This is a genomic window from Acinetobacter sp. YH12095 (assembly GCF_013419245.1).
Taxonomy (GTDB): Bacteria; Pseudomonadota; Gammaproteobacteria; order Pseudomonadales; family Moraxellaceae; genus Acinetobacter; species Acinetobacter towneri.
In genome coordinates this window covers 57,672-173,014 of the sequence record NZ_VPAL01000004.1, presented here as the reverse complement: position 1 = coordinate 173,014, position 115,343 = coordinate 57,672, and the positions used below count along the sequence as shown (strand labels likewise).

The 115,343-nt window shown below is 42.0% G+C and carries 125 protein-coding genes, 4 tRNA genes and 1 pseudogene (2 of these 130 cut by a window edge); 46 read left to right on the top strand and 84 right to left on the bottom strand.

Annotation, left to right across the window (positions count from 1 at the left end):
- A protein-coding gene (locus FTU35_RS05295; protein WP_131260576.1) for a PhoX family phosphatase crosses the window boundary here: on the top strand, positions 1 to 1,765 show its 3' portion. The gene continues 551 nt to the left of window position 1, outside the view; 1,765 of the gene's 2,316 nt are visible here — the last part of the coding sequence; its start codon lies off the left edge, out of view; it ends in the stop codon at positions 1,763 to 1,765.
- A 40-nt stretch (positions 1,766 to 1,805) separates the two neighbouring features.
- Here FTU35_RS05295 and FTU35_RS05290 read toward each other — a convergent pair whose 3' ends face one another.
- Positions 1,806 to 2,588 (bottom strand): NRDE family protein, encoded by a 783-nt coding sequence (locus tag FTU35_RS05290; protein WP_004974805.1) that lies wholly within the window; start codon positions 2,586 to 2,588, stop codon positions 1,806 to 1,808.
- Between the two features lie 93 nt (positions 2,589 to 2,681).
- On the opposite strand from FTU35_RS05290, the gene lgt reads away from it, so the two are divergent.
- From lgt to msrA, 7 genes are all read left to right on the top strand, one after another.
- A complete protein-coding gene (gene lgt, locus FTU35_RS05285; protein ID WP_096901379.1) occupies positions 2,682 to 3,491 on the top strand; it encodes a prolipoprotein diacylglyceryl transferase in 810 nt (269 codons plus the stop codon).
- A gap of 111 nt (positions 3,492 to 3,602) precedes the next feature.
- Entirely contained in the window at positions 3,603 to 3,986 is a 384-nt protein-coding gene (locus tag FTU35_RS05280) for an AzlD domain-containing protein (protein ID WP_004974797.1), read from the top strand.
- A gap of 98 nt (positions 3,987 to 4,084) precedes the next feature.
- A complete protein-coding gene (thyA, locus tag FTU35_RS05275) occupies positions 4,085 to 4,927 on the top strand; it encodes a thymidylate synthase (RefSeq protein WP_004974795.1) in 843 nt (280 codons plus the stop codon).
- Between the two features lie 91 nt (positions 4,928 to 5,018).
- A complete protein-coding gene (locus FTU35_RS05270; RefSeq protein WP_004974792.1) occupies positions 5,019 to 5,531 on the top strand; it encodes a dihydrofolate reductase in 513 nt (170 codons plus the stop codon).
- A gap of 70 nt (positions 5,532 to 5,601) precedes the next feature.
- Complete coding sequence (locus FTU35_RS05265) at positions 5,602 to 6,657, top strand: DUF4105 domain-containing protein (RefSeq protein WP_180044017.1); 1,056 nt, start codon at positions 5,602 to 5,604, stop codon at positions 6,655 to 6,657.
- A gap of 153 nt (positions 6,658 to 6,810) precedes the next feature.
- Positions 6,811 to 7,278 carry an META domain-containing protein gene (locus FTU35_RS05260; RefSeq protein WP_004974787.1) on the top strand — a complete coding sequence of 156 codons (468 nt, stop codon included), beginning with the start codon at positions 6,811 to 6,813 and terminating at the stop codon, positions 7,276 to 7,278.
- A gap of 62 nt (positions 7,279 to 7,340) precedes the next feature.
- A complete protein-coding gene (gene msrA, locus FTU35_RS05255) occupies positions 7,341 to 7,862 on the top strand; it encodes a peptide-methionine (S)-S-oxide reductase MsrA (RefSeq protein ID WP_070153293.1) in 522 nt (173 codons plus the stop codon).
- A gap of 71 nt (positions 7,863 to 7,933) precedes the next feature.
- Here msrA and FTU35_RS05250 read toward each other — a convergent pair whose 3' ends face one another.
- The 6 genes from FTU35_RS05250 to FTU35_RS05225 form a co-directional block, all read right to left on the bottom strand.
- Entirely contained in the window at positions 7,934 to 8,572 is a 639-nt protein-coding gene (locus FTU35_RS05250; RefSeq protein WP_179997259.1) for a fumarylacetoacetate hydrolase family protein, read from the bottom strand.
- Positions 8,573 to 8,612: 40 nt separating this feature from the next.
- Positions 8,613 to 9,110 (bottom strand): YcxB family protein, encoded by a 498-nt coding sequence (locus tag FTU35_RS05245; protein ID WP_096901373.1) that lies wholly within the window; start codon positions 9,108 to 9,110, stop codon positions 8,613 to 8,615.
- Positions 9,111 to 9,303: 193 nt separating this feature from the next.
- A tRNA-Arg gene (locus FTU35_RS05240) sits at positions 9,304 to 9,380 on the bottom strand.
- A gap of 212 nt (positions 9,381 to 9,592) precedes the next feature.
- A tRNA-Arg gene (locus FTU35_RS05235) sits at positions 9,593 to 9,669 on the bottom strand.
- 49 nt (positions 9,670 to 9,718) lie between these two features.
- Positions 9,719 to 9,795 (bottom strand) — tRNA-Arg (locus FTU35_RS05230).
- A 15-nt stretch (positions 9,796 to 9,810) separates the two neighbouring features.
- Positions 9,811 to 9,900, bottom strand: a tRNA-Ser gene (locus FTU35_RS05225).
- Between the two features lie 264 nt (positions 9,901 to 10,164).
- Between FTU35_RS05225 and rnr the strand changes: the two genes are divergently transcribed.
- The 6 genes from rnr (at position 10,165) to FTU35_RS05195 (ending at position 17,043) form a co-directional block, all read left to right on the top strand.
- Complete coding sequence (gene rnr, locus FTU35_RS05220; protein ID WP_180064558.1) at positions 10,165 to 12,588, top strand: ribonuclease R; 2,424 nt, start codon at positions 10,165 to 10,167, stop codon at positions 12,586 to 12,588.
- Positions 12,589 to 12,667: 79 nt separating this feature from the next.
- Complete coding sequence (locus tag FTU35_RS05215; protein WP_111885424.1) at positions 12,668 to 13,252, top strand: hypothetical protein; 585 nt, start codon at positions 12,668 to 12,670, stop codon at positions 13,250 to 13,252.
- A gap of 74 nt (positions 13,253 to 13,326) precedes the next feature.
- Complete coding sequence (locus FTU35_RS05210; protein ID WP_180064557.1) at positions 13,327 to 15,366, top strand: M3 family metallopeptidase; 2,040 nt, start codon at positions 13,327 to 13,329, stop codon at positions 15,364 to 15,366.
- A gap of 40 nt (positions 15,367 to 15,406) precedes the next feature.
- On the top strand, positions 15,407 to 15,616 hold the full coding sequence (locus FTU35_RS05205) for a YheV family putative zinc ribbon protein (protein WP_171324836.1): 210 nt from the start codon (positions 15,407 to 15,409) through the stop codon (positions 15,614 to 15,616).
- Positions 15,617 to 15,637: 21 nt separating this feature from the next.
- Positions 15,638 to 16,048: a hypothetical protein gene (locus FTU35_RS05200; protein WP_004974772.1), complete on the top strand. Its 411-nt coding sequence runs from the start codon at positions 15,638 to 15,640 to the stop codon at positions 16,046 to 16,048.
- 101 nt (positions 16,049 to 16,149) lie between these two features.
- Entirely contained in the window at positions 16,150 to 17,043 is an 894-nt protein-coding gene (locus FTU35_RS05195; RefSeq protein WP_180064556.1) for a DMT family transporter, read from the top strand.
- Between the two features lie 105 nt (positions 17,044 to 17,148).
- Here FTU35_RS05195 and FTU35_RS13565 read toward each other — a convergent pair whose 3' ends face one another.
- From FTU35_RS13565 to FTU35_RS05170, 5 genes are all read right to left on the bottom strand, one after another.
- A complete protein-coding gene (locus tag FTU35_RS13565; RefSeq protein ID WP_373682943.1) occupies positions 17,149 to 18,522 on the bottom strand; it encodes a TRAP transporter large permease subunit in 1,374 nt (457 codons plus the stop codon).
- 1,054 nt (positions 18,523 to 19,576) lie between these two features.
- Entirely contained in the window at positions 19,577 to 20,158 is a 582-nt protein-coding gene (rrtA, locus tag FTU35_RS05185; protein WP_179989929.1) for a rhombosortase, read from the bottom strand.
- 103 nt (positions 20,159 to 20,261) lie between these two features.
- Positions 20,262 to 21,308 (bottom strand): hypothetical protein, encoded by a 1,047-nt coding sequence (locus FTU35_RS05180; RefSeq protein WP_179989878.1) that lies wholly within the window; start codon positions 21,306 to 21,308, stop codon positions 20,262 to 20,264.
- Between the two features lie 445 nt (positions 21,309 to 21,753).
- Positions 21,754 to 22,176 (bottom strand): protein YgfX, encoded by a 423-nt coding sequence (locus FTU35_RS05175; protein WP_179997378.1) that lies wholly within the window; start codon positions 22,174 to 22,176, stop codon positions 21,754 to 21,756.
- Positions 22,169 to 22,426 carry a succinate dehydrogenase assembly factor 2 gene (locus FTU35_RS05170; protein WP_004974752.1) on the bottom strand — a complete coding sequence of 86 codons (258 nt, stop codon included), beginning with the start codon at positions 22,424 to 22,426 and terminating at the stop codon, positions 22,169 to 22,171. Before FTU35_RS05170 ends, FTU35_RS05175 begins: the two co-directional genes overlap by 8 nt.
- A 185-nt stretch (positions 22,427 to 22,611) precedes the next feature.
- On the opposite strand from FTU35_RS05170, the gene FTU35_RS05165 reads away from it, so the two are divergent.
- Positions 22,612 to 23,784 carry an acyl-CoA dehydrogenase family protein gene (locus FTU35_RS05165; RefSeq protein ID WP_104852582.1) on the top strand — a complete coding sequence of 391 codons (1,173 nt, stop codon included), beginning with the start codon at positions 22,612 to 22,614 and terminating at the stop codon, positions 23,782 to 23,784.
- Between the two features lie 75 nt (positions 23,785 to 23,859).
- Here the strand turns inward: FTU35_RS05165 and FTU35_RS05160 are convergent, their stop codons facing one another.
- From FTU35_RS05160 to FTU35_RS05015, 30 genes are all read right to left on the bottom strand, one after another.
- On the bottom strand, positions 23,860 to 25,350 hold the full coding sequence (locus FTU35_RS05160; protein WP_179997379.1) for an NAD(P)/FAD-dependent oxidoreductase: 1,491 nt from the start codon (positions 25,348 to 25,350) through the stop codon (positions 23,860 to 23,862).
- A 199-nt stretch (positions 25,351 to 25,549) separates the two neighbouring features.
- Complete coding sequence (gene rplQ, locus FTU35_RS05155; protein ID WP_004974746.1) at positions 25,550 to 25,915, bottom strand: 50S ribosomal protein L17; 366 nt, start codon at positions 25,913 to 25,915, stop codon at positions 25,550 to 25,552.
- 18 nt (positions 25,916 to 25,933) lie between these two features.
- Positions 25,934 to 26,941 carry a DNA-directed RNA polymerase subunit alpha gene (locus FTU35_RS05150; protein WP_004974745.1) on the bottom strand — a complete coding sequence of 336 codons (1,008 nt, stop codon included), beginning with the start codon at positions 26,939 to 26,941 and terminating at the stop codon, positions 25,934 to 25,936.
- A gap of 17 nt (positions 26,942 to 26,958) precedes the next feature.
- Entirely contained in the window at positions 26,959 to 27,585 is a 627-nt protein-coding gene (gene rpsD / locus FTU35_RS05145; RefSeq protein ID WP_004974744.1) for a 30S ribosomal protein S4, read from the bottom strand.
- A 12-nt stretch (positions 27,586 to 27,597) separates the two neighbouring features.
- Positions 27,598 to 27,984, bottom strand: coding sequence for a 30S ribosomal protein S11 (gene rpsK / locus FTU35_RS05140; RefSeq protein ID WP_001040166.1), 387 nt, complete (start codon positions 27,982 to 27,984; stop codon positions 27,598 to 27,600).
- A 19-nt stretch (positions 27,985 to 28,003) separates the two neighbouring features.
- Positions 28,004 to 28,360, bottom strand: a complete 357-nt coding sequence (rpsM, locus tag FTU35_RS05135; protein WP_004974734.1) for a 30S ribosomal protein S13 — start codon at positions 28,358 to 28,360, stop codon at positions 28,004 to 28,006.
- A gap of 107 nt (positions 28,361 to 28,467) precedes the next feature.
- Positions 28,468 to 28,584 carry a 50S ribosomal protein L36 gene (gene rpmJ, locus FTU35_RS05130; RefSeq protein ID WP_000867907.1) on the bottom strand — a complete coding sequence of 39 codons (117 nt, stop codon included), beginning with the start codon at positions 28,582 to 28,584 and terminating at the stop codon, positions 28,468 to 28,470.
- A 20-nt stretch (positions 28,585 to 28,604) separates the two neighbouring features.
- Entirely contained in the window at positions 28,605 to 29,924 is a 1,320-nt protein-coding gene (secY, locus tag FTU35_RS05125; RefSeq protein ID WP_180064571.1) for a preprotein translocase subunit SecY, read from the bottom strand.
- Positions 29,925 to 29,969: 45 nt separating this feature from the next.
- Positions 29,970 to 30,410 (bottom strand): 50S ribosomal protein L15, encoded by a 441-nt coding sequence (gene rplO / locus FTU35_RS05120; protein ID WP_004974728.1) that lies wholly within the window; start codon positions 30,408 to 30,410, stop codon positions 29,970 to 29,972.
- A 3-nt stretch (positions 30,411 to 30,413) separates the two neighbouring features.
- Complete coding sequence (rpmD, locus tag FTU35_RS05115) at positions 30,414 to 30,590, bottom strand: 50S ribosomal protein L30 (RefSeq protein ID WP_004786899.1); 177 nt, start codon at positions 30,588 to 30,590, stop codon at positions 30,414 to 30,416.
- 6 nt (positions 30,591 to 30,596) lie between these two features.
- A complete protein-coding gene (gene rpsE, locus FTU35_RS05110; RefSeq protein ID WP_004974725.1) occupies positions 30,597 to 31,094 on the bottom strand; it encodes a 30S ribosomal protein S5 in 498 nt (165 codons plus the stop codon).
- Positions 31,095 to 31,096: 2 nt separating this feature from the next.
- The gene (gene rplR, locus FTU35_RS05105; protein ID WP_004281497.1) at positions 31,097 to 31,447 is read right to left on the bottom strand and encodes a 50S ribosomal protein L18; all 351 of its coding nucleotides are present in this window, start codon (positions 31,445 to 31,447) and stop codon (positions 31,097 to 31,099) included.
- Positions 31,448 to 31,461: 14 nt separating this feature from the next.
- Positions 31,462 to 31,995, bottom strand: coding sequence for a 50S ribosomal protein L6 (gene rplF, locus FTU35_RS05100; protein ID WP_004974722.1), 534 nt, complete (start codon positions 31,993 to 31,995; stop codon positions 31,462 to 31,464).
- 16 nt (positions 31,996 to 32,011) lie between these two features.
- Complete coding sequence (gene rpsH, locus FTU35_RS05095) at positions 32,012 to 32,407, bottom strand: 30S ribosomal protein S8 (protein WP_004974720.1); 396 nt, start codon at positions 32,405 to 32,407, stop codon at positions 32,012 to 32,014.
- A gap of 12 nt (positions 32,408 to 32,419) precedes the next feature.
- On the bottom strand, positions 32,420 to 32,725 hold the full coding sequence (rpsN, locus tag FTU35_RS05090) for a 30S ribosomal protein S14 (RefSeq protein WP_004825185.1): 306 nt from the start codon (positions 32,723 to 32,725) through the stop codon (positions 32,420 to 32,422).
- A 9-nt stretch (positions 32,726 to 32,734) separates the two neighbouring features.
- Complete coding sequence (gene rplE, locus FTU35_RS05085) at positions 32,735 to 33,271, bottom strand: 50S ribosomal protein L5 (RefSeq protein WP_004974719.1); 537 nt, start codon at positions 33,269 to 33,271, stop codon at positions 32,735 to 32,737.
- Between the two features lie 16 nt (positions 33,272 to 33,287).
- Positions 33,288 to 33,605 carry a 50S ribosomal protein L24 gene (gene rplX / locus FTU35_RS05080; protein ID WP_004974717.1) on the bottom strand — a complete coding sequence of 106 codons (318 nt, stop codon included), beginning with the start codon at positions 33,603 to 33,605 and terminating at the stop codon, positions 33,288 to 33,290.
- Between the two features lie 9 nt (positions 33,606 to 33,614).
- Complete coding sequence (rplN, locus tag FTU35_RS05075) at positions 33,615 to 33,983, bottom strand: 50S ribosomal protein L14 (RefSeq protein WP_001982634.1); 369 nt, start codon at positions 33,981 to 33,983, stop codon at positions 33,615 to 33,617.
- Positions 33,984 to 34,074: 91 nt separating this feature from the next.
- Positions 34,075 to 34,332 carry a 30S ribosomal protein S17 gene (rpsQ, locus tag FTU35_RS05070; RefSeq protein WP_004974714.1) on the bottom strand — a complete coding sequence of 86 codons (258 nt, stop codon included), beginning with the start codon at positions 34,330 to 34,332 and terminating at the stop codon, positions 34,075 to 34,077.
- Complete coding sequence (gene rpmC / locus FTU35_RS05065; RefSeq protein ID WP_004650482.1) at positions 34,329 to 34,526, bottom strand: 50S ribosomal protein L29; 198 nt, start codon at positions 34,524 to 34,526, stop codon at positions 34,329 to 34,331. Before rpmC ends, rpsQ begins: the two co-directional genes overlap by 4 nt.
- Complete coding sequence (rplP, locus tag FTU35_RS05060) at positions 34,526 to 34,939, bottom strand: 50S ribosomal protein L16 (protein ID WP_004691317.1); 414 nt, start codon at positions 34,937 to 34,939, stop codon at positions 34,526 to 34,528. Before rplP ends, rpmC begins: the two co-directional genes overlap by 1 nt.
- Before the next feature lie 3 nt (positions 34,940 to 34,942).
- Complete coding sequence (gene rpsC, locus FTU35_RS05055; protein ID WP_004974711.1) at positions 34,943 to 35,695, bottom strand: 30S ribosomal protein S3; 753 nt, start codon at positions 35,693 to 35,695, stop codon at positions 34,943 to 34,945.
- Between the two features lies 1 nt (position 35,696).
- Complete coding sequence (gene rplV / locus FTU35_RS05050; RefSeq protein ID WP_001982638.1) at positions 35,697 to 36,026, bottom strand: 50S ribosomal protein L22; 330 nt, start codon at positions 36,024 to 36,026, stop codon at positions 35,697 to 35,699.
- Positions 36,027 to 36,037: 11 nt separating this feature from the next.
- On the bottom strand, positions 36,038 to 36,313 hold the full coding sequence (gene rpsS / locus FTU35_RS05045; RefSeq protein WP_004673001.1) for a 30S ribosomal protein S19: 276 nt from the start codon (positions 36,311 to 36,313) through the stop codon (positions 36,038 to 36,040).
- Positions 36,314 to 36,332: 19 nt separating this feature from the next.
- Positions 36,333 to 37,157: a 50S ribosomal protein L2 gene (gene rplB, locus FTU35_RS05040; RefSeq protein ID WP_004974706.1), complete on the bottom strand. Its 825-nt coding sequence runs from the start codon at positions 37,155 to 37,157 to the stop codon at positions 36,333 to 36,335.
- 11 nt (positions 37,158 to 37,168) lie between these two features.
- Positions 37,169 to 37,489 (bottom strand): 50S ribosomal protein L23, encoded by a 321-nt coding sequence (gene rplW, locus FTU35_RS05035; protein ID WP_004974703.1) that lies wholly within the window; start codon positions 37,487 to 37,489, stop codon positions 37,169 to 37,171.
- The gene (gene rplD, locus FTU35_RS05030) at positions 37,486 to 38,088 is read right to left on the bottom strand and encodes a 50S ribosomal protein L4 (RefSeq protein ID WP_004974702.1); all 603 of its coding nucleotides are present in this window, start codon (positions 38,086 to 38,088) and stop codon (positions 37,486 to 37,488) included. The genes rplW and rplD overlap by 4 nt, the downstream gene beginning before the upstream one ends.
- A gap of 11 nt (positions 38,089 to 38,099) precedes the next feature.
- On the bottom strand, positions 38,100 to 38,738 hold the full coding sequence (rplC, locus tag FTU35_RS05025) for a 50S ribosomal protein L3 (RefSeq protein WP_026438075.1): 639 nt from the start codon (positions 38,736 to 38,738) through the stop codon (positions 38,100 to 38,102).
- A gap of 59 nt (positions 38,739 to 38,797) precedes the next feature.
- Positions 38,798 to 39,109: a 30S ribosomal protein S10 gene (gene rpsJ / locus FTU35_RS05020; RefSeq protein ID WP_000070912.1), complete on the bottom strand. Its 312-nt coding sequence runs from the start codon at positions 39,107 to 39,109 to the stop codon at positions 38,798 to 38,800.
- 426 nt (positions 39,110 to 39,535) lie between these two features.
- A complete protein-coding gene (locus FTU35_RS05015) occupies positions 39,536 to 40,279 on the bottom strand; it encodes a type 1 glutamine amidotransferase (protein ID WP_154320302.1) in 744 nt (247 codons plus the stop codon).
- Positions 40,280 to 40,427: 148 nt separating this feature from the next.
- Here FTU35_RS05015 and FTU35_RS05010 point away from each other — a divergent pair, with 148 nt between their 5' ends.
- The 6 genes from FTU35_RS05010 (at position 40,428) to FTU35_RS04985 (ending at position 46,885) form a co-directional block, all read left to right on the top strand.
- Complete coding sequence (locus tag FTU35_RS05010; RefSeq protein WP_004974695.1) at positions 40,428 to 41,618, top strand: PLP-dependent transferase; 1,191 nt, start codon at positions 40,428 to 40,430, stop codon at positions 41,616 to 41,618.
- 51 nt (positions 41,619 to 41,669) lie between these two features.
- A complete protein-coding gene (locus FTU35_RS05005) occupies positions 41,670 to 43,253 on the top strand; it encodes a helicase HerA-like domain-containing protein (RefSeq protein ID WP_154320301.1) in 1,584 nt (527 codons plus the stop codon).
- Between the two features lie 239 nt (positions 43,254 to 43,492).
- On the top strand, positions 43,493 to 44,704 hold the full coding sequence (hmpA, locus tag FTU35_RS05000) for an NO-inducible flavohemoprotein (protein WP_004974691.1): 1,212 nt from the start codon (positions 43,493 to 43,495) through the stop codon (positions 44,702 to 44,704).
- 92 nt (positions 44,705 to 44,796) lie between these two features.
- Entirely contained in the window at positions 44,797 to 45,240 is a 444-nt protein-coding gene (locus FTU35_RS04995; RefSeq protein WP_004974689.1) for an Rrf2 family transcriptional regulator, read from the top strand.
- 130 nt (positions 45,241 to 45,370) lie between these two features.
- Positions 45,371 to 46,255, top strand: coding sequence for a ribosome biogenesis GTP-binding protein YihA/YsxC (gene yihA, locus FTU35_RS04990; protein WP_180064555.1), 885 nt, complete (start codon positions 45,371 to 45,373; stop codon positions 46,253 to 46,255).
- Between the two features lie 216 nt (positions 46,256 to 46,471).
- Positions 46,472 to 46,885, top strand: coding sequence for a VOC family protein (locus FTU35_RS04985; protein ID WP_019836869.1), 414 nt, complete (start codon positions 46,472 to 46,474; stop codon positions 46,883 to 46,885).
- Between the two features lie 78 nt (positions 46,886 to 46,963).
- On the opposite strand, the gene FTU35_RS04980 is transcribed toward FTU35_RS04985, so the two are convergent.
- Together FTU35_RS04980 and FTU35_RS04975 are read right to left on the bottom strand one after the other, a co-directional pair.
- Complete coding sequence (locus FTU35_RS04980; protein ID WP_004974680.1) at positions 46,964 to 48,205, bottom strand: dicarboxylate/amino acid:cation symporter; 1,242 nt, start codon at positions 48,203 to 48,205, stop codon at positions 46,964 to 46,966.
- A 165-nt stretch (positions 48,206 to 48,370) separates the two neighbouring features.
- Entirely contained in the window at positions 48,371 to 49,243 is an 873-nt protein-coding gene (locus FTU35_RS04975) for an acyl-CoA thioesterase II (protein WP_154320299.1), read from the bottom strand.
- A 304-nt stretch (positions 49,244 to 49,547) separates the two neighbouring features.
- On the opposite strand from FTU35_RS04975, the gene plsB reads away from it, so the two are divergent.
- Complete coding sequence (gene plsB, locus FTU35_RS04970) at positions 49,548 to 52,112, top strand: glycerol-3-phosphate 1-O-acyltransferase PlsB (protein WP_004974675.1); 2,565 nt, start codon at positions 49,548 to 49,550, stop codon at positions 52,110 to 52,112.
- A gap of 127 nt (positions 52,113 to 52,239) precedes the next feature.
- Here the strand turns inward: plsB and FTU35_RS04965 are convergent, their stop codons facing one another.
- Positions 52,240 to 53,073, bottom strand: a complete 834-nt coding sequence (locus FTU35_RS04965; RefSeq protein ID WP_154320298.1) for an NAD-dependent epimerase/dehydratase family protein — start codon at positions 53,071 to 53,073, stop codon at positions 52,240 to 52,242.
- A gap of 36 nt (positions 53,074 to 53,109) precedes the next feature.
- On the opposite strand from FTU35_RS04965, the gene recG reads away from it, so the two are divergent.
- Positions 53,110 to 55,155, top strand: a complete 2,046-nt coding sequence (recG, locus tag FTU35_RS04960; RefSeq protein ID WP_180008960.1) for an ATP-dependent DNA helicase RecG — start codon at positions 53,110 to 53,112, stop codon at positions 55,153 to 55,155.
- An 18-nt stretch (positions 55,156 to 55,173) separates the two neighbouring features.
- Complete coding sequence (locus tag FTU35_RS04955; protein WP_179989136.1) at positions 55,174 to 55,809, top strand: ComF family protein; 636 nt, start codon at positions 55,174 to 55,176, stop codon at positions 55,807 to 55,809.
- A gap of 74 nt (positions 55,810 to 55,883) precedes the next feature.
- Here FTU35_RS04955 and FTU35_RS04950 read toward each other — a convergent pair whose 3' ends face one another.
- The gene (locus FTU35_RS04950) at positions 55,884 to 56,294 is read right to left on the bottom strand and encodes an NUDIX domain-containing protein (protein WP_004974664.1); all 411 of its coding nucleotides are present in this window, start codon (positions 56,292 to 56,294) and stop codon (positions 55,884 to 55,886) included.
- A 1-nt stretch (position 56,295) separates the two neighbouring features.
- A complete protein-coding gene (locus FTU35_RS04945; RefSeq protein WP_026438479.1) occupies positions 56,296 to 56,898 on the bottom strand; it encodes a TIGR00730 family Rossman fold protein in 603 nt (200 codons plus the stop codon).
- Between the two features lie 154 nt (positions 56,899 to 57,052).
- Here FTU35_RS04945 and FTU35_RS04940 point away from each other — a divergent pair, with 154 nt between their 5' ends.
- Positions 57,053 to 58,066, top strand: a complete 1,014-nt coding sequence (locus tag FTU35_RS04940; RefSeq protein ID WP_096901036.1) for a CorA family divalent cation transporter — start codon at positions 57,053 to 57,055, stop codon at positions 58,064 to 58,066.
- Positions 58,067 to 58,290: 224 nt separating this feature from the next.
- On the opposite strand, the gene FTU35_RS04935 is transcribed toward FTU35_RS04940, so the two are convergent.
- The 8 genes from FTU35_RS04935 to dxs all read right to left on the bottom strand — a co-directional run bounded on the left by FTU35_RS04935 (position 58,291) and on the right by dxs (position 67,074).
- The gene (locus FTU35_RS04935; RefSeq protein WP_180064554.1) at positions 58,291 to 58,578 is read right to left on the bottom strand and encodes an STAS domain-containing protein; all 288 of its coding nucleotides are present in this window, start codon (positions 58,576 to 58,578) and stop codon (positions 58,291 to 58,293) included.
- 12 nt (positions 58,579 to 58,590) lie between these two features.
- Complete coding sequence (locus FTU35_RS04930) at positions 58,591 to 59,226, bottom strand: phospholipid-binding protein MlaC (RefSeq protein ID WP_004974651.1); 636 nt, start codon at positions 59,224 to 59,226, stop codon at positions 58,591 to 58,593.
- A gap of 15 nt (positions 59,227 to 59,241) precedes the next feature.
- A complete protein-coding gene (locus tag FTU35_RS04925) occupies positions 59,242 to 59,919 on the bottom strand; it encodes an outer membrane lipid asymmetry maintenance protein MlaD (protein WP_096901228.1) in 678 nt (225 codons plus the stop codon).
- Positions 59,919 to 60,698, bottom strand: a complete 780-nt coding sequence (gene mlaE, locus FTU35_RS04920) for a lipid asymmetry maintenance ABC transporter permease subunit MlaE (protein ID WP_179989864.1) — start codon at positions 60,696 to 60,698, stop codon at positions 59,919 to 59,921. Before mlaE ends, FTU35_RS04925 begins: the two co-directional genes overlap by 1 nt.
- Positions 60,695 to 61,513 carry an ABC transporter ATP-binding protein gene (locus tag FTU35_RS04915; protein ID WP_004974642.1) on the bottom strand — a complete coding sequence of 273 codons (819 nt, stop codon included), beginning with the start codon at positions 61,511 to 61,513 and terminating at the stop codon, positions 60,695 to 60,697. Before FTU35_RS04915 ends, mlaE begins: the two co-directional genes overlap by 4 nt.
- A gap of 389 nt (positions 61,514 to 61,902) precedes the next feature.
- Entirely contained in the window at positions 61,903 to 63,744 is a 1,842-nt protein-coding gene (locus FTU35_RS04910) for a DEAD/DEAH box helicase (protein ID WP_096901229.1), read from the bottom strand.
- A 484-nt stretch (positions 63,745 to 64,228) separates the two neighbouring features.
- On the bottom strand, positions 64,229 to 65,059 hold the full coding sequence (locus FTU35_RS04905; RefSeq protein WP_019836885.1) for an inositol monophosphatase family protein: 831 nt from the start codon (positions 65,057 to 65,059) through the stop codon (positions 64,229 to 64,231).
- Positions 65,060 to 65,163: 104 nt separating this feature from the next.
- Positions 65,164 to 67,074: a 1-deoxy-D-xylulose-5-phosphate synthase gene (gene dxs / locus FTU35_RS04900; protein ID WP_154320293.1), complete on the bottom strand. Its 1,911-nt coding sequence runs from the start codon at positions 67,072 to 67,074 to the stop codon at positions 65,164 to 65,166.
- 308 nt (positions 67,075 to 67,382) lie between these two features.
- Here dxs and ribA point away from each other — a divergent pair, with 308 nt between their 5' ends.
- Positions 67,383 to 67,985 (top strand): GTP cyclohydrolase II, encoded by a 603-nt coding sequence (gene ribA, locus FTU35_RS04895; protein ID WP_004974633.1) that lies wholly within the window; start codon positions 67,383 to 67,385, stop codon positions 67,983 to 67,985.
- Positions 67,986 to 68,029: 44 nt separating this feature from the next.
- Here ribA and hemN read toward each other — a convergent pair whose 3' ends face one another.
- Entirely contained in the window at positions 68,030 to 69,403 is a 1,374-nt protein-coding gene (gene hemN / locus FTU35_RS04890) for an oxygen-independent coproporphyrinogen III oxidase (protein ID WP_096901232.1), read from the bottom strand.
- Positions 69,404 to 69,634: 231 nt separating this feature from the next.
- Between hemN and hemF the strand changes: the two genes are divergently transcribed.
- The 3 genes from hemF to aroE all read left to right on the top strand — a co-directional run bounded on the left by hemF (position 69,635) and on the right by aroE (position 71,988).
- Positions 69,635 to 70,579 carry an oxygen-dependent coproporphyrinogen oxidase gene (gene hemF / locus FTU35_RS04885; protein WP_180064553.1) on the top strand — a complete coding sequence of 315 codons (945 nt, stop codon included), beginning with the start codon at positions 69,635 to 69,637 and terminating at the stop codon, positions 70,577 to 70,579.
- Between the two features lie 317 nt (positions 70,580 to 70,896).
- Positions 70,897 to 71,103, top strand: coding sequence for a hypothetical protein (locus FTU35_RS04880; protein ID WP_004974627.1), 207 nt, complete (start codon positions 70,897 to 70,899; stop codon positions 71,101 to 71,103).
- Positions 71,104 to 71,199: 96 nt separating this feature from the next.
- Positions 71,200 to 71,988, top strand: coding sequence for a shikimate dehydrogenase (gene aroE / locus FTU35_RS04875; RefSeq protein WP_167846346.1), 789 nt, complete (start codon positions 71,200 to 71,202; stop codon positions 71,986 to 71,988).
- Between the two features lie 102 nt (positions 71,989 to 72,090).
- Here aroE and FTU35_RS04870 read toward each other — a convergent pair whose 3' ends face one another.
- The gene (locus FTU35_RS04870) at positions 72,091 to 74,481 is read right to left on the bottom strand and encodes a hypothetical protein (RefSeq protein ID WP_180064552.1); all 2,391 of its coding nucleotides are present in this window, start codon (positions 74,479 to 74,481) and stop codon (positions 72,091 to 72,093) included.
- Between the two features lie 225 nt (positions 74,482 to 74,706).
- On the opposite strand from FTU35_RS04870, the gene FTU35_RS04865 reads away from it, so the two are divergent.
- Positions 74,707 to 76,530 carry an acyl-CoA dehydrogenase C-terminal domain-containing protein gene (locus tag FTU35_RS04865; RefSeq protein ID WP_180064551.1) on the top strand — a complete coding sequence of 608 codons (1,824 nt, stop codon included), beginning with the start codon at positions 74,707 to 74,709 and terminating at the stop codon, positions 76,528 to 76,530.
- A 194-nt stretch (positions 76,531 to 76,724) separates the two neighbouring features.
- Here FTU35_RS04865 and FTU35_RS04860 read toward each other — a convergent pair whose 3' ends face one another.
- The 4 genes from FTU35_RS04860 to hemW all read right to left on the bottom strand — a co-directional run bounded on the left by FTU35_RS04860 (position 76,725) and on the right by hemW (position 80,802).
- The gene (locus FTU35_RS04860) at positions 76,725 to 77,243 is read right to left on the bottom strand and encodes a DinB family protein (protein ID WP_179994101.1); all 519 of its coding nucleotides are present in this window, start codon (positions 77,241 to 77,243) and stop codon (positions 76,725 to 76,727) included.
- An 81-nt stretch (positions 77,244 to 77,324) separates the two neighbouring features.
- A complete protein-coding gene (locus FTU35_RS04855; protein WP_180064550.1) occupies positions 77,325 to 78,413 on the bottom strand; it encodes an HpaII family restriction endonuclease in 1,089 nt (362 codons plus the stop codon).
- Positions 78,397 to 79,506 carry a DNA cytosine methyltransferase gene (locus FTU35_RS04850; RefSeq protein WP_004974609.1) on the bottom strand — a complete coding sequence of 370 codons (1,110 nt, stop codon included), beginning with the start codon at positions 79,504 to 79,506 and terminating at the stop codon, positions 78,397 to 78,399. Before FTU35_RS04850 ends, FTU35_RS04855 begins: the two co-directional genes overlap by 17 nt.
- Positions 79,507 to 79,647: 141 nt before the next feature.
- Positions 79,648 to 80,802, bottom strand: coding sequence for a radical SAM family heme chaperone HemW (gene hemW / locus FTU35_RS04845; protein ID WP_131260602.1), 1,155 nt, complete (start codon positions 80,800 to 80,802; stop codon positions 79,648 to 79,650).
- 122 nt (positions 80,803 to 80,924) lie between these two features.
- Here hemW and FTU35_RS04840 point away from each other — a divergent pair, with 122 nt between their 5' ends.
- The 3 genes from FTU35_RS04840 (at position 80,925) to FTU35_RS04830 (ending at position 84,233) form a co-directional block, all read left to right on the top strand.
- Positions 80,925 to 81,386 (top strand): DMT family transporter, encoded by a 462-nt coding sequence (locus tag FTU35_RS04840; protein WP_180064549.1) that lies wholly within the window; start codon positions 80,925 to 80,927, stop codon positions 81,384 to 81,386.
- 38 nt (positions 81,387 to 81,424) lie between these two features.
- Positions 81,425 to 82,789 (top strand): MATE family efflux transporter, encoded by a 1,365-nt coding sequence (locus FTU35_RS04835; RefSeq protein ID WP_131260604.1) that lies wholly within the window; start codon positions 81,425 to 81,427, stop codon positions 82,787 to 82,789.
- Positions 82,790 to 82,934: 145 nt separating this feature from the next.
- On the top strand, positions 82,935 to 84,233 hold the full coding sequence (locus tag FTU35_RS04830; RefSeq protein WP_180064548.1) for an AarF/ABC1/UbiB kinase family protein: 1,299 nt from the start codon (positions 82,935 to 82,937) through the stop codon (positions 84,231 to 84,233).
- Positions 84,234 to 84,391: 158 nt separating this feature from the next.
- Here the strand turns inward: FTU35_RS04830 and FTU35_RS04825 are convergent, their stop codons facing one another.
- On the bottom strand, positions 84,392 to 84,712 hold the full coding sequence (locus FTU35_RS04825) for a type II toxin-antitoxin system PemK/MazF family toxin (protein ID WP_131260605.1): 321 nt from the start codon (positions 84,710 to 84,712) through the stop codon (positions 84,392 to 84,394).
- Positions 84,712 to 84,993: a type II toxin-antitoxin system RelB/DinJ family antitoxin gene (locus FTU35_RS04820; protein ID WP_136144463.1), complete on the bottom strand. Its 282-nt coding sequence runs from the start codon at positions 84,991 to 84,993 to the stop codon at positions 84,712 to 84,714. The genes FTU35_RS04825 and FTU35_RS04820 overlap by 1 nt, the downstream gene beginning before the upstream one ends.
- Before the next feature lie 278 nt (positions 84,994 to 85,271).
- Here FTU35_RS04820 and FTU35_RS04815 point away from each other — a divergent pair, with 278 nt between their 5' ends.
- Positions 85,272 to 85,520, top strand: a complete 249-nt coding sequence (locus FTU35_RS04815; protein WP_004974599.1) for a type B 50S ribosomal protein L31 — start codon at positions 85,272 to 85,274, stop codon at positions 85,518 to 85,520.
- 213 nt (positions 85,521 to 85,733) lie between these two features.
- On the opposite strand, the gene crcB is transcribed toward FTU35_RS04815, so the two are convergent.
- The gene (crcB, locus tag FTU35_RS04810; RefSeq protein WP_131260607.1) at positions 85,734 to 86,111 is read right to left on the bottom strand and encodes a fluoride efflux transporter CrcB; all 378 of its coding nucleotides are present in this window, start codon (positions 86,109 to 86,111) and stop codon (positions 85,734 to 85,736) included.
- 181 nt (positions 86,112 to 86,292) lie between these two features.
- Here crcB and FTU35_RS04805 point away from each other — a divergent pair, with 181 nt between their 5' ends.
- Positions 86,293 to 86,625 (top strand): HopJ type III effector protein, encoded by a 333-nt coding sequence (locus tag FTU35_RS04805; RefSeq protein WP_179989056.1) that lies wholly within the window; start codon positions 86,293 to 86,295, stop codon positions 86,623 to 86,625.
- A 166-nt stretch (positions 86,626 to 86,791) separates the two neighbouring features.
- Here FTU35_RS04805 and FTU35_RS04800 read toward each other — a convergent pair whose 3' ends face one another.
- On the bottom strand, positions 86,792 to 87,358 hold the full coding sequence (locus FTU35_RS04800) for a hypothetical protein (protein ID WP_179991508.1): 567 nt from the start codon (positions 87,356 to 87,358) through the stop codon (positions 86,792 to 86,794).
- A gap of 171 nt (positions 87,359 to 87,529) precedes the next feature.
- On the opposite strand from FTU35_RS04800, the gene FTU35_RS04795 reads away from it, so the two are divergent.
- On the top strand, positions 87,530 to 88,156 hold the full coding sequence (locus tag FTU35_RS04795; RefSeq protein WP_179991507.1) for a class I SAM-dependent methyltransferase: 627 nt from the start codon (positions 87,530 to 87,532) through the stop codon (positions 88,154 to 88,156).
- Here FTU35_RS04795 and FTU35_RS04790 read toward each other — a convergent pair.
- Positions 88,153 to 88,626, bottom strand: a complete 474-nt coding sequence (locus FTU35_RS04790) for a Holliday junction resolvase-like protein (RefSeq protein WP_180064547.1) — start codon at positions 88,624 to 88,626, stop codon at positions 88,153 to 88,155. The genes FTU35_RS04795 and FTU35_RS04790 overlap by 4 nt on opposite strands.
- Positions 88,627 to 88,741: 115 nt before the next feature.
- Here FTU35_RS04790 and FTU35_RS04785 point away from each other — a divergent pair, with 115 nt between their 5' ends.
- The 4 genes from FTU35_RS04785 to FTU35_RS04770 all read left to right on the top strand — a co-directional run bounded on the left by FTU35_RS04785 (position 88,742) and on the right by FTU35_RS04770 (position 91,977).
- Positions 88,742 to 89,386: a ParA family protein gene (locus tag FTU35_RS04785; protein ID WP_180043375.1), complete on the top strand. Its 645-nt coding sequence runs from the start codon at positions 88,742 to 88,744 to the stop codon at positions 89,384 to 89,386.
- Between the two features lie 108 nt (positions 89,387 to 89,494).
- Positions 89,495 to 90,634 (top strand): AI-2E family transporter, encoded by a 1,140-nt coding sequence (locus FTU35_RS04780; protein ID WP_131260611.1) that lies wholly within the window; start codon positions 89,495 to 89,497, stop codon positions 90,632 to 90,634.
- A 163-nt stretch (positions 90,635 to 90,797) separates the two neighbouring features.
- The gene (gene sodC, locus FTU35_RS04775; RefSeq protein WP_179989059.1) at positions 90,798 to 91,340 is read left to right on the top strand and encodes a superoxide dismutase family protein; all 543 of its coding nucleotides are present in this window, start codon (positions 90,798 to 90,800) and stop codon (positions 91,338 to 91,340) included.
- A gap of 340 nt (positions 91,341 to 91,680) precedes the next feature.
- A complete protein-coding gene (locus FTU35_RS04770) occupies positions 91,681 to 91,977 on the top strand; it encodes a DUF3817 domain-containing protein (protein ID WP_004974548.1) in 297 nt (98 codons plus the stop codon).
- A 123-nt stretch (positions 91,978 to 92,100) separates the two neighbouring features.
- Here FTU35_RS04770 and FTU35_RS04765 read toward each other — a convergent pair whose 3' ends face one another.
- The 4 genes and pseudogenes from FTU35_RS04765 to FTU35_RS04750 form a co-directional block, all read right to left on the bottom strand.
- Positions 92,101 to 93,330: an MFS transporter gene (locus FTU35_RS04765; RefSeq protein WP_180064546.1), complete on the bottom strand. Its 1,230-nt coding sequence runs from the start codon at positions 93,328 to 93,330 to the stop codon at positions 92,101 to 92,103.
- Positions 93,331 to 93,511: 181 nt separating this feature from the next.
- Positions 93,512 to 93,621 (bottom strand): annotated as a pseudogene (locus FTU35_RS04760) (pirin family protein); the annotation flags it as partial.
- 138 nt (positions 93,622 to 93,759) lie between these two features.
- Complete coding sequence (locus FTU35_RS04755; protein WP_004974545.1) at positions 93,760 to 94,131, bottom strand: hypothetical protein; 372 nt, start codon at positions 94,129 to 94,131, stop codon at positions 93,760 to 93,762.
- Positions 94,132 to 94,288: 157 nt separating this feature from the next.
- On the bottom strand, positions 94,289 to 95,698 hold the full coding sequence (locus FTU35_RS04750) for an FAD-binding oxidoreductase (RefSeq protein ID WP_154320282.1): 1,410 nt from the start codon (positions 95,696 to 95,698) through the stop codon (positions 94,289 to 94,291).
- Positions 95,699 to 96,045: 347 nt separating this feature from the next.
- Here FTU35_RS04750 and serA point away from each other — a divergent pair, with 347 nt between their 5' ends.
- Together serA and FTU35_RS04740 are read left to right on the top strand one after the other, a co-directional pair.
- Positions 96,046 to 97,278, top strand: coding sequence for a phosphoglycerate dehydrogenase (gene serA / locus FTU35_RS04745; protein ID WP_104852617.1), 1,233 nt, complete (start codon positions 96,046 to 96,048; stop codon positions 97,276 to 97,278).
- A gap of 158 nt (positions 97,279 to 97,436) precedes the next feature.
- A complete protein-coding gene (locus FTU35_RS04740; protein ID WP_004974539.1) occupies positions 97,437 to 98,315 on the top strand; it encodes a DMT family transporter in 879 nt (292 codons plus the stop codon).
- Here FTU35_RS04740 and FTU35_RS04735 read toward each other — a convergent pair.
- Positions 98,312 to 98,770: a hemerythrin domain-containing protein gene (locus FTU35_RS04735; protein WP_004974536.1), complete on the bottom strand. Its 459-nt coding sequence runs from the start codon at positions 98,768 to 98,770 to the stop codon at positions 98,312 to 98,314. The two genes, FTU35_RS04740 and FTU35_RS04735, sit on opposite strands and share 4 nt — an antisense overlap.
- A 203-nt stretch (positions 98,771 to 98,973) precedes the next feature.
- A complete protein-coding gene (truB, locus tag FTU35_RS04730) occupies positions 98,974 to 99,879 on the bottom strand; it encodes a tRNA pseudouridine(55) synthase TruB (protein ID WP_180064545.1) in 906 nt (301 codons plus the stop codon).
- 144 nt (positions 99,880 to 100,023) lie between these two features.
- Between truB and FTU35_RS04725 the strand changes: the two genes are divergently transcribed.
- From FTU35_RS04725 to FTU35_RS04715, 3 genes are all read left to right on the top strand, one after another.
- Entirely contained in the window at positions 100,024 to 101,052 is a 1,029-nt protein-coding gene (locus FTU35_RS04725) for a lipase secretion chaperone (protein ID WP_180064544.1), read from the top strand.
- A 414-nt stretch (positions 101,053 to 101,466) separates the two neighbouring features.
- Positions 101,467 to 102,384, top strand: a complete 918-nt coding sequence (locus tag FTU35_RS04720) for a triacylglycerol lipase (RefSeq protein WP_225531238.1) — start codon at positions 101,467 to 101,469, stop codon at positions 102,382 to 102,384.
- A gap of 176 nt (positions 102,385 to 102,560) precedes the next feature.
- Complete coding sequence (locus tag FTU35_RS04715) at positions 102,561 to 103,529, top strand: triacylglycerol lipase (protein WP_180064543.1); 969 nt, start codon at positions 102,561 to 102,563, stop codon at positions 103,527 to 103,529.
- Between the two features lie 67 nt (positions 103,530 to 103,596).
- On the opposite strand, the gene rplS is transcribed toward FTU35_RS04715, so the two are convergent.
- From rplS to ispH, 12 genes are all read right to left on the bottom strand, one after another.
- The gene (gene rplS / locus FTU35_RS04710; protein ID WP_004974529.1) at positions 103,597 to 103,968 is read right to left on the bottom strand and encodes a 50S ribosomal protein L19; all 372 of its coding nucleotides are present in this window, start codon (positions 103,966 to 103,968) and stop codon (positions 103,597 to 103,599) included.
- A 173-nt stretch (positions 103,969 to 104,141) separates the two neighbouring features.
- Positions 104,142 to 104,891, bottom strand: coding sequence for a tRNA (guanosine(37)-N1)-methyltransferase TrmD (trmD, locus tag FTU35_RS04705; protein WP_154320275.1), 750 nt, complete (start codon positions 104,889 to 104,891; stop codon positions 104,142 to 104,144).
- Positions 104,892 to 104,933: 42 nt separating this feature from the next.
- Complete coding sequence (rimM, locus tag FTU35_RS04700; protein WP_180051418.1) at positions 104,934 to 105,482, bottom strand: ribosome maturation factor RimM; 549 nt, start codon at positions 105,480 to 105,482, stop codon at positions 104,934 to 104,936.
- 30 nt (positions 105,483 to 105,512) lie between these two features.
- Complete coding sequence (rpsP, locus tag FTU35_RS04695; protein ID WP_004974526.1) at positions 105,513 to 105,770, bottom strand: 30S ribosomal protein S16; 258 nt, start codon at positions 105,768 to 105,770, stop codon at positions 105,513 to 105,515.
- A gap of 142 nt (positions 105,771 to 105,912) precedes the next feature.
- Positions 105,913 to 106,350 (bottom strand): type IV pilin protein, encoded by a 438-nt coding sequence (locus FTU35_RS04690; protein WP_179994090.1) that lies wholly within the window; start codon positions 106,348 to 106,350, stop codon positions 105,913 to 105,915.
- Positions 106,344 to 106,796, bottom strand: a complete 453-nt coding sequence (locus FTU35_RS04685; protein ID WP_179994089.1) for a type IV pilin protein — start codon at positions 106,794 to 106,796, stop codon at positions 106,344 to 106,346. The genes FTU35_RS04690 and FTU35_RS04685 overlap by 7 nt, the downstream gene beginning before the upstream one ends.
- Before the next feature lie 13 nt (positions 106,797 to 106,809).
- Positions 106,810 to 110,781, bottom strand: coding sequence for a pilus assembly protein (locus tag FTU35_RS04680; RefSeq protein WP_180064542.1), 3,972 nt, complete (start codon positions 110,779 to 110,781; stop codon positions 106,810 to 106,812).
- A 17-nt stretch (positions 110,782 to 110,798) separates the two neighbouring features.
- Positions 110,799 to 111,569 carry a pilus assembly protein gene (locus FTU35_RS04675; RefSeq protein ID WP_180064541.1) on the bottom strand — a complete coding sequence of 257 codons (771 nt, stop codon included), beginning with the start codon at positions 111,567 to 111,569 and terminating at the stop codon, positions 110,799 to 110,801.
- Complete coding sequence (locus FTU35_RS04670) at positions 111,570 to 112,541, bottom strand: PilW family protein (RefSeq protein WP_180064540.1); 972 nt, start codon at positions 112,539 to 112,541, stop codon at positions 111,570 to 111,572.
- Positions 112,541 to 113,086, bottom strand: a complete 546-nt coding sequence (pilV, locus tag FTU35_RS04665) for a type IV pilus modification protein PilV (RefSeq protein ID WP_179994085.1) — start codon at positions 113,084 to 113,086, stop codon at positions 112,541 to 112,543. The genes FTU35_RS04670 and pilV overlap by 1 nt, the downstream gene beginning before the upstream one ends.
- The gene (locus FTU35_RS04660; protein ID WP_179994084.1) at positions 113,086 to 113,574 is read right to left on the bottom strand and encodes a GspH/FimT family pseudopilin; all 489 of its coding nucleotides are present in this window, start codon (positions 113,572 to 113,574) and stop codon (positions 113,086 to 113,088) included. Before FTU35_RS04660 ends, pilV begins: the two co-directional genes overlap by 1 nt.
- 163 nt (positions 113,575 to 113,737) lie before the next feature.
- The gene (gene ispH, locus FTU35_RS04655) at positions 113,738 to 114,688 is read right to left on the bottom strand and encodes a 4-hydroxy-3-methylbut-2-enyl diphosphate reductase (RefSeq protein WP_179994083.1); all 951 of its coding nucleotides are present in this window, start codon (positions 114,686 to 114,688) and stop codon (positions 113,738 to 113,740) included.
- 134 nt (positions 114,689 to 114,822) lie between these two features.
- Between ispH and gmk the strand changes: the two genes are divergently transcribed.
- On the top strand, positions 114,823 to 115,343 hold the 5' portion of the coding sequence (gene gmk, locus FTU35_RS04650; RefSeq protein ID WP_004974513.1) for a guanylate kinase. Its footprint extends 103 nt past the window's final position; 521 of the gene's 624 nt are visible here — the first part of the coding sequence; its start codon is at positions 114,823 to 114,825; its stop codon lies off the right edge, out of view.

Sequence of the window (115,343 nt, the reverse complement as noted above, 5' to 3'; positions counted from 1 at the left end):
GGATGGACGTCGCCCAGAAGATGAAGTGATTCGTGAAGTAAATGCACACGGTGTTTCAGTCGTTCATATTAAGAAAAATGCTGAAACTCAAGCTGTAGAGATTGTGAAGTCATCACCATTTAACCGTCGTATTACAGCTTCGACTGTCATGGATTTTGCAGGGCCTGTAGCTGGTTCTCCATTACTGCACACAGCATTCTCTCCCGCTGGTCGTCAAACTCGAGGCACACAAAATAACTGTGGTAATGGTTATACACCATGGGGCACTTATTTAACTGCTGAAGAAAATTTTATTGGTTATTTCCAACGCTCAGGTACAGACCAATACTCAGCCCGTAGTGAAGCTGAAAAAATAGCACTTAAACGCTATGGCTTAGGCTTAGAGATCTCTTATCAAACTGAAAAAAATGCAGACGGTAGTGTTAAACGTGATGCGAAAAACAACATCATTTATATTTTAGATGCTGATGGTAAAAAAATTCCAGAACGCGATGAGCAAGATCGCATCGTGTATTTGAATAAATCTTCACGCTATGGTTGGGAAACAGCAGAAGCTGGTTTTGAATCTCAAGACATGTATGATCGTTGGGCTGCTAACGTAACCAAAGAGTCTGCAACTCAAGACTATCGTAATGCGCCAAATACATTTGGCTGGATTGTAGAAATTGATCCATTCGATAGCCGCTCAAACCCAGTAAAACGTACTGCATTAGGTCGTTTTGCTCACGAAGACTGTCGCGCCAGCCGCGCAATTGAAGGGCAAAAATTTGCATTCTATATGGGCGATGACTCGCGCGGTGAGTACATCTACAAATTTGTATCAGATGCAACATGGGATCCTAAAGATGTGAATGGTGGCTATCGAGCTGGCGACAAATATATGAATTCAGGGAAATTCTATGTCGCTAAATTTAATGCATCAGGCACAGGAGAGTGGATTGAACTGGCTTATGGTAAAAATGGCTTAACCGAAACAAACGCTATTTACCCATTTAGCTCACAAGCGGATGTCCTTACTTTTGCTCGTCTTGCAGCAGATGCTGTAGGAGCTACAAAAATGGATCGTCCAGAATGGGTTGCTGTAAACCCTGAAAATGGTGAAGTGTACGTGACTTTAACCAATAACTCGAACCGTGGTTCAAGCTATGCAACAGATCCTGCAAACCCACGTAACTACACCGATCCTGAAGGTGGTAAAGGTAACGTCAATGGTCATATTATCCGCTTTAAAGAAGAGAATACTGCAGCAACATCATTTGAATGGGATATCTATCTATTTGGTGCTGAAGCAAGTATGGATCCGACAATTAACCTTTCTAATTTAAGCGATGCAAACGACTTCTCAAGTCCAGATGGTATGTGGTTTGACCCACGTGGTGTTCTTTGGATTCAAACAGATGATGGCGCATATACAGATGTTACAAACTGTATGATGTTAGCAGCACTACCTGGTCAAGTTGGTGATGGCGGTGTTGTAAAAACTGTTGGTGATCAAAGTACAATTGCTGGTGCTCAAGTCACCGATAAAAACTTACGTCGCTTCCTTGTTGGGCCAAAAGAATGTGAAATTACAGGTGTAACCATGACACCTGACTACAAAGCAATCTTTATTAACGTTCAGCACCCAGGTGAAGATTCAAAGAGTTTTGATGCGCCAAGCAGCCATTGGCCTGCAACACAAACTGACATGAACAATAAAACTGCACGTCCTCGTTCAGCAACGGTTGTCATCACCCGTAAAGACGGCAAAGCAATTGCTGGATAACATCCATAAATTAAATATGCCGACATCACGTCGGCATTTTTTATGCCTCAATGTTCAACTGTTGCTGCACAATATCTCCCTTTTGCTCACCATATTGTGTTTTTTCCAGCCATGTAAATTGCTGCGCCTGCATACGTAAAAAATTGGAACAACGTGTACCGTAAAGTGGACTTTGAATAAAAGTCGATGACAACAACGCTTCCATCTCCAATGAAATCCCTGTTTGCGGTAACAATTCAGATGCAACTTTGCGTTCATCTTGCAAAATATCCCACGCCGCAGCATTTAGCTCTGCCGTTGCAAGATCAGGCAATTGCAGCATCGGTAAAAACTCCTGCGTAAAGCGTTTGCGTAAGCGTGCAGTTTTCTCCCAAGGGTCACTCATCAATCCATTCGACACCACATAAACGCCTTTAGCTAAAACCTGCGGCGCTTCTCCACGGTTACTCATGTACACCGCTTGAGTGGTGTCACCCACAAATAAATTAAAACCTGCATATTCACATTGCTGTTTTTCTAAGGCTTGCGCAAAACGGATAGGCGTTTGCTCAGATTCTAAAAAAGCCTGAATAATATGCCCACGTGAAGTTGGATATTCACGAACATCATTCGCATCACGATAATTGGTAATCACAGCCCAGCGTCCCGATGGGGTAATGCCCATCCACGTACCGCCCGATTCTAAATCTTGCCCTGCAACAATTGGACTATCAGACCATGCTGCCAGTGCTGCTGTCGGACGCCGATAGAACTCATCTCGATTTGAAATCAAACACAGTGGTGTGTCTGTCAAGACCTGCCAAGCCAATGCCACAATACACATAATTTAAACTCTTGATCTTTACACATTGAATGTACAACATTTTTCATCACATTCAGCTAAAATCTGTGCAAAACAGAATCACAAGGAACAGGAATGCTCACCTATCCAAATATTGACCCCGTTGCTATTTCGCTCGGGCCTTTACAAGTCCATTGGTATGGCTTGATGTATTTACTGGCATTTTTATTTGCATGGGGTTTGGCAACTTACCGTGCCAAACAACGTGGCTGGACACCAGACATGGTTTCCGACCTGATCTTTTACGGCGCTTTGGGCGTGGTGATTGGTGGACGTGTCGGTTATGTGTTTTTCTACGGCTTTGAACAATTTTTGGAAAATCCACTGTGGTTATTCCAAGTCTGGACAGGCGGCATGAGTTTCCATGGCGGCTTTCTGGGCGTGATTTTAGCCATGCTGTTCTGGTGTAAAAAATACAAAATGACGTGGTTTCAAACTTTGGATTTTATTGCCCCATGTGTACCTACAGGTCTAATGTTTGGTCGTATTGGTAACTTTATTGGTGGTGAATTATATGGTCGCCCTGTGACCGATCCGAATTTTGCTTTGGGGATGATTTTCCCGACCGATCCTTTACAATTGGTACGTCATCCATCGCAATTGTATCAAGCCTTATGTGAAGGTCTAATCCTGTTTATTGTACTGTGGTGGTTTAGTTCAAAGCCACGTCCACGCATGGCAGTGTCTGCCCTATTCCTGATTGGTTATGGTTTGGCGCGCTTTGTTGTCGAATTTTTCCGCGAACCCGATCATGGTCAGCTCTTTATTGCATGGATGAGTAAGGGACAATTCCTGAGCTTACCAATGATTTTGGTCGGTTTCTGGATGATGTGGTATGCCTATCAAAAGAAAATTTATGATTGGGGGCCGCAAAAAAACAGCTAAGCTACTACCCATTTAAATGCAGGTTTCATCCATTCAGGCGAAGTCAATCTTCGCCTTTTTTATGCTACAGTGCTATCTATTACTTACACTTTTCAGACATCAATATCTCACATGCTTGAATTTTGGTTTAACCCACAGGTTGCGGTCACAAAGAAAATTGCCCTGCTGATGGTGATCGCGCTGGTCACTGCAGCGGTATACTTCTTAGAACCCTTAAAGCTCGATGCGATTTTAATGTTTCTGGCCACAGGTATTGTTTTTTTAATTTGTCGTTACTGCAAAATTCATTTTACTGCACAACATCCCACAGGTTGGTTGGCACGACTATTGACTTGGATTCCACTGGCGTTGTTACTCGCAATAATTTTCATGCAGATTCAACACGGTGAAATTTTACTGTCGGGCGCTCAAGGCATTGGCTTTACCGCTTTGGCTATTTGCCTGTTTTCGCCGTTGGCTTTACTGCATCAACATCACGCTTCCGACACACAATAAAGTCACAACTTTAAAAACTCTGCTATTATTCTTTCTGATTTACTGGGCATCGAATTGCCCAAACAAAAAATATTTCTTTTGCTTGACCAGAGAACGCTATGCGCCAGTATTTAGACCTACTCCAACATATTCTTGACCATGGTGGCGACAAAGGTGACCGTACCGGAACAGGCACACGTTCAGTGTTTGGGCACCAAATGCGTTTTAACCTTGCACAAGGTTTTCCACTGCTGACTACCAAAAAAGTACATTTCCGTTCTATCGTAATTGAGCTGTTATGGTTTTTAAAAGGCGATACCAACGTCAAATATCTACAAGAACATAAAGTCAGTATTTGGGATGAATGGTCTACCGCAGAACAAACCGCGCGCTTTGGTCGTCCTGAAGGTGAACTTGGCCCAGTGTACGGACATCAATGGCGTAATTTTGGTGCAACACAAAAAGCCGATGGTCTGTATGAGCAAGATGGTTTTGACCAAATTGCATGGTTAATCAATGAAATTAAAACCAATCCAAATTCACGTCGTTTAATCGTGTCAGGCTGGAACCCGAAAGAAGCAGGTCAAGTTGCTTTACCGCCTTGCCATACTTTATTCCAGTTTTTTGTGCACAACGGCAAACTCTCATGCCAGCTATATCAACGCAGTGCCGATGTGTTTTTAGGCGTGCCTTTTAATATTGCCAGCTATGCTTTACTAACCCACATGATCGCGCAAGTCTGTGATTTAGAAGTCGGAGATTTTGTCTGGACAGGTGGCGATACGCATTTATATGCCAACCACTTTGAACAGGCACAGTTACAGCTAAGCCGTGAACCACTGGCGTTATGTCAGTTAAAACTCAATCCTGAAATCAAAGATATTTTCGATTTTAAATTTGAAGATATTGAAATTGTAGGCTATGAGTCACATCCTGCAATTAAAGCACCTGTCGCTGTTTAATTGCCTGTTGCTAGATTTATCATCTCAACATTTAAATTGCCCCAACGTCCCCAAAAGATGCTTGGCAGACTAAGAAAATACGAGCCGAATTATGTCATTTCAAAATTTAGAAGTTGTACACGTAGTCGCTATGGATCAACAACGCTGCATTGGTCAGGGTAACCAATTGCCGTGGCATATTTCGGCAGACTTAAAACACTTCAAAGAAATCACCCAAGGTGGCGTGGTGATTATGGGACGCAAAACCTTGGAGTCGATGGGACGCACCCTGCCTAAACGTGTCAATTGGGTGATTACCCGCGACCCAAACTGGGCATTTGAAGGCACAAAAGTGGCGCATAGCATTGAAGATGCCTTGCAACAAGCCGTTGCCGATGTTCAAGCCTCAGAAAAACCAAACACTTTATTTATTATTGGTGGTGGTGAAATTTTTAGCCAAACCATGCCGATTGCTGACCGTTTGGAACTGACGCATATTGAATTGGATGTTCAGGGAGATGCGCATTATCCTGCCATTCCTGCCGAGTTTAAAAAAGTGGCCTCAGAACAGCATGTCGATGAAAAATCAGGGATTGCCTTTGAGTTTGCCCGCTATCAAAAATAATGCTGACAGCCTTGGCAATATTTGATTATGATGACTTAAACGGAATTTAACTTTGCCTCAGGAATGGCGGATGCTGCATTTCATCTTCAGTTTAGGTGTCGTTCTTTCTTCTATTTGGCTCAGTATGGCCTTGTGGATTCATCAGCCTTTGGGTTGGTTAATGAGCCGTGTGCTGATTGGGACTTGGCTAGCCTTCACCCTCAGCATTTTGGGCATTTATATCACTCAGCATTTGCTCAGTCGCAATCAGGATATTTTGGTTTATCTTTTGGGTTTTACCTTGGGGCTGTTTTGGTATTTTGGGATGGATGCCAAGCAAGACCGTGACTGGAACCCTGAAGTAGCCCGTATGCTGCATTATGAACAAGTACAAGATCAGGTCACGCTGCACAATGTCCGCAATTTTGACTGGCATGCCGATGGTCGCTATACCGAACGTTGGGAAACCCGCCAATTTAACCTGAAACAGATTACGGGGGTGAATATCATCACCTCTTACTGGATGGGGCCAAAAATTGCGCATACCTTAGTCAGTTTTGACTTTGCCGATCAAGCGCCACTCACCTTTTCCATTGAAATTCGCAAAGAAAAACACGAAGAGTTTTCTGCGATTGGTGGCTTCTTTCGGCAATATGAACTCAGCCTTGTCGCTGCCGATGAAAAAGATATCATCTACACCCGCAGCAATATTCGGGGTGAGCAAGTTTATTTTTTCCCGATCCAGCTCAATCCACAAGAAGCACAAGCACTGTTTCAGGAATATCTGCATAAAGCCGATGCTTTAGCCGCCAAAGCGCATTGGTATAATACGTTGACCAGTAATTGCACCACGCTGCTGTTTGACATGATTCAGGCAGTATCTCAAAAACGTTTCCCTGCCGACTATCGTCTGTTTGCTTCGGGTTATTTACCCAATTATTTATATGATTTGCATGCGCTGGATCATCGTTGGGATATGCAAACTTGGTATCAACGTGCCCACATTAACCCACGTGTGGAAAACTTAAAAGATATCCACAGCCAAGACTTTTCCGCGCTCATTCGACAAGGCGTGCAGCTCGATTCTTCAGCAAACATCAGCACGCCTTATTCGCATCCGACTTATCAGAACAAAGTGCTGCCCTGACCTATTTTGGTCATTTTGCGCAGATACAATCAATTCAGAGAAAAAACCACACCATATCTTGGAAAAAGTTGCAGCAAACATACAAATTTAACTAGAGCCACGGCGCATAATTTGTTTAGATAGCAACAATTTCAAAAAATTAGAGATCATTCCATGCTAAAAAAATACTTCGGGATCACCTTATTGGGTGCAATGATTGCTTTATCAGGATGTGAAACTATGCCAACTCAAACGAGTGCAAGCCAAATTAGCGCAATCAATCAAGCCAACTTAGTACAACGTACATGGACTGCTACGCAATTGGGCAACAGCATGTTAAAAACAGAAGCAAACCGCCAAAACTTGCCATATTTAAACTTTGATGCCGCCACACAAACAGTCACAGGTTCAGATAGTTGTAACCGACTCAGCGGTAGTTATGTCGCAGGACGTGACACCCTACAATTGGGGCAATTGGCAACCACGCGAATGGCTTGCTTAAATAACAACAACTTAGATCAGAAATTTCATGAAGCCCTAAATAAAGTGACGCATTATCAGGTCTATGGTAAAACCCTGAAATTGCTAGATCGCCATGGAAATTTACTGATTCAATTTGAAACACCAACGGCTGCACGTTAACGGCTAAGCCTAATAATAGACAGGCTTAAAATGGTTTATTCATAAAATATAAGGACAAAATCATGCAACAAGCATTGTTTGGTGGCGGATGTTTCTGGTGTGTCGAAGCCGTATTTTTACAACTGCAAGGCGTAGAAAAAGTCACCAGCGGTTATGCAGGTGGACATACCTTAAACCCAAGCTATGAAGATATTTGCCGTGGCGACAGCGGACATGCAGAAGTCATTTTGATTGATTTTGATGAGCAGCAGATCAGCTATTCACAATTACTTGAGGTGTTTTTTGCCACACACGACCCAACCACATTAAACCGTCAGGGCAATGATGTCGGCACACAATACCGCTCTGTGATTTATTATTTAGATGCTACACAGCAACAAGCTGCCACCGAGATGATTGCAGCATTACAAGCTGAAGGTGTGAATGTTGTGACTGAACTCAGTGCAGCACCTGAATTTTACCCTGCAGAAGACTATCATCAGAATTTCTTTGCCAAAAATCCAAATCAGGGCTACTGCAATTTTTCCATTCCACCGAAACTGAATAAATTACGCAGTAAATTTCAGCATTTACTGAAAGTATAACCATTGGATTTAAAAGCAAGTACAAAACGGTGATACTCATCTTTTGATGACATCACCGTTTACACCACTATTTATTTTACAAAAGTCGTCCAGACAAATGCCTGAGTACGTCCTTGTAAGGTCATCTTCAACTGATCGCCCGACTGTAATGCTGCCACCCCTGCAGGTGTACCAGTCATTACCACATCACCAGGTTCTAAACTAAATACTTGGCTAATATCTGCCAACAATGCCACAATATCAAAAATCAATAAACTGGTATCGCCTTGCTGACGTAATTCATCATTAATGTCCAAACAATATTGCACGTTTTTCCAGTCCTGAATTTCCGATACATCCACCCAATCTGCCAACACACAAGAACCGTCAAACGCTTTGGCTCGTTCCCACGGCTGTCCTTTTTTCTTAAGTTCATCCTGCAATTCACGCAAAGTTAAATCCAAGCCCAAAGTCACTGCACCTACAGCATCCAATACTTTGGCAGGATCTGTGTCTGCATTTAAAGGCTGGTCAATGCGTAAACTCAATTCACATTCATAGTGACAATTGCCCCAGACCTTATTCCACGTAATCCCATCACTTAAACTGCGTAAACTGCTTGGCGGTTTAATAAATAACACAGGATGATCAGGTACAGCATTACCTAATTCTTTGGCATGGTCTGCATAACTGCGACCGACACAGACAATTTTAGATGGACGTGTACTCATGATCATCCTCGAATAACTCGTAAATTGGGAAAATTAGAACTTACTTTTTAAAAGTATTTTCAAAAACCGTTTGTTCTGCAGGCAGATTAAATGCACGTTTCGGTACAATCACCACTGTACGATTTTTTAATTCCAGCATATAGGTGAGTTTACCCACAGCGAAATTTTGCACCTCGTTATAATGAAATACCTGTTTACGACCATTGGCATACAGCTCGGCATAGTCCTGAAATAAATCAATGCCTTGCTCGCTTTTTCCAAATTGGTATTTTACAAACTGGCGTTTAAACATCATTGGCAAAAACCAATAACGCATTAAAGTTTGCAAGATTAAAAAGAAAGCACCGAGTGCAACATAATAGCGACCTACCCCATCGAAGCCCAAATAAAAGCCCCAAGCAATAATCGCCACACTAATCAACGGTGTAATAAAACGGGTAAATTGTTTTTTACCAAAAGTCGCAAGGGCAAAGCCGTCTTGAGATTCTTCTAAATTTAAAAAATAGCGCAAAGACAATGCTGGCTGCGTGTCAGACATAAGCTCATCATCAAGTCATTCAAATTGAGCTAAATCTTACACTAGATTGAGCACTTTCCTTATTTTTTTCGTGTTTATTCGCTCAAAGCCAGACGTAAAACAATGGTCATGCTTTTGACACAAAAATTTCATCATTTTTAGATAGTGTAGATGCAAAAAAACCGCATCAAAAGTGCGGTTTTTTATTTCAAGTTGGTGCGCTCAGAGAGATTCGAACTCCCGACCCCTTAGTTCGTAGCCAAGTGCTCTATCCAGCTGAGCTATGAGCGCGACGACTTGATGGGGTGCATTATACGTGTTTTTTTCTGGCTGTTAAGTATTAATTCATCATTTTGCAATCAAATGCACAGATATTGGACGATTCAAAAGAATTTTAACGTAAAACCATGAGTACGCTATTCTTTTTAATAAACTGATTATTGTTTGAGTTTACTAAATTTCAGGCACAAAAAAGCCGCATTTAAGCGGTTGATTGTTTAAGTTGGTGCGCTCAGAGAGATTCGAACTCCCGACCCCTTAGTTCGTAGCCAAGTGCTCTATCCAGCTGAGCTATGAGCGCATTACTTGTGTGCCAATTTAGGCGATACGTTACTGTTCGGTTTACTTATTGGTGCGCTCAGAGAGATTCGAACTCCCGACCCCTTAGTTCGTAGCCAAGTGCTCTATCCAGCTGAGCTATGAGCGCGACATAAGTAAAGCGTGGCGGTGAGAGAGGGATTCGAACCCTCGATACAGTTACCCGTATGCGTCCTTAGCAGGGACGTGGTTTCAGCCACTCACCCATCTCACCGTAACGTGCCGCCATAATACAAATTAAGTGCTAGCACTGCAAGCTTCGATACCACAATTTTTGCATATTTTTGCTCAATTAAATATTTTTTAAACAATTTTCAGGATTCATCACCAGAATTACGCCTGAACTTTTGGCAATCGCTGCACAAAAACTAGAAACATCGTAAAATAACGACAGAAAACACATTATTGCAATCATTTACGTGCAGTCTTTCCGTACATGACTTATGCTAAACCTATCTTCTGACATGAAGTTTATTCCATGATGAAAAATTGGGTCGATCCTGAAGCGAAAGCTGAAGCCGAACGCTACGAAAATCCTATTCCAAGCCGTACCTTAATCTTAGAAACCATTGAAACCTTGCAAGCGGCACAGTCACATGCAGACTTGGTAGAGCATTTTGCGATTGCCGATCAAAAAAGTATTGATGCCCTGAGCCATCGTTTAATTGCCATGGTACGTGATGGTCAGCTCATGAAAGATGGATTCAAGTTCCAGCTGGCTGCAGAACAACCGACTCATGACGCCACGGTTTACATCAACAGTAAAGGTTTAGGCACAGCCAATATTGCAGGTCATGAAGATATTTTATTGCCTGAACGCGAACTACGTTTGGTGTTTAATGGCGATCAAGTCAAAGTCCGCCAGACATCGGTAGATCGTAAAGGCAAGGCATGGGGGTTTATTACCGAAGTCACCCAGCGTCGTGTCAAACAAATCATTGGTAAATTGTCAGAATACGATGGTGAATATTTTATTCAGCCTGCCCAGCCAAATAGCCATCAACCCATTACCCTTGAAAAAGAATTAATTGAACATGCCCAAGTTAAATTGAGCGATTCTGTGCGCATTGCGATTGACGACTATCCAACCCGCGAAGAATTTGCCACAGGACATATTATTCAGTCGATGGCAGACAAAGCCGAAACTGAAATTATTATTCCGCAAACCATTTTAGAATTTGGTCTGCCGTATGAATTTCCTGAAGATGTCATTCAAGAAGCCGAAAGCTTTCAAGAACCGACAGCCCAAGACCGTGAAGGACGTGTTGATTTACGCGATTTAGCCTTAGTGACTATTGATGGTGAAGATGCCCGCGACTTTGACGATGCGGTATACGCCGAAAAACGTCCAGGCGGTGGTTACCGTGTCGTAGTCGCAATTGCCGATGTCAGCCATTACGTCCGCACAGGCAAACCGTTGGATGATGAAGCTCAGGAACGTGGGACTTCAGTCTATTTCCCGCATTTTGTATTGCCGATGTTGCCTGAAGCTTTATCGAATGGCTTATGTTCGCTGAATCCGCAGGTTGACCGTTTGTGTATGGTCTGCGATTTAAAACTGTCACGCGCAGGTCGGGTCACAGGTTTTGAATTTTATCCATCGGTCATGCATTCCAAAGCACGTTTAACCTATACTCAAGTGGCACAATATTTTGAGGGTGATAGTGCGGCAATTCCAGAAGATCGGGAGGTGTGCAAATCATTAAATACTCTGTTCCAACTGTATCAAGTGCTGAAAGGTTTACGTGCTGAACGTCATGCCATGGAGTTTGAAACCGTTGAAACCTACATGACCTTTGATGAGTTAGGTGGAATTAAAGAAATTTTGCCGCGCAGCCGTAACGATGCGCATAAACTGATTGAAGAATGTATGTTACTCGCCAACGTCGCAGCAGCAGAATATGCACTCAAACATGATGTGCCGATGCTGTACCGTGTGCATGAACCGCCAGAGTTTTCACGTATTCAAAAAGTCCGTGATTTTGTCAAATTACTTGGGCTACATTTTCCAGAACAACCCACTCAGGCCGACTATCAAGCGGTGATTGAAGCCACTAAAGATCGTATTGATGCACCAAGTATTCACGCGGTGTTATTACGCTCAATGATGCAAGCCTATTATGGCGCCAATAATTCAGGTCACTATGGTTTAGCTTACGATGCCTACACGCATTTCACTTCACCAATCCGTCGCTACCCTGACCTATTGTTGCATCGTGCCATTAAAGCGCATTTAAAACAAAAACCATCACCACTTTCGGGCGCAGCTTTAGATGATGCAGGCGAACATTATTCTGCAACTGAACGTCGTGCCGATGAAGCCTCACGCTCTGTCACCACATGGCTAAAATGCCACTATATGCAGCAGCATTTGGGTGAAGAATTTGTGGGCGTAATTTCTGCAGTAGCCGAATTTGGTTTATTTGTTACTCTCAAAGACCTTTATGTCGATGGCATGATTCATGTCAGCCAGTTGGGCGATGACTTCTTTGTATTTGACCAAGCCAGCCAAAGTCTAATTGGACAAGCACGTGGTCAAAGCTTTAGCTTGGGCGATGAAGTTAAAATTAAAGTCGCGGCTGTCAATTTAGAAGATCGCAAAATTGATTTTGAGCTCATGCAGCAACTCACCCATGCAGGTCGTGCTATTCGTATGCGCGCACCGCGCGTGGCAAAACCGTTCAGCCGTGAAGCCACTGAAGAAGTTTTTTCTGAGCGTCCAAGCAAGGCGACTTTAAGTGAAAACGGTGAGCAACCTGTGCCGAAGAAAAAGCCAAAAAGCAAACCGAGCTCTTACGGTAAAAAAACCTCAGCGAAGTCGGAAGCTAAACCGAAAGACAAAGCCAAAAAAAAGACCAAGGTGAAAAAGAAAAAATCCAATGCCAAAGCAAAGGGTGAGTAAATTTTACTAAATAAAAAAGAGTGCTACGGTGCTCTTTTTCATTTAATATATCTCTATAAAAATAAACCACTTAAAAATCATGACATCACAGAAAATTACTAAATACTATTACCATGAATATGTAATATGCTTAGTCTTTGTACTTAGTATTTCAGCACTGATTGCTCTCTTTTTTATAGACTTCACCCCAACAAATCAAGTCAAAATCACAGCCTTCATTGTTGCAACGTTGATTTATTTGGCTGTTTTGATCTACTTTTATGTTCTGCATAGATACGGACAATGGATCATTCCACGTACATGGACAAATGTACAAAAAAAGCCAAAATTCTATTTTTTACTCCTCTTCCCTATTTTTGTAATTCTGTTTCTTTACTTAAATCTAGTTGTCTATCCTCCTCTGCTTCATACCCTAGTTTTGGGTACACCTACTGTGGTGACATTGGAAGCAAGCGCTGTTAAAAAACATGGTAAAAAAGGAAGTGTCTACTATTCTATTGAAACACCGTATGACTCTACTGGTATGTTTCGAATCAATGTAGATGAATATGAACACTACAAAAATCAAAATCTATTCATAAAATTATCGGTCATTGAGGGTCGCTTTGGCACCTACATCCAAGATATTCAATCTATCCACGGTGAAACAAGAGCGAATAAATAGCACCCAAGGCTTGATTTATCCTTCTAGAAGCCTTACTTCTACAAATAACACAGGAAATAAATCGGCAGACCGACATGACATTAGAAAAGGCAACTTTGCCTGTTCCACAATTTGATCAAATTACCCTGGCAGATTTAAAACAAAAAATTGAGCATGCCATTCAGCAGGGACAAAACTTTTTAAATAATCTGACTGCAGTACCTGAAAATACGACGGCGCAATTAAATGTTTTAGAACAGATTGATCAGCTCGAAAATAACATGAGCGAAGCATGGGGCGTGCTGTCACATTTAAATGCGGTCATGAATAATCCTGAAACCCGCGAAGTGTATCAAGCGCTGTTACCAAGTTTAAGCGACTACTACACTCAATTGGGTCAGCACACGGTGTTGTATCAAAGCTATCAACATATTCACGACGCCAACACCTTTAAAGATTTGCCTGCTGCACAACAAAGCGCAATTCAACTGGCATTGCGCGACTTTAAACTGTCAGGTGTGGCCTTAGAAGGTGAAGCTAAAAAACGCTATGCTGAAATTTCAGCGCGTTTATCGCAACTGTCATCAGACTTTTCCAATCATGTATTGGATGCCACCCAAGCCTATTACAAAGTATTGTCCGAAGATCAGCTCAAAGGTTTACCGCCAAGCAGCGTTGAATTGCTGAAACAATATGGTCAGCAACGCGAATTGGAACAAGCTGTGGCAACACTGGATATTCCTGCCTATTTAGCCATTATGACCTATGCCGATGATCGTGCTTTGCGCGAAACCTTGTATCAGGCATACACTACTCGCGCGTCCGATCAATCAGCCCAGTCTGAATTTGACAACACCCCGATCATGGAAGAAATCTTGCGTTTACGTCAAGAAATGGCGCAATTGCTCGGTTTTAACAACTATGCAGAATTATCCCTTGCCAGCAAAATGGCACCAAGTGTCGAAGCAGTCGATCAATTCCTGCGTGAACTGGCAGAACATGCTCGTGCACCTGCAGAACAAGAAATTGCCGAACTCAAAGCCATTGCCGCCCAAGATGGGATTGATACCTTACAACCGTGGGATACAGGCTACTATTCTGAAAAATTAAAATTACAGCAATTTAACCTTTCACAAGAAATGTTAAAACCATATTTCCCTGCACCGAAAGTGGTTGAAGGTCTATTTAGCATCGTCAAGCGTTTATACGATATCGATATTATTGAGCGCGCTGCCCCTGTTTGGCATCCTGATGCACGTTATTTTGAACTTGAAGATCAAGGTCAAGTGATTGGTGGTTTTTACTTTGATCTATATGCCCGTACAGGCAAACGCGGCGGCGCATGGATGAGTGGTTTCCGTTCACGCATGCAATTGGCACAAGGTTTACAAAAACCAATTTGCTATATGGTGTGTAACTTTACCCCACCTGTTGCAGACCAACCCGCGCTTTTAACGCATGATGAAGTCATCACCCTATTCCATGAATTTGGACATGGCTTACATCACATGCTAACTGAAGTAGATAATATTGCTGTGGCAGGTACACATGGTGTCGCTTGGGATGCGGTGGAATTACCAAGCCAATTCATGGAATTTTGGACTTGGGATCAAGATAGTTTAGATATGCTGAGTGCGCATATTGAAACCCAAGACACCCTGCCAGAACACCTGCTTAAAGCACTGTTAGATGCACGTTTCTTCCAGTCGGGAATGCAGAGCCTGCGCCAAATTGAATTTGCCCTGTTCGATTTAAGTATTCATCGCAGCAACCCTGCTTTAAATGCGGAACAGATTCAAGCCATGCTAGATGATATTCGTCAAAACTATGCCGTTGCGCCAACTACAGCTTACAACCGCTTCCAGCACAGCTTCAGCCATATTTTCGCAGGCGGCTATGCTGCAGGATATTATTCATACAAATGGGCAGAGGTTTTGGCCAGCGATGCCTTTGATCGCTTTGAAAATGAAGGGCTATTTAACACCGAAACTGGCAAGCAGTTTAGACAGTTTATTCTAGCAGTTGGCGGAAAAGATTCAGCGCTTGACGCATTTATCAATTTCCGCGGACGCGAGCCAAAAATAGACGCACTATTACGTCATCAAGGTTGGACGAACATAGTCAAAAACGCTTAAACTAAGAACTTTAGATGAAGTTAGGGGAGTCGTGATGACCATTAAACGTCGTTTCATTGCAGGCGCAAAATGTCCGAAATGTCAGGCGATGGATCGGGTTGTCATGCTCACCGCTGACGAAGCTGAATGGATCGAATGTATCGAGTGTGATTATACGGAAAACCGTCCAACACATATTGATGAACCTGAAATCCCAGAGGTTTCAGATGAAATTGGGGTGATCCAGTTTAAGCCGCGTCAGTCAAAGTAAAACAATAAGGTTCAACAACGCATGACTGAAGATCAACGACATAACCCTAAGCTCTTATGGGCCATTACGGGCGGGTTAATTATTGTCATTATTGCCGTATTTATCTTTCAATGGATGGGCGATAGCGACAATACTGCGCCTATAGAAACTGCCCCAACTACGGCGTCTGTAGCGAAAGCTGTACCTGCTGAAGCAACGCCATTGCAAGAAGATGAAGCAGCACCAAAACAGTTGGTCACAGAAGATTTACTCAAAGCACCTATATCTGAGAATGCAGCGCTTGCCAAAGAAGAAGTGGCTAAATTAGATGACATTCAAAATCAGCTGAATGATCAACGTGCCTTATTAAAACAGCAACATAACGATGCTGATGAATTGATTAAACTGAAAGAAGAACAAATCAAAATACTGGAAGCCCAACTGGCACAGTAAGCCTCCTCTGCTTCACATCAGTCATTTTAAAATACGATAAAGGGTCAGTGTTGTAGCCAATTTAAGCTAGAATAGCCAGAGGTTATTCTGGCTTTATTTGTATGACATCTTCTGGTTCTGCCCAACAAAATTTGCACAAAGCAATTATGCTGTTGACCTGCTCTGCCTTTCTGTTTTCACTCATGGGAGTGTGCGTTCGTTACGCCTCAGAAACGGTAGATAATGCCACAGTGGTATTTTTCCGTAATTTCATTGGTTTGTTTATTTTTATCCCGCTCATTTTCAATAAAGGCTTGGGCTTTTTTAAAACTGAAAAGTTATGGATGCACACTTGGCGTTCGGTGGTCGGCTTAACCGCCATGTATGGTTTTTTCTACGCGATTGCCAATCTAAAACTGTCCAATGCGATGGTCTTTACCTATTCATCGCCTATTTTTATTCCCTTAATTGCATGGCTATTCCTTAAAGAAAAAATCACCAAACCGATGCTATGGGCTGCGTTCATTGGTTTATTTGGCGTGTTATTTGTCGCCAAACCCGATGCAGGTATGTTTAATAGCATGTCCGCAATTGGACTCAGTGCCAGTTTTTTAGCAGCGATGGCTTTTGTCACGGTACGCGCCCTGACTCAAACCGAACCGCCTGAACGCATTGTGTTTTATTTTTGCATGATTGGGACACTCATTTCTGTTGTACCGATGTTCTGGTCATGGCGTCCTTACAACTTAAAAGAATTGAGTTTTTTAATTGGTGCAGGATTGCTGGCCAATATCAGTCAGATCTTTATGTCCAATGCCTACCGTCTTGCCCCTGCTGGGCAAATTGGCCCTGTCAATTACATTGCGATTATTTTTGCAGGGATTTGGGGCTTTAGCTTTTGGCATGAAACGCCAGACTTATTTAGTTTAATTGGCTTTGCCCTAATTTTGCTTGCCATTATTTTGTGCAGTCCACTGTTACAAAAACACCTGAATCATCACTCCCCGCATTCATAATGCTGCTTTGTATTCCCTGCATATCAACCTATTAAAAAAACACCCCGTAGTGAACCACAGGGTGTTTTTAAATAATAAGATGACAGTGATTAAGTATCCATGTGCTTATTCATACCAGCCGAATAGCTTGAACGCATACGGTGCATAGGCAATAATCAACATCGCAGGAAGCATCACAATCATAGGCAAAATCCAACGCTCATAACGATAATAGAACGATTTATGACGAACTTCTGCATCGGCTGCAGCGACTTCTTCATCTCCAATCGACTGCCTTGCCAATAAGTGATTCAGCGCTACAGGTGGCGTCACATAGCCTAATTCAAAACCAATTAGGGTAATCATCCAGAAATGCGCAGGATGTATCCCATATTGATAAGCTACAGGCGCAACCGTTGCAGAAATTAGAATCACCGCACCGAATGGATCCATAATCATGCCCACAAAAATCATCAAGGCAACAATCAGGCTAATCACAATAAAGATGCTGCTAATGTCGGTTGGGAACGCTTCCATAATTTCAATGCGTTCTAAATAGCCACCTACACTGACTGAAAGCGCCATCAAAATTACCAATGCCCCAATATGTCCCACCGTTTCACTGGTCGATAAATGCAGAGCTTTGAAGAAACCATACTGACGCAATGGTGAATCAGGTGCAGTCAATAATGAGCGCTCAGATGAAGCTGCTGTCTGTTGTGCTACAGGCTTGTGATCTAAAGTCTGATCCCACTGCCCCATGGCTGGAATAGGCGCAGGTTCATGGCGCAATTTATCAAACAACACCATCATCAATAAAATAACCGGCATCATTACAGGTGCAGTAAATTCATTCATATTGGTGTCTAAAGCATATTTATAGAACAACCAAATCAACACAAAAATGAGGATATATGGTAGTACAGGGCCAAAAGCACGTAAGGACAATGGCGCAGCTATGTTCGGTGCAGCAATGCGGAATTTATTTTCAGCAAAGAACAACGAAATCACTAAAAATAGGGTTGAAGTCAGTAGGAACACATACAAACCATAGTGATACAGCATGTCCGTTGTGACTTCTTTATTCAGCGATGCCACCACAACAATCAATAGGCATGGACGAAGCACGACCCCCATTGAACCCGACATAGCTGTTGCCGCCAGTGCAAACTGACGTCGTCCACCCGCATTCCAAACTTCTTTATAAATGATCGCACCTGCAGCAATGACAAAAATCCCCGATGCACCGGTATAAGCCGTTGGTAATGCAGCAGCAATCAGAATCAGCCAGGTTAAAGTTTCAGGTGCCAAATTCCACGGACGCAGAATATTCAGGAACAAATCCACAATTCGGGTTTGTTTGAGCAACATCCCCGCCCAAATAAACAAAGCCAAGTTCAAGAAAATACTAGAGAATTCGACCAGTTGCCCTAGGTAAATCCCTTGCCCCATTGGATAATCCATCAGGAAGGTAAAAGAGAAACCCGTACTAATTGCCATATAGGCATACAAAGGTACGCTCAGGAAAGCAAGACCTAAACTACCGCCTTCACGGGTCGGTGCAGGTGGCTTAATAAGCTGGAATAAACTAATTAAAGTCAGAGTTGCAAACAGAATCATCCACATCCAGTAAATGATTTGCGTTTCACCACTCATCGGTACGCCTGAATTGAGTACTGAACGATATTGACTGATACTTGACGAGGTTAAGAAACCATTCGCCACCACCATTAAGGTCGAATACACCTTGAAGTCAATTTTGGTCGCAGGGCCACGTAAACCAATGTGATGGGTCTTTAAAGTGGCACTAATTGCAGCAAAGACCACCATCAATACCAATAAAATGGCACGGTTTTCAGTACCAAATTTAAAAATACCAAAAAAAGAGGTTTCAATGGTTCGATACATTTTCAAGCTTGGATGGGCTTGAATATGCTGAATCGCCTGATCATGAAATTGAAATTTTTCTTCACAAATTTGTTTGGCTGCTAAAATGGAAGCGCGGACATCTGATTCAGAGGCAGTACCAAAAATATCGGCAAACTCATCAGCAGCATTGGCTTGCATTTGGGCATGTACTTGTGCATCGATATCGGGGTTGCGTTCGCAGTCAGGTGCAGTGGGTTCGGCACGCAAAAATGAATACTGCATACCCGTTGCAGGGTCACCGTATAGGCGTTCACCCATGCGCAACAACTGACCATGTACCATTTCACCTGTACCAATAATAAGTGTCAGTAGCAACAAGATCAAAATAACGAATGTAGAAATCCATTCTGTCCATATATGTCTGAGCAAAGCCAAGCCAGACCTGCGTTGTCCGTTATTGTGCATATATTTTCCTGTTTTTATTCTATGCAGAAACCGAGACACTCGAATTTCTGTCTGTCCTTATTCAACGAAATATCCATCTTCCATTGAGCATTTTTGTATTCAGTTTAAATGTGAATGAACGTCGTTATTTTTAAAATGACAATATAGATTTTCTTTTAAGTAAAAATGGTCAATTGTGAGATTTCTTGTGAGCCCTTTTTGCCATCATTTTGATGTAATTTTAATGCGGATCAATGCAATAGGCCCAAATAATATAAGCCAGTGCAAAAATTACTCCCCAAATCACCCCCAATAAATGTGCCTCAACTAATACAGGACTGCCGATTAATTCTGCTGTACCCAAACTGCCCACTGTATTTTCCCAAATCAGTTTAGATAAAATAAGCAGCAAGACCAATGTGGCAAAGCCACGTTCTTTTTTATAAAGCAAATGCACACATGCCACCGCCACATAAGCACCATGCAACACCCCAGAAAGTCCTGCATAGGCATCAATATCGGCAAGGAAGTAATAGAAACTCAGACTAATCGCTGGCGGTAGTACCAACAAAAGCGCCACAAAGTGCCATACTTTGGCATGCGGAAAAATAAAAGGTAAACAGGCAAAGGCGATCATATTAAGCAAATAATGAATCCAGCCCACATGCACCCAATGCCCTGTCCATAAGCGCCAGAATTCATCCAATAAATGTGTAGACCAATAAATAAAATGCTCTGCAAAAATCTGCAAACATGCCGAAACCGACATACATGTCGCAATAAACACAATTTTTCGACTGAGAAATTGAGATGAATATTGCATAGGCGCTTGCATCCTCCAAATTATTCTTGTTATGTGCTTCGGCAAACGGATTGCCCAATCCTAAAACCTCTGGTCAATATTGAATTGGGCAATCTTGATATTTTTACAATTGAGCTGCCGTATCCTCATTAAATAAATCATCTAATTCAGAAGAATTATCTTGCTCATCCCAGAAACGCTGCTGATCACCCGTACGCACACCTGTATGTTCAGTCCAGTAACGGTCTGAAATTCCTTGTACCATGCTTCCCGCCATGGCATCAATCAATTTAAATTGTGGATTTACAGGTTTTTCGTCACTGCGTGCATTAGAAAAGGCTTTGAGTGCGTCGCGGATTTTGGCATCTTCACCACTGGCTTGGGCAGCAACCGCATATAAAGCGTGTGATAAACGCACCCCTTTATTTTCACCAATTTGCATCGACTGCTTTAAGGTTTGATACGGATCAGGTTTGCCATCTCCCGCACCTGGAAGCAAAGTCCAAATTACGGCACGTGTAGCCTCTGGTGCGCCCCAGAATTTTTCATTGTTTAAACAGGTCATACCACGTTCAACAATCGCGGCAATATCTTTAGGCACATGCACTGCCCCGCCTGAATTAATATCATTGGTCATGGCTTGCAAGCCACTCAACATCCCCAACATATACACAGTTTGATCAATATCACTGTTCATTTTTGGACAACCTTCGCCCAAAGGTTTCCGATATTTCTTTTCCCAACGATGCTGAAACAATTGATAGCCTGTGTATTGGCGCTGTGCCGCCAAAGCCGCCCAACGTTTTTGCTGAATCCGCGCATCTTGCGCTTCGCCCACTTGCCCTGCTTTTGCTGCACGTAAATAACGCAATTCAGCATCCAAAGCTTTTTCTTCGGCACAAATACCCGCAGCCGAATACATTAGTACCGCAACACGGGTTGGGTCTGCGCCCATATCTTTAGTCGCCATAATGGCAGGGGTTAAGGAATTACCAGAATTACACACCATTTCAGCATCTTCCATCGCTAAAATTGGCGGCACAATATGTTTTTCAGTAAATCCAAGTGCGACATTGGCACCTGTTTTGATCACTTGTGAACAACCTGATAATAATAAACTTGTGATTGCAAATACGGCCACACCCTGGCCTATTTTTTGGACTTGCGACATTTTCCTGTCCTCTATAATTGTGTTTATGTCCATTGCAACAAACATAGCAGAAGCAATATCTGAATAAAAGCGTCTACTTGCTGCTTCAGATGGATAACTTTGCCATGTTTTAAAGTGACTAAAATTGACTGAAATCTGTCATCCGACAAAATTTAGGCAAAAAAAAGTAGCATTGCGACGGTTCAGCACATGCTACTTATTAACTGATGCCCAATTCGGGCTTATCTTAAAAAATCTTTCGACTAAATTTAAATCTGCACATTTCAGGAATCTGATTTGTATTGATCTACACTTGTCTGGAATGAATATAACTAAAAATAGGGATATGTGTAATCTTTTATGCCAATATAAAATGACTGATCAGGACACGAAAAATAGATGATAATTTTATCTTTATGATACTTATAGTTTTTTATTATTATAAAAATATACAGCTGTCTGTAAATTAGAGCATTTTCGCCAATATTTTTAGAGCCTTCCATTCCGCCTTGGAAACCTGATCACACCAAATCACCAGAGGTTTAAAGGCTTGCTGAAATTCCATGACGATATAAATTTGATGATCTATCACTTGACGCAGTTGCACACGCTGAATTTCAATTTGGCGAGCTGTGCTTTTAATCTGTTGTGATACTACACGAGGCGCGAGATAGGAAATTGACCATTCACGGTCATCTAATTGATCTAAACCAACAATTCGGTTTGCACGAACAAATTTAAAATATGTCCAGCCCATAATGACAATACATACAACGCTAAGCCATGGCTTTAACACTTGTAGTAAAAGCCAAACGATGAGTAGAGCGATCATCAGCTGAAACACTATTGCGATGACACTAGGTTTCAGCTGAAACTGCTGCTTAGCCATGCACATAATGCTTTAGTTTACGGATAAAATCTTTCAACTCAGGACGTGGTGGCTCAGACACTTCCATAAACCAATCCAATAAATCTGGGTCTTCCTGCTCAACCAAATCGGCAAACATTTGTTTTTCTTCCGCACTGGCAGTCAAATAATGATTTTTCACATACGGGTCAAAATAGACATCAATTTCCTTTAAACCACGACGGGCACGGTAAATCACTTTGCGTTCTTCTAAGCTGATGTCATCACTCATGCGGTTTCCCCATTAAAATTAAACTCAGGCTAGTTTAACCGACCCCTTTTAAAGTTTCGATGACTTTTATGCAGCATTGACCAAAAGCATCATCTTTCATTTGCAATTGAAACTTTTGCACCTTGTTGCCCCCTATAAATTCTTCTAAGGTGAATTCAAAATAACAACATCAGGAAGATAAAACCATGCAATCTGCCGCAATTCGCCCCATTGCCAATATGTTACCGCGCACCTTATTCAGTGCTGAACACGACAGTTTTCGTGATTTGGTACGAAAATTCTATTTGCAGGAAGTCATCCCCCATACTGAAAAATTTGAAGCGCAGCAGCATGTAGACCGTGAGCTATGGCGTAAAGCAGGTACTTTGGGTTTGCTGTGTAGCACCATGCCTGAAGAATATGCAGGTTCAGGGGTAGACCGCTTATACAGCATGATTTTGATTGAAGAACAAGCCTATGCAGGTGACAGTGCTACCGGTTTTTCACTGCATTCAGATATTGTCGCCAATTACATTAATAACTTTGGCACAACTGAACAAAAACAACACTGGTTACCCCGCATGGCCACAGGCGAAGTGATAACCGCGATTGCCATGACCGAACCCGGTACAGGTTCAGACTTACAAGCTGTGCGTACCTCTGCGGTATTGGATGGCGATGAATACGTGATTAATGGTTCTAAAATTTTTATTACCAACGGCTATTTGTGCGACATGGCGATTGTGGTATGTAAAACAGCGAACACAGACAAAGGTTCAGCCAATCTGTCTTTAATATTGGTAGAAGCAGACCGTGCGGGATTTAGCAAAGGCAAACCACTGAATAAAATTGGTATGAAAGGTCAGGACACTTGCGAATTATTTTTTGATAATGTCCGCGTGCCTCGCAGCAATTTATTGGGTGCAGAAGGCATGGGCTTTATCATGCTGATGAAAGAACTGGCTTGGGAACGCTTAATTGTCGCGATTATTTGCCAAGCAGGTGCAGAAGCTGCTTTTGCACATACACTGCAATATACTCAGCAACGTCAAGCCTTTGGCAAAAGTATTCATAGCTTTCAAAATACGCGCTTTAAACTGGCAGAATTACGCACCGAAATTGATTTCTGTCGTGCTTTTTTAGATCAATGTATGCAGTTACAACTTCAAGATCAGCTCAGTGTTGAAGCTGCAGCGGCCGCCAAATATAAAATTTCAGAGATGTACTCCAAAGTGGTGGATGAATGTCTACAACTGCATGGTGGTTATGGCTATATGCTTGAGTATCCAATTGCACGTGCTTACTTAGACAATCGGGCCAATCGTATTTATGCAGGCACCAATGAAATTATGAAAGAGCTGATTTCACGTTCTTTATAAAATTTCCACCTCAACATGTAAATGGCGCAAGCAATTTTAAATTTCTTGTGCCATATTATTTTTGCACCCAACGATTTAAGACACTAATTTAGGTTTACGCTGCTGTGCAGGCACAGCTTGTTTGAATTTTAAAATACCATCTTCAAAACTTGCTTGTTTTAAAGTTTTGCGATCTTCTAAGTAATTGTTGGTCACTCGCCATGGCGCATGTTTGCCTTGCTTTGGCATCACATCAGCAGCACGCGCGATATAGCCCGAACTCAAACTGCCCATCACCGTATCTTCCAATAACTCTGTTTGGTCACCTTGAGGAATTACCTCGTCATAACCTTGTCGATCCATATAATTGAGCAAACGACAAATATAATCCGCAGCCACATCCACTTTAAGCGTCCAAGAGGCATTAATATAGCCAATAATCATCGCCATATTCGGTACATCGCTGATCATCACACCTTGATATAGCATGTGCTTCGAAGTGTCTAAAGGCACACCATCAATTGTGGCTTGAATACCACCTAGAATCTGAATATTCAAACCAGTGGCAGAGACAATAATATCGGCATCCAGATGCTTACCTGATTTTAATTGCACACCTGTTTCAGTAAAACTTGCAATTTGATCAGTTTCAATCGAGGCATGCCCTTCGCGTAAAATCTTAAATAAATCACCATCAGGCACAACACATAAACGCTGATCCCACGGATTATAATGTGGCGTGAAATGCTTCATATCCACCTTGCCTTTGAGCTGCATTTGGATAGATTTCAGCAACAAAGTCCGCAGTAATTTCGGCTGTTTTTGTGCTAAAGCATAAATTGCGCGTTGCATGCCAATATTACGTGCGCGCGTGATTTTGTAAGCAACATCTTCAGGCAAAACTTTACGCATTTGCTGATAAACAAAATCCATTGCAGGCACTGAAGCAATATATGTCGGTGAGCGTTGCAGCATGGTGACATGCGCTGCACCACCTTTCGACATGGCAGGGACTAAGGTAATCGCAGTTGCACCACTGCCAATAATTAACACCTTTTTACCACGATAATCTAAATTTTCAGGCCAATGCTGAGGGTGGATAAATGTGCCTTTAAACGCCTGCTGATTCGGAAAGTCAGGCTGAAAACCTTGATCGTAATTGTAATAGCCTGTGCAGCCTAAAACAAAATTAGCCACCCAAGTTTCAATCTGTTGTGCTGCATTTTCTATGCGTAACGTCCACTTACGTGTTTGAGAATCATAATTGGCAGATAGTACACGATGCTGAAAATGAATTTTTGAATGTAAGGCTTTTTCTTGAATGACTTCTGCTAAATAACCTTTGATAGATGCGCCATCGGCTAGTACATTGGTTTTCTTCCAAGGCTTAAAATTATAACCAAAGGTCGACATATCCGAATCTGAACGAATGCCCGGATATTGGAATAAATCCCAAGTGCCACCAAAACTTTGACGACGCTCAATAATTTCAAAAGAACGCTGTGGGCAGTTTTGACTTAAATGTGCTGCTACACCAATGCCCGAAATCCCTGCCCCAATAATTAATATATCAACCTGCTTATCCATGTTTTATTGTCCAGCTTGAATGATGTTTTTTATTAAAGCATAAATTTGACAATACACAATGTCAAGTTTAGCAAAAGTTACTAAAATTTATATCAATTCGGGACAATTTGATCATTTTTGAGATCAACTTATTTTTTTCATAAAAAAAGACCGGTAAAACCGGTCTTTTTCTGAACAACGTGCGTTATTCTTGGCGAAATTATTTAACTTCGCGATCTACAAGCTCAACGTAAGCCATCGGTGCAGCATCACCCGCACGGAAGCCCGCTTTAAGAACACGTAGATAACCGCCGTTACGCTCTTTGTAACGAGGGCCAAGAACGGTAAATAATTTACCAACAGTTGCTGCTGAACGAGTACGAGCAAACGCTAAACGACGGTTTGCTACTGTATCGTTTTTAGCTAAAGTGATTAAAGGCTCAGCAACACGACGTAATTCTTTTGCTTTAGGAACAGTTGTTTTGATTAACTCGTGTTCGAACAAAGAATTAGCCAAGTTTTGGAACATCGCTTTGCGATGGCTGCTTGTACGGCCTAATTTCACACCACTATTACGATGACGCATGGTGATAGTCCTACTTAATTAACGGCTACGATAGGCGAAACGATCGTCCATACGGAGACTAGCCGGTGGCCAGTTCTCTAAACGCATGCCGAGCTGTAAGCCTTTAGAAGCCAGAACATCTTTGATCTCTGTAAGCGATTTTTTACCCAAGTTAGGCGTTTTAAGTAGCTCAACTTCAGTACGCTGTACAAGATCACCAATGTAGTAAATATTTTCTGCTTTCAAACAGTTAGCAGAACGAACAGTAAGCTCTAGATCATCTACTGGACGAAGCAAGATTGGGTCAACTTCTTCACGAGGCTCTTGAGCAACAGGAGCTTGATCTTTCTGAAGATCAACAAAAATTGCAATTTGTTGTTGCAAGATTGTTGCCGCTTTGCGGATTGCTTCTTCTGGATCAACTGTACCATTGGTTTCAAGATCAATGATCAACTTGTCAAGGTCAGTACGTTGTTCTACACGCGCATTTTCTACGATGTAAGACACACGTTTAATTGGGCTATAAGAAGCATCTAACTGCAAACGACCTACAGGGCGAGTTTCGCCTTCTGGGAAACGTGAGTCAGATGTTTCATAACCACGACCTTGAGCAACTTTCAGGCGCATTTTTAAATTGCCTGTAGCACTTAAAGTGCCGATCAAGTGTTCAGGGTTAACCACTTCAACATTATGCGGTAAACGAAGGTCTGCAGCAGTTACATCGCCTGGACCTTGTTTTTCCAATGTCAAATAAGCTTCATTTTGATCGAACAGCTTAATAGACAATCCTTTCAGGTTCAGCAAGAGCTCGACGATGTCCTGCTGCAAGCCTTCCAAAGTACTGTACTCGTGCTCGACACCTTCAATTTCAACTTCTACCACAGCTGCGCCAGGTAAAGAAGAAAGAAGGATGCGACGTAAAGCATTACCAAGAGTATGACCAAAGCCACGCTCTAATGGTTCTAGAATAACTTTTGCCGAGGTCCCGCTTGCCGCTTCGACCTTGATCGCTTGCGGAGTAAGAAACTCATTTGCAGTACGCGTCATTATTGCTACCTCAAGGATTATTTAGAATACAATTCTACAATCAAGCTTTCGTTGATTTCAGCAGGTAAATCAGAACGATCTGGTGCAGCTTTAAACGTACCTTCAAATTTAGAATGGTCAACTTCCATCCATGAAGGGATACCACGTTGAGCAGCCAATTCAATTGCGTTTTTAATACGTAATTGTTGTTTTGCACCTTCGTGAACTGCAATTACATCACCAGCTTTAACTTGAATAGACGCAATGTTAACACGACGACCATTTAAAGTAATGCTACGGTGAGATACAAGCTGACGAGCTTCTGCACGTGTAGAACCAAAACCCATGCGATAAACAACGTTATCAAGACGGCTTTCGAGCAATTTCAACAAGTTCTCACCTGTTGCGCCTTTCACACGAGCAGCTTCTTTATAGTAGTTACTAAATTGACGCTCTAAAACACCGTACATACGACGTACTTTTTGTTTTTCACGTAATTGTAGTGAGTACTCAGATTGCTTACCACCACGAGCCCCGCCATGTTGGCCAGGAGCTTTAGCGTGTTTTTTAGTTTTGACGTCAAATGGTTTAACGCCAGATTTTAGTTGCAGGTCTGTCCCTTCGCGGCGAGAGAGTTTGCATTTTGGACCAATATAACGAGCCATGAATGTTTCTCCTTACACGCGACGTTTTTTAGGTGGACGGCAACCGTTGTGAGGGATTGGAGTCACATCGGTAATGCTGTTAATTTTATAACCCACTGCACCTAATGCACGAACCGCAGACTCACGACCTGGACCAGGACCTTTAACAAGGACGTCCAAGTTTTTCAAACCGTAATCTAAAGCAGCTTTACCAGCAACTTCAGCAGCTACCTGAGCAGCGAACGGAGTTGATTTACGTGATCCACGGAAGCCTTGTCCACCTGAGGTAGCCCAAGCCAGTGCATTACCTTGACGATCGGTAATGGTCACAATGGTGTTATTAAAAGAAGCGTGAATGTGTGCAACACCTTCAGAGACGGTACGAGTGACCTTCTTGCGTGTGCGAGTATCTTTAGCCATCTTTTAGCTTCCAGAAATCTTATTTCTTAATCGGTTTGCGCGGACCTTTACGGGTACGTGCGTTAGTTTTGGTGCGTTGACCACGGACAGGCAAGCTGCGACGATGACGAAGACCGCGGTAGCAGCCTAAATCCATTAAACGTTTAATGTTCATGGAAATTTCGCGACGTAAGTCACCTTCGGTCGGAACCTTAGCAACTTCTGCACGAATCGCATCAAGCTGAGCGTCATCTAATTCACGGATCTTTGTTGTTGGTGCGATACCAGCAGCAGCTAAGATAGTCTTAGCAGTGTGGCGACCAATACCAAAGATATAAGTGAGAGAGATAACAGCGTGCTTGTTATCCGGAATGTTTACACCGGCAATACGAGCCATTCAATTTTCTCCAAAAAGGCAGTTAAGATAATCAACCGCCCCACAAAAATCTTGAGGGGCGGATAATAACCTAATTAGCCTACTGAAATCAACAGGTCTTAATCAAATTAACCTTGACGCTGCTTATGACGAGGTTCTGCGCTGCAAATTACGCGAATAACCCCATTACGACGGATAACTTTGCAGCTACCACAAATTTTCTTTACAGAAGCTTGTACTTTCATGATGAAACCTCTAAGTGCGCTTATCCCTTAGGATGAGCAGTCGTTTTTCTCATTAACGTTTGATTATCGTACTGGTGCGAGGTGAGATGTGCTTGAAGCTGAGCCATAAAGTCCATCACAACCACTACAACGATTAATAATGATGTACCACCTAAGCTAAATGGAATTCCAAATGAGCTTTGTAGAATCATCGGCATTAAGCAGACTACAGTGATGTAAATCGCGCCAATAAAGGTCAAACGACTGAGAATATGATCTAAGTAACGAGCAGTTTGCTCACCTGGGCGAATACCAGGCACATAAGCTCCGCTGCGTTTCAAGTTTTCCGAAACTTCTTTAGGGCTGAAAACCAGCGCAGTGTAGAAGTAACAGAAAAAGATAATTAACGCACCAAAGAGCACCAAATACAACGGTTGTCCAGGCGACAATACCAATGCCAAGTCTTGTAGACTACGCTTGATTAATCCAGCATTAGGGTCCGCACTGCCGACCCATTGACCTAAGCTCGCTGGGAACAAAAGCAATGAACTGGCAAAAATTGCTGGAATCACACCTGCCATATTAATTTTTAATGGCAAATGCGTTTGCTGAGCAGTAAATACACGACGACCTTGTTGTTTTTGAGCATAGTTTACTGGAATACGACGCTGCGCCTTCTCAATAAACACAATTGCTGCAAGTACACCCAAAGACAATAAACCAAAAATTGCCAAACCAATCAGGCTTGACTGGCCACTATCAATAGATGTGAAGGATTGCATAATTAAATTAGGCAAGCCTGCAACAATACCTGCGAAAATGATCATGGAAATACCATTGCCCACTCCGCGTTCGGTAATTTGTTCACCCAACCACATTAAGAACATTGTGCCTGCAACCAAAGAGGTCACAGCTGGAACGTAAAAAGCCAGACCTGACGTTAAGGTAATACCTTGACCAATCAGACCTGCACACATCCCAATCGCTTGCACAAGTGCAAGAAACAATGTGCCTTGGCGCGTATATTGATTAATTTTGCGTTTGCCTTGCTCGCCTTCTTTTTTCAAAGCTTCAAGCGAAGGAACCACGGTAGACATCAACTGTACGATAATCGAAGCAGAAATGTATGGCATGATCCCTAAAGCAAGAATCGACATCCGCTCTAATGCACCACCCGAAAACATGTTAAACAAACCAAGGATTGTACCTTGGTTTGCATTAAACACTTGTTCAAGTGCGGCATTATTAATGCCTGGTACTGGAATATGCGCTCCTAGTCGAAATACCAACAACGCACCAATGAGAAACATCATTCGGCGTATAATTTCACGGTATTTCACGTGAAATGGTTGGCCTTTCATCATGTGAACATGACCTGAAGAACTAGGAGACATAGACACTGGGGATTACTCCTCGACTTTACCGCCAGCCGCTTCAACAGCAGCTTTAGCGCCTTTAGTCACAGCAACACCTTGAATAGTGAATGCGCGAGTAATTTCACCAGAAAGTACGATACGAGCACGAGCCATATCTTTACGTACAACGTTCGCTGCTTTTAAAGTTTCAAGGCTAACGATGTCGCCTTCCACTTTAGCAAGCTCAGATAAACGTACTTCAGCAGTTTTCAAAGCGATTTGGCTAGTGAAACCGAATTTAGGTAAACGACGATATAACGCAGTTTGACCACCTTCGAATCCAGGACGTGTACCACCGCTCTTACGTGAGTTTTGACCTTTGATACCACGACCACCAGTCTTACCAACGCCAGAACCGATACCACGGCCTAAACGACGGGCTTCACGCTTAGCACCTTCTGCAGGTGCAAGTTCATTTAAACGCAGAGTCATGGCTTATTCCTCTACACTAACCATATAGTAGACTTGGTTGATCATACCACGGTTAGAAGGCGTATCTTGCACTTCTACAGTATGACCAATACGACGCAGACCTAAACCTTTAAGGCTAAGCTTGTGATTTTTCAAGCGGTGCGATGCAGATTTAGTCTGGGTAACTTTAATCGTTTTCATGATTGATTACCCTTGAATTTGTTCTACTGAAAGACCACGTTTCGCAGCAACCTTTTCAGGAGTTGTCATGTCACGCAAACCGTTGAAAGTTGCGTTCACTACGTTTGCAGCGTTAGTAGAACCACGGCATTTAGTCAATACGTTACGTACACCTGCAGCTTCTAAAACTGCACGCATAGAACCACCCGCAATTACACCAGTACCTTCAGATGCTGGCTGCATGTAAACACGGCTTGCACCATGACGCGCATGAATCGGGTGTTGTAAAGTACCATCTGCCAATTCGATAGTGATCATGTTACGACGTGCAGCTTCAAGTGCTTTAGAAATAGCAGCTGGAACTTCACGTGCTTTACCACGACCAAAACCTACGCGACCATTACCATCACCCACAACAGTTAATGCTGTGAAAGAGAAGATACGACCACCTTTAACAACTTTGGCTACGCGATCAACGGCAACCAGCTTTTCAACAAGACCTTCGTTTTGTTCAACTTTAGCCATGATTAGAACTCCAAGCCGTTTTCACGAGCAGCATCAGCCAAGGCTTTGATACGACCATGATATTTAAAACCAGAACGGTCAAACGCAACTTTAGTTACGCCAGCTGCTTTCGCGCGTTCTGCGATTAAAGCACCTACTTTTTGAGCTGCTTCAACGTTACCAGTTGTACCAGCACGTAAAGTAGCATCTAAAGTTGAAGCTTGCGCTAAAACTTTGCCACCATCTGCTGAAATAACTTGAGCATAGATGTGACGCGGCGTGCGGTTTACACACAAACGAGTCGCACCCAATGCACGGATGTGCAAGCGTGTGCTTTTCGCACGACGCAAACGGGATTGTTTCTTTTCGTTCATAAGAACCTCGCGCCTTATTTCTTCTTAGCTTCTTTACGAAGAACAACTTCATCCGAATAACGAACACCTTTACCTTTATATGGCTCTGGTGGACGGTATCCACGGATATCCGCAGCAACTTGACCTAAAGCTGCTTTGTCAGCAGATTTAAGGATAATTTCAGTTGCAGTTGGAGTTTCTGCAGTTACACCTTCAGGAAGGGTGTAATCGATTGGGTGTGAAAAACCAAGGTTAAGGTTAACAACGTTACCTTTTACCGCAGCTTTATAACCAACACCAATCAATTGTAACTTACGTTCGAAGCCTTCGCTCACACCTTTTACAAGATTGTTAAGCACAGCGCGAGCAGTACCAGCTTGCATCCAAGCGTCTTTCGACTCAGCTTTAGGAGCAATAGCTAAAATACCGTCTTCCTGTTTTAGCTCGACCAGCGCATGCAGGTTGAAAGACAATGTACCTTTGCTGCCTTTCACTTCGACCTGCCGGCCGTTCTGAGTAACTGTAACACCGTTAGGTACAGTTACTGGGGCTTTAGCCACACGAGACATGAGGAATCACCTATTATTAAGAAACAAAAGCAATAACTTCACCACCGATACCTGCAGCACGTGCAGCGCGATCAGTCATGATGCCTTTGCTTGTAGAAACGATTGCAATACCTAAACCTTGCTTAACGCTTGGAAGTGCATCTTTACCGCGATACTGACGTAGACCTGGACGGCTTACGCGTTTCACAGTTTCGATAACTGGTTTGCCTTCATAGTATTTTAAAGTAATCGTTAATGTAGGTTTGCCTTCGTTGTCAGCCACTTCTACATTTGCGATATAACCTTCTTGTTGAAGTACGTTTGCAATAGCAACCTTCAACTTAGAATTAGGCATAGAAACAGTTTGTTTCTTTGCCATTTGAGCGTTACGAACACGCGTTAGCATGTCGGCAACGGTATCTTGCATACTCATTTATAGTGCTCCTTACCAGCTTGCCTTAACAACGCCCGGTACATCACCTTGCATTACTGTGTCACGTAATTTGTTACGGCTTAAACCGAACTTACGGAAGTAACCATGAGGACGACCAGTTAAACCACAACGGTTACGAAGACGTACTGGAGACGCATTACGTGGTAATGCTTGTAATTTCATCATCGCTTCGAAACGCTCTTCGTCGCTTGCATTTACGTTTGCAATCGTTGCTTTTAATTCAGCACGTTTTGCAGCGTATTTAGCAACAGTAGCTTCGCGTTTCAATTCGCGATTAATCATACCTTTCTTAGCCATATCGACCTCTTATTTGAACGGGAAGCCGAATGCACGCATAAGCGCACGGCCTTCGTCATCGGTGCGAGCAGTCGTAGTAATGGTGATGTCCATACCACGAATTTGATCAATCTTATCGAAATCGATTTCAGGGAACATGATTTGTTCCTTGAGACCCATAGAGTAGTTACCACGACCATCAAATGATTTCGAAGAGAAACCACGGAAGTCACGGATACGAGGGATCGCGATAGAGATCAAACGGTCTAAGAATTCGTACATACGTTCGCCGCGTAAAGTAACTTTACAACCAATCGGCCAACCATCACGGATTTTAAAACCAGCGATTGATTTACGAGCTAATGTTAAAACTGGTTTTTGACCAGCAATAGCTTGCATATCAGAAAGAGCGCCATCTAACAATTTCTTGTCAGCAGCTGCAGCACCAACACCCATGTTGATGGTAATTTTAGTGATGCGAGGGATCTCCATCACATTCTTAACGCCCAATTGTTCTTGTAATTGAGCCTTAAGTTCGTCGTTGTAACGTGTTTTAAGTCTGGCCATTGCCTATTTCAACCTATTACTTCGCCACCGCCACTGATTCACCATTCGATTTATAAACGCGAGTTTTCACGCCATCAATCGTTTGGTAACCAACACGGTCAGCCTTTTGGGTTGTAGCATTAAAAATTGCCACGTTTGAGATATGAAGCGAAGCTTCCTGCGTTACGATACCGCCTTCAGCGCCCGTAGCACGGTTTGGCTTCTGGTGCTTCTTAACCAAGTTAAGACCTTCGACCTTAACACGGTCATTAGAAACTGACAGAACAGTACCCTGTTTGCCTTTTTCTTTACCTGCGATCACAATTACTTGATCGCCTTTTTTAATCTTAGCCATGATTGCCTCTTATAGAACTTCAGGAGCCAATGAAATGATTTTCATGAACTGTTCAGTACGAAGTTCACGAGTCACTGGTCCGAAAATACGAGTTGCAATCGGTGCTTTGTTGTTATTCAAAATAACAGCAGCGTTATCATCAAAACGGATCACAGAACCGTCTGGACGACGAATACCGAACTTTGTACGTACAACAACAGCATTCATCACGTCACCTTTTTTAACACGTGCGCGTGGAATAGCTTCTTTTACAGTAACTTTAATAATGTCGCCAACAGAAGCATAACGACGATGTGAACCACCTAGTACTTTAATACATTGTACGCGGCGAGCACCACTGTTGTCAGCTACGTCAAGCATCGTTTCGGTTTGAATCATTGCCCTACTCCAAAACCGAGCATCACCGGTCACAATTTCGAAAGGCTCAAAGAGTACTCGAAATTGACCGATGATGCAACAAGAACGTTAATTACTCAGCAGCAGCTTCAACAACTTCAACTAAAGTCCATGACTTAGTTTTAGACATTGGGCGGCTTTCTTTGATGGTTACAACATCACCAATCTTGGCGGTATTGTTCTCATCATGAGCGTGTAATTTGGTTGAACGGCGAATCAATTTGCCATACAACGGGTGTTGAACTTGGCGTTCAATAAGGACAACAATAGATTTTTCCATTTTGTCGCTTACAACTTTGCCAGTTAACGTGCGGACTGTATTTTGACTCATTGCCCGTTCCCCTGTTTTTCGGTAAGGAGGGTCTTGATGCGTGCAATAGTTTTACGAGTAAGCGCAACTTCATGCGATTTACCCAATTGACCAGTTGCTTTCGCCATACGAAGACGGAATTGGTTAAGCTGTTGCTCATCAAGCAAAGCTGTCAACTCTTCTACCGACTTTTCACGTAGATCTTTAGTTTTCATTACATTACCGTCCGAGTCACGATAGTGGTTTTAAACGGAAGTTTAGCAGCAGCAAGCGTAAATGCTTCACGCGCCAATTCTTCGTTCACACCATCAATTTCGTACAAGACTTTACCTGGTTTGATTTGACAAACCCAATATTCCACAGAACCTTTACCTTTACCCATACGCACTTCAAGAGGCTTAGAAGTAATTGGTTTGTCTGGGAATACACGGATAAAGATCTTACCACCACGCTTAATACGACGGCTGATTGTACGACGTGCCGCTTCAATTTGACGCGCAGTCATTTGACCACGTTCAACTGATTTAAGAGCGATAGTACCGAAAGATACTGAGCTACCACGGTGCGCTAAGCCAGTGTTACGGCCTTTTTGCACCTTACGGAATTTAGTACGTTTAGGTTGCAACATGGATTATTCTCCTTTTTCAGCAGAACGATCATTGCGACGACCACGACGCTCTTGACCTTCACCACGACCGCGACCGCGTTTAGCTGGACGTTCTTCAGCAGGTGCTGGGTTCATGACTTGTTTCATGCCACCCAAGATTTCACCACGGAATACCCAAACTTTAACGCCAATCGTACCGTAAGTAGTTTCAGCACGCATAGTTGCATAGTCGATGTCCGCACGAAGTGTATGCAAAGGTACACGACCTTCACGATACCATTCAGTACGTGCAATCTCTGCACCACCTAAACGACCAGAAACTTCAACTTTGATACCTTTAGCACCAGCACGCATAGAGTTCTGTACCGCACGCTTCATAGCACGACGGAACATTACACGCTTTTCTAATTGAGAAGCGATTGCTTCAGCAACTAAACGTGCATCTAAGTCTGGACGGTCAATTTCGTTGATGCTTACTTGCGCAGGAACACCCATAATAGATGTTAATTCGCGTTGTAATTTCTCAATGTCTTCGCCTTTTTTACCGATTACGATACCAGGACGCGCAGTGCTAATTGTTACTTTAGCAGCACCCGTTGGACGTTCGATAAGAATATTGCTTACCATTGCGTTCTTAAGTTTTTTAGTTAAAAACTCACGAACTTGAAGGTCTTTAAGCAAGTATTCAGCGTATTGTTTCGGATTCGCATACCAGTTAGCGTTATGACGTTTCACAACACCTAGGCGGATACCGATTGGATGAACCTTCTGACCCATATCAAACCCCTACCTTAACGGTGATGTGACAAGTACGCTTAGTAATACGATCTGCACGGCCTTTAGCACGTGGCATAATACGTTTAAGGCTCATGCCTTCGTCAACGTAAATCGTAGATACTTTAAGGTCGTCTACATCTAAACTGTTATTGTGTTCAGCATTTGCAATTGCAGATTCCAATGCTTTCTTAACTAAAACAGCAGCTTTTTTGTTGCTGAAGTTTAAAATGTTAAGTGCATGCGCAACAGATTTGCCGCGGATAAGATCTGCAACCAAACGTGCTTTTTGTGCCGAGATAGCGGCACCGCGTAATTTAGCAGTTACTTCCATCATAGCACCTATTAACGTTTAGACTTCTTGTCAACACCGTGACCACGATAGGTACGAGTTGGCGCGAATTCACCGAGTTTATGACCAACCATGTGTTCAGAGATAATCACTGGAACATGGTTACGACCATTGTGAACAGAAATTGTTAAACCAACAAAATCTGGGAGGATCATCGAACGACGCGACCAAGTTTTGATCGGCTTACGGTTATTAGCCGCGATTGCCGCTTCAACCTTAGCGAACAAGTGCGCATCGACGAATGGGCCTTTTTTCAGAGAACGAGGCATTGTCAGATTCCTTTACTTGTTACTTAACGCGACGGTCGCGAATAATCATCTTAGTCGTACGCTTGTTGGTACGTGTCTTGTACCCTTTAGCTTTTTGACCCCATGGGCTTACAGGTTGGATACCTTTAGTACGCCCTTCACCACCACCGTGCGGGTGATCAACCGGGTTCATTGCCATACCACGAACGGTAGGACGAACACCACGCCAGCGCGAAGCACCTGCTTTACCAAGTGAACGAAGGTTGCTTTCTGAGTTAGATACTTCACCTAACACAGCGCGACACTCAACGTGCACTTTACGCATTTCGCCTGAACGTAGACGAACGATAGCGTATGAACCGTCACGACCCAACAATTGAACCGAAGTACCAGCAGAACGCGCTAATTGAGCACCTTTACCGATTTTAAGTTCGATGTTGTGAAGAGTAGCACCGATTGGCATATTACGAAGTGGTAAGCAGTTACCTGGACGAATTGGAGCATCGTTACCAGATTGAACTTGATCACCAGCACGTAAACCTTTAGGCGCAATAATATAACGACGTTCACCGTCAGCATACTTCAACAATGCGATGTGTGCAGTACGGTTTGGATCGTATTCAATACGCTCTACAACAGCAGGAATGCCATCTTTGTTACGTTTGAAGTCTACGATACGGTAGTGTTGCTTATGACCACCACCAACGTGACGTGTAGTAATGTGACCGTTGTTGTTACGACCACCAGTACGTTTTTTAGCTTCTACCAACGGCGCATAAGGCGCACCTTTGTGAAGATGGTCGTGAACGACTTTCTCTACAAAGCGACGTCCTGGAGACGTTGGCTTACATTTTTGAATCGGCATAAATTTCGTCCTTATTCCGCTGCGCTTTCAGCGGTATCGCCCAAGTCAGCCATTTCAACATCTTGGCCAGCTTTCAGGGTGACGTATGCTTTTTTAACATCAGAACGGCGTCCCAATGTACGACCAAAGCGCTTAGTCTTACCTTTAGTGATAGTCGTGTTAACTTTAACAACTTCCACACCAAATAATTGCTCAACTGCTTTTTTGATTTCAAGTTTGTTTGCATTTAATGCAACTTTGAATACTTGAACACCAGCAGTTTCGCCTAAAACTTGTGCTTTTTCTGAAAATACAGGTCCTTGTAGGACTTGATATAAACGTTCGTTGTTCATCCGAGTTCTACCTCAATTTTCTTAGCAGCAGCAACAGACATTACAACTTTGTCGAACGCGATCAAGCTAACAGGATCGATTGCAGTAGCATCAACCACATCAACGTGTGGAAGGTTACGCGCTGCAAGATATAGATTCTCATCTACAGCTTCAGTTACGATCAATGCGCGAGTTGCATTCAAGTCGTTAAGTTTTGCAAGCAACTCTTTAGTTTTAGGAGCTTCAACAGCAAACTCTTCAACCAATACAAGACGATCTTGGCGAACAAGTTCAGCTAAGATACATTGCATTGCACCGCGGTACATTTTGCGGTTAACTTTTTGAGACCAATCTTGTGGACGAGCAGCAAAAGTTTTACCACCACCAACCCAGATTGGGCTACGAATAGAACCAGCACGAGCGCGGCCAGTACCTTTTTGACGGAATGGTTTTTTACCACCGCCAGCAACGTCTGCACGTGATTTCTGAGCTTTAGAGCCTTGACGACCACCAGCTAAGTAAGCTGTAACAACTTGGTGTACAAGTGCTTCATTGAATTCACGACCGAACGCAACTTCAGATAACTCAACAGCAGAGCCGGAAACAGTATTTAAATTCACGTTATTTCCCCTCAAGCCTTGATCGTAGGACGTACAGTTACGTCACCACCAGTCGCACCAGGAATCGCACCTTTAACAACAAGAACTGAACGCTCTGTGTCGATAGATACAATTTCAAGACCCTGTACAGTTACGCGTTCAGCACCTAAATGGCCAGCCATTTTTTTGCCTTTGAATACGCGACCAGGAGTCTGGTTTTGACCTGTAGAACCTAGAACACGGTGAGAAACAGAGTTACCGTGAGTAGCATCTTGAGTACGAAAATTCCAACGCTTAACACCACCTTGGAAACCCTTACCTTTAGACTGACCAGTAACGTCAACGATCTGACCTACTGTGAACAAATCTACACCGATAGTTCCGCCAACTTCACGACCTTCAAGGTCAGCTTCTGTAGCACGGAATTCTTGAACTAAACGACCAGCAGCAACACCCGCTTTAGCGAAGTGACCTTTCTGAGCGTTAGTTACGCGAGATTCGCGACGTTCACCAGTAGTAACCTGAATTGCTTGATAACCATCTGTTTCAAGCGTTTTGATTTGAGTGATGCGGTTAGGATCAACCTCAATCACTGTAACAGGTACAGAAACACCAGCATCTGTAAAGATACGGGTCATACCGCACTTGCGACCGACTAAACCAATAGCCATGTGCATAAACCTCTAAAAAAGCGGCCTAATTAACTTAGAGTGTTAATTAACCGAAAGCCTTAACCCAATGCAATCTGAACATCAACACCAGCTGCTAGATCTAATTTCATCAACGCATCAACAGTTTTATCTGTAGGTTGAACAATGTCGATCAAACGCTTGTAAGTACGGATTTCATACTGGTCGCGTGCATCTTTGTTTACGTGTGGTGATGTTAAAACGTTGAAGCGTTCGATGCGAGTTGGCATCGGGATTGGACCACAAACTTGTGCGCCAGTACGCTTAGCGGTTTCTACGATTTCTTGAGCAGATTGATCAATCAGACGATGATCAAAAGACTTCAAACGGATACGAATTCTCTGGTTAGACATACCAGTTAACTCCAAGCCAAATATATAAAGAATCACCCTTGACGCATCTCACCCCACTAATTTAAGGCAAGTGTCAAAGGCAGTGAATTATCACTAAGGTCATGATCGATGCCACGACTGTCACGATGTTAACTACTTTCTTCGCAGTTAACCCCCTTGCATAAAGGGTCGCCCATTATAACGATTGTTTAATGCATAAGCAAATCTCTTTTTGGCTTTATTGCTTTATTTTTCACGCTCTGCCGATTTTTCTTTTTAAAATATACGATTAGCACTTTATATATGAGTTAGGCAGCATTCCTATCCATTTATTGAGTGTAAATTTAGACAATCTGCATTTTGACCATTCCAACCATCCCTGACAGCAGAAATCGTCATCGCCCTGACCTAACTTTCTTTTCTGTGTTTGCGCCACAATCCATGACTTTATTCTCGAAGTTTGCTTTGTGCTAAAACATAATCTATTGCACGATTCATTAATTGGTTGCCTGCCTGAAATTGTGCCGCAGACATCTGTTTTAATTCATGCGCGGGTTGTACATACATGCCCGAAAATGCTGGTTTCATTTCGGCATTGTCTAAAAACAGCTGCAAAGCTTGTGGGGTAATTTCTGGATGGAATTGGAATCCTAGTACATTTTTCCCAATTTGATACAGTTGATTGGTGCAAGCGGCATTACTGGCAAGTCTTACCGCGCCCTTAGGTAATTCAAAAGTTTCGCCATGCCACTGCATCACTGAGATTTGATCAGGCATTTGGAAACAGCTTTCTGGTATATTTTCGACTTTATAGACAGGATGCCAACCGCGCTCCTGTTCAGGATTAGGACTCACTGCTGCACCCAACGCATTGGCAATCATCTGCCCACCTAAACACAAACCGATTGCAGGTTTACCCATCGCCAAATAACGCCTAATCCAGCGTTTTTCTGTTTTTAACCATGGATAATGTACTTCATCATTTACACTCATGGCACCGCCCATCACAATTAACAGGTCAATATCTTCAACTTTGGGTAAGGCTTCAATTTCAATATTTTGCTCAGGCGGTAAAGCAAAAAATTCGGTTGCAGTGATATGCGCCCCCATCTGCTTTAAATAGTCATAGCAACTTCCAAAACCTTCACCTGCACTATGCTGAAAATAATGCACGCTTAGTGGTGCTTTCATCTGGATCATCCTTTGTATTTTCTATACTTCAGCTTCTGCAAAAATAGCGCCAAGTTCAAGGCATGTCTTGTAGTGCAGCTTTTTATAGCCTAAAGCCAGTATTTCTCTTAAGCTAAACTCAATATTTGCTTATTTTCTGAGTGAACCTGTGAAGAAAAATGCTCAAACTGCTTTAATTCATGCACCAAGACGTGCCCCACAATATATTCAAACGGTACAGCCTCCCCTATTTCGTGCATCGACCATTATCTTTGAAAACACAGATGCACTGTTTAATCGACACTGGACTGATGCTTATGATTATAGCTATGGCACACATGGCACACCGACTACATTCACACTCGCTGATCAGATTGCGCAATTAGAAGGTGGTGAATACTGCTTACTCGCACCAAGCGGACTATCAGCAATTAATTTGGTGAATTCCTGCTTTTTAAGTCAAGGCGATGAAGTTTGGGTGGCTGACAATATTTACGGCCCAAACATGGAGCATTTACGCAATTTAGAGCAGCGTTACGGCATCACCGTTCAAGTCTACAATCCAATTGATGTCGATAGCTTTCAACCTTCTGCCCAAGCCAAACTGATTTGGCTAGAAGCGGCAGGTTCGGTCACACTAGAGTTTCCAAACCTAACTGCATTAGTCAAAAAAGCCAAATCACATCACATGCTCACAGCCTTAGATAATACTTGGGGTGCAGGACTTGCGTTTAATGCTTTCGATTTTGGTGATGAACATTTAAGTGTCGATATAAGCGTCCATGCCCTGACCAAATACCCAAGTGGTGGTGGTGACATTTTAATGGGGTCTGTCGTGACCCGTGATCAACACTTACATCATCAACTGTTTCGTATGCATGCCATTCAAGGTATTTGCGTATCGGGGGATGATGTCGCGCAAGTACAACGCAGTTTGGCTTCGATGCAACTACGTTATGAGCACCAAGCAAAAAGCACAATTGAATTACTCAACTGGCTGAAACTACAACCACAATTTGCTCAGGTGTTGCACCCTGCCGATGCCACATCTGCGGGGCATGCGTATTGGAAAGAAATTTGCCGCGATGGACACAGCGCAGGTTTGGTCAGTGTGATTTTTAAGCCTGAATATGATTTAGCCGCTGTACGCCAATTCTGTGATGCACTATCTTTATTTAAACTCGGCTTTAGCTGGGGCGGCCCCGTAAGTTTAGTGATGCTTTACGATCTCAAGTCCATGCGTACCCTAGAGCACTCTCACTTGGCTGAAGGATTATTGGTGCGTTTTTGTATTGGGCTAGAACATCCTGCAGATTTAATTCAAGATATTCAAAATGCCTTACAACGCTTCAGCGACTAGTGCAGCACAGATCATCATTTTAACAATAGCTATATAAATCAGGATAAAAATATGAGTACAGCAATCGTTATTGGTAAAAAAACTGCCGACGTTCAACAAGACGTGGTTTTACATTCACAGTTTGCCAACCGCCACGGTTTAATTGCAGGTGCAACAGGTACAGGTAAAACCGTCACCTTAAAAGTCTTGGCAGAAAGCTTTTCACGAATTGGTGTACCCGTATTTTTAGCCGATGCCAAAGGCGATGTTTCCAGTCTAGCCAAAGCAGGCAGCAGCAGCCCAAAGTTTGATGCACGTATTCAGAGCTTAGGTATCGAAAGCATTCCGTTTGCAGCATCTCCTGTGGTGTTTTGGGATTTATTTGCCGAACAAGGTCATCCGATTCGTACCACCATTTCTGAAATTGGCCCGTTATTATTGGCGCAAATGCTGAACCTGAATGACACCCAAGAGGGCGTGTTGTCTGCGGTATTCCGTATTGCCGATGATCAGGGTTTATTACTGATTGATTTTAAAGATTTAAAAGCCATGCTGACCTATGTCAGCGAACACGCCAGTGAATTTAAAGCTGAGTATGGCAATCTTTCTCCAGCCAGTTTGGGTGCGATTCAGCGCAATTTACTGGCTTTAGCTGATCAGGGCGGTGATAAATTCTTTGGTGAGCCGAGTTTGGATATTTTGGATTTTATTCAAACTGACAGTCAGGGACGCGGCAATATTAATGTTTTGGCTGCAGACAAACTCATGAACACGCCAAAACTGTACGCTACCTTTTTATTATGGATGTTATCGGAACTGTTTGAACAATTGCCTGAAGTGGGCGATATGGACAAGCCAAAACTGGTGTTCTTTTTTGATGAAGCACACTTGTTATTTGACAATGCCAGCAGCGCGCTACAAGAAAAAATTGAACAAGTGGTACGCTTAATTCGCTCTAAAGGCGTGGGGATTTATTTTGTGACCCAAAACCCACTGGACTTGCCTGAAAGTGTATTGGGACAATTGGGTAACCGTGTTCAGCATGCCCTACGTGCTTTTACACCCAAAGACCAAAAAGCGGTAAAAACTGCCGCAGATACATTCCGTGCCAACCCAGACTTTAAAGTTGAACAAGCCATTACCGAACTTGCGGTAGGTGAAGCCTTAATTAGTTGCTTAGATGAACAAGGCACACCGCAAATTGTAGAACGTGCTTGGGTAATGCCGCCCTACTCATCGTTTAGCCCAATTAGCACAGAAGAACGACAAGCCTGTATCAGCCAGAGTGTTATTGCAGGTGTGTATGAGCAGCAATTAGATCGTGAAAGTGCTTATGAAATGCTGCAACAAAAAGTTGAACAACGTCAGCAACTAGCCGCAGCAGCAGAACAAGCTAAAATTGAAGCCAAAGAAGCTGAAGCTCGCGCCAAGCAAGAGGCAAAAGAAGCCGAAGCACTCGCCAAACAACAAGCGCGCGAGCAAGAACGTCTAGCCCGCGAACAGCAAAAAGAAGCAGAACGCGCTGCCAAACAGCGTGAAAAACTGACTCAAGATATTGTGGGTACCTTTGCCAAAAGCGCAGCACGCAGCTTAGGCGGTTCTACTGGGCAGAAAATTGTACGAGGTTTGTTAGGGTCATTATTTGGTAAGAAATAGCATGTTATAAACGATGAGGTTTGTATAGATTTCATTCATGGATGCACCATCCAAAACCTAAATGAACACTTACAAACCTCTCGCTGTCACATCTACAAACCCCATAAAAACTTTAAAAATAATGGGATATTTTTATAATCCATATTTTTTTTAAGGTTTCACAAAAAAATGTTTGCAATCCTTATTTATAAGATGTATTTTGAATACATCTTATAAATAACAGCCATGAGAGATCGAACATGACTCCACAGCAAATTGACCTTGTAAAAGCAACTGTTCCTGTACTCCGTGAAAATGGTGTCGCACTGACTGGTTATTTCTATAACCGCATGTTGGGGAATAATCCTGATCTAAAAGAAACCTTTAACATGGGTCACCAACGTAGTGGTGCGCAGGCTCAAGCGCTTGCAGGTGCTGTATTGGCTTATGCTGAAAACATTGAAGATCCTTCTGTGCTTGCGCCTGTGATTGAATTGATTGCCCACAAACACGTGAGCTTAAACATTCAAGCACCTGACTATAATATTGTGGGCGAAAACCTACTTCACTCTATTAGCGAAGTATTAAATATTTCAATGGAAGATCCTCTAATTGATGCATGGGCAGCTGCTTATGGTCAGTTAGCAGAAGTGTTTATTAATGCTGAACGTGCAATCTACGAACAACACGAACAAACTAAAGGCAGCTGGTTAGGCTGGCGTAATTTCAAAATTGCCAAGAAAGTTGTAGAAAGTGACGAAATCACTTCAATCTACTTCGAGCCAGTAGATGGTGGCGATTTACCAAAATACGAAGCAGGTCAATATATTTCAGTACGCGTATTTGTACCTGAACTTGGCTTGAAGCAACCACGTCAATACACGCTATCGACTAGCCCACAACAAGATTACTTACGTATTTCTGTAAAACGTGAGCCAGGCAATGGTGCAGATAAAGTTGCAGGTTGGGTATCGAACGTATTGCACCAATTACCAGAAGGTTCTGAAGTTGAAGTATCTGCACCAACAGGTAACTTCTTCCTCATCGACAGCAACAAACGCAATGTCTTCATTAGTGGCGGCGTTGGCTTAACACCAATGATTGCAATGTTGAATCAATTGGTGACTTTAGATGTGCCACAACCTGTGACATTTATTCACGCATGTCGTAGCAAACAAGTACATGCCATGAAACAGCATCTCCAAGACTTAACTGCAAAATGTCCACGTATTCATACGTTGACTGCGTATGAGTTCCCGAACGAAGGTGATGTACTGGGTCAAGATTACGATGTTGCAGGTCGTTTAGACCTCAGCACTGTAGATGCAGCGCTGTTACCAGCCGATGCAGATTACTACTTATGTGGTCCAATGCCATTCATGGCAGAACAGCGTAAAGCTTTACTTGCGCGTGGCATCAAAGATGAGCAAATCCATAGCGAAGCGTTTGGTACAGGTGGTGTTCGCCACTAATCTAAAGCGTTAAAAGCTAATAGGTAAGGCTAGTCTAGTTATGCTAGACTAGCCTTAATTTATTTGTATTTAAAAAAAACATCTGTGCGATCATGCAATTAAATAAATTCACCGACTATGCGCTGCGTATTTTAATGTATATCTCGCGTCCTCGAGATGTACCCTATACCATTGCGGAAATTGCACAGGATTTGCATGTTTCCCAGAACCATCTGGTAAAAATCGTTCACTTTATGGGTAAGCAAGGATGGCTCATTACCACACGTGGTAAAGGTGGCGGGATTCGCTTGCATCCTGAAGCATTGCCTTTGCGTTTAGGTCATGTGGTGAGAATCCTGCAAGGTGAAAATCAAATTGTAGAGTGTAATACCCCGCCCTGCGTGCTGCGTGCGCAATGTGGACTAAAAGGCATTCTCAATCAGGCAATGGAACAGTTTTATCAAAGCTTAGATCAATACAGCTTGGGTGAAGTGCTACAGCCTGTACCCAATTTACAGTTCAGTACACAATCTCCAATCCCGCTGATTCATCTTTAAAGTAACTTAAACGGTCAAAGCAATATCATCCTAGATGTTGCTTTTTTCGGGCATTCAGAGCGCAAAGGTCGCTTGCCTGTATGACTTGCTTTATAATGCCTGTTTGTAGACCATGAATTGAAGTTAAGTTATGCACCATAGCAGAGGAAAATCGAAAAACAGTAAGGCAGCAGCACAGCCACGGCAGAAAATTAGCTACGAGAAAAAAGTAGACCCTGCCATTACTGAATACTCTGTTCGCGCCTTAAACTGGCTGCGTAAAGCCGAGTTTTTAATGAGTGCGCCTAAACTGAATTTATGTGTAGAAGATACTGGCTACGAAGTGGCTTTTGCAGGACGCTCCAACGCAGGTAAGTCCAGTGCAATTAATGCTTTAACCAATCAAAAACAATTGGCACGTGCTTCTAAAAAACCGGGGCGCACCCAAATGATCAACTTCTTTAGTTTGGGCAACCCTGAGCAGCGCTTGGTCGATTTACCCGGTTATGGTTATGCAGCCGTACCTGAAGCCATGAAAATTGTGTGGCAAAAAGAACTCGAAAATTATTTGATTCATCGTAAAAGCTTACAAGGCTTGGTGTTACTAATGGATATTCGCCATCCCTTACAACACTTTGATGTGATGATGCTGGAATGGGCATATTCACGTAAATTGTTCGTGCATGTATTGCTCACCAAATCGGACAAACTCAACCGCGGCCCTGCCAATAAAGTATTGCTTGAAGTCAAACAGCAGTTGAAAAAGATGAAACTAGATTTCTCGATTCAATTGTTTTCATCACTCAATAAGCAAGGTTTGGAAGAACTTGCGAGTGTGATGGGCGGACGTTTGAACTTTACCTTAGAACAAGCGCATCAATTTGATTTAGACAGCATTCCAGAAGCGACTGGCGATGATGTTGATGTTGATGTTGATGTTGATGTTGATGTTGATGTTGATGTTGATGTTGATGTTGATCAGCCTGAATTTTTAGAAACTGACTATTTAACCGCATCTGATACCGAAACCAAATAGTCCGTTAAATTACTGACTATTGGTCTATAACATAAAGTCCTATTCGCTCAATCTCGAATAGGACTTTTTATTTGCATGTCCACTTTCAGTTTTACGCCGTAATCACAATCTCCCTCTCCACCAAAGTTGCACTTTACAACGCAGCCAGAAATGCCCTACTGTCAAGATCATAACAATTAAACGCTTAAACAATTACATAAGATAAGGAGATCAAACATGCAGGCACACATTTCAGTGATTACCTTAGCGGTAGAAGATTTACAACGTGCACTCGATTTTTACCGCGACGGCTTAGGACTTGTAACTGAAGGTATTATTGGACAGGAATTTGAACAAGGTGCGGTGGTCTTTTTTGAACTGCAAGCAGGCTTAAAACTGGCTTTATGGTCTAAACAAAGTTTACAACAAGATACAGGCTTAACAGGTACAGCCAGCAGTGCTGCACAAATCACTTTAGGACATAATGTACATAGCCCACTCGAGGTCGATCAGGTATTGAAACAAGCAAAAAATGCAGGTGCGAAAATTTTAAAACCTGCACAGAGCACCTTTTACGGCGGTTATGCAGGTTATTTTCAGGACTTAGATGGTCATATTTGGGAAGTGGCCTACAGCCCATGTTGGGATTAATCTGCTTTGGCTCATGTCTTTGCATAGCACAATAAAACAGGATGATGCTGAAAACTTGATTCGATTTTAAACCCATTATCAGGAATGCAGTGCAGGGTCATCACGAGTATGCCGATCGACCACCACACTAATCATCATATCGCCCTGCACATTGACCACAGTACGCACAGTATCCAACAAACGGTCGATCGGCAATAAAATCGCAATCGCTTCTGCAGGCAAGCCCACCGATTGTAATACCATAATCATCGTCACCATACCTGCGCTTGGAATACCAGGCGCGCCCAAAGAAGCGATCATGGCTGTGGCACAGACAATTAATTGCTGTCCTAAACTTAAATCCAGCCCCATTAAATTGGCAACAAACAAAGCCGCTGCAGCTTCATACAATGCCGTTCCATCCATATTCAGTTGTGTACCTAACGGGATCACAAAGCCTGCAGTTTGCGGACGCACACCTAAATTTTCCTGCGCACATTTCATCGAAAGTGGCATAGTGGCAGAACTGGAACTGGTGGCAAAAGCCGTAATTAAGGCAGCACGTGTGCCTTTAAAAAAGGTGATCGGATCCATTTTGCCAAATATCCACAACAGCAAAGGCAAGACCACCACACCATGAAAAATCGTGGTGCCCGTGACCACTGCAGCAAACTCTGCCAAACGACTCAGGACTGAAATATCTTCGGTTGCAACCAACTTAGCCAATAAAGCAAAAATCCCCAAAGGTGCCAGTTTCATTACCCAGCCAATCATCAACATCATAATTTCAAAAAATTGCTGACTGAGTTTACGTACCGTTTTAAAGTGCTCCCCGCCTTTGACCAGCGCCACACCCACCAATAAGGCAAATATCACCACTGCCAAAACATTACCCTCGGCAAAAGCTTTAAACGGATTGATTAAGGTGTTTTGAATGAAATTGGTAAAAAACGAAGACGGCGTAAGCGTGTCTGGGCTTTGATGCTGCGCCATAGCATCTTGAAACATCACAATATCTACGCCTTTACCCACTGCAAATAAATGCGCACACGCCAAACCTAAAATTAAAGCCAAAGTCGTGGTGGTGACACAACACGCCAACGTAATTTTCCAGACTCGACTCAATTGCCCTACAGCCTGTAAGTTCGACACACCGACCACAATTGAGCTAAAAATTAGTGGGATCAGCAGCATTTTCAGTAAACCAATAAAAATACTGCTCATTAAACCAATGCCATACAAACTGGCGCTAAAAAATGTGCTGTCTGGAAATAGATTCAGAATAAAACCAAACACCACACCCAAAATTGCGGCAATTAGAATTTGTGTATTGAGGCTCATACGCAATTGAGTTTTTTAATGTGATGTGTGGACTATGCCATGTGGCTGAAATTGAATCGAGTATTATTTTTCTAGCGCACTTTGATTAGGTTCAGATCGTGCTTCAGGATGTAAAAAAGCCGACATGAATGTCGGCTGATGAATGTAGATTTTAAAGGCTATATTTTATTGCGTTTCGATTTCACGTAAACGAATCAAGCCTTCCTGACTGGTGCTACACACCAATTCACCATTTTGCCACATGCGCCCAAAGTTCAAACCACGCGAACTAGTGCTAATGGTGGCTTCCATGTCGTACAGCATCCAGTCATCCACACGGAACGGTTTATGGAAATACATGGCATGGTCAATACTGGCACACTGCAAACTTGGTGATAAATAGCTCAAACCATGCGGACGCAGTGCTGTGGTCATTAACGTGAAGTCTGAATAAAATGCCGCAATTGCCTGATGCAAAGACACTTCATCCACCTCTGGTGAAATGCTGTCATGGGTACGAATGTAGTGTGCATAAGCAGGTTCTTCAGGCTGCGGTAAAAATGGATTGCTCGGATTAATCGGGCGAATCTCCACCAAGCGATCACGCATAAAACTGGCACGCACATTTTCAGGTACAAACTCGACAATATGCTGTTTGAGTTCCGCTTCGTTTTTTAAAGCTTCTGCTGCAGGATAGTTTGGCTCTGAAATTTGATAATTCAGACCGTCTTCCAACGGCGCAAAGGACACCATCGCAGTAAAAATGGTACGCCCATGCTGAATGGCACGTACTTGACGGCTAGAAAAACTTTTACCATCACGCAAACGGTCAACTTCATAAATAATAGGTGCGTTGACATCGCCACCAAACAAGAAATAGGCATGCAATGAGTGCGCAGGACGATCAGTGGTATAAGATGCAGCACGTAAAGCCTGTCCCAAAACCTGTCCACCAAAAACACGTTTACCCACCAAGTTACGACTGATACCTCGGTAGATATTTTCTTCTAACTTTTCTAAACAAAGAAGTTCAACCAGCTCTTGTGTGAGTGCGTTCATAACTAACCTATGTATGGCGGAAATTGGGGATGCGGGATCGAAGTCGATGAAAAAATAAATCGTCAAAATAAACTGACTATTTTAAGCCTGCTATTTTGCCATAGATTCTGCATCTTTTACCCATCAAAGACTGACCGCTGTGTCACAACTTAGCCGATCAATTTTGCTAAAAATACGATTTTCAACGATAAAATCTAACAATATTCATGCAAATTATCTAAAAATGCAGCGCGATTATTAGATACAATGACGCAAAATAAATTCCCTACTGGCTAGGGACTTAGGTGATGAAGTAGGAGTGAATATGTCCAAGCGTGGTTTTGGTCAAATGTATCGTCAGCTTTCTGGTAAGCTGCTTGACCTTGTGGTGACACCGCATGTTTTGGGTGAAGTCCCTGTCAAGGATGCGCAAAGTGTAGACTCAAATGCCACTCGCACCAAGATAACTTGCTACGTATTGCAAAATCACTCACGCAGCAATGCCTTGGTGGTCGATGGCGAAACACGTCGCTTAAAACTCACGCCTGCGCTTGATCCATTGGTGATGGGTTCACATAAAGAAAAAGCCTCGATTCTGTTTTTACAGCATCACGATGAGAACAACCTACTCAATCCACCACCTTATGCTTTTCCGCCACGCTTGTTACGTTTAATTGAACAATTAGAACAACACCCAGAACTTGATATTGAATTGGTACCTGTGACCGTGTTGTGGGGACGTTCTCCAGACAAAGAGGATTCGTGGTTTAAACTACTGTTTACCGATACGTGGGCAACGCCTGGCACAGTCAAGCAGTTAATGAATATTGGGGTGCATGGTCGTCAGTCTTATTTGGAATTTCACGAGCCACAATCATTACGCGCTTTAATTGAACATGCCAAAACTGAGCATCCGAACCTGTCGCCTGCGACCTTTATTGTTAACACTCTAAATAATTACTTAGATGGACAACGTGAAGTCGTACTTGGCCCAGACTTGTCTGACCGCCGCAATGTCATGCTCAGTCTGATTAAATCTCCCGATGTGCAAGATGCCATTCGTCGTGAAAGTTTACGCAGTAAAATTAGCGTGATTGAAGCCGAGCGTCGTGCGATTGGTTATTTAAATGAAATCGTGTCGGACTACTCTCATGCAGCGGTACGCTTTGCCGATATGGCACTGACCCGCTTATGGACACAATTGTACGATGGCGTGGAAGTGCATAATTTTAGTACCGTGCGCGAACTGGCCAAAGACTATGAAATTATCTATACCCCATGTCACCGCAGTCATATCGACTATTTATTGCTGTCTTATGTGATTTACAAACGCGGCATGATGGTGCCGTACATTGCTGCGGGCGATAACCTGAATATGCCATTTGTAGGTCAATTGCTTCGTGGTGGCGGTGCGTTTTTTATCCGTCGTACTTTCCGTGGCAACGGCTTATACACAACCGTCTTTAAAGAATATTTATTCAGTATTTTGTCGCGTAACACGCCGCTTGAATACTTTATTGAAGGTGGACGTTCACGTACAGGCCGCTTGTTGCCACCAAAAACAGGCATGCTCGCCATGACCATTCACAGTCATTTGCGTGGTCGTGCTAAACCGATTGCTTTTGTGCCAACTTATATTGGTTATGAACGCCTGATGGAAGGTTCAACCTATGTCGGTGAAATGCAAGGCAAGCCAAAAGAATCTGAATCGCTAATGGGCATTTTAAAAACCATGCGCAAGATTGAACGGATTTTTGGCAAGGTGCATGTCAATTTTGGCGAACCTGTGTTTTTAGATGATGTTCTAAAACAACACGATGCCGAACACATCAGCATTGAAAAAAATGATGATCCTATTCCACCACAAGTGTCAGATGCAGTGAATACTTCGGCACATGCGATTTTGGAAAACATTAACCGTGCTGCGGTAATTAACCCGGTATCTTTGTTATCGCTGATTTTACTGGCAACACCAAAACATACCTTGGATGAAGAAATTTGTGTGAAGCAGTTAGACACTTACCGTAATCTGCTCACTGCCCTGCCTTATGATGAGCGCACTCAAGTCACACCATTATCGGGTAAAGAAATTATTGCCTACGGCTTAAAACTCAAACTGATTAAACGAGTGCAGCACGTTTTGGGCGATATTATCGCGATTGAAGACCATCAGGCGGTGTTACTCACCTACTTCCGCAACAATATTTTGCATGCCTTTGTCTTACCATCTTTAATTGCAGCATTGGTGAAACATAATGGTTCGATTCGTCGTGGTGATTTAATCAACGTCATTCGTACTTTATATCCGTTCCTGAAAGCTGAGTTGTTCTTGAAATGGCAAGATCAGGAACTCAAAGAACGGATTTGTGCCTATGTAGAAGCGTTAATTCAGGCCAAATTGATTTCTGAAGATGCGGAAGGCAACTTAATTTCACCTGCACCAAATAGTGAAGACCATAACCAGTTGGTAGTATTGGCTGCACCTGTAATGCAGAGTTTAGAGCGTTATTACATGACACTGGCGCTGATTACACAACGCGGCTCAGGCAATATTTCGGCACGTCAGGTCGAAGAACTCAGCCATTTGGTCGGTCAGCGTTTGTCGGTGCTGTATGAATTCAACTCACCTGAATTCTTTGACAAAGCCTTGTTCCAAAGCTTTATTAAAGTCTTAACTCAGCAAGGTTATATCAGCACCAACAGTGACAATGCGATTGTGTTTGATGATAACTTTAAAAACGTCGCACAATACGCCAATTTGGTGTTGGATGATGTGACTTTACAGATGCTGCAACACATCACCACCTTTAGCGATGAAGAATTGCGTGAGGCGTTAGAAGCACTTGCTGCACAACAAGCAAAAAAACGCTTGAAACGTAAGAAGAAGTAATTTTTAAGCTTCTTCTCTTACGCCATAAATGGCTCAGGCAGAAAGTTGGGGATGAGGGTGAATAAAAGCTCAATATTTGAGATTTTAAAAATCACCTCTCGCTAGCCCTTTCCTAGCAAGAGAACTTTTATTCTCCGATTTCAGGTGAATCACTTTGCGTAATTCTTAGATGATCAAAATAATCCTCATGTTTGCGCTGAAATCCTGTTTTCTCCATGCGCGTAGCAAAAATCCGCTTCCCTGTTTCTCTCTCACTTTCCAACACCAACTCAGGTAAATTGAATTCACGCTGAATCTTTAAAATCATTTCATGCAAAGGCTGAGCTTGGTTATTGCTGCAAATATAAACTGGTTCAGGATGTTCCACGTGAAGCAAATGTGCCAAAAAACTTGCCAAATCATCAATATGAATTCGGTTTGACCAATGTATATTTGGGTAACTTTGTGTGCTTTCCGCAAGTTTGAGCATGCGTGCAGTCGAAGTGCCATAAATACCCGAAGGACGTACGATCACACATTGTTCAGGATAAGCCTGTTGCCACAAGTGTTCCATCTGCAACAACAACTGCCCTTGTACATCATTCGGCTTAGGCACAGTATCATCATCAATACATTCACCTGCGTTTTCGCCATAAACCCGTGTAGATGACACCACAATAATTCGCTTTACAGGATGATCTTTTAATGCAGCGACAATCGGCTGCACAGAATCTACATAAGTCTGTTGATACGCTTCTACAGAACTCAAAACCGTATTCCGAGATGGTGCAAGTAATACATAAACGGCATCAACAGGTTGAGTCTGTGATAAATCGAGCTGTTGAATATCTTGAAGCAGATGCGTCATATCAGGATCTGTTTTCGGACTGCGGCTAATTGTGGTAATTTGATGACCGAGCGTAAATAGTTGTTTTGCAACACGCTGCGATGTTTTACCATAACCAATAAATAGAATATGCATTCAGCACCTAATCATAGCATTTGAAGTTGAGGGGACATGGCTGCAGTCCATCAGTTGCAAGGGGTAGGCTCTGCCTCTGCTGCATTACTCGAAAAACTAAATATTTTCACCACAGATGACTTGCTGTTTCATCTACCGCGTGACTATGAAGATCGTAGCACGATCATTCCCATGAACCAATTAAACGTGGGGCGCAGCTATTTACTCGAAGGTGTGGTTAAAGGGGTCGATTTTCCACCGGGTAAACGCAAGTCGATGGCGGTCAATTTAGAAGATGAATTTGGAAAAATCACCTTACGTTTTTATCATATTTATAAAGGTATTACAGATCGTGCCAAACTCGGCAATCGTTTAAGAGTATTTGGCGAAGTACGGGTTGGGGCGCGTGGTCTGGAAATGTATCACCCCGAATTACAACTGATTACTGAACATACCCCACTGCCTAAAACCCAACTGACTGCCATTTACCCAAGCACCGATGGGCTGACCCAAGCCAAATTACGTGAATACGTCAAACAGGCCTTGACACAGCATAGTGATGATTTGCCTGAACTCCTGCCTGAAAAAATGACCAATGGCTATGCACTCAAACAGGCGTTGGATTATATTCATCATCCACCTTTAAATGCCAATATGCTGCAATTGGCACAAGGCTCTCACCCTGCACAGCAACGCCTGATTTTTGAAGAATTGGTGGCGCATCAAGTCAGTTTACTGACCCGACGGGCTTATATTCAGCAAATTGCCTCACCTGCCTTTTCCCCAAGTCAAAAACTAGCGCCTGCGTTACTCGGCAACATGCCATTTCAAATGACAGGTGCACAGCAACGGGTTTCGCAAGAAATCATGCAGGATTTGCAGCGTAATAAACCCATGCTGCGCTTGGTACAAGGTGATGTAGGTGCAGGTAAAACGCTGGTCGCTGCAGTCGCAGCGTGTCATGCGCTAGAAGAAGGTTGGCAAGTCGCGCTGATGGCACCCACTGAAATTTTGGCAGAACAACATTATCTGAACTTTCAAAAATGGTTTGAACCATTGGGCTTAACAGTGGCATGGTTGTCTGGCAAACAAAAAGGCAAAGCACGCGCAGCGGCTGAACTGAGCATTCAAGATGGTAGCGCCAATTTGGTGGTTGGGACACATGCGTTATTTCAGGACAATGTGCAATTTGCCAAATTAGGTTTGGTGATTATTGATGAACAACACCGTTTTGGGGTCGATCAACGTCTGGCTTTGCGCAATAAAGGTGCCAATCACACTACACCGCATCAATTGGTGATGACTGCAACGCCTATTCCGCGAACTTTAGCCATGTCCGCCTATGGCGATTTGGACACTTCGGTGATTGATGAACTACCGCCAGGACGTACGCCTATTCAAACGGTGACTATTCCGCTAGATCGTCGTGAAGAAGTCTTACAACGTATTGCCAGCAATTGTGCCGAAGGCAAACAAGCCTATTGGGTCTGTACCTTGGTGGAACAATCGGAAACCTTAGATGCACAAGCTGCCGAAGTGACTTTTGCTGAAATTAAAGAACGCTTTCCTGAACTGAATATTGGGTTGGTACACGGTAAAATGAAAGCCGATGAAAAACAAGCCGTCATGCGGCAATTTAAAGACAATCAACTACAATTACTGATTGCCACCACAGTAATTGAGGTCGGGGTCGATGTACCCAATGCTTCAATTATGGTGATCGAAAATGCCGAGCGTTTAGGACTTTCACAGCTGCATCAGTTACGTGGACGAGTCGGACGGGGTGCCAAAGCCAGTTTTTGTGCCTTGTTGTATAAAAATCCACTTTCGCAAAATGGACAAGAACGCTTGCGGATTATGCGCGAAACCAACGATGGTTTTGTGATTGCAGAAAAAGATTTAGAACTGCGTGGCCCTGGGGAACTTTTAGGAACCAAACAAACGGGAGATATGGGCTTTCGGGTGGCTAAATTAGAACGGGATGATCATTTGCTGGCACAGGCGCATCATGTGGCACAGCAAATTTTAAACGATTATCCTACACATGCCGAAGCTTTGCTAAAACGCTGGCTGCCTGAGGCACCACGTTATGCCTATGTTTAAACGGATTGCAGTCCTAAGATGACTCAGCCGATCAATCTACTACAATGCGGCATACAATGGCTGCGCCAACTGCAACCGTGTCAGCTCTGCCATAGCGACACGCAATGGCAACATTCGGTCTGTCAAACCTGTTGGCAACAATTGCCGTGGCGTAGCCAAGCGGTACAACGACAAGAAATGCAGATTCAAGTCACTTTTGATTATCACTATCCAATTAATCGCATCATTCAACAATTTAAATATGAACAGCAGTTACATTACCAACTGCTTTTAGTAGGCGCGCTAAAACAACTGTCTTATCCTAAAATCCAAGCCATTGTACCGATGCCAATTTCCACTGCCCGCTTGACTGAACGCGGCTACAATCAATCTTTATTGTTGGCAAAAGGACTAGCGCGGCATTTAAATGTCCCGATTTGGCAACCTGTGACCCGCTTACAACAGCACGCGCAAAAAGGCTTAAGTCGCTTAGAACGATTGGAAGACATCCAACAGCAATTTCAAATTCAGGCTGCGCCTAAAATCCGTTTTCGTCGGGTTTTAATTGTGGATGATGTGGTCACGACGGGCAGTTCAATTCATGCACTCAAACAGCAGTTGCTCAAGCTCGGCTGTCAAAAAGTCGAGGCGGTTTGTCTGGCCAGTGCTGAATAAAAAAACTATTCGGTTGAATATGCTCAACGCATTAAAAAGTTGAACTTAAAATATAGAAGAATGATCAACTGCTCTTAATTTTGTTGTAAATATTGTTTTAACCACGGCATCACCACTTCACGGGTCAGCGGTGCCAACAAAGTATCTTGATCATCCAAATCTACCCACTTCATTTCGGCAATTTCAGCAGCAATTTTTGGTGCCTGATCAAGCTGAACCCAATACACATAACTGACCAAACGGCAGTCGGGCTCATTGGCCGTTGCTGTTTCATAGCGTCCAATAAATTGTTGAATTTGCGCCTGACAGCCAATTTCTTCGGCAATTTCTCGCAACATGGTCGTTTCAGGCGCTTCATTGGGTTCTAATTTGCCACCGACCTGCATAAAACACGCGGTATGCTGTTTACGCACCACCAATAACTGCTGTTTGACATTTAAAATAATTGCAGCTGCAACGGTAATGATGTTGTTGATCTCAGCCATTTTATTTCGCCAGTTCCTGCTGCACCCACTCTAGCTCAGGCACTTCCCATTTCATTTCAGGAACACGGTATTGTTCAAATTGCTGCAAAATATTGTCAATACAATTCGATACAATCAATGCCTCACAAAAACGTGGCTGAGTAAAACCTTTTTCAGAGGTCTGTCTTAAAAACTTCAGCAAATCATCATAAAAGCCAGCTACATTAAAAAAGGCACAGGGTTTTGAGTGAATTCCTAATTGTGCCCACGTCCATTGCTCAAAAATTTCTTCTAAAGTTCCAGAACCACCCGGCAAAGCAATAAAGCCCTCGGCCAATTCTGACATTTTTATTTTGCGGGCATGCATGTTTTCTACGATATGTAATTCGGTCAAATGCGGATGCGCCAATTCATGCTCTGCCAAACTTTCAGGCATGACACCAATTGCACGCCCACCTGCGGCCAAAGTACTATCTGCCACCACACCCATTAAGCCTGAGCGTCCACCGCCATAAATTAAAGTTTTGCCTTGTGCAGCCAATGTTTCACCCACTTTTCGTGCATTTTCAACAAAAACTGAATCTTTTCCTGGGGCAGAACCACAGAAAATAGCAATTGACGACATCATTTTTTCACCATGTTATCTGGCTGTCATGCCATAAAATTAAACTTCAGGGAGATTTTTAAATAAAATAGCATTCTGAGCAGTGTATTTAGTAAGATCCTTGTCTAAAATACACCCATCCACAAAACCCATACTGCGCAAGGAGAAAAGACGAATGCTTGAAGCCTTTTATGCCACAGAGCGCGGTAGTCTGGAAGATGCCACCATTAACGGTGGTTTTGATTTGCATCCAGATCTGGTCTGGATTGACCTGATTGCCCCTTCACAAGAAGAACAGCAATGGGTACTAGACGCATACTCACAAAATTTACCAACCTTAAAATCTTTGGAAGATATTTCATCTTCAGCGCGATTCTACCGTGATGATGACGGTATTTTACACATTAGTACCTATTTTTTAACTAAAAATAAAAACTATCAAGTCGATGGTGAAACTGAAGACAATTCCAGTATTTTAGCCACAGTGCAAACCGTTGCCTTTATCTTACATAAAGAACACCTGTTTACCCTACGCGGTGAAAAATTAGTGGCATTTCGGGCATTTCGGGCACGGGCACGACGTAACGACTACGAAATTGATTATAAAGACCCGACTTGGGTGCTTTTAGGCTTGCTTGAAGCCAAACTGGACGAACTTGCGGATATCTTAGAAGATATCCACAAGGACTTGGAAAAGTATTCCACAGAAGTTCTGAATAACCGTCATCGTGAGCAAATTTTAGACCTCGATGACATGATTACCCGACTGGCACAATTAGAAGACATGCTTGGAAAAGCGCAATTGTGTTTGATTGATTTACGTCGTGTCCTGACCTTTTTGGCACGTCCGCGTGCGTTGGGTAGTCATATTTACGATGCCGACATTCGAGAACTCAGTGAAGATGTACGCTCACTGGTCGAACACGATGCCTTCTTATTCCAAAAAGTGCGCTTCTTGCTCGATACCACTTCAGGCTTCATTAACACCGAACAGAACGACACGATTCGTCGATTCTCGATTTTACCGAGTATGTTAGCGCCACCGATGCTAGTTGCCAGTGTTTATGGCATGAACACCGACGTGTTACCTTTTGCCAAAGGCACCACCAGTTTTATAGTGGTCAGTATTATTTTAATTGGCTTCTTTATTGGCCCATTAATTTACTTTAGATGGAAAAAATGGATTTGATGCCTTTTATTCCCTCTCTTTTTAGGTTTAGGAGAGGGTTAGGGAGAGGTTTGCAATCTTTTCTCTCCTTTTAGAAGCGGGTTAGAAAGGTTTGCAATCTTTCTTCTCCTTTTAGCAGCGGGTTAGAGAGCTTTGCAAGCCTACCTCACTTGAATAAAGCGGGAAACTAAACGCAATAAAAAAGCACCTTACAAGAAGGTGCTTTTTTGATGGTTTTTTCAGTTTTAGACGATTAGCTGCAAATCATCTTGCAAATGACAGGCTTGAATGATCTTCATCATTTTTTCAGGAACCGCTTTAAACTGTAAGCCTTTGGCTTCAGGCGTCTGACGCAACCATTGCACCAAAACGGCCAAAGCTAAAGTACTCCCGTGTTCTAGCTGCGCCAAATTGACCACCAAAGGCAACTGCTGCTGACGAATCAACTGCAGACCTTTTTGGTAATATTGCTTTACATTACTGAAATCTATTTTTCCAGAAACACATAATTCCTGATTTGATAATTCAATCACGCCACACCTAACCTATTTTTTCTTTTCAACAGCAGCTTCTGCATCTGGCTTAAAGGTTGCAATGGCTTTATCAATATTGCCGCCATTACGCTTCACGTTCGCTGCAAACTGGTTACGGAATTGCAAACCTAAATCAATACCCGACACGTTAATGTTACGGATTTTCCATTGGCTGCCTTTGTCTGCCAACTGGAATGACACAGGAATTTTTTCACCATTATGCAAGAAGTCAATGGTCACCACTGGGTTCTTGCTGTTGGTCGCCTTATAAGGACGCATGGTGTAGCTTTGGTTGCTAAATTTCGCAAACGCTGTGCCATAGTTCTCAATTAAGGTTTCACGGAAGTTTTTCTCAAACTGCGCGCGCTGTGCTGCTGAACTGTATTGGTTCGTCGCATAAGTACCCATCACAATACGGGTAAATGCTTGCGCATCTACATACGGATCAAGGTTTTGACGCACAATCGTTTTGACCAATGCTGGATTGTTCTGCAATTTAGCATGATCTGCTTTTAAACGTGCAATCAAGCTATCGGCAACTTTTTTCACAAAAGCTGGTGGCGCTTCTGCAGGTGCAGCAAATGCAGTTCCTGCCAACATGGTTGAAAGTACACTTACCGCCAGAGTTTGCTTTAAAAGTGTTTTCACGGACAATCTCCTTCATTACTCAACAAATGACACTTCTGCATCTGTTGTTTCAGCTGTCGCTGTGTCTTTATCTGCGTCTGACGCTGCGTTGGATGTTTTCGCTGCACCGCCAGTAATAAACTTACTGATTAAATCTTCTAAATCCATGGTGCCTTGCGTGTTGGCAATACTTTCGCCACGCTTCACAAAGTTCAAACCACCACCTGGAACCACTTTGAGATATTTCTCACCCAATAAACCATTGGTTGCTACCATTATGTAAGCATCTTCATCAATACTGGTGATGGATTTCATGTTACCCAACAGTTGTTGTTCCATTTCTTTTTGTTGCTGAGGATTTGCTTCTTGGTATTCTGCACTGTAGCGCAATTCTTCAAGCGCATAATTTTGCACTGTTTTTAGTTGTTCAGGATTAAAACTGGTCAACTTGCCATCTAGTTCAAATTCAACTGTAGCCAAACGCGATACAGGGTCTAAAGTAATATCATTGACACGACCAATGGTGACACCGCTCATAGTAACTTTGGCGCGTGGTTTTAAACCATTCACGTTGTCAAATGTTGCTGTCATATTGTAACTGTCGCGCAAATTGGTACCCACCAATCCACTGACTTTCATGGCCAAGAAAAACAATGCAATGCCTGTCAAAATGACAAATACACCTACGGCCAGCTCACTTGTACGTGATTTCATTAAACACCTCCGAACATGACCGCAGTCAACACAAAATCAAAACCTAAAACACATAATGAAGAATACACCACGGTTCGTGTGGTCGACGTCGCAATGCCTTCCGATGTTGGGACACAGGCATAGCCTTGATATACTGCAATCCAAGTACAAATTAATGCAAAAACAAAACTTTTAATAATTGTGCCGTTAAAAATATCTTTATAGAACTGCACGCTGCTTTGCATACCGCTCCAGAAAGAACCTTCATCGACACCTAGAAAATCAACCCCGACCATTTTGCCGCCCATAATGCCAATCGCAGCGAAAATAATGGAGAGCATTGGCAGACTAACAATCCCAGCCCATAAACGTGGTGACACAATACGCTTGAGTGGGTCTACCCCAATCATTTCCATACTGGCCAATTGTTCTGTGGCTTTCATCAAACCAATTTCTGCAGTTAAGGCAGAGCCTGCACGCCCTGCAAATAACAGTGCAGCCACTACAGGTGCAAGCTCACGCAACAAAGTCAAAGACACCATCGTGCCCAACATGGCTTCCGAACCAATATTGACCAAAATGGAGTAGCCTTGTAAGCCCAATACCAAACCAATAAATAAACCCGACACCGCAATAATCAATAATGACATCACGCCAACACGGTACATTTGGTACAGGAACAGCTTCACCCCAAGTATGGTTGGCATTGAAAATAGAATTTGCAACAACATTTGGGTGGCGACACCAATGCCACGAACACGCTCAATGACGCGTTGACCTAATGCGGCAATAGCATTCATGAACGCACCTCATCACTTAAATAAGCCCGATGGCTAAATTGATAATCGACTGGCCCTTCGGCAGCGCCTGTTAAGAACTGACGCACAAATGCCGATTCATGCTGTTTTAATTCTGCAGGTGTACCTTCGCCCTGAATCACGCCTTCCGCGATAATATAAATGTAGTCGGCAATTGATAAAGTTTCGCCAACATCATGCGAGACGATGATGGTGGTTAAATCCAACGCTTCTCGCAAGGAACGGATTAAACGGGTCAACACACCTTTTACAATCGGGTCTTGCCCTGCAAACGGCTCATCGTACATGATCAATTCAGGGTCTAACGCAATCGCACGTGCCAATGCCACACGACGGTTCATCCCGCCTGAGAGTTCTGCAGGCATAAGTTGTTCTGTACCACGCAAACCGACTGCTTCAAGTTTTAAAGCCACCAATTCTGCAATTAAATGTTCAGGCAACTGGGTATGTGCACGCAATGGAAACGCGACGTTTTCATATACGCTCATATCGGTAAATAACGCACCGCTTTGGAATAACATGCCCATACGTGCGCGCGCAGCAAATAACTCCTGACGCGACATTTGCGCAAGATTTTTTCCATCCAGAAAAATATCACCATGATCGGGAGTCAACTGACCACCAATCAAACGTAATAACGTGGTTTTACCAGTACCTGAAGGTCCCATAATGGCAGTAATTTGACCACGGCGAATCTTTAAACTGACATTTTCGAAAATGACACGTTTCCCTCGTTTAAAGCTCAGTTCATTGACTTCAATCAATGACGGCTCATGTTGAGGCATTGGATTATTCATAGCTGAGGGTCTTCCTGCATTTTTTCAGCACGCATACTATAAAGGATTGAAGCGCAAAATGTTATCTAGCAAATTTTTAAAAACTGTGCACGTATTGTTCAAGCAGTCTTATTATTGTTATTTAAATCACTTTTAGGACAGCAACAATTTAAAAGTAAGAAGAAATAATATAATACATTAAATTGCATAAGATGAGTGCTAAACCAATATACGGCATCATTCCCTCTCTCGTCTGCATGAGCAATCGTAAGCTATTGATGTTCATAATTAGCAAATAGAGTTAAAAACGTGACTCATTATACATTTTATTTATCTAAAACAAAAATATTTAACATAAAAAAACCAGTGCTGAGCACTGGTTTTTCTTTATACAAATTGCTATCGCGATCTTAGTCGTTAAATTTACGACGTGGGCGATCAAAACCACCTTCACGGCGTGGACGATCTGAATTGAACTCGCGACGTGGACGATCTTCACCACCAAAAGAACGCTTAGGACGATCATCAAACGAACGTGGTTGACGGTCACCAAAACCACCCTCACGACGATCACCAAAATCACGTTTTGGACGATCACCGAAGCTACCTTCACGACGTGGTTTGTAGTCTACGCGGTTGCCACGGTTGTCATCATTCGCATCAAAACGCGGCTTATCGTTGAAGCCACCTTCGCGACGCGGACGGTCTGAATTAAATTCACGACGTGGACGGTCATCAAATGAACGCTGTGGACGATCACCGAAACCACCTTCACGGCGCGGACGGTCTGAGTTGAACTCGCGACGCGGACGATCTTCAAATGAACGTTGTGGACGGTCACCGAAACCACCTTCACGGCGTGGACGGTCTGAGTTGAACTCACGACGCGGACGATCTTCACCAAATGCAGGACGTTCACCACGTGGTTTGTCATCAAAGCTGCGACGTGGACGTTCATCACCGCCTTCACGACGTTTAAAGTTGCTTTCGCCTTCAAAACGACGACCGCCACCAAAACCGCCACGACCACCGCGACCGCCATCACGACGACCACGACCACCGTCACGACCAGAACGTGCTGGAGGTGGAGATGGCTCTAAGCCTTCAATTTCTGAAACGCTTAAACGAGCATCTAAGAAATCTTCCAACGCACGGATTTTGCCACGCTCACGGTAAGTTGCCAAAGTAATCGCGTTACCAGTACGGCCCGCACGACCTGTACGACCAATACGGTGTACATAGTCTTCATTTTTCATTGGTAAACCGAAGTTAATCACGTGAGAAATAGTTGGTACGTCTAAACCACGTGCTGCAACGTCTGTTGCAACCAAGATTTTTGCACGGCCTTCACGAATGCTGCGTAAACGACGGTTACGAACGGTTTGTGGCATTGCACCATGTAGCGCAACAACCGAGTGACCCGCTTCAGCCAATTCTTCAGCCAACATATCGGTATCTTCTTGAGTAGATGCGAATACAACCGCTTGATCTACACCTTCATCAGATAACCAGTGTGACAATAATTTTTTCTTGTGCTCGAAACCATCAGTCCAGTGTAAAGTCTGGGTGATGTCCATGTTCGTTGAGTGACCTGTTTCAATCGCAATACGCACAGGCTCATTCATCATGCGTTCTGCAAGTGTGATAATACGGCTTGCAAAAGTTGCAGAGAACATCAAGGTTTGCTTACGGTTAGCAGCTAAATCGCTAATCGCTTCTAGGTCTTCAGAGAAGCCTAAATCGAGCATACGGTCAGCTTCGTCTACAATTAAGGCATCAACTTTATCAAGTTTGATTTGACGACGGTTCACCAAGTCAAGTAAACGACCTGGAGTCGCTACAACCACTTGCGCACCTTTTAATTGTTGGATTTGCTTACCAAAAGGCATACCACCCATGATTGCTGCAATACGTACACCTTTCATGTGACGTACAAATGCAATCGCGTCTTGGCTAACTTGTTGAGCCAATTCACGTGTTGGGCAAAGCACTAAAATTGACGGCTGAGTAATAGCTTTCATACGCTCTTTAAATGGTACGAAAGTATCTTGATTAGCAAGCGCGTTTAAAGTTGGGAGTAAAAATGCAGCAGTTTTACCAGAACCTGTTTGGCTAGATACCAATAAGTCTTTACCTTCAAGTGCCGCTGGGATCGATTGTTCTTGAACAGGAGTCGGCGTAGTAAAGTTCAAGCCTTCTAAAGCTTGTTGTAAAGATTCATGTAAAGAAAAATCAGCAAAAGTTTTGCTCATAGAGATTTTCACCCTGAAAATGGGTGCTCCATTAAATAAAGTCAGATGGACATCGGCAAAAAGCGGTACAGCAATTATCGCTGACAATTTAAGATTCAGCGGCGATCCGAGTAACGACGATGTGATATAACGCACGCATGATTACGGCTTAACCTGAAGGAATCGCTTTAGCGATTGGGGCGCGAGATATCGTCCTCTCTTTGGACCGCACGCGCATACACAATGATTAGAAGAGAAATGTTCAGGTAATGAACAGAAATTAAGTGCGTACGCGGATTATAGCAGGATTATTTTAAAAGTCACCTTATTTAATCGACTTTTGCAGTTTTTTGTGTAAACAGTGATAGATTCTGCTTTTATGGCTAGTATATGGACGATAACAACAGATTTAAAACCAGCAGTTTTAGACCGTTAGGTAAAAGAAAAGCCCTCAGGATGAGAGCTTTGCTAAGTGTCTTATTTAAGTATAAATATGATCAGCTGATTATTTCGCTGCTTCGCCCCAAGCAGGCACAACCGCTTTCATAAGTGGTTTTAACATTTTCATTGAACATGCCAAAACTTGCCCATTTTCCATAGAGTCGCTGCCACCACGTGCATCGACCACAGTACCGCCCGCTTCTTTCACAATTAACTCACCCGCAGCAATATCCCACGGTTTTAAGCCAAGTTCAAAATAACCATCTAAACGACCTGCAGCCACATAAGCCAAGTCTAATGCAGCAGAACCTGCACGGCGGTATTGAGCGCCTGCTTCTGTCACATTCAATAAACTTTCAAAATGGTTTTTGGCATAAGAAACAATTTCGCCATCGCGCTTAGCACGATAAGCATGACCCACTGCCAAGAAGGTGTTGTCTAAACTGTCTTTTACATTTACACGAATACGACGTTGATTCATCATCGCACCACGGCCACGGCTCGCAGAGAATAATTCATCTTTTACAGGGTCGTAAATAACACCGTGCTGTGTCACACCTTTGTGTTGCACTGCAATCGAAATACAGAAATGAGGGAAACCGTGAACAAAGTTTAGCGTGCCATCTAAAGGATCAATCACCCAACACCAGTCGGCATCGTGACCTTTGCCTTCCTGCATGCCAAATTCTTCGCCCAGGAAGCTGTGATTTTTATAACTTTTGCGTAATGTATCAATGGTCAATTGCTCGAGGTAACGATCTACGCGCGTTACAGGACCATCAATGCCTTTTTCTTCGACTTGTAGATCGAGTTTATGACGATTCTGATGCGCTTTTAAAAGCTCTTGACCAACTGTTTGAGCCGCACGCGCAGCCATCACCACCATAGGTTCCATTGAACACCCACTACAAATTTGAAGAGTTTGATAAAGAATAATGCATGAAAGCCCCAATATTTTAGCAAATATTGAGGCTTTTGGGGAAGAAGTGTTGCTAAAAATTAATTCAATATAGATTGATGCAGTTTTTGCCAAGCATTTTGCATTGATTTTTCAATGCCTTGTGCATCTAAACCTGCCTGTTGCAGCATTTGACCATGTGTCGCTTGTTGCATAAAGCTATCTTCTAAACCTAAATGAATAATCGGTTTGACAATCTGGGCCTTCGCCAAGTATTCACTCACGGCACTGCCTGCACCACCCATAATCGCATGCTCTTCTACAGTGACGAATAATACAGTGCTGTCTGCAATCTCAGCTAACAGTTTTTCATCCAATGGCTTCACAAAACGCATATTCACCACACGTACTGCGACATCGTGCTGCTGAGCAAACGCTTCAGCCGCTTCAACTGCCGCTTGCACACGGCTACCAAAAGCCAGCACTGAAATATAGTCATCATATTGTGGATTGAACTGCGCCACAATTTCAGCTTGTCCTAATGGAATTGCAGTCATCTGCTGCTGAATTTCGACACCCAAACCATGCCCGCGTGGATAACGCACTGCTGCAGGGCCGTTATATAAATAAGCCGTGTGCAGCATTTGACGACATTCATTTTCGTCTTTTGGTGCCATAATGACGATATTCGGTACGGTACGCATATAGGCATAGTCGTAAGCACCTGCATGGGTCGGGCCATCTTCACCCACCAAACCTGCACGGTCGATACCAAAAGTAACATCCAGATTTTGCAAAGCGACATCATGAATCAGTTGGTCATAACCACGCTGCAAGAAGGTAGAGTAAATCGCCACCACAGGCTTCAAACCTTCACAGGCCATACCCGCAGCCAAAGTCACCGCATGCTGTTCGGCAATCGCGACATCAAAATAGCGTTCTGGGAATTGTTTGGCAAATTGCACCATGCCCGAACCTTCGCACATGGCTGGCGTAATTGCCAATAATCGTGAATCTTGTTCTGCCTGATCACATAACCACTGCCCAAATACATCAGAATATTTAGGTGCGCTAACTGGTGCAGCTTTGGCATGAATTTTACCAATGGCGTGATATTTAATTTGATCGGCTTCTGCAGGCGCAAAGCCTTTGCCTTTTTTGGTATAAACGTGAATTAAACGTGGGCCTTTACGTTTTTTCAGCGCATTAAACACGTGTGTGAGTTGTTCAACATCATGTCCATCGAAAGGGCCGAAATAATCAAACCCAATCGCTTTAAATAAGTTGTCTGCAGCTTCAGTGGCAGCACAGTGTAAACGCGAGTTATACGTCCATTTCGGATGTGGCTGCACGTAAGCTTCGCCAGTTTCACTGACATAAACCGATTCACCACGTTCCCAAATGGCAGCAAGATGTTTAGCAAAGCCGCCTGTGCTGCATGAAATTGACATATCGTTGTCATTCAGCACCACCATCATATCGGCTTGGTGAGCCACTGCATCATTCATGGCTTCAAAAGCCATACCTGCTGTCATAGCACCATCGCCAATAATGGCAACAACTTCACACGGGTTTTGTTGATAACGTCGTGCCAACGCCATCCCCAATCCTGCAGAAATTGCTGTTGAGGAGTGACCAACGCCAAAGGTATCAAAAATAGATTCTTCACGCGCAGGGAATGCAGCCAAACCATCTTTGGCGCGAATGGTGGTGAGTTGCTCGCGGCGTCCTGTTAGGGCTTTATGCGGATAAGCCTGATGACCGACATCCCAAATTAAGCGATCGTGTGGGGTATTAAAGCAATAATGCAGCGCAACGGTCAGTTCGATCACGCCTAAGTTTGCGCCAAAGTGTCCTCCACTTTGACCTGCGGCATACAAAATGAATTGACGTAACTCATCTGCCACCTGTGGAAGCTGGCTTTGCGCGAGTAAACGTAATTGCTGCGGATGGTCAATCTCATCGAGCAATGGTGTTACAGGGCGTTGAGTTGGAATTTCTGTATACAGCATATGTGGCAAAGCCTTCTAAAGCCTGGCAAATCCTAAGCGAGGTCAATGGGAATTACTCGATCATATAACCGAATGGTATTACCTTCAATCAGCCACATTTCTAGCGATGTAGTTTTGAGCAGTGATTTCAGTTGGGCACACGTTGGGTGGGTAGATTATCCTGAATAATCTAACTATTTATCAACCATTATCGTGCGCTTTATACAAAAAAGAAAATCTTCTGTATAAATTCGTGTTCGCTATTCTACTAATGTCTGAGCATTACGCTATACTTTAAACAATTTATCGACTATTTCACGAGTTAAACAGTGCCGATTAAGTTTGTCGCAACCTCACGATTACCGACCGCATTTGGTGAATTCAACATTACGGTATTTCAAGATCCTGAAACTGGCGAAGAACACGTGGCATTATCCAAAGGTTTGGACACTGCGCCAACCCAGCCCGTTCTGGTACGGATTCACTCAGAATGTTTAACTGGCGATGCTTTCGCGTCTTTAAAATGCGACTGTGGCCCACAGCTTCAAGCCACTCAACGTCTGATTAATGACGCAGGACAAGGTGTGATTTTATATTTACGCCAAGAAGGTCGCGGGATTGGCTTGACCAATAAAATTCGTGCTTATGCCCTGCAAGATCAAGGACATGACACGGTGGATGCCAATTTAATGCTGAATTTACCTGCCGATGCACGTCGCTATGATATGTGCAGCATTATGCTAGATCATTTGCAGGTTAAAGCTGTGCGCTTAATCACCAACAACCCTTTGAAAATTCAAGCATTACAGGAACAAGGGATTACGGTGGTAGACCGTGTGCCTTTAACTGTGGGTCTAAATCCATTCAATGAAGAATATTTGCAAACCAAACACGAACGCATGGCGCACATGTATGATAAAGGTGACTTCTGAGTCACCTTTTAATTTTTGAATTAAATAATTTCTACTCAACTTACTTAAATCGTCATCGAAAAAATACGATTATTCGGCATACGGCGTTTTAAACGCAAATCAAAGGCCATACAAATATTGCGCACAAAAGGTTTACCTTTTTCCAAAATCTGAATGTGCTGATCTTGAATGAGCAGTAATTCATCTTCCTGCATTTCCTGTAACTGTTGCAGCACTTGCTCAATTTCAGGAAATGCCAATTCTGGACTGGCCCACGACGTTTCAAAGCTGCACATTAAATTTAAAATATGCTGACGTATTACCAAATCTTCCCGATCCAGCACATGCCCTTTAAACACAGGAATTTCATTGCAGGCTAAACGGGCATAATAATCTTCAATGCTTTTTTCATTTTGCGCAAAGCTATACCAACTGTCGCTAATAGATGAAACACCCAAGCCAATCATAAGCTGCGTTTTAGATGCGGTATAGCCCATAAAATTACGGTGCAAGGTACCATTTTTAAACGACTGATACATACCATCACGTTCTAAGGCAAAGTGATCCATCCCAATTTCATGATAACCATAGGCCAAAAGACGCTGTTTGCCTTCTTCATAGCACTGACGTTTTAATTCATCTTTAGGTACATCTTCATCTTTAAAACCACGCTGCCCATTGCCTTTAATCCATGGCACATGCGCATAACTGTAAAATGCCAAACGGTCTGGCATTAAACGTTGGGTCTGCTCAATGGTATTCAGTACATCGTCTAGATTTTGAAAGGGCAAACCAAAAACCAAATCATGTGAAATAGAATCATAGCCAATTTCACGCGCCCACTCGGTCACACGTTGCACATGCTCAAAAGGCTGCATCCGATGAATGGCGCGCTGCACTTTTTCATTATAATCCTGCACGCCATAACTGACCCGACGAAAACCCAAGTCATATAAGGCCTGTAAATGTTCGCGGGTGGTGTTATTGGGATGACCTTCAAAACTAAATTCGTGCTGTTCTGCCACTTTGGCTTTTGCCAGAATGCCTTGAATGAGCTGCGTCAAATGTTCGACAGAAAAGAAAGTTGGTGTGCCACCGCCCAAGTGAATTTCTTTAATGATGGGAGTGCTTTCGAGCAATTGGCAATATAAGTCCCACTCTTTTAATAACGCCTGAATGTATGGCTGTTCAACTTCATGGCGTTTGGTGACACGTTTATGACAGCCACAAAAAGTGCATAGACTTTCGCAAAATGGCAAATGAATATACAGACTAATGCCTTCGCTGGCATTAGATTCATCAAAAGAACGCTTCAGCGTCTGCTGCCATGCCTCGGCTGAAAAAGTAGCATCATCCCAATAAGGTACGGTTGGATAACTGGTATAACGTGGTCCAGGCACATTGTATTTTTGAATTAAAGAATTTGCCTGCTGTGTCATCCACTCTGCCCCATTCAGTTAATTGCTGCTGACTAAAATTTAGATTGTAAAAACTATTGTGCTGAGCTTGTGCATGGAAATCAACCTAGTCTTTTGCTCGGAATACATGCTGAAATACAAAGCACCTTGCGCAATTGCATGAGCGATTTGCAGCAAACTGGATAAACCCCTTAATTTTTAGACAGTTTTATGTTTTGATGTAAGCCATTTTATTTTTATGCTGAGGTGGCCATGTCGCATCCTACTCACGCGGATATTCAACGTGTACGTGAATTTCTTCTCGATTTGCAGGCGCGAATTTGTGCGGCTTTAGAACAACAAGAACAGGCAGGTGGCGGAAGCGCACAGTTTGAAATTGATGACTGGCAACGTCCTGAAGGTGGCGGTGGTCGTTCCCGCGTCTTACAAAACGGTACGGTCATTGAAAAAGGCGGAGTGATGTTTTCTCACATCAATATTTCCAAACTGCCTGCTTCTGCAACTGAACGTCATCCAAATATTGCAGGCGCACCTGCGCAGGCGATGGGCGTGTCATTGGTGATTCACCCGAAAAACCCAAATGTACCCACCTCACATGCCAATGTGCGTTTATTTGTCGCTGAACCTGAAGGACAACCGCCAATTTGGTGGTTTGGTGGTGGTTTTGACCTGACACCATTTTATCCAAATGATGAAGATGTGTTGGCATGGCACCAAACAGCACATGACTTATGTGCCCCTTTTGGCAATCAAGTCTATGCAGAACATAAACAATGGTGTGATGACTATTTTTATTTAAAGCACCGCGATGAACAGCGTGGCGTGGGTGGTTTATTTTTTGATGATCTGAATCAATGGGACTTTGACACCTGTTTCAACTATATTCAGGCGGTGGGTAATGGTTATTTGGCTGCAATTCTGCCTATTTTTGAGCGTAATCGTGACAAAGCCTATACCGAAGCACAACGTGAGTTCCAGCTTTACCGTCGTGGACGCTATGTGGAATACAATCTAGTTTACGACCGCGGCACTTTATTTGGCTTGCAGACAGGCGGACGGATTGAGTCCATTTTAGTCAGCTTACCGAACTTGGCGGGATGGTCGTACCGTCCTGAATGGGCAGAAGATTCCGCAGAGAAAAAACTCACTGACTATTATTTAAAACCACGCGATTGGTTAAATCTCAAGACGAGTTAAAGCTCGCGACTGGTGAAACCTTGCTACATCGCAGTGTAAAAAAGATCACATTCAAGGTTCAAAAAAGCGATTCTTCCACGAATCGCTTTTTTACTTACAAACTTTATTGCTTATTTTCAAATCAATAAATATGCACAGCATGAATTAACTGTCATGATAGTGCGGATGGATTTTAATAGATGATGTGACCGCGCACCCTATTCGACCATGCACAAATAGGATTTAACTATCCATACATCAAACCATGAGTCAAAGGCGAATTCATCAAACTGTCAAAGCCTTATGTCACACTGCGCCACATCTGTCAGGAGATCCGCATGTTTAGCCCGCTGTTCAAACACAAAATCTTTTTATTTTGGGCAACCTTTGCCATGTTACTTGGCTCAATTTGCATGACCTTTATTTTTGAAAGTCATCTTTCAGATGGCTTAGCCATTAGTAGCAGCATTTTAGCGGGCATTGCCATGTTCGTGATTGCCACTATTTTGGTATTAGAAACCGTTTTAGAGATTTGTAATCCTTAAGTCCAAAGACTCCCACCGTTTTATACCACCATAGGCTTTAGTCCGCGCTGAATTTGACGTATATTGATGCACATTTCAGCACATGGATTTTGGCAAATGCGCAAACAATTTGCCGTGATTGGCAACCCAATTGAACAATCACGTTCTCCTGAACTGCATCATGCCTTTGCAGAAAAAACAGGCATTGACCTGCAATACAGCAAACGCCTTGCCCCTCTTGATGGTTTTAGAGACAGTGTTGCAGACTTTTTTAATCAGGGCGGTGTAGGCATGAATGTAACCGTGCCTTTTAAAGAGCAAGCATTTGCCCAATGTGGCGTATTAACCGAACGTGCCAAAATTGCCAAAGCAGTCAATACCTTGTGGATGCAAGATGGTGTTTTGCATGGCGACAATACCGATGGTCAGGGTTTGGTTGATGCCATTCGTGCTTTGGGCTGGAATTTAGAGCACAGTGATATTTTGATTATTGGCGCTGGTGGTGCAACCCGCGGGGTAATTTATCCGTTGGTACAAGCAGGCGCAAAAAAAATTGTGATTGCCAACCGCACCCTTGCCCGTGCTGAACAACTGGTTGCTGACCTACAAGCTGCCGTACCGCAAGCAGAATTACAAGCCATGGCACTTACCGATTTAATAGGTCAATTTGATTTAGCCATTAATGCGACGTCTGCCAGCTTAACGGGAGATGCCCTCACCTTGCCTGAGTGTTTGCAGTTTAATTTTGCTTATGAAATGGCTTATGGCAAACCTTCGAGCTTTTTAGAACAAGCCAAAGCGCGTGGCGTACCGACCTCAGAAGGTTTTGGCATGCTGGTCGGACAGGCGATTGAATCTTTTTATATTTGGAATGGCGTGAAACCTGAATTAAAAGATTTCCTCTAAATCATCACCAAATAAAAATAGCCCTTGAGCAGCAAAGGGCTATTTTTTTATTTAAACTGGGCAATCTTGTTGAACGCTGATTGCCCATTTTTCACCCACGGTTTATTTTACAAATTTCTGCATATCTTCATACACATCCATATATAACTCATAATCAATCTGTTCAGCCTGATCTTCAGTTAAAGTGCGAATTGAATTTTGGCTCAATTTGCCCTGCTGACGATCAACATACGTCTGCCCCAAAATGTGTGCCGTTTTCTTTAAATTCTCCAAGTCAGGCACATCCCAATCATAAGCTGCTTCATAGGCTTTTAAATATTGCTGAGCGAATATCTGTTGTGGTTGCTTGTATTGCTGTTTCAGCTTACGCCATTCAAGTGCGACTTTATTTTCATCGACTGCATCTTCAGTCAAATTATTGATACGACGACCAATTGCATTATTGAATTGCTCATCTTCTTCTAAATGATGCTTGGCTTGTAAAGCTTCAATCCGTTTTAGCGCGGCACCTTTCGGGTCATAGTAGCGCTCATCACTAAACCAATAGGCATACACTTCTGCCATTTCCTGCAAGGTTTGTGGACTAAGATTTTTTACCCACGTACTTTGCTCTGCTGCCATGTGCACTAAAAATAAAGTCTGATAAGTCTGACTAAAAGATTCTGTTTGTTGATAGGTTTTTTGTGCCAACTGCGCTAATTCTTCATCATAACTTAAGGCGGGTTTTGCAGTGGTCTTATCTTTATTTTCTGCAGTTTCCTGCTCCAAGGTACGCCCTAAATTTGTCACCCATTTTTCTAAAATTGAGTCTTTACTGACTTCTTGAATGGATTTGGCTTGACGCAGCGCACTACGGTCAATTTTGCTGGCTTGCCCATAATTCGCAATGCTGACATCGTTATACACATGAATTGTGCCGTAATTTTCGCGTTTAAATTGCAGTGCATAATCAATTTTTGCAGCACGCCCCTGATCATCTAAAGCCACATCAATTTGCATCGGTGTTTTTTTATCTTTAGGTGTAGCATTCATAATCTGTTGAATTTCAGCCTGATGTTTTTGCCACAAAGCTGCGAAAGCAGCGGCATCGACCAATTGTTCCGAACGATATGGTTCAAAAACTTTAGCTAGCTTTTCTTGCGGTGAAGCAAAGTGCTCATCCAATACCGATTGTGCCTGCTCAGCACGATTTGGACTAAATGCTTCTAATTCATAGGCATAAGCACAGTAGGTTAAATCCCCGACTTTGGCTGTTTTTGCTGTTTCGATCAAACGCTGACAGTCTTGTTCGCTTAGCATACTTGCGGTGGTTGCTGAATCTTCAGCCTGCTCAGCCGCTGCCTGAACGGCTTGTTCAGCCGCAAGCGTGGCATCTTCACGAGCATCTGCTGAATAATCTGCTGCGTTATTCGCTGTCGTTTCAGTTGCATAAAACTTCTGACTGACCAAATCACGCAAAGCAAGGGTGGCTTGATAAGCCACAAAAGCCTCTTGGCTCATACCATAATCTTCAGCAGTTTCATTGTGTTTTAAGTAGTCTTCAGCACTTTCTTTGGCTGATGTATCTTGTGTAGTTTCAACTTGCTCAGTAGCATCTTCAGTTGTGGTCGCCTGCCCCAATACGGTCTGTTGCAAATACGGTGCATTGACCTGATCAAACATGGCAAGCTGCAGCAACATATCTTCCAAGCTACTGTTCAAACGTATTTTTTCACTAATTTTTTGCTGACGTTCTTGTGCAGTTAAAGATAATTTTTGAATGTGATTAGAATCTGCCAATACATACGGCACCGCATTCATGGCTTTTAAATATTCGGCAAATTGTGCCACTTTAATCCGCTCAAAATCGGCTTTGTATTTAGAAAAGTCGATATAGGCAAAGTCATTTTGACTATCTTTATTTACCAAATAAGGCAACAAAGAAAAATAATTGGTATAGAACTTATATTCATTAAAATCGACCACCATCGGTACTTTCATTTGCACCAAAAGTGTCGGTTTTTCATAACGTGCTGCCACATTCAAAGCAGCAATTTTTTGCCGATAATGCACCGAGCCATCGTAGCTAAACTGAGTGTCATTCAATACATTCAACACAAAATTAAAAGGACTCGATTTTTCGATTGCCCCTGCAGCATAGGAAGCAGAGTTTTGTTCCTTAGCCATTGCCGTATATAAGTTTTGTTTTTCTTGTGTACTTAAACGGACTTTTTGCTGTTTTAAATACTGATCTAATTGCTTTTTAAGTACAGGATCGAGTGTAGCAGGAGCAGCATCCGCTACTTTTGGTATTGCTTCAACTAAATTGCTCTGTACCCGTAATTTGCCCTGAAAGTCATAACTTGGCGTTTCAAAGATGGCATTTAACCCTGTAATTGCCTTTTGTTCTATACTTGCCGTCTGATTGGAATTGGTCTTAATGACATGCTGCGAACAACCTGTAGCAGCTAAACTAAAAAGACATAAAGATAAATATTTTAATTGTATCTTCATTGCTAAACACCTTATATTCATTATAGATTGGTCTGTTCAAACGTGCAGATTATGATACATTGTAACATAACACTTCATTCGTTTTTGTAAGGTGAATAATTTTCAGTATTCGCATTTCTGACATTTTTATTCGCTATTCTTATCAATGTTTTTTGATCATGAGTGTGAATAATCAACATATCGATACAGATAATCCAAAACTATTTCTAAATTAGGATTAAGACTATGCCAGCATATAAAGCCCCATTACACGATATTCGTTTCTTAATGAACGAAGTGCTTGATTACCCAACCCATTACAAAAATCTTTCTAACGGTGAACTTGCGGACGCAGATACAGTCGATATGATTTTGGAAGGTGCAGCAGATTTCTGTGAAAATGTACTTTCTCCACTCAATCAATCAGGCGATGAAGAAGGCTGTCATTTTGAAAATGGCAATGTGACCACACCGAAAGGCTTTAAAGAAGCCTATGACCAATTTGTGCAAGGTGGCTGGCAAGGTCTGTCTTACCCTGAACAATACGGCGGTCAAAACCTGCCAATGTCGCTAAACCTCATCAAATCTGAAATGATGGGTACAGCAAACTGGTCATTCCAAATGTATCCAGGTTTAAGCGTGGGTTGTATCAACACCATTATGCAATTTGGTACAGACGCGCAAAAAGATACCTATTTACCGCACTTGGTTGCAGGTACTTGGTCAGGCACCATGTGTTTGACTGAACCACAATGTGGTACCGACTTAGGTCAGGTAAAAACCAAAGCAGAACCACAAGCCGATGGTACGTATGCGATTTCAGGTACCAAAATCTTTATTTCTGCAGGCGAACATGACCTGACTGAAAACATCATTCATATTGTGTTAGCACGCCTCCCAGATGCGCCTGCAGGCACAAAAGGTATTTCATTATTTATCGTACCGAAATTCTTGCCAACCGCAGAAGGTACGGTGGGTGAGCCTAATCCTGTCACTTGTGGCTCTATTGAACACAAAATGGGGATTCGCGCGTCTGCAACTGCAGTCCTGAACTTTGACAATGCCGTGGGTTATTTGATTGGTGAACCAAACAAAGGCTTACATGCCATGTTTACCTTTATGAATACTGCACGTATTGGTACAGCAATTCAGGGGATTTGCCATGCAGAATTGGCATTCCAAGGTGCATTACCGTATGCCAAAGAACGTATGTCAATGCGTGCGCTTTCAGGTAAAAAAGACCCTGAAAAAGTAGCTGATGCAATCATTCACCACGCCGATGTACGTCGTATGCTCTTAACGCAAAAAGCCGTGGCAGAAGGTGGTCGTGCCATGATTTATCATGCTGCACAATTGGCAGATAAAATGAACGACGCTTTAATGCGTGGTGATACTGCAGCTTTTGAAGCGCATGATGACCATTTAGGTTTCTATACCCCAATCTTAAAAGGCTTCTTAACTGAAATGGGTTATGAAGCTGCCAACCACGGCATGCAAGTGTACGGCGGTCATGGCTATATTAAAGAATGGGGCATGGAGCAAATTGTACGTGATTCACGTATTTCTACCTTATATGAAGGTACAACTGGCGTTCAGGCGCTCGACTTGATTGGTCGCAAAGTGTTGTTAAGCTCTAAGGGCAAAGTGATTCGTGACTACACCGCTGAAATTTTGAAATTCTGTGGTCAGCATGCACGTAACAAATACATGCGTCGTTTTGCATGGGACTTAACCAAGCTATGTGCTCAATGGAACGCATTAACCGTGCGCATTATGTTGGCAGCTCGTAAAGACCGTGACATCGTATCCAGTGCTTCAGTGGACTTCTTGATGTTCTCTGGTTATGTCATGATGGCTTATTTCTGGGCGCAACAAGCGGCTGTGGCTTCGACCAAATTGGCTGAAGGCAATGGTCAGGAAACACCTGAGTTCTATAAAGCCAAAATCAAAGTTGCCGATTTCTACTTTGAGCGTTTATTGCCACGTACCCAAGGTCATGCAGAAGCAATGGTCAATCCATCTAAAACCATGACTGCATTAGCACCAGAACATTTTAGTTTTGACTACTAAAATATTCTAAGCAGATGTAAATCAAAAGAGCGCGTAATGCGCTCTTTTGGTGTTTACTTCAGAAAGTCAGTACTCGAATCTACACATCAATTAAAATTACTTTTAATGTGCTGTTGGAAAACCATGAAATACCCACTGAATCAGATATAAAATCAGAAAAATTAAAATCACTAGACATAAAATTTCTAGTCGTTTCATTCAATTCGCTTCTTAGCCTTGTCTTCTAGCAACATATAAATTAAATCAAGCTCAGGACAGACATATCCCATTGCGGTTAAAGCCGCGGTAATTTGCCCACGATGATGAGTTGCATGATTGAACACATGCATTAGGGTTGCAGCATAGGGTAAGTGCATCTCCACGCCAGTTGATGTTTTATAGTGCAGCTCTTGATGAAAAACTTTCTCATCCACCTGATTTAAAAAATAAATCCAGTTTTCAGCCTTCTTTTCAAGTTGCTCAACAAGCTGTGTTCTGTTGGTTTCCACAATACTATCTAATGGCAAAATTGGTGAGTGGTGCAAAGCAAAACGTGGAAACCACAAATGATGCTCACCGACCAACAAGTGATTCAGAGTGCCAAAAATACTTTTAAAATATAAGCCCTGATCCAAGAAAAAATCATCATCTGAAACCAATAGCAAAGTCTGATTTAGTTTTTGAGTTGCCCAAAGATTATAGCGGGCAAGTAACTCAAACGTTTTTAAATCCATTTAAAATTATCCTATTTGAGTTTTATTATGAAAATTGAATCAAAAGTTCAAACTATATTAAGATAAAAGATATATTTTTAATCATTTAAAGCGAATTTGTAGATTTAAAGACAGATACAATTTATTGTCCTTTAGAAATAATTGACCAAAATCATGCTTGGTTTTACTTGCCATCTCAAACTTTGTATTATTGTATAAATACTCTTCAAATTCATGGCGATGATACAGATGATAGCAAATGATCTCGTCATCTTCTTTAATTACTAAATATCCACCTGTAGAATCAATTTCGTTACTTGTCCAAACTGTACCAGGCATCATTCCAATTGCTATTTCACACAATAATTTTTTAATTTTAAACTGATAAAAAGGATGCTGATGTTCAAAAGAATATTTCATTGGATTTTCATAAGAAATTTCATTAAAAATATCTTTAACTGAATTAAGAGTTGATGTGTAATATTTAAATATAGCTTCTGCCATAATTTTTGGTAGTAAACTATCCAACAAAATTAAATTATTCTCAAATACAGCATTATTTAAATGGGAAAATTTAATATCGGCTCCCAACATTTTTAAATGTGCTATACGAGATTTAATAATTGGTTGTGGCAATGCAAGCTGATTAAAATCTTCAATCTCTTTTTCGGTTAGGCAAATATTTTTTATTTCAAAAATAAAATTTGTTGTCTTTCCTGCATTTAACAATGTGGATGGTTTACCTAATTTTGACTTTATGCTAAATCCCAATTCAGGCATTGTTCCAATTTTTGCATCATAAATTACGATTCTAATATCACTTTTCGCACTAGATTTTGCTTTAATCTTATTTGATTGGTATCTGGATATAAAGTTTTCCACATCTGGAATAGTAAATGATGCCGTTTGCTTTTTCTGTAATTCTGCCAGCAAAAACTGAGTAATATCTCTGAGTTCCTGTAATGGTATCTGAAAAACATCTTCGCCCCGCAAAATCTCTACTATACCCTCTGATTTATGCGGTACATAAGTGAATAAATGATGATGTTCTTGACGTAAAATTCTAATTACAGGATAAATTAAATTATTTATTTTATTTAAGTTTTCATCACCCGCACTTAACTCCCCATCACATAGTAATTTAAAAAGGGCATAGAGTTCACTCCATTCCCCCTTATTTGCTGTAATCATACTCACCAATCTTCAATGCTTTTAATATTTCTTTTGCAGTTGCCTGTATCGCTGGAATAGCAACAGAATTTCCAAATTGTTTATAGGCTGAGGCATCTGAAACCACGATTTTGAAATGATCTGGAAACCCCTGCAACCGTGCCCATTCTCTTGGCGTCATTTTCCGAATACCTTTCCGATTTACCTCTCCTTTAATTCTAGTAGTTGGAGTAAAGTCTGTAATTCTATGATCTATAACTAAATTACGCTCTCTCCCCATTCCACCTACAACTATGGCATTGGCAATTGCGTGATCTGGAATAATAGCGTAACCAAAACCATTTCCTTTATTTTCATGTCGAGCTTTATGCTTTTCCAAGGTATCTAAATACTGTGTAGATAAGTAATATTTAGTAGGTACAACCTGAGTTTCCTTTATATCGGCAAAACAGGTTTTTTTATTTAATGGTTGTGGATAAGAGAAATTTTGAATTCCAGTATCTTTATGGAAGCCTACAATAAAAATTCGCTCTCTATTTTGGGGAACACCAAAATCTTTAGCATTTATAATTTGAGGCTCAGCAACGTAGTAACCTAAATCATCTCTTAATGTTTTTAAAATAGTTTTAAGTGTATTTCCCTTATCATGACTAATTAAGCCTTTAACATTTTCTAAAAAGAAAGCTTTAGGTTGTTTCCGTTTTATAATATCCGCAACGTCAAAAAATAGCGTACCGCGTGTATCTTCAAATCCAGATCTTTTACCTGCAATTGAAAAAGCCTGACAAGGGAAGCCTCCACATAAAATATCGAAATGATCAGGTATCGCATTTTTAGTAGACTCTAAAGTGATATCACCATAAGGCGTTTCACCAAAATTGACGGAATATGTTTTTTGGGCATATAGGTCTATTTCTGATGAAAATACGCACTCGCCACCAAGATTTTGTAACGCTAGCCGAAATCCACCAATTCCTGCGAATAGGTCAATAAATTTAAATTTACTTGGGTATTCTGGATAAAAAGGGATTGATTCAAAGAGGGAAAGGTTTTCCTCTTTGTTTACCACTAATTCACCATGAGCCTTTAAAACTTTTGGACTAGTAGAGTTCATCTCAAACCTTCAAGGCGATACAATAACAAAGCCATTACAATAACAAAATTTACCTTAAATAGCATGCAGTGCAAGACACAAGCTGTCGCTCTAGCACAATATTCGATAAGCGTTAGGACAGATGCCTGAGCTGAACTCAAATCACAAAAACGCTTCCAACACCGAATTTAAAAACACATGCCCTTGCGCAGTACATGCCAATCGCTTCGGATCATCCTGCAACAATTGCCGCTGACGCAATGTATTTAAAATATCCTGCAAATCATCCAAGTTTAAACCTGTGCGGGCAGTATACAAGTTTGCCTCAACCCCATCATTCAGGCGCAGTGCATTCATCATAAATTCAAATGGCAACTCATCGGCTGCAATTGCTTTAAACTGCAAGTTTTCCGCAGGTACTTTGGCTAAGTAATCTTTCGGCAAACGGGTTTTTTGGAAGCGATACACACCATCATGCAAAGTCACTTTGCCATGCGCCCCCGCACCTATCGCCAAATAATCGCCAAACTGCCAATAATTTAAATTATGTGCAGACGGCAACTCTTTACGCCATGCAGACACTTCATAATTCACAAAACCTTGCGCAGTTAAATAGGCTTCACCCTGCGCTTGAATTTCTTCCAAGACATCATCTACAGGTAAAATTGGCTGAGTGCGGAAAAAAACAGTATTAGGCTCAATAGTCAATTGATACCATGAAATATGCGTTGCACCATGTTCCACTGCCAGTTTTAAATCCTGCAGTGCTTGCTGCAAAGTCTGTTCAGGCAAGCCATGCATTAAATCGACATTAATTCGCTGAAAGCCCGCTTCACGCGCCAAGCCAATTGCGGCAATCGCATCATCATTAGAATGAATACGCCCTAATTTTTTTAAATGCTCAGTATTAAAACTCTGCACGCCAATCGACAAACGGTTAATGCCTGCAGCCAAATAATCTGCAAAGGGATCATGCTCCACTGTTCCCGGATTAGCTTCCAACGTAATTTCGCAGTCATCTTCAAAAGCTAGCACGGCTTTCAGCTGTGTAAATAACCATTGATACCCCTGTGCTGAAATTAGCGAAGGTGTGCCACCGCCAATAAAAACACTGTGAATTTTCCGCCCCTGCGCAAACTGAGTCTGGGTTTTAAAATCTTCCAGCAAAGCCTGTAGATATTCCTGTTCTAAATCTAAACTCAACTTACCGTCAGGCACAGCATGTGAATTAAAATCACAATACGGACACTTACGCACGCACCACGGCATGTGAATATATAAAGATAAAGGAATATCAATGGGTTGAAGTGGATTCAAAGACAGACTCAATGCAAAATCAAAACAGTGATACAGATTTTAACATGACTACAGCAGGACACTGATGTATTCCCTAGAATTTGCTTTAGACTAGAATCTGTTTAATAAGAAAAAATGTGAAAATGATGAAGATATCCAGCCAATTACTCTTAATTTTGCCACTGGCGATGGGCATCGGGATTGCAATGGCATTTCAAACTGCAATCAACAGCCAATTGCGTGAATATTTATATTCTCCGCTACAAGCTGCCCTTTTCTCTTTTTTCGTTGGTACAATAGTTTTAGCCATACTGGTATTTTTTCAACAAGTCGAGAAACCCAACCTCAGCACCTTGCTCAACATTCCTTGGTATTTATGGATTGGCGGATGTCTAGGGGTTTATGCCATCAGCATGAGTATTTATAGTGCTCCAAAACTAAGTTTACTCACTTTATCTGGGGTGATTATTTTTGGACAAATGGTCACATCAATGCTGATTGATCATTTTGGGTTCTTGGGCACTGAAAAAGTCAGTATCAATTGGCAACGTCTTTTAGGTAGCGTGGTGATTTTTATTGGTGTGCTTCTCACTTTACAACGCTAATACCCAAACGCTAAGCACCTCATGCATTGAGATTTTTTGTGTCAAATATACATTCTGTGACCACGACCCGTTTTGAATTAAAACAGCTTTTTCAACTGATGATTCCAATTTTGGTCACACAATTTGCGCAAGCAGGTTTAGGTCTGATTGATACCATTATGGCAGGTCACATGTCTGCCACCGACTTAGCTGCTATTGCTGTTGGGGTCGGTTTGTGGATGCCCATTATGCTGCTGTTCAGTGGCATTATGATTGCTACCACACCCTTAGTCGCCGAGGCTAAAGGCGCGCGTACCCCAGAAAAAATTGCAACCATCGCCCGTCAGTCTTTATGGATTGCGTTTATTTTAGGTGTGATTGCAGGGCTGATTTTACAGCTCATGCCTGCACTATTGCCATTATTTGGTGTGCCTGAAAATTTACAGCCCAAAGCAGGCTTATTTTTACATGCCATTGGTTTTGGGATGCCTGCCGTGACCATGTATGCTGCCTTGCGCGGTTATTCGGAAGCACTGGGCTATCCACGCCCTGTGACTGTAATTAGTCTGTTGGCATTGGTTTTATTGGTTCCGCTGAACTTTATGTTTATGTATGGCTGGGGGCCTCTGCCTGAACTGGGCAGTGCGGGTTGCGGTTTTGCCACCGCCATTTTGCAATGGTTAATGTTTATAAGTTTGGCATTTTATATTTTTAAAAGTCGCGCCTATCAAAGCACGCAGGTATTTAGCCAATGGGAAGCGATTGATGCGGTCTGGATTAAACGTATTTTGCTGTTAGGACTGCCCATTGGTTTAGCCATTTTCTTTGAAGTGAGTATTTTTAGTACTGCCGCCATTGTAATCAGTCCTTTGGGAGAAACCAAACTGGCAGCCCATCAAATTGCCATGTCAGTCACATCTCAGTTATTTATGATTCCCATGTCTTTGGCAATTGCCCTGACCATTCGTATTGGCACATATTATGGCGAACAAAATATTCACGCCATGCGTAAAGTACAAGGCTTAGGCTTTGCAACTGCAACTGTATTTGCCTTTTCTACAATGACGCTGATGTGGTTTTTCCGTCCTGAAATCATTTCAATTTACACCCGCGACCCGCAAGTGGCGCAAGTGACGATGTCTCTATTATTATTTGCGATTGCCTATCAACTCATGGATGCATGGCAAATTAGCGCAGCAGGTTGTTTGCGTGGCATGCAAGACACTCAGGGCCCAATGTGGATTACCATGCTTGCTTATTGGGTTGTGGCTTTCCCCATTGGCGTGTATTTAACTCGTTACAGCAGTATGGGCGCTGCAGGGGTTTGGGTCGGGCTGATTGTCGGTTTAAGCATTGCCTGTGTGTTACTTCTGACCCGTTTATATTTCAACAATCAACGACTGGAACGCCAATTTACAGCATAAACCTCAGCCTACTCACCTACATGCCAAAATACGTTTTGGCACGTGGGTCTTGTGATCAAAAAATACTTTAACAATTAAAAGTAGGCATTTTGCTCACGAACACTTATGATCAAAAGATAGTAAAGATGATCTTGAGGAACATCGCATGGCAAAAACGGCGCGTACACCTGGTCGTCGCTTTATGAAACTTGCGAGCATGACAGCAAGTATTGCAACCAAAACGGTATCGAACTCGATTAAAAACCGCACCGCAGATGAAGAACAAAAAAATGCGGCACGCAGCCAATTGTTTCAGGATATTGGTATCCAAATTGCTGATACCTTAGGCGAAATGAAAGGTGCGGTGATGAAAGTCGGGCAAATTGCCTCGCAATATAAAGATATTTTTCCGCCTGAAGTTGCCAAAGCCATCAGTAAATTACAGCGCCAAGCACCTGCCATGCCTTTTGCTGAAATTAAGGCACAAGTTGAAAAAGAACTTGGTAAACCGCTCGACAAAATTTTTAAACACTTTGATGAAACTCCGTTTGCAGCCGCATCTATTGGGCAAGTGCATAAAGCCATTTTACCCAATGGCGAGCAAGTGGTGGTCAAAGTGCAATATCCTGGGGTCGATGAAGCCTGCGAAAGTGACCTGAAACAAGTCCGTTTGGCACTGCGTTTAATGGGTGTACTTAAAATAGACCGTAAATTACAAGACCGTCTATTTCAGGAAATTCAGGAAAGTTTAGACAATGAGCTGAACTACCAGATTGAGGCACAAAACCTAGAAGTAGCGCGTACCTTTCACGCGGCTTTGGATGATAAAATTATTATCCCACAAGTGTTTAAAGACTATTCTTCGCGGCATATTCTCACCTTAAGTTTGGAACAAGGTGAAAATATAGAAACGGCAAGCACATGGTCACAGCGTACCCGCAACACTTTGGGACGACGTTTATTGCGTGCCATGGGTCAAGAAATCTTTTATTTAAAACGCTTTCATTGCGACCCGCATCCGGGCAACTTTGCGTTCCGCCAAGATGGTTCTGTGGTGATTTATGATTACGGCGGCGTCAAAACTCTATCGAATGATGTAGTGCATCATTTTCGACAACTGATTCATGCTGCGCGTGCGCAAGATATTGCCGAAATTGAACAGCATCTAGATGCACTGCAGGCAATTTCTGCATTGGGTAAATTCCCTGAAGATTTATATTTGCAATGGTTAGAAGTGCTGATGCGTCCGCTAACCACACATTATGATTTTGCTGAAAATTCTGCCCATCATGATGGCGTTGAGTTGGTCAAAAGTTCATTGAAATATTGGGATGTGTTTAAGCCTTCTCCCGATACCTTAATGGTGAATCGAACTGTTTCAGGGCATTATTGGAATTTAATTCATTTAAAAGTACATGATAATTTAAATGATATTTTTGAGGAGTTGGTTCCACCGCGAGCTTAGACTCAACTTTGGACTCAGCAAAGGATGCTGAAAATAAAGCCCAATCTGTTTTATGCTCCGTAACTAAAATTATAATCCAGACAAAAAATCCTCCCAAATGTAGGAGGATTTTTTGTTATCTAAACCGATTCATTCAAGTTGAAACGATGAAATTCAAATTATTGAATTTCAAGGTGTTTGATTAAGCATTCCAGATCATCGGCAGACAGTTGTCCAATATAAGTGAGTTGTGTTTTTTGGATAGGCAGCTGATATGTTTGTACTGTATCAATCCACGATGGCTTTTTTAAACCAGCCTGTTGCCAGTTTTTAATTTCCACATATTTGCTTTTAATAAAAGCAGACTTATTTTCGTACTGACTACTTAAACGGAATACAACATAGTCGGTGTCCGTTTGGCGAATATACAACACAGGTCTGGTCTTACCCTCGGCAATATCTGTAAAGCCAACATAAGCCCAATAGAGTTGTTGGGTCATTAGTAGCCGCCATCATCTTCTAAAAAAGCAGCAGTATCCGCAGCGCTAGACACTTTTACACTAGGAACATTATGGCTCATCGCGATTAATCTTGCTGTATTCAAATCCTCGTCACTCACTTGAGTCGTGACAGGTATTTTTCCAGTTCGTGCAATTTCAGCGTAAACCATGCTCATTACAGTGGCAGGCGTCAGACCAACTTTTGTCATAATGTATTCTGCCGATTCCATAATTGCCTGATCAACCGTGTATTGAACCCGTTTTTTTACCAATGTTGTCATCATCTACTCCATACATACCACTGAATGCCATTTTATGCCTTAAAATGGCATGGGTCAAACTTGTTCTTACGATGCCTTTTCACTTCCAATAGAAAAAATTATTTAATCTGTGCAGACACTATTCCCTCAATGACAGCCCTTATACAACAGGTTTAAAAAGGGATTGGATAATTTTTGATGTAAAACTCACTAGAAAGAATGCATGTGGGTTTTATTTGCCAAATTAATTGTTATGTTATAACATTTCACAAATTACACACTTAGTTTGGAGAAATCTCATGCGCCCGAATATCCACCCAGAATATCGTGAAGTTTTATTCCACGACACCAACGCCAATGCCTATTTTGTGATTGGCAGCACCTTGCAAAGCAGCCAAAGTAAAGAATATGAAGGCAAGGTATATCCTTATGTGACTTTGGATATTTCAAGCGCATCGCATCCGTTCTACACAGGTGAACAACGTCAAACCAGTAATGAAGGACGTGTCGCGAGCTTCAACAAACGCTTTGCACGTTTCAAACGCTAAGCTTGAGTTTTATTGCAAAATCTCACAATCACTTCATATTCAGTTAAGTTTTCTGTTTTATATTTTAAACATAGCAAGATTGCTCATCGAAACGATGGGATATCCTCTATCTTCAAAGCCCAAGCACTCTCCTCCAGCTTGGGCTTCTTTTTATTTATAATTTTTATCTAATGGATTTTTCTACTCAACGATTGATTTGGTACAGACCCTAATCTAATGTTTTAAAAACTGTTGAATCACATAAAAACCCAATCCCAGCAACATCACTCCCAAAACCACACTGGAAAGCGCATAACTAAACGCCATACCTTGCTGTCCATGTCTTAAGAGTTGCCAAGTTTCCAAACTAAAACTGGAAAAAGTGGTAAAGCCACCTAAAATACCTACCATCAGTAATAAGCGGGCTTCCTGCTGCAACACAGGATATTTCTGACTCAATGCAAAAAATACACCTGCCAAAAAGCAGCCAAACAGATTGACCGACCACGTTGCCCATGGAAAATGCTGTGCCGATTTAAATAAATACAGGCTTGCGGCATAACGTAAACTTGCGCCAATTGCACCGCCCATTGCTACCAAAAGCCAATTCATTGTGTTTTGAATCCTAATGAAAAAAAGTGAGATGAATGAACCATCACCGCACAATTAAAACCTGATCACACTATACAAGAATCATGATTTTAAATGCGAATGTACACTCAAAAAACACATAGACTTTGCCATAAAAATTGCGCTAGTCTGCATGTTATTTTTAGGCGCAATGGAGGACAGGATGGCTCAGGAATTATTGGCGCAACTTGAAGCAGGCACTGCAATATTTACCGATGTGCTCTCATTTATTGAAGCACGTTACACCTACACGCCAACTGCTTTCAAAAATGGGCAACAGCTCAACGCCGCCAATGAAAATCAGGGCAGTGCCAAAATATTTTCATTTGCGAAACTCAATGGCTTAGATCAGGCGCAAACCCTCAGCCTATTTGCAGAACATTATGCTTCAGTACTTGCAACACCTGATGGAACTGATCATCAAAATATCCGCCAGTTTATGCAGCACGGTTGGGATGGCGTTCAGTTTGAAACGCTAGCCCTCAGCGCCAAATAAAAACAACTTTAACCAAGCAAAAACCGCATGAAAGTTAAACCTAATCATGCGGTTTTTTATTAGGGATGTGTACGTTTCACGTGGAGCAATACTCAAGCTGTTTACCGTGTATGAGATACAGTTTCGGCAAGTATCTACAATTCAAACTCTAAACTAAACATCACACTCAGCTTTTGACTTTTTCAATCCACTGAATCGAACTAACGCGAAATACTTCACAAGCACCATCCCCCGTATCGGTTGGTGTGAGAGATGATGTCCAAACCAAGTCCTGATCTTTCACCTCAACCAACTCACCTTTTAAACGCACCAAATCACCACGTTTTACTTTTTGAATGTCTTTGGCAATTTTTGGGTTGGCAGGAATGATATGCATATTAGACACCATTTGCATGGCTTGTTCTGCAGGCACAGGTAAACGGTCTATTTTCCAGTTTAAATAGCGGTCATATTGATTGACGGTAATATGACGGGCAATTTCAGGCTCAGCAAATAAACCCCAACTCACCGCATAATCAATCGGAGAAAATTTGGCTTGGGCATCATCCTGATAGGTTTTTGAACCCAAAATTCGAAAATCACCCTTAAAAGGTTGCAACACTTCAATCGACTGACCTTTCACGACAGGAGGCAAGCCTTTGGCAATATTACGCTCGACCGCAGCATAGACGGAACATGGCAAAGCCAGAGTCAGTAACAATGCCGTGAGTTTTAGCGAAATATGCGTGTTCATCTTAAAATCTGCCTATTAAATTCATCTATCTATATTTATCTTAATCACAGATCATGAATACAATAGTTGAAATTGGTAACAAAATGCAGTCATTGGCTCATTCTGACATGGCAAAAACCCTGTAATTTCAGCTAAGCTTATCGGCATAAAAATCAATAATTAGATCTGCACATGCTCTATAAATTTTATCAAAAACATATTTTCCCGCACTTGCTGAATCAGGTCATGCAAACTCCATCCTTAATGGATTTACGACGTGAGCTTTTATTGGGCGTATCGGGCGAGGTTTTGGAAATTGGCTTTGGTACGGGTTTAAATTTACCTTTTTATCAAGGTGTAGATACCGTGTATGCCTTAGAATCCAATGCAGCAATTTTCCAATTGGCGCAGGAACGAATTGATGCAGCACCGTTCGTGGTTGAGCAGATCACCGCAAGTGCAGAACAACTGCCTTTTGCAAATAATCAATTACAGCATGTGGTATCCACTTGGACGTTGTGCAGTATTCCAGACCTAGAACAAAGCTTGCGAGAGATTTATCGTGTCTTACAACCGGGCGGCACTTTGCACCTCGTAGAACACGTTTTAAATCGACAAAACTTAAATATTCAGCGTTTGCAACATCTGCTCACACCAATTCAAAAGAAAGTTGCAGATGGCTGTCACTTAAACCGTGACATTGAAATTGCCCTACTCGAAACTGGTTTTGAATTGGGTGAAGTCCAATATATTGATATTGCAGGCATTCCAAGTCTTGCACAGCGCATGTTATTGGCGCGAGTACATAAACCTCTTTAATCACAATCCTCAAAATCAATCCGAATGGTTTCAAAACGCAGTCTGCCCTGCTGAATGGCCTGCGCAATTGCTTGCTGACCTTTGGTCAAACGTGCGCCACCACTTTTAATATCAATCAGGACAATTGCAATATCTTCGGCATGCCCATTGCCATCCCGATAATCGGTATAGCCATCAAACACGATATAATCAACAGGATCACCTAAAAATTTGGCATCGCTCGGTAAATACTGAAATTCGGGCATAATCGGTGCTAATTGCTCTGCCATTTTGCCTTTCAACACCGCACGACTGGTATTTACACTGCGCTTTTGTGCCTGCAATAACGCCTGCTGATGTGCCAATTCAATTTCTGCAATATATTGTTCATACTCGGCTTTAATCCGTCCATTGCGGCTATTGCTTAAAATTAAGGTGGTCAGCACCACGCCTATACAGGCACCTATCAGCATCGCCATCCAGATTGACATAAAACCTTCCTAAACCTTTTTTGCAGAACTCGATACGACTTTTGTCAACTGTCATATTCCGAGCACAAAACAATGATATGCTAGGGATGAGCAGATTAAAATCGATTCGAGGGTCATGAAAACTATATTAATTGCCAACCAAAAAGGTGGCTGTGGAAAAACCATTACGGCTATTAGTTTAGCATCTGCGCTTGCACAAAAAGGCTATAAAGTTGCTTTGGCGGATGCCGACAATCAAAAATCTGCGCTGCAATGGTTAAAACAACGACCAGAAACAGCCGCTCCAATTCAAAGTTTAGATTGGCGTCATGAAAAGTCGATTGGCGATGCACCCAAAAACATTGAATATTTAATTATTGATGCACCTGGTGCGTTATCGGGTGAGCATGCCGAGCAGCTGATTAGCGAAGCACATGCCATTATCACACCTCTACAGCCTTCATTTTTTGACATTGACTCCACCCGTCGCTTTTTAAAGCATTTACAAGATATTAAGCGGATTCGCAAAGGCAAGGTACAAATTTTATTGCTGGCCAACCGTGTTAAACCAAACTCTGCCAGTTCTAAAGATATTCAGGATTTTTTCCAGAAAATTGAACAACAACCTGTGGCTTGGATTTCAGAACGTGCCGCTTACGGACAATTGGCCATGCAGGGTCTCAGTATTTTTGATAAAACCCAAAAATCTTATTTACAGATGCAAAACCAATGGCAACCTGTATTAAACACCATTGTAGATGACCCTGCTCAATGGTTTTAAAGCCTAGAATCGCCACCGTTTAGAACTTATTCACCAGAACTTACCAAGCTCTCGTTTTCGGGAGCTTTTTTTTCAGTTAATATGGCACATGACCTTAGGAATGTTTCAGTGAATTCAGTGCAACAGTACGCGCCAACATTACAAAAAATTTTATTGTTTGGACTGTTTTTTGTCCTGATCTTTTTGGGTTTTCACATACTCAAATATTTTATTGTTCCTGTTGTTTGGGCAGCAATCATTGCCTATATGAGCTGGCCACTATATCAGTCGGTGCTACGTTTATGCGGTCATCGTCCTACGCTTAGCGCAGCCTTAATGATGCTGATGGTCACGTTGGTGGTCGGCATTCCACTCACTTTTGCCATTTTTATCCTGCAACATGAAGGTCGCAACTTATATTACGAATTACAAAAACAGGTCTTTTCCGGACACTTAAATGTCCCTGATTTCATTCGCAATTTACCTATTATTGGTAAAGAAGTCACCCGCACCCTTAAAGAAATTAATCACGATCCGAACAGCATTGTGCAATCCATTTCCTTATGGATTCAAGGGCATTTGAATTACGGTAAAGTGGTGATTAATGAAGTCAGCAAAAACCTGATCAAACTGGGTTTTGCCCTGCTGTCATTATTCTTTTTCTACCGCGATGGTCACACCATCTTGCATCAAGTCAGCAAAGCGCTAGAAATGGTGATTGGGCCACGTATTCATCACTATTTAGATACTATTTCTGAAACCACACGTGCTGTGGTTTATGGCGTTGGACTCACTGCAATTGCGCAGGCTTTACTCGCAGGCGTGAGCTATTTTGTCGCTGGGGTACCTAACCCAATGGTGCTAACCATTGTGACTTTCTTATTTGCCTTAATTCCGTTTGGCCCACCTTTAGCTTATGGTTCGGTTTCGCTGTGGTTATTTAGCCAAGGGCATACGATGGAAGCGATTGGCGTGATGGCATGGGGCGTATGTGTGGTCAGCACTGCCGATAACGTGATTCGTCCTTTGGTGATTTCAGGTGCAACTCAAATTCCATTCCTGTTAATCATGTTTGGAGTTTTAGGTGGAATTGCCAGTTTTGGTCTAATTGGTCTATTTATTGGCCCTGTGATTTTGGCCGTGTTACTGGCCATTTGGCGTGAATGGTTGCATGAAAACAACCAGCCCGAAGCTTTAATGTTGCCCAAAGCCACGCTTGCGCATGATCTCCCTGAAGACGATTCATCATCCAATTCAAAGCTTGATTAAGCTGTTTTACTGATCATATTGCTCACATGGCTGTGTTGATCTGAATAAATCAGCTCAACACAGTACATACATACTACTACGCAAACGTTGTATTGTAACGGAGCTAACTTTGCTTCAATCAAGACATCCCTAAATATTATGCACAACAAACAGGATGTCTTTTATGCGCTCAATACTCAAATTTGCCAGTCTTGCTGCTTTTAGCAGCCTAGTACTTATGGGTTGCAGCACCACCGCGACCACACAACAAAAATCTAAAATCTTAAAAATGCATGCTGTTTCAGCACAAGGGATTGGCAAGGAATTAGGTACGGTTGAACTGCGTGACAGTGCAGCAGGCTTAGTCATTCACCCCCAACTCCAACAACTCCCTGCAGGCGAACGAGGTTTTCATATCCATGAAAAAGGTTCATGTGCAGTAGCAGAAAAAGATGGAAAAATGGTTGCTGCTTTGGCAGCGGGCGGACATTTTAATCCCAAAAATATCCCGAATCATGGTACACCGCTGACAGGACATTTAGGGGACTTACCGGCTTTAAGTGTTGCAAACGACGGAACAGCCAAAGTGACTGTGATTGCACCCCGTTTAACATTGGCACAAGTTGAAGGGTTGGCCTTGATGATTCATGCAGGCGGTGATAACTATGCTGACCATCCAAAACCATTGGGCGGCGGCGGTGAGCGAATTGCCTGTGGGATTATTTAAGCGAGCATGATGCATTTTCAATAAAACATTTATTACCAATTGTGGATAAGTTAAGGGTTATACACATGCCTTTCGACTTATCCGCAAAAAGTAAAATTTATCTTTTTTAGGATTATTCTCAAACGACACTCAATGCAGCTCTTCTTGCTTTATATCGGTCGTATTTCATAACCACACTTACTCGTTTTTGAATAACTTGCTACTAACTTGCACAAAATTAGCTCAATTTTGCAGCCATCGTATCTAGTTCATCAATGTGCAGAGCTCGCAACAGCTCGTCTTTGCTATTGTCACTATTTGCGCTACACTGCTGTTTTATCCACTTTAAAAAGATTTGGGCATGAACATTAAAACATTACGTTGGGTTGGGTTCCTAGAAGGTATTTCATTCTTATTGTTGTTATTTATTGCTATGCCCATGAAATATATGTTCGATAACCCAATTTTAGTGAAATATGTAGGTATGGGACACGGCGTATTGTTTATCGCATTTTTAGTGGTGCTTTTTGTGGTTTGTGAAAAACAAAAATGGTCTCTTAAAATGTTTATTTTGGGCTTAATTGCTTCAATTTTACCTTTTGGCCCATTTGTTTTTGATGCTAAATTGAAAAAGATGGAACAACCAGTACAAGCTTAATCTGCAAGTCCTTTTCAGCTTTCATCATATTACACATTTTCTGAAATTTAATTTATAAATCAAATGTTTGCAAGGTGATGCCACATCACCTTGTTTTATGATGCAGCTGAAAAATTTAAACCCTTAAAACTGCCCTGCAGCAACTCGCTCCTGCATCACCTGTTTAAGCATCATGCGTGGCAAACTAAACCAAAGCGTTATCAACACCAAACAAGCCAAACTATACGCCCAAATATCAAACCGCATATATAAAACACGTACGAGTTCAATCACAATAAAAAAGCACAGCATCAATAGCATTGAAACACTAGCAGCAACAGTACCTTTAGACACTTCCGATGACATTAAGGCGAAACGGTATAAGACTGAGAAGCTCATTCCCTCACCAAAACTGATCAAGCTCATACCAATCACCAAACACCAAACAAAATAGCTTTGCCAAATTGCCCCCAATACGATCAGCACACTACCTAACAACATTAAAGGTAAACCAATCAAGACTGTTTTTCCTAAAGGTAAACGGTCAATGACTTTCATCAGCACCAGATTTCCTAAAATCAAACCACCCAAAACAGGAAACTGCGCCAAACCGTATTGCAGACTGCTAAAGCCTAAATCTTCAACCAACATCACGGGAGATAACGCAATCCACAACATTAAGGGCATGCTCAATAAAGGCAGCGCCAATGTTAGACCTAAGAATCTGGTATTTTGAAAAACTTGCTTAAAATCATCCCACACATCTCGAAATGGACGTTTAGGAATACTTTGCTGAGTTTCAGGCATTTTGGCTTTCAATCCAAACCAACTCAAAAATGCCAACAGTGCTATGCCGATAAAACCCCAATGCCAAGAAACATGCTCAATCATAAATGCACCTAAGACTGGGCCGAGCAAGGGAGCAAGTAAAGAAACGTTTGCCATAAGCGCCATGACTTTAATTGCATCACGTTCTGCAAAGTTTTCCTGAATAGCCGCATAACCGACTGCACTAATGACTGACAAACCAAACCCTTGAAAAAAACGAAGGACAAGGAAGCTTTCAATATTCTGAGTCAATAAGATCAATAAGCAAGTCAGGGTAAAAAATGCCACGCCGCCCAATAATACTTTTTTGCGTCCCAAACGGTCAGAGAGTGGCCCCAATAACCACGCCACACAAGCACCGCCAAGCAAATAAAATGACATGGACGAAGCTGCCCATGCACTACTGACACCAAAATCTTGTATGATGGCCAACATTGCGGGTTGAACTAAGTCATTGCCAATATAAACCGCGAACTCAAACAAGACCAAAGCCAAGGGAAACATGAGTGTGGCACGTTGAATGGTATTTTTTTGCTGCTGTGGCATGAGTTATAAAGGACAAAACGATGCAAGTCAGCCGCGTTTAGCCCATAAAAATAGAAAATTGAGCTGCAGTTTAACAGAGTTGAATGGCAAATTTATGGCGCATTTTTTAAGTCCGTTAAATAAATTGCGGCACTTGATGTGACATCAGACCAAGTTAGGCATCACCTCCTTCAGCGGGTTAAGGCGATACGGTATTGCCCAATTCATAATATGAAAATACCGAAAGTACAGGATAAAACTACCCACGGCAATGAGGCGATCATTACAGTGTAGAAATGCTAGCGTTTTGATGGACATGCTGCGCTCACACGTTTTTGAATCGAATGAAGTCATCCTAAATAAAAGCTGTGGATAACACGAGTATTATCCACAGACGCTTTGTTGCATTTTTAGAACATCATGCAAGATTTACCTAAGCCCTACAGCAATTTAAGGACATTTTTTGCTTTGGAAAGTCTTGGTATTTTTACCACGTGCGCATAAGTAAGCGGTTTGCACATCACCCTGCTGCCATTGTCCATTAATATTTTTAAAGTGATAAATACTACGAATTGAACGTACCGAATCATCCATTAAGCCTGTTTCGGTAATTTTTACTTCTGCCGCAGTTGGTGCTTCGACACGGTTAAAGTATTGACGAATTTCAACGGTAGCCAATTCTTTACGCAAATCTGGACGTTGTTTGAGTACCTGCGCCAAAGGTGTTTCTGCAGGCGTAACTTGTGAAATAATATTCTGTGTAGTCGCACAGCCTGACAATAACGCAACACCCAATGCGGAAACCGTGATTAAACGCAACATAACTCCTCCAAAATGTTGATTATTATTTATGCTTCTATGATGCCCTGTTAGCGCAGAAACGCTAGAACAGAAATGTAAAATTAAAACAGCGGCATAAAAAAACGCATCACGAGGATGCGTTTTTCAATTCACTTAAATAAATGAAAGGCGAAAGGAATTACAAATCAAATAATTTGCCTGGGTTCATAATGCCTTGAGGGTCAAAAACCTTTTTCAACGCTTTCATATATTCAATTTCTTCAGCCGAACGTGAATATTCCAAATATGGTTTTTTGGTCATGCCTACACCGTGTTCTGCAGAAATAGAACCATCATATTTCTTCACAGTATCAAATACATACTTATTTACCACCTGACATTTGGCAAAGAATTCGTCTTTGCTTAAATCGGCAGGTTTTAGAATGTTCAGGTGCAAGTTACCATCACCAATATGGCCGAACCAGCAAATTTCAAAGTCAGGATAGTTTTCTGCCACAATTGCATCAATTTCCTGAATAAATGCAGGAACATGAGTAATCAATACTGAAATATCGTTTTTATATGGAATAAACGGTGCAATCGACTCAGAAATGTCTTCACGTAAACGCCATAAACTTTCAACTTGGTCTAGGCTTTGGCTCAATACGCCATCCATCACCCAGCCTTGTTCCATACAGTGTTCAAAAATTTCCATCGCCTTGTCCATAATTGGCTCAAATGGCGCTTCAAATTCAAGTAACACGTAAAATGGACATTCGGTTTCAAATGGACGTTGCACATGACCATGATCCAAGACTTTTTGCATCGCCAATTCACCAAAGAATTCAAATGCAGTCAGATCAATTTTAGCTTGGAAAGCATGTAATACAGGCATCACCGAATTAAAATCAGGTACGCCCAACACCATCACTTGCAAATCTTGCGGTTGGCGTTCTAGCTTAATTTCAGCTTCGGTCACTAAGCCAAGTGTGCCTTCACCGCCAATAAATAAATGTTGCAGCGCATAACCTGTTGCGTTTTTGATCATGCCTTTGTTCAGACGCAGGATATCTCCTTTGCCTGTTACCACAGTCAGACCCAACACCCAGTTACGGGTCATGCCGTATTTAATGACTTTAATACCGCCCGCATTGGTACCAATATTACCGCCAATTTGTGAAGAACCTGAAGATGCAAAATCGACTGGATAATACATGCCTTGTTCTTCGGCATAGTTTTGTAGTTGCTCAGTCACCACACCCGCTTGCACACGTACCATACGGTCTGCAGGGAAAAATTCCAAGATTTGGTTCATCTTGTCCATGCTGACTACAATTTCACCATTGGCTGCCACCGCACCCGCAGATAAACCTGTACGTCCGCCCGATGGAGTAATGGCCACATTAAACTGATTCGCCAGTTTTACAATGGCTTGTACTTGCTCTGTGCTTGATGGGAAAACGATGACCGATGGGTTCGGATCAAAATGCTTTGTATGGTCACGACCCCAGTTTTGGAGGCTATCGGCATCCGTTTTAATACGGTTTTCACCGACTATTGCCGTTAATTGGGTCAATAACTCAGGGGTTAAAGCGACTGGAGCATTCATCGTTTGCAGACCTAGCAAGAATTAAACAGGAAGAAAAGCGACTGTCTGCATATCTTGATCAATTTGAAGATGAAGATACTGCAGACTAAATATGTGCATCAAAGCAACAGCGTGGGTTGGCTTTCATGTGCGCCGCTTATTATAAGCGATTTTTTTGAAAAACCTGTGAATATTGGCAATTCCGATAATATAACATGGTAAGAACAGGGTAATTTTGGGCAATATTTCTGAAAGAGATTATATCTGACAAAAAATACCTGCACTCTTGGTCATAAAGGAAATGTATATCGACCCATCTCCTATGTTATCATACCGCCACTAAATTTGGCCTTTGTAGCGGAGCCGTAATGAGCCAACATCTTTCACTACCTAAAGATAAAATTCGTTTCTTGTTGTTAGAAGGCGTACACCAGAACGCAATCGACGTGTTAAATGCAGCGGGTTATACCAACATCGATTATCGTAAAACAGCGCTTGAGGGCGATGCGTTAAAAGAAGCGATTAAAGATGCGCATTTCATCGGAATTCGTTCACGTACACAGCTAACTGAAGAAGTTTTTGAAGCTGCGAACAAACTAATTGCGGTAGGTTGTTTCTGTATTGGTACAAACCAAGTGAACTTAACTGCAGCAATGGAACGTGGTATTCCAGTTTTCAATGCCCCTTATTCAAACACCCGTTCGGTTGCAGAATTGGTATTGGCTGAAGCAATTTTATTGCTACGTCGCGTACCTGAAAAATCAACCGATACACATGCAGGTGGCTGGAACAAGTCTGCTGTAGGTTCATTTGAAACACGTGGTAAAACCTTAGGTATCGTGGGTTACGGTTCAATCGGTTCTCAACTTTCAGTATTGGCTGAAAGCTTGGGTATGCAGGTCATTTATTATGATGCTGTGACCAAGTTACCGTTAGGTAATGCACGTCAAGTTGGCTCTATGGGCGAATTATTGGCAAATGCTGACGTGGTTTCTTTACACGTTCCAGATGTACCCTCTACCCGCAATTTCATGGCAAAAGAACAATTTGCACAAATGAAAGAAGGCGCAATTTTCATTAACGCGGCACGTGGTACTTGTGTGGTGATTGAAGATTTGGCAGATGCCATCAAGTCTGGTCATATTGCAGGTGCTGCAGTTGACGTATTCCCGAAAGAACCAAAAGCCAATGGTGAAGAATTTGTTTCCCCACTACGTAACCTACCAAACGTGATTTTAACACCGCACGTGGGTGGTTCGACCATGGAAGCGCAAGCGAACATTGGTTTAGAAGTGGCAGAGAAATTTGTTGCATATTCAGATAAAGGTATGACTTTGTCTGCAGTGAACTTCCCTGAAATTGCACTGCCATTGACTGAAGGCAAGCACCGTTTATTGCATATTCACCAAAACATTCCAGGTGTATTGTCTAAAATCAACAACTTGTTTGCTGAACACGGCATCAACATCTCTGGTCAGTCACTTATGACCAAAGGTGATGTCGGTTATTTAGTGATGGATGTTGATGCGACTGCATCTAAAGAAGCACTAGATACTTTACACGAAGTTGAAGGCACAATTCGCGTACGTGTCTTGTTCTAAGACCACACGCTGATGCTACAAAAAACCACAGTCTTAGCACTGTGGTTTTTTATGTCTGATCTATGAGTAACCTTGAGTTGCCACAGCCCTGTATTTTTAAACTTGCTATAATCTGCCTGACCTTCCCATTTCCACACTGTTGAGTATTTTTCTGCCCCATGCCAAACGCCCAACTCACTGCGGTGTTGTTCATGGTTTTATCCATGATCTCCTATCAAATCAGTGCTTCTTTTGCCAAACAATTGTTTCAGGTGCTTGACCCGCTTACTGTGACGATTTTGCGACTGTGCTTTGCCAGTGTAATTGTGGCAATCATGTTTCGCTCATGGCAAATTCTGTCACGGCTCGCACATTTAAAATGGCGTGATTTATTGTGCTATAGCGCAGCCTTGGGCTTAATGAATATTCTGTTTTATCTATCTTTAGGTAAATTGCCACAAGGTATTGCGGTGGGTTTAGAGTTTGTCGGGCCTTTGGGCTTGGCTTTATTGTCCATTCAAAACCGTAAAGATTATGTCTGGGTATTGTTGGCAATTTTAGGCATTATTCTTATGGTGCCTTGGGGACAAGCGCAGGGTGATCATTTTAGTCTGTTTGGTGCAGCGTGTGCCCTAGGTGCAGGATTGTGCTGGGCTTTTTATATTTATTTTGGACAAAAAGTGGTGCAACAAAATATTGGCATGCACGCACTGACCATCGCTATCAGTATTTCGGCTTTGGCTTTGATTCCCTTCGGACTGTATAACAATGCCCCCGCACTGTTTGAAACCCAGTATTGGGGTAAGGCGCTTGCCATTGCAGTGCTTGCCACGGCCATTCCTTATGCGCTGGATTTACAAGCCTTAAAACAACTCAGCAAAATGAGTTATGGCACACTGTCCAGTTTGTCGCCTGCTTTGGCTGCACTGACAGGCTTGGTATTGTTGGGTGAGAAAATTACTTCACTGCAATGGCTCGCCTTATGCTGCATTATGTTAGCTTCGGTCGGTGTTACTTTTAGAGCAGTAAAAAAATCCAAACAGCCGCAGAATGTTTAAACCAAACTGTTTTTAGACATCTGTTGGTATTTTTCATACTCTGCCAAATATTGCTTGGCTAGACTTTGTTTTTGCTGTTCAGACAAAATTTTGCCTGCCTGCTGAAAAAAGCCATGTTCTTCTTCTTTTAAATGATGATGCACTTTATCTGACAGTTGCTTTGCAATGGCCAACCAACCTGTGTTGCTCATTTCAGTTTCGGTTAATTGTTCGAGTAATTCATCCATTTGATGATGCTCTGCCAAAGCATGGCGAGTGATATTTAAACCCGCATCAGTCATCATTAAGGGAATATAAAAATAGCGATCTTCTGCCACTGCATGCGCAAATAATTCATTTTTAAGTTGTTCAAATATCGCTCTACGTTCAGGGCTATCACCTGAAGTTTGCGTCAGTTGGTGGGCTAAATTTCGTTGAATGTCGTGACTTTGGCGCAAAGCTTCAAAAATGTTCATATGCAGACCTCTTGTTTTAAACCGATGCTGGCTGGCAAGCAAATGTCACTGGCTAACGCAACGCTCGGTTTTATTGTCGGTTTTTAATTTCAGTTTTTAGCTCTAATTACTGTATAGGGCATGAAGCTGAAATCCTGCAAAGATTTGTATGAGAAACTTTACGTCTTCATAGCACAAGTTTAAATAAGCTATCTCACTGCATTTTAAAGATTTAACACTCGTTTAGGCACCAAGCGTTTTTTGTCGGTAATTTCTGCCAAGCCTAAACAACGCTCACCATCAAACACCAATACTTGTGCAACAGCAGGATGCTCGATATTACTTTCCATGCCTCGGCTAAAATATTCAGCCCGACCTTCAGGCACCTGAACCTGTGGAAAATGCTGTACAGGCGCATAAGCAGGCAGCAATAAAGCCTCGCGTTCTGCTTCACTTAAACTTTCTAAATATTCAATGCTATAGCTCGGAATCAGGTCAAAATGCCCCGTTTTAATCCGATGCAAATAGGTCAAATGTCCATAAGTACCCAAGGCTTTGGCAATGTCTTCACCCAACACACGGATATACGTGCCTTTGGAACAGGTAACATCCAGCGTGATACTGTTTTCGGTAAAGGACAGTAACTCAATCGCATAAATGGTAACTGGGCGCGCTTCACGTTCAATTTCTATGCCTTGACGAGCTAACTCATATAACGGACGACCTTCTTTTTTTAAGGCAGAATACATGGGCGGAACTTGCATAATATCGCCCTGAAATTGTGCCAATACCTGTTCAATGCTTTCTTGGCTCAATGCAGGTACAGCCTGCTGCAACAACACTTCACCCTCGATATCTCCCGTGGTGGTGCTGTGTCCCAATTGAATGGTGGTTTGATAGCATTTCACCGAATCGAGTAAATAGTGCGAAAATTTGGTCGCCTCACCCAAACAAATCGGCAGTAAACCCGAAGCCAATGGATCTAATGCTCCCGTATGTCCTGCTTTTTGCGCCCGATATAACCAACGCACTTTTTGCAATGCTGCATTGGAACTGATGCCCAAAGGCTTATTCAATAAAAATACACCACTAATGGCACGACGCTGGATTTTAGCCGCAGATGATTTCATAGCACACATAGGTCAAAGCAAAACTGCGTCATGGTAACAATCTGCCGCGATAAATGACAACATTTCTAGAACAGCGACTTACTTTTATGGCATATTTGGGCGCTTAGGATTAAAAAAATAAAATGGATATACAGGTGCATTGAAATGCAGAAACATAAAATATGGATTGTTTTAGGCGTAGTGATACTGCTGATTGCGGCTTTGGTGTATTGGCTGATGCCACAATCAAACTCCCCCGATACATCACCCCAGCAAAGCTCAAATGATGAAACATCTCAAGCTTTGAGCATGCAGCAAGCCATGCAAAATAACCCTGCTGCAAATTTTTTAAGCCCAAGTCAGCAGGACACCGAAGTCAATTGTCAGCTTAAACTGGATGCAAGTAATCGTCTGATTGTGAATGAGCAAACCCGTAACTGTTTTGAATATTTTATTACCCAATATGGCGAAAAAAGCATTGAACAGATTCGTGGTGATTTTAAAAGCTATATTCAACAAGGGCATAAAGAGCCTGCCTTATCGCAAATTTTAGATTTATGGCAGCGTTATTTGGACTATCGCAATGCGCTTGGACAACTGCAAGCACCGAATTTAAATCAGGAAGATCCGCAATATTACCGCAGCATTTTTAGCAGCATGCAAAATCTGCGTAAACAATATTTTTCTGATTATGAAATTGAAGGTTTATTTGGTACGGAAGATGCCTATCACGAATATACCCTAAAGCGCATGGCAGTCATGGATGATAAAAAATTATCTGAAGCTGAAAAAGCACGACAATTGCAGGAATTATTTAAACAATTACCTCAAGATTGGCAAGAAAATTTAGAACAGCTGAACACCTTGCAAGATTTACGCAGCTTGACTGCGGCAATTAAAGCACGTGGTGGTTCTGCTGCTGAAATCCGCCAAATGCGTTTAAATCTGGTTGGTCCAGAAGCAACCCAACGTTTAGAACAATTAGATGGGCAACGCAGTCAGTGGAAATCACGAGTAGAGGATTATTTAAGTGCGCGTGATCAAATCATGCAAAGTGGAATGAATGATCAAGCCAAGCAACAAGCCGTGAAACAATTACGCGGACAGCATTTTCAAAATCCACAAGAGCAATTGCGTTTAGAAACCTTTGAACAGGTACATGATCAAGGTGGAAAATTACCTTTTGCTGACTAACATATCTACATAGGAAACTGGGGCATTCAACATGCCCTATTTTTATGCCTGAAAAGCTGTTTTAGTACAAACTCACCACAACGATTTAATATACAAATGTCTATAAATATTAAATAGATATCAATATGCATGTAGATTTACAAATCTCTGGGACAATGCGCAATAACTGTCCCCAAATGATATGTTTTTTCTAAATTACGCATGAAAAAATACCTGAGCGTACAAAAAATAGTCGAGGATGACTCACAATAATGTGCCGTAACCAACGGCAATTTGCATATCTGAGCTTTCAGGAGGGAAGCGAAGCCACCACTTCACTTGTAATAAAAATAAAGAACACAGGATTGTTTTATGACCATCATCTCTAACATACGGGCAATTACATTGGCTGTCACTGGCTGCTTGCTCGGTTCAATGGGTGTCGCTCAAGCTGCTCCAAGCGTGTTGCCTATTCAGGAACAGGCCAAATCTGACTATGCCAAAACCAAATATCCATTGCTCATGGTACACGGCTGGCTCGGATGGTCACGCATTGGCAATGAAACCTTTAATATGGATTATTGGTATCAAATTTTGCCAGATATGGCACGTAATGGCGCAACCGTATTTGCCGCACAACTCTCCCCTGCACACCGTACTGAATTTCGAGGTGAGCAACTGATTGCCCAAGTCGAAGAAGTCATGGCAATCACTGGCAAATCCAAAGTCAATTTAATTGGTCACTCACATGGTGGCCCAACAGTACGTTATGTAGCTGCGACCAAACCTGAATATGTGGCATCAATTACGGGCGTTGCAGGTACATTCCGTGGCTCCAAAGTTGCCGATGATATTCAAAATAATCGTTTATCACGCACCGCGTTTAATATTTTAGGCGACTATATGGTGGCGCCTCTCATTACTTGGGCGCAGCAACAGCCAGACATGCCTGTCGATTTTGATGCATCGATGGCTTCTTTAACCGAAACAGCGTCTGCAGATTTTAACCGTCGTTTTCCAACCACAGCCTTGGCCGCAAATTGTAGCAGCAGCGGTGCCAAAGTAGATCGCGGGATTCATTACTATTCATGGACAGGTGTAGCACAAGCCACCAATTTACTGGATATTGACACTGTTTTAATGCAACTCGGCCCACTGTCTTATGGCAATTTAGACAACGATGGCATGGTCGCACGTTGTAGTACCCACATTGGACACGTCATTCGTGACAACTACCGACTAAATCATACCGACCTTGCCAACATGATGTTTGGCTTAACGGGCTTGTTTGCACCTGACCCAGTTGCACTGTATCGACAACATGCCAACCGATTGAAATTACAAGGTTTGTAATAGTAAAGCTCATTTCAATCTTGGCAAAACCATCTTCCTGTGCTTGAAACTCAAGTGCAAGAAGTTCAATAACCATGAATCATTCAGAACTTGCAATCTAGCAAATTTCCTGAATAATGATATTTGACAATAGATATTGTCATGCTAGGAAAGCACAATAAAATAGAGGATGTTATATGAAATATGGATTATTCATTGCAGGCTTAATTGCGGCTAGTACCTTCAGTACCGCGCACGCATCCAATGCAGAACAGGTCAAATCTAACTTCGTGATCTCCAGTTATGCCAAAACCAAATATCCGATTGTGTTTACTCACGGTATGGCAGGCTTTATCAATATTGGTGGAGATCAGTTAGGTGTCGATTATTGGTACCAAATTTTACCCAATTTAGCACGTAACGGTGCTAACGCTTGGGCAACCCGCGTATCTCCATTTAACTCATCAGAAGTTCGTGGCGAACAATTGGCACAACAAGTCGATGAAATTCTTGCGATTACAGGCGCAAGCAAGGTCAACTTAATTGGTCACTCACATGGCGGACCAACCATTCGTTATGTAGCAGGCGTGATGCCATTTAAAGTCGCATCGCTGACTGCTGTCGGCGCACCAAATAAAGGCTCACCTGTGGCAGACTTTATTTTGAATGTACAAGGTGCACCGCTCGAAAAACCATTAATTGATATGGTCAATTTAGTGTCTAAAACCATTACTTGGGCACAAGGTTTAGATCCAAATAGCTATCCACATGACTCATTGGCAGGTGCCAACAGTTTGAGCACCACAGGTTCAGCACAATTTAACAGCAAATTCCCAATGGGTATGCCAACGACAAGTTGTGGTGAGGGCGCTTATCAAGAAAAAGGCATCCAGTTCTATTCATTTACGGGCAATACGGCTGTCACTAATTTACTTGATCCAGACTCAGCCATGTTGGCGACCAGTTTGTTGATTGATAATGGTCGTGATAATGATGGTTTGGTATCACGCTGCAGCGCCAAATTTGGTAAAACCATTCGTGATAACTACTATTGGAACCACTTAGATGAAGTCAATCAACTCTTGGGCATGAAAGATATTTTTGCACCAGATCCTGTTGATGTATATCGTCAACATGCCAATCGCTTAAAACTACAAGGTTTATAAACTCAAATAGCAGACATAAAAAATGCGCCTAAACGGCGCATTTTTTAGCTGTAAAGCAAAGTTAAAATTAACCTTGTTTACGTGCTGGTAATTTCTCACGAATACGTGCAGCTTTACCAGACAATTCGCGTAGGTAGTAAAGTTTAGCACGACGAACGTCACCACGACGTTTCACTTCGATTTTCGCAACGATTGGAGAGTGAGTTTGGAAAACACGCTCAACACCAACACCGCTAGAAATTTTACGTACTGTGAACGCAGAGTTCAAACCACGGTTTTTCTTCGCAATTACAACACCTTCAAATGCTTGAAGACGTTCACGATCACCTTCTTTTACTTTTACTTGAACGATAACTGTATCGCCTGGTGCAAAAGCTGGGATGTCTTGCTTAAGCTGTGCATTCTCAACAGCTTGTACTAAAGGATGCTTACCACTCATGGGGTATCTCCAATATGTGTGGGTCAGAAGAGGTCTGATTTCCACTGGGTATAGAGGCTAAAACGCATAGACCCGATTGACTTTCCCTTTATGCCTGACCGCTTCAATGCATAAAGAGCCTATTTAAAAACTACAAACACACTGTCTGTAGCAATTTTGCTTAGACAAACCGATTACTTGGTCTGTCCTTGCGAATCTTTTAGCCATTTTTTTTGCTGCTTGCTCAACTCAACTTTTTCAATCAACTCAGGTCGACGCTCTAAAGTCCGTTGATAACGCTGCAAAAACCGCCATTTTTCAATATTGGCATGGTGTCCCGACTTTAGTACTTCGGGGACATCCAAACCTTCAAAATGGTCTGGCTTGGTATATTGTGGGCAATCTAAAAGACCATCCACAAATGAGTCTTGCACATGAGATTGCTCATCAGACATAGCACCTGGAAGTCTCCGAATAATACTGTCCAACAACACCATTGCAGGTAGCTCCCCACCCGATAAAACGTAATCTCCAATTGACCATTCCTGATCAACATAGTTTTGGATTAAACGCTCATCGACCCCTTCATAACGACCACACAATACAATTAATCCATCATATTCAACGAATTGTTGTACTGCAGTTTCGTTTAAGGTTTTACCTTGTGGCGACATATACACCACAGGTACATGAACTGCTCCTGCTTGCTGTGCAAGCTGTTTGGCATGCTGGATTGCTTGCGCCAAAGGCTCTGCCATCATCACCATACCCGGACCACCACCAAATGGACGTTCATCCACCCTTTTGTAGTTGCCCTGTGCATAATCACGTGGATTAATGCAATGAATTTGCATCAATTCACGTTTTGCTGCACGTCCGCTAATACCGTAAGCTGTAATCGCTTCAAACATTTCAGGAAAAAGCGTAATGACTGCAAAAAACACCGCAGACTCCTCTATTTTCCTGCTATGCGAATCCTGAATGGATTAATAATCTACGCCCCAATTTACGTAGATGCGACCCGCTTCGAGATCAACGCGTTGTACCACATCTTTATGCCATGGAATCATACGCTCTTCGCTATCGACGCTATCGGCAGTTGCGCGAACTACCATCACGTCATTGGCACCTGTTTCAAACAATTCATGGATTTGACCGAGGTTTACTTCTTGTTCGTCATCGTCCAGACCTAACACTGTTAGACCTTTTAAATCAGACCAATAATACTCGTCCACGCCTGGTTGAGGCAGTTGCGCTTTTGAAATCCAGATATTTGCGCCAACCAAGTTGTCTGCTGCGGTACGATCACTCACACCTTTTAAGCTGACCACCAAGCCTTTGCCATGTGGTTTCCAACGTTTTACATCTGCGACTTGCCAACCTGCTTTGGTTTCGATGTACCAAGGCAGGTAGTCAAATATATTGCTCATTGGTTCTGTATTGGAATAGACCCAGAGCCACCCATTTAATCCATAAGCTGAACGTAGCTGTCCAATCTGAATACGATCTTCGGGCACATTCTGTGTTGGTGTCATGGGCTACCTACTACTACTTAATTCATTTAATTATGCAGCAGCTGCAGCTTTCTTCGCTTGAGCAGCTAAAGAAGCAACACGTTCAGAAGGTTGAGCACCTTGTGCAACCCAGTGAGCAAAACGGTCAGCATCTAAACGAAGTTTTTCTGCTTTACCTTGAGCTGTTGGGTTAAAGAAACCGATACGTTCGATGAAACGACCGTCACGTGCATTGCGGCTGTCAGTTACAACGATTTGATAGAATGGACGCTTTTTAGCACCACCACGAGTAAGACGAATAACTACCATGATACAACCTTATAGTTTTTACGGATTATCCCTGTATCGACCATCGACACATTTCAAACCCCTTTCATAGAGGGCAATATTTTACGTGAAATTTGCCCTGAATGAAAGATCAAAACGTATTTATCCGCAGATTTGAATTTATTTATTTGCCGTCCCAGTTGGTGGTGGCAGAAGGAGTACATGAGGAACCTTTTGTCCAGCATTTTTGATTATTATGATTCAACACTACTTCTCCATTCCCCACTTGTGCTCCTTCAGGTGTTGCCGTTAAGGTCCAAGTACCAGCAGAGACATTTGAAATTTCTAACTCATATAACTTTTTTGCTGAATTTGGATAATCTGGTGAAATTCCTAAGTCCGATAACGTTAAGGGTTGTCCAGCTTTTAAATAATTTGAATTCAACATTTTGTAACGCTGCAGCACTGAAGCGACTCTCGCCAATTCTGTTTGCACATCAATCCGGTTGGATTTGATTACATACTGTGTATAAGCTGGATAGGCTATTGCAGCTAAAATACCAATAATTGCCACAACAATAAGCAGCTCAATTAAAGTAAAACCATTTTTATTTTTTACCATGATTGACTTCCACTCGGTCCAGTTTCATCCCATGGCTCACACTTAAAATCAACATCACTTGCTAAATGTGACTTACATTTTAAGCCATTACTTCCCATTAAGAAGTAATAATCTTTGGGATCACCTGGGGGTGTAACTTTAATATACCAACCTCGCCCCTGCACGCCCGAAGTCAAAGTTTTTGAAGTGTCATCAATATCATAGATATCTAAACTATATCCATCAGGCATTTGCACAGAGTTGGCAGCAAAATTTCGGTAGTTAAAATTTCGAGCACGATAATTTTCAAGTTGTTCTGCAACTTTAAGAATTTCTTGCTGCACTTTACTTTCGGTACTTTTCCGCACATAACTTTGGTAACTTGGTAAAGCGATTGCAGCAATAATCGCAAGGATTACCACCACAACCATAAGCTCAATCAGAGTGAATCCATTTTCTTTATTCATTGAATCCTCCTAATTAACGTTCGTACCAACGTTGTGAAATAAACTTCGTTTTACCTTGATACGACTTTAATGGCTTATCTGTCGGCAAGTTAAGTACTAATCCACGTTTTTTATCAATACCACCAAAACTAATACCAATATTACCTAAACCTAATTCAATATCCTCAGGAAGCGATTCCTTTTCATAGTTTCCATCATTATTTTTCTTCAAACATTGTCCATATGGCAAACAAAATTGTTTAGCAACACTTTTCCCTCGTACACCGCCATAACAATTAACATCATCAATATCTACAGTAGCATCAAAGACACTCGTATAAAGATCATTATCAATGACAACATTATCGTTTAAGATACGATTTTTAGTAGCTAATGGATAATACCAGCCACCTTTTGTTAATGGTGTTGATGTATTTCCATCTGTATTTTCAACCAATTGCTTTGTATCAGTTCCTTCTGAATTAATATCCACAGTAGATAACTCTGAGTCTTTTAAAACAAATAAGTTTCGTTTTGTAACATCTTTATCGTAGATTACATATAGTGCATCATTTTGATCTGATTCAGACATTGGAAAACTTAAATTCCCTGAACCAATAGTAACTACACCAAAGAAACCATTACCTGAACTATGAATACTAAAACTTGGTGTACTATAAAAACGCGGTACGTTTGAGACAGATGACATATCTAAAATCCTAACGACACGTTTTGCAAAATTTGAACTGTCACCAGCCGTATTAGATGAATCTATATCTACACGCCAAAGCTGCCCACCTAAGTCACCAAAATATAAATGATCGGTTAATCCATCATTATTACGATCAATTGCTTTAATTTGACTTACAACACTACGTTTCATATCTGCAACTTGGGTCGCATCTACGGTTGTTGTATCTACATTTGAACTTGCCCACCACAAAAGGCTACCATCATCGGCATCAAACATATAAACACCAGCACCCTTATCTTTGCTTGAACTTGGTCTATGGTTTAAATTCTCATAGGCATCATCATAACCACCACCAACAAGCATGACTAATTTGCGCTCACCTTTCCACTTCACCCATGTCAGTGTTGGTTTAGACCAGCTTTGCCCCATATAACTTAATGGGCTATACGCTGCAGCACTTTGTGGGTCAATTTTAAATTTAATTTTAGGTGTACCACTTGTAGATGTAACATCTGATAGATCTAATGCATAGTAGCTTCGTCCACCCATGCGTAAACCACCATAAAGCCATTGTTTACCATTTTTAACGCTTACAACTGGTGCAGTTGCAGAGGTTCCACTACGTGTTGCATATTCTGTATATGCCGTCCAAGGTCCATCTATACCATATTTCAGATCAATACCTTGCTGTTTTTGATCCAAGAAGCCTTGATGTTGTTTTTCAATCATCTCACTCGGCACAAATGTAAATACTTCTTTACCAGCATCGGAATCTGTCGAATTTTTACCTGCTCGGACAACATGTAATAAACCTTGTGTAGTACCAAATACAATTAAATCGTCTCGACTCTCATAGCTTAAGTCTCCAGTTGCAGCATCAAATTTTGTTTTACCTTCTTGCGTGATCAGCAACGGTTTAGAATGCATGACTGCGCCCATTTGTCTCAAGGTCGCATTCGTATTGGTTAAAAAGTTAGTAAAAGTAGTTTGTGCCGTACTATCAGGAGGGTTAGTTTCCAGCTGTCTCGCCATAGCAGAGCTGATATCATAACCAAATAAAGCTGCAAGATATCCACGTTTCGGATCCTTCACAAAATTATTCGTATCATTTAGCACCTTTAAATCAGCAGTTTTTACTTGCAACAAATTAGAATTATCGCCCACAGTGGCAACTGTACCATCCTCGTTTATTTTTCGATCAGTAAAAATTTTACGCTCGATATTAGTATCTGTTAAACCCAATTTAAGTTGACTTAATGCACCACCAATACGAACCTCAATATCTTCTTCAACATCTTGACCATTTACTTTTTTAATTTTTGTAATAGTTTTCTTAATTGAGGTATCCGCCCAGAAATCATTTGGGTCATCTACACTCACACCTGTTGACTCATCCACAACCTTATTGTTATCACGATCACGAAGAATATTATTCTTGACTTCATATTTTTTTAAGTTACCAATCCATGTCGTTACGCGTGAGTCTGGCTGTGGATCAAACTGAGGGAAATATCCCCAAGGCTGAATATTTTGGGTATCCAGATTATCTACAGGCACTGTAACTGAACCCGTAGTTACAGGTGGAATATATTTTTGCATTTTTTTCAGAAATGCAATAACACTTTCAACAATATCCTGATCATTAGTGCCAATATAACTTCCACCTTGACCTAATACTCCCCATTTATCAGCATCTTTTTCATCTGAAGTCGCTTTATTACTAAAATCACTTCCGAATCCCACTACTGCTGTCTTAATGCTTATACCAGCTGGGTTATCATCTTTATTTAATAAAGCCTTAGTGAATGCTCCTATACAATCCCAACCATTTGGTTTAAGCATACGTGAAGCGCTTTGACTAGTATTATTTGTCCAACTATACCCTGAACTATATTTACCGAGTGTACTATCATTACTACAAGAAAAATTAGCACCTTTATCCGGTCCTAATGCTTTTTTCATAAAATCTTCTAAAACTGATCTCTTATATTGATCAGGAACAGTATTTCTAGATTCATAATATGTAGGAGCACCATCTGTTAAAAAATAAATACCCTGTGTATTACATTGTTTAGAGGAATCAATTGTATATTCTCTAGTATTTGTTTTCGAGTTAAGAGCAGATGGGCGAATGTAGTTTGTCCCATCACTTATATTGGTCACATTTGCAGAAAAACCTGATGCAGATCCAGCAGTTGATACTCCTGATGTTGTTTGCCCCATCAAATACGCAGCTACTTCAGCATAGGCATATCCTGTTGGAGTACCACCATTAGCATTTAACGCATTTACAGCCCGTATCATTTTTTTCCGGTGAGTTTCTTTTGCAGAAGTACTATAGTATGTTGTTGTAATAGTATATGTACCCGTACCTGTTTGTGTATATGTTCTAGTACTTGTAATTTGTGCAGATCGAGATTGTGTTCGTGTACAATTTGTCTTGGAGCAACTTGCATCACCTGTAGTTATACCTCCAAATTCTGGAGATCCAGCAATAGGTGTTGATTTAGCTGAGTCAGAGACTCCCCCCACACTGACAGCAGAGTTTTGCGAATTTGAAGTCACATTACTAAAATCTGCAACTGTTTTTACTGAGCTTTCCCAAGATGTGCAATTATAACTGGATTCATTCCATGAAATACATTCTTTAGGATTAATGACACCACTTGTAGCCGTTGCTGTACCAATAAGTGTCCAGTCTGGAGAATTTGTTACCCCCCAACTTCCACCACTACTACTATTTATTGTAGTCGGTGTCCATCCATCATTCACCCCCGCTGGGGACCAATTACTGGGATTACACCAATCATTACCCTTTTTACCACAGTCTTTTACTCTTGTACCTGACTGTGTACGAGATTGATTTGTTGCAGTCCATTTTCTCGATTCTGTAATTGTTCTAGTAACTGGACGAGAGAATGTTTGCTGCGTCTGAAATACTGGTCGATTACCAGATAAAATTGTCTCTTCTCCTAAAGGTCTTGCTTCAAGCTTTACCCTCCCAAAAGGCCCATTTCTATCAGGAGAGCTAAATTCCGAAAGCCCTGTTACAAGTCTATCTGGTAGCGGTTCTATTCCATTTTCTGCATCACCTTGAAGCAATTTAATCATGCCTCGCTTTAAACTACCAATACGATCTTCATCACTCATACTCCCCGACACATCCATCATAAACATCAATGTCGTCTGTGAAGCTTGAGGGCCTTTATACAACTCAATATCACTTGCATAACTTGGAAGTGCCGAACAAATGAGCGATGTCATCATTGCAGATTGGATAGCGATAACCAGTTTTTTATATTTCATATTCATTTCATTCTCCCAATTCCTTAATTTTTCGACGCATAACTAATGACGGCATAATCCATGACCTGCTGGCTATAAGGCACACCAAGATCACTAAAGCACTCCGCTACCGTTGTTTGATCTGGATATTTAGTTGACTTGTCATTAATATGATTTTTAAAACAATTATTTATTTGTGTATTAAAACTTGCCCAACCCGATCCTGAACCACTCGCTGCCCCCGGAATAATCGTTGTTACGATAATTTGTACTGGTTGGACTTGATCAAGTTGTACTGTAGATGCGTCTGTCCCTAAAGGATAAAATTTAAAGGGAACATCGGTTGATAAACTACTTTTTTTCACAGCCACTTGTGAAATCATAAAATCACGGCCACTACTGTAATCATTTGATGTGTATTTACAAAAACCTGTAGTACCTAATTCGGAATTATTAACATCGTCAGTTCCTGTAGGATAAATAATACTAGCGTTTTGGATATTAAAAACCTGATTCTGCGTCTTTGGACGATAGCAAAACACCAATTCTTTATTAAAAAAAGCATCCGATTTGACCATTCCAAATAAACCTAATGAACTTAAGTTCTTTTGAAAAATTGCTGAATTTTGATTATCTCTTTCAAGTGAGAAAAAAACGGCATCTGCTGTTTGCCGCATTAAACTTTGTACTTGACTATTTGTTGCAACATTTAGCCCTACTAAGCTTTGTTTAACAGCGAGTGTCCCTATTAAAACCATAAAAATAAGCACGAACAGTACAACTATGAGTGTTGCCCCTTTTTGATATTGCTTCATTTATAGGTCCTCCATGAGACCATAGCCATTTCTTAAAGCTACAGTTTGACTCACAACTTCTCGAGCAAATTTTTCTTTTGAACTCGCATCATTTAATGTCACTTGTTTATTTAAAACTCGAAATGCTGTAGGTAGAGCATCATTGCCAGAAATTGAATCAAAACCACGCACTAAAGCACCTAACTGTATAGACATGATCCGTGGTCGAGGGGATCCGTCTTTAGTTAAAACATTATTCGCCCCCATATATTGGTCAATTGTCATGTAACTAAACTCATCTGAATTATTTTGCTTCACGCCAAGAAGTACATGAAAATAATCAACACGTCGCATAATGATTTGGCTGTTTTCCCCTAAACCACTAATTCCAGCAGGCAAACTGTCTGTCGCCACTAATGTTTTATAACGACCCGCATCACAGACCAAAGCTAAATCAGAAGATTTTCCATCAGGTCTCAAGTAATAGCGCTGAACTACAAACGTTCCTTCCTCAATTTCTTCTTGAGTAAAACTACCACCTTCACAATCAAAACCATTAGGATCAAAGACTTTATACTGTATTACCAATTGATCACTTCCATCACCAACATTACTAGGGCCAACATTGGCTAATGACAGATTGGCAATATCCACCGTCGAATTCGTTAAAGTTAAAGGGAGGTTTGCTGACAGGACTTCTTTTTCTTCTGGTGTTAAAGACGCATAGCTTTTTACACTTGTAAAAACAATACCGCTATATTTATTCCGATCATTAATTACCGATAGATCAGCATCTAAATTAGCTAATTTTATGTCTTTAATAATAAAATTTAGACCAAAGTTCCCATTATCTTGGAGCTCACCCAAGTTTTTTTGCAAACTATAATTAATACTTCCAGTTAAAAACAGCTGCATGGCTGCCCCAATAACAATTAACCCGGTAACTAAGGACACCATTAATTCAATTAATGTAAAACCTTTAGAATAATTCATTAATAGGCCTCCAAAACAATACATTTTGAACTAGACAAAAAGCTACCGTCGTTTGTACAACTTGTATCGGAACTTCCATCAACAGGATTAGTTTCCCCCCATGCGACAAATACACAATTCCTATTAGTATCTGCACCAGGACAATCATTTACAGCTACTTTCATCCCTAAAGTATTCGCCCTAAATAAAATTTGATTAACATCTTCTTCGGCAAATTCAGCACTAGTACATTTAGATGTATTTGCACATTGTGCTGAATAGCTTGTTAAATAATATTTACCGTCTAATGCATTAGTATAAGCATCAACAATCTTTTCATTATCATCTTCACCAACTGTAAACTTAGACAAACCTTGTTTATTTGCCCTCATTCGCTCAGATAAATCACGTGCTAAATTCATTGCCTGTATACGTTTCGAAGCATCTAAGGATGCCTCCATCGCACGAATTTGTAACATCGAAAAGCCTAATACACCAATTGATAGAAGCAAAAGAGCCACAATAACTTCAACTAAGCCGATACCCGTTTGATTTATTTTTTTCATTATGGGCAGCTCCCTTCAAAAACTGATTTTGCATTGGATGCAACACGTCCAAAGTTAGTTAAATAAATAAAACGCTTAACACTATCCCGAGCTAACTTAATTTCTAAATTTGTAGGCAACGTTGATACATTACCTTGGGGTAAAAAGACAATCGTTGTTAAGGCTGAGATTGTAGAGACATTCCAACTACTACCAACACAACTAGCCGTATTAAATGTTAATGTTACATCTTCTGGAATTGTCCAATATCGGTCAGTTGGAGAATCTTCCCCTGTCGCATTTAAATGAATTGTTATTTTCTTACGACTTAACACCGCATCGGACCGCGCTTGTGTAAGCGCTTTTTCGAAATCCGTAGTTGTTCGCTCAATTTGTCTTTTCTCAATCGAATTGGATAAATTTGGAGCAGCTATCGTTGCAATAATTGCGATAATTGCCAAAGTCACCATCAACTCAATTAAGGTGAACCCGTTTTCTTTTCTTTGCATACTCCCCCCAAGACACAGACTTTGCCCTATTAAAAATAATAACCAACAATTTTACAAAACCCTCACACTTCAGGATAAAAGGCATAAAAAAGCAGATAACCGTCATGCAACAGTTATCTGCCTATTTTTCATCAATTTTTTAGAGTGTTATGTACTTCGCAGTTTAAGCCTGTATTACAGGAATACGTAACTCTTTTGGCAAACTAAAGGTAATATTTTCTTCACGGCCTGCAAGCTCTTCAGGGGCAGTTGCACCCCAGTCTTGCAAACGCTGAATCACTTGTTTAATTAAAATTTCTGGTGCAGATGCGCCCGCAGTTACACCAATTTTTGTATTCGGCTGAAACCATGCTTGCTCCAACTCGTCTGCATTATCCACCAAATAGGCGTGTTTCCCCATACGTTCGGCTAACTCGCGCAAACGGTTGGAGTTAGATGAGTTTGGAGAACCAACCACCAACACCACATCACATTGATTGGCTAAGTCACGCACTGCATCCTGACGGTTTTGAGTGGCGTAGCAAATATCGTCTTTACGCGGTCCTTGAATATTTGGATATTTTTGGCGTAAGGCATCAATCACTTTGGCTGTATCATCAATCGACAAAGTAGTTTGCGTTACAAAAGCCACTTTATCTGGATGCTGAACCGCAAGTGCAGACACATCATCTTCATCTTCCACCAAATAAATTTCGCCGCCATTTTTCTTGTCGTACTGACCCATCGTCCCTTCAACTTCGGGGTGTCCTTCATGACCAATTAAAATCGCCTCTGTGCCTTCACGCGCATATTTGGTGACTTCAATATGTACTTTGGTGACCAATGGACAAGTGGCATCAAACACTTTTAAGCCACGACGCTCCGCTTCTTGCTGCACTGCTTTAGATACGCCATGTGCACTAAAAATCACGATATTGTCATCGGGTACTTCATCCAGCTCATCGACAAAAATCGCACCGCGCTGACGCAAGTCATCTACCACAAATTTATTGTGAACCACTTCGTGACGCACATAAATAGGTGGGTTAAAACACTCAAGGGCACGATTTACAATCGCAATTGCTCGGTCTACACCTGCACAAAAACCACGTGGATTCGCCAATACAATTTCCATAGAACCCTCTATGTTGAAGTTAAATAGGTGGGATGTTTTAAAATTTATGCCAACAAAAGCCATCTTGGCTATTTTGTTTAAGGGGCGTCTACTCTAAAATAGAGAAGATATTTTATCATATCAGGAAAAATATCATGTCGGGTCTATTGTTTGTCGTTTCTGCCGCTTCAGGAACAGGCAAAACATCCCTCGTTAAAGCCCTGCTTGAGCGTGTGAATAATTTACACGTTTCAGTTTCTCACACAACACGTGGTCAACGTCCCGGCGAACTCGATGGTGTGCATTATCACTTCACGCAAAAACAAGATTTTATCGACTTGGTAGAACAAGGCGGTTTTATTGAGTATGCAGAGGTGTTTGGCAATTATTACGGCACCGCGCAAGCGACGGTTAAAGAGCAGTTAGCCAAAGGTCACGATGTGTTACTTGAAATTGACTGGCAAGGCGCTCAGCAAGTACGCAATCTTTTTCCTGAATCGAAGCAAATTTTTATTCTTCCACCAAGTCAGTTTGATTTACGCGAGCGTTTGTCTAACCGTGGCACCGATGCAGTCGATGTGATTGAACATCGTCTAGGCTGTGCAGTTGAAGACATGCAACAATATGTCAATTTTGACTATGTGATTATTAATGATGACTTTAATAAGGCTCTGCA

Coding starts and splice junctions, on each gene's coding strand:
- FTU35_RS05290 (WP_004974805.1), bottom strand. CDS start 2,588: ATGTGTATTGTGGCATTGGCTTGGCAGGTCTTGACAGACACACCACTG.
- lgt (WP_096901379.1), top strand. CDS start 2,682: ATGCTCACCTATCCAAATATTGACCCCGTTGCTATTTCGCTCGGGCCT.
- FTU35_RS05280 (WP_004974797.1), top strand. CDS start 3,603: ATGCTTGAATTTTGGTTTAACCCACAGGTTGCGGTCACAAAGAAAATT.
- thyA (WP_004974795.1), top strand. CDS start 4,085: ATGCGCCAGTATTTAGACCTACTCCAACATATTCTTGACCATGGTGGC.
- FTU35_RS05270 (WP_004974792.1), top strand. CDS start 5,019: ATGTCATTTCAAAATTTAGAAGTTGTACACGTAGTCGCTATGGATCAA.
- FTU35_RS05265 (WP_180044017.1), top strand. CDS start 5,602: ATGCTGCATTTCATCTTCAGTTTAGGTGTCGTTCTTTCTTCTATTTGG.
- FTU35_RS05260 (WP_004974787.1), top strand. CDS start 6,811: ATGCTAAAAAAATACTTCGGGATCACCTTATTGGGTGCAATGATTGCT.
- msrA (WP_070153293.1), top strand. CDS start 7,341: ATGCAACAAGCATTGTTTGGTGGCGGATGTTTCTGGTGTGTCGAAGCC.
- FTU35_RS05250 (WP_179997259.1), bottom strand. CDS start 8,572: ATGAGTACACGTCCATCTAAAATTGTCTGTGTCGGTCGCAGTTATGCA.
- FTU35_RS05245 (WP_096901373.1), bottom strand. CDS start 9,110: ATGTCTGACACGCAGCCAGCATTGTCTTTGCGCTATTTTTTAAATTTA.
- rnr (WP_180064558.1), top strand. CDS start 10,165: ATGATGAAAAATTGGGTCGATCCTGAAGCGAAAGCTGAAGCCGAACGC.
- FTU35_RS05215 (WP_111885424.1), top strand. CDS start 12,668: ATGACATCACAGAAAATTACTAAATACTATTACCATGAATATGTAATA.
- FTU35_RS05210 (WP_180064557.1), top strand. CDS start 13,327: ATGACATTAGAAAAGGCAACTTTGCCTGTTCCACAATTTGATCAAATT.
- FTU35_RS05200 (WP_004974772.1), top strand. CDS start 15,638: ATGACTGAAGATCAACGACATAACCCTAAGCTCTTATGGGCCATTACG.
- FTU35_RS05195 (WP_180064556.1), top strand. CDS start 16,150: ATGACATCTTCTGGTTCTGCCCAACAAAATTTGCACAAAGCAATTATG.
- FTU35_RS13565 (WP_373682943.1), bottom strand. CDS start 18,522: ATGGCAATTAGTACGGGTTTCTCTTTTACCTTCCTGATGGATTATCCA.
- rrtA (WP_179989929.1), bottom strand. CDS start 20,158: ATGCAATATTCATCTCAATTTCTCAGTCGAAAAATTGTGTTTATTGCG.
- FTU35_RS05180 (WP_179989878.1), bottom strand. CDS start 21,308: ATGTCGCAAGTCCAAAAAATAGGCCAGGGTGTGGCCGTATTTGCAATC.
- FTU35_RS05175 (WP_179997378.1), bottom strand. CDS start 22,176: ATGGCTAAGCAGCAGTTTCAGCTGAAACCTAGTGTCATCGCAATAGTG.
- FTU35_RS05170 (WP_004974752.1), bottom strand. CDS start 22,426: ATGAGTGATGACATCAGCTTAGAAGAACGCAAAGTGATTTACCGTGCC.
- FTU35_RS05165 (WP_104852582.1), top strand. CDS start 22,612: ATGCAATCTGCCGCAATTCGCCCCATTGCCAATATGTTACCGCGCACC.
- FTU35_RS05160 (WP_179997379.1), bottom strand. CDS start 25,350: ATGGATAAGCAGGTTGATATATTAATTATTGGGGCAGGGATTTCGGGC.
- rplQ (WP_004974746.1), bottom strand. CDS start 25,915: ATGCGTCATCGTAATAGTGGTGTGAAATTAGGCCGTACAAGCAGCCAT.
- FTU35_RS05150 (WP_004974745.1), bottom strand. CDS start 26,941: ATGACGCGTACTGCAAATGAGTTTCTTACTCCGCAAGCGATCAAGGTC.
- rpsD (WP_004974744.1), bottom strand. CDS start 27,585: ATGGCTCGTTATATTGGTCCAAAATGCAAACTCTCTCGCCGCGAAGGG.
- rpsK (WP_001040166.1), bottom strand. CDS start 27,984: ATGGCTAAAGATACTCGCACACGCAAGAAGGTCACTCGTACCGTCTCT.
- rpsM (WP_004974734.1), bottom strand. CDS start 28,360: ATGGCTCGTATTGCCGGTGTAAACATTCCGGATAACAAGCACGCTGTT.
- rpmJ (WP_000867907.1), bottom strand. CDS start 28,584: ATGAAAGTACAAGCTTCTGTAAAGAAAATTTGTGGTAGCTGCAAAGTT.
- secY (WP_180064571.1), bottom strand. CDS start 29,924: ATGAAAGGCCAACCATTTCACGTGAAATACCGTGAAATTATACGCCGA.
- rplO (WP_004974728.1), bottom strand. CDS start 30,410: ATGACTCTGCGTTTAAATGAACTTGCACCTGCAGAAGGTGCTAAGCGT.
- rpmD (WP_004786899.1), bottom strand. CDS start 30,590: ATGAAAACGATTAAAGTTACCCAGACTAAATCTGCATCGCACCGCTTG.
- rpsE (WP_004974725.1), bottom strand. CDS start 31,094: ATGGCTAAAGTTGAACAAAACGAAGGTCTTGTTGAAAAGCTGGTTGCC.
- rplR (WP_004281497.1), bottom strand. CDS start 31,447: ATGAACGAAAAGAAACAATCCCGTTTGCGTCGTGCGAAAAGCACACGC.
- rplF (WP_004974722.1), bottom strand. CDS start 31,995: ATGTCTCGTGTGGCTAAAGCCCCAGTAACTGTACCTAACGGTGTTACA.
- rpsH (WP_004974720.1), bottom strand. CDS start 32,407: ATGAGTATGCAAGATACCGTTGCCGACATGCTAACGCGTGTTCGTAAC.
- rpsN (WP_004825185.1), bottom strand. CDS start 32,725: ATGGCTAAGAAAGGTATGATTAATCGCGAATTGAAACGCGAAGCTACT.
- rplE (WP_004974719.1), bottom strand. CDS start 33,271: ATGGCCAGACTTAAAACACGTTACAACGACGAACTTAAGGCTCAATTA.
- rplX (WP_004974717.1), bottom strand. CDS start 33,605: ATGGCTAAGATTAAAAAAGGCGATCAAGTAATTGTGATCGCAGGTAAA.
- rplN (WP_001982634.1), bottom strand. CDS start 33,983: ATGATTCAAACCGAAACGATGCTTGACGTAGCTGACAACAGTGGTGCT.
- rpsQ (WP_004974714.1), bottom strand. CDS start 34,332: ATGAGTCAAAATACAGTCCGCACGTTAACTGGCAAAGTTGTAAGCGAC.
- rpmC (WP_004650482.1), bottom strand. CDS start 34,526: ATGAAAACTAAAGATCTACGTGAAAAGTCGGTAGAAGAGTTGACAGCT.
- rplP (WP_004691317.1), bottom strand. CDS start 34,939: ATGTTGCAACCTAAACGTACTAAATTCCGTAAGGTGCAAAAAGGCCGT.
- rpsC (WP_004974711.1), bottom strand. CDS start 35,695: ATGGGTCAGAAGGTTCATCCAATCGGTATCCGCCTAGGTGTTGTGAAA.
- rplV (WP_001982638.1), bottom strand. CDS start 36,026: ATGGAAGTAACTGCTAAATTACGCGGTGCCGCTATCTCGGCACAAAAA.
- rpsS (WP_004673001.1), bottom strand. CDS start 36,313: ATGCCTCGTTCTCTGAAAAAAGGCCCATTCGTCGATGCGCACTTGTTC.
- rplB (WP_004974706.1), bottom strand. CDS start 37,157: ATGCCGATTCAAAAATGTAAGCCAACGTCTCCAGGACGTCGCTTTGTA.
- rplW (WP_004974703.1), bottom strand. CDS start 37,489: ATGAACAACGAACGTTTATATCAAGTCCTACAAGGACCTGTATTTTCA.
- rplC (WP_026438075.1), bottom strand. CDS start 38,738: ATGGCTATTGGTTTAGTCGGTCGCAAGTGCGGTATGACCCGTATCTTT.
- rpsJ (WP_000070912.1), bottom strand. CDS start 39,109: ATGTCTAACCAGAGAATTCGTATCCGTTTGAAGTCTTTTGATCATCGT.
- FTU35_RS05015 (WP_154320302.1), bottom strand. CDS start 40,279: ATGAAAGCACCACTAAGCGTGCATTATTTTCAGCATAGTGCAGGTGAA.
- FTU35_RS05005 (WP_154320301.1), top strand. CDS start 41,670: ATGAGTACAGCAATCGTTATTGGTAAAAAAACTGCCGACGTTCAACAA.
- hmpA (WP_004974691.1), top strand. CDS start 43,493: ATGACTCCACAGCAAATTGACCTTGTAAAAGCAACTGTTCCTGTACTC.
- FTU35_RS04995 (WP_004974689.1), top strand. CDS start 44,797: ATGCAATTAAATAAATTCACCGACTATGCGCTGCGTATTTTAATGTAT.
- yihA (WP_180064555.1), top strand. CDS start 45,371: ATGCACCATAGCAGAGGAAAATCGAAAAACAGTAAGGCAGCAGCACAG.
- FTU35_RS04985 (WP_019836869.1), top strand. CDS start 46,472: ATGCAGGCACACATTTCAGTGATTACCTTAGCGGTAGAAGATTTACAA.
- FTU35_RS04980 (WP_004974680.1), bottom strand. CDS start 48,205: ATGAGCCTCAATACACAAATTCTAATTGCCGCAATTTTGGGTGTGGTG.
- FTU35_RS04975 (WP_154320299.1), bottom strand. CDS start 49,243: ATGAACGCACTCACACAAGAGCTGGTTGAACTTCTTTGTTTAGAAAAG.
- plsB (WP_004974675.1), top strand. CDS start 49,548: ATGTCCAAGCGTGGTTTTGGTCAAATGTATCGTCAGCTTTCTGGTAAG.
- FTU35_RS04965 (WP_154320298.1), bottom strand. CDS start 53,073: ATGCATATTCTATTTATTGGTTATGGTAAAACATCGCAGCGTGTTGCA.
- recG (WP_180008960.1), top strand. CDS start 53,110: ATGGCTGCAGTCCATCAGTTGCAAGGGGTAGGCTCTGCCTCTGCTGCA.
- FTU35_RS04955 (WP_179989136.1), top strand. CDS start 55,174: ATGACTCAGCCGATCAATCTACTACAATGCGGCATACAATGGCTGCGC.
- FTU35_RS04950 (WP_004974664.1), bottom strand. CDS start 56,294: ATGGCTGAGATCAACAACATCATTACCGTTGCAGCTGCAATTATTTTA.
- FTU35_RS04945 (WP_026438479.1), bottom strand. CDS start 56,898: ATGTCGTCAATTGCTATTTTCTGTGGTTCTGCCCCAGGAAAAGATTCA.
- FTU35_RS04940 (WP_096901036.1), top strand. CDS start 57,053: ATGCTTGAAGCCTTTTATGCCACAGAGCGCGGTAGTCTGGAAGATGCC.
- FTU35_RS04925 (WP_096901228.1), bottom strand. CDS start 59,919: ATGAAATCACGTACAAGTGAGCTGGCCGTAGGTGTATTTGTCATTTTG.
- mlaE (WP_179989864.1), bottom strand. CDS start 60,698: ATGAATGCTATTGCCGCATTAGGTCAACGCGTCATTGAGCGTGTTCGT.
- FTU35_RS04915 (WP_004974642.1), bottom strand. CDS start 61,513: ATGAATAATCCAATGCCTCAACATGAGCCGTCATTGATTGAAGTCAAT.
- FTU35_RS04910 (WP_096901229.1), bottom strand. CDS start 63,744: ATGAGCAAAACTTTTGCTGATTTTTCTTTACATGAATCTTTACAACAA.
- FTU35_RS04905 (WP_019836885.1), bottom strand. CDS start 65,059: ATGGAACCTATGGTGGTGATGGCTGCGCGTGCGGCTCAAACAGTTGGT.
- dxs (WP_154320293.1), bottom strand. CDS start 67,074: ATGCTGTATACAGAAATTCCAACTCAACGCCCTGTAACACCATTGCTC.
- hemN (WP_096901232.1), bottom strand. CDS start 69,403: ATGACACAGCAGGCAAATTCTTTAATTCAAAAATACAATGTGCCTGGA.
- hemF (WP_180064553.1), top strand. CDS start 69,635: ATGTCGCATCCTACTCACGCGGATATTCAACGTGTACGTGAATTTCTT.
- FTU35_RS04880 (WP_004974627.1), top strand. CDS start 70,897: ATGTTTAGCCCGCTGTTCAAACACAAAATCTTTTTATTTTGGGCAACC.
- aroE (WP_167846346.1), top strand. CDS start 71,200: ATGCGCAAACAATTTGCCGTGATTGGCAACCCAATTGAACAATCACGT.
- FTU35_RS04870 (WP_180064552.1), bottom strand. CDS start 74,481: ATGAAGATACAATTAAAATATTTATCTTTATGTCTTTTTAGTTTAGCT.
- FTU35_RS04865 (WP_180064551.1), top strand. CDS start 74,707: ATGCCAGCATATAAAGCCCCATTACACGATATTCGTTTCTTAATGAAC.
- FTU35_RS04860 (WP_179994101.1), bottom strand. CDS start 77,243: ATGGATTTAAAAACGTTTGAGTTACTTGCCCGCTATAATCTTTGGGCA.
- FTU35_RS04855 (WP_180064550.1), bottom strand. CDS start 78,413: ATGATTACAGCAAATAAGGGGGAATGGAGTGAACTCTATGCCCTTTTT.
- FTU35_RS04850 (WP_004974609.1), bottom strand. CDS start 79,506: ATGAACTCTACTAGTCCAAAAGTTTTAAAGGCTCATGGTGAATTAGTG.
- FTU35_RS04840 (WP_180064549.1), top strand. CDS start 80,925: ATGATGAAGATATCCAGCCAATTACTCTTAATTTTGCCACTGGCGATG.
- FTU35_RS04830 (WP_180064548.1), top strand. CDS start 82,935: ATGGCAAAAACGGCGCGTACACCTGGTCGTCGCTTTATGAAACTTGCG.
- FTU35_RS04825 (WP_131260605.1), bottom strand. CDS start 84,712: ATGACCCAACAACTCTATTGGGCTTATGTTGGCTTTACAGATATTGCC.
- FTU35_RS04820 (WP_136144463.1), bottom strand. CDS start 84,993: ATGACAACATTGGTAAAAAAACGGGTTCAATACACGGTTGATCAGGCA.
- FTU35_RS04815 (WP_004974599.1), top strand. CDS start 85,272: ATGCGCCCGAATATCCACCCAGAATATCGTGAAGTTTTATTCCACGAC.
- crcB (WP_131260607.1), bottom strand. CDS start 86,111: ATGAATTGGCTTTTGGTAGCAATGGGCGGTGCAATTGGCGCAAGTTTA.
- FTU35_RS04805 (WP_179989056.1), top strand. CDS start 86,293: ATGGCTCAGGAATTATTGGCGCAACTTGAAGCAGGCACTGCAATATTT.
- FTU35_RS04800 (WP_179991508.1), bottom strand. CDS start 87,358: ATGAACACGCATATTTCGCTAAAACTCACGGCATTGTTACTGACTCTG.
- FTU35_RS04795 (WP_179991507.1), top strand. CDS start 87,530: ATGCTCTATAAATTTTATCAAAAACATATTTTCCCGCACTTGCTGAAT.
- FTU35_RS04790 (WP_180064547.1), bottom strand. CDS start 88,626: ATGTCAATCTGGATGGCGATGCTGATAGGTGCCTGTATAGGCGTGGTG.
- FTU35_RS04785 (WP_180043375.1), top strand. CDS start 88,742: ATGAAAACTATATTAATTGCCAACCAAAAAGGTGGCTGTGGAAAAACC.
- sodC (WP_179989059.1), top strand. CDS start 90,798: ATGCGCTCAATACTCAAATTTGCCAGTCTTGCTGCTTTTAGCAGCCTA.
- FTU35_RS04770 (WP_004974548.1), top strand. CDS start 91,681: ATGAACATTAAAACATTACGTTGGGTTGGGTTCCTAGAAGGTATTTCA.
- FTU35_RS04765 (WP_180064546.1), bottom strand. CDS start 93,330: ATGCCACAGCAGCAAAAAAATACCATTCAACGTGCCACACTCATGTTT.
- FTU35_RS04755 (WP_004974545.1), bottom strand. CDS start 94,131: ATGTTGCGTTTAATCACGGTTTCCGCATTGGGTGTTGCGTTATTGTCA.
- FTU35_RS04750 (WP_154320282.1), bottom strand. CDS start 95,698: ATGAATGCTCCAGTCGCTTTAACCCCTGAGTTATTGACCCAATTAACG.
- serA (WP_104852617.1), top strand. CDS start 96,046: ATGAGCCAACATCTTTCACTACCTAAAGATAAAATTCGTTTCTTGTTG.
- FTU35_RS04740 (WP_004974539.1), top strand. CDS start 97,437: ATGCCAAACGCCCAACTCACTGCGGTGTTGTTCATGGTTTTATCCATG.
- FTU35_RS04735 (WP_004974536.1), bottom strand. CDS start 98,770: ATGAACATTTTTGAAGCTTTGCGCCAAAGTCACGACATTCAACGAAAT.
- truB (WP_180064545.1), bottom strand. CDS start 99,879: ATGAAATCATCTGCGGCTAAAATCCAGCGTCGTGCCATTAGTGGTGTA.
- FTU35_RS04725 (WP_180064544.1), top strand. CDS start 100,024: ATGCAGAAACATAAAATATGGATTGTTTTAGGCGTAGTGATACTGCTG.
- FTU35_RS04720 (WP_225531238.1), top strand. CDS start 101,467: ATGGGTGTCGCTCAAGCTGCTCCAAGCGTGTTGCCTATTCAGGAACAG.
- FTU35_RS04715 (WP_180064543.1), top strand. CDS start 102,561: ATGAAATATGGATTATTCATTGCAGGCTTAATTGCGGCTAGTACCTTC.
- rplS (WP_004974529.1), bottom strand. CDS start 103,968: ATGAGTGGTAAGCATCCTTTAGTACAAGCTGTTGAGAATGCACAGCTT.
- rimM (WP_180051418.1), bottom strand. CDS start 105,482: ATGACACCAACACAGAATGTGCCCGAAGATCGTATTCAGATTGGACAG.
- rpsP (WP_004974526.1), bottom strand. CDS start 105,770: ATGGTAGTTATTCGTCTTACTCGTGGTGGTGCTAAAAAGCGTCCATTC.
- FTU35_RS04690 (WP_179994090.1), bottom strand. CDS start 106,350: ATGGTAAAAAATAAAAATGGTTTTACTTTAATTGAGCTGCTTATTGTT.
- FTU35_RS04685 (WP_179994089.1), bottom strand. CDS start 106,796: ATGAATAAAGAAAATGGATTCACTCTGATTGAGCTTATGGTTGTGGTG.
- FTU35_RS04680 (WP_180064542.1), bottom strand. CDS start 110,781: ATGAATATGAAATATAAAAAACTGGTTATCGCTATCCAATCTGCAATG.
- FTU35_RS04675 (WP_180064541.1), bottom strand. CDS start 111,569: ATGAAGCAATATCAAAAAGGGGCAACACTCATAGTTGTACTGTTCGTG.
- FTU35_RS04670 (WP_180064540.1), bottom strand. CDS start 112,541: ATGAATTATTCTAAAGGTTTTACATTAATTGAATTAATGGTGTCCTTA.
- pilV (WP_179994085.1), bottom strand. CDS start 113,086: ATGAAAAAAATAAATCAAACGGGTATCGGCTTAGTTGAAGTTATTGTG.
- FTU35_RS04660 (WP_179994084.1), bottom strand. CDS start 113,574: ATGCAAAGAAAAGAAAACGGGTTCACCTTAATTGAGTTGATGGTGACT.
- ispH (WP_179994083.1), bottom strand. CDS start 114,688: ATGGAAATTGTATTGGCGAATCCACGTGGTTTTTGTGCAGGTGTAGAC.